112 protein-coding genes, 1 tRNA gene and 1 pseudogene are annotated in these 105,269 nt (G+C 65.0%); 39 read left to right on the forward strand and 75 right to left on the reverse strand.

Annotation, left to right across the window (positions count from 1 at the left end; genetic code table 11):
- From ARGLB_RS14220 to ARGLB_RS14280, 13 genes are all read left to right on the forward strand, one after another.
- Positions 1–461, forward strand: a 461-nt coding sequence (locus ARGLB_RS14220) for an ATPase, T2SS/T4P/T4SS family (RefSeq protein ID WP_003803692.1), incomplete at its 5' end; no start/stop codon positions are given.
- 2 nt (positions 462–463) lie between these two features.
- Complete coding sequence (locus ARGLB_RS14225) at positions 464–1,408, forward strand: type II secretion system F family protein (RefSeq protein WP_043419247.1); 945 nt, start codon at positions 464–466, stop codon at positions 1,406–1,408.
- A gap of 16 nt (positions 1,409–1,424) precedes the next feature.
- Positions 1,425–2,303, forward strand: coding sequence for a type II secretion system F family protein (locus ARGLB_RS14230; protein WP_003803696.1), 879 nt, complete (start codon positions 1,425–1,427; stop codon positions 2,301–2,303).
- Between the two features lie 320 nt (positions 2,304–2,623).
- The gene (locus tag ARGLB_RS14235; RefSeq protein WP_003803698.1) at positions 2,624–2,863 is read left to right on the forward strand and encodes a Flp family type IVb pilin; all 240 of its coding nucleotides are present in this window, start codon (positions 2,624–2,626) and stop codon (positions 2,861–2,863) included.
- Between the two features lie 47 nt (positions 2,864–2,910).
- Positions 2,911–3,174 (forward strand): Flp family type IVb pilin, encoded by a 264-nt coding sequence (locus tag ARGLB_RS14240; RefSeq protein WP_003803702.1) that lies wholly within the window; start codon positions 2,911–2,913, stop codon positions 3,172–3,174.
- 95 nt (positions 3,175–3,269) lie between these two features.
- Positions 3,270–3,644, forward strand: coding sequence for a TadE/TadG family type IV pilus assembly protein (locus tag ARGLB_RS14245; protein WP_003803704.1), 375 nt, complete (start codon positions 3,270–3,272; stop codon positions 3,642–3,644).
- A complete protein-coding gene (locus ARGLB_RS14250; RefSeq protein ID WP_003803706.1) occupies positions 3,632–4,654 on the forward strand; it encodes a TadE/TadG family type IV pilus assembly protein in 1,023 nt (340 codons plus the stop codon). Before ARGLB_RS14245 ends, ARGLB_RS14250 begins: the two co-directional genes overlap by 13 nt.
- 50 nt (positions 4,655–4,704) lie before the next feature.
- Positions 4,705–5,481, forward strand: a complete 777-nt coding sequence (gene cpaB / locus ARGLB_RS14255) for a Flp pilus assembly protein CpaB (protein ID WP_003803708.1) — start codon at positions 4,705–4,707, stop codon at positions 5,479–5,481.
- Positions 5,478–6,671: a CpaE/TadZ family protein gene (locus tag ARGLB_RS14260; protein WP_003803709.1), complete on the forward strand. Its 1,194-nt coding sequence runs from the start codon at positions 5,478–5,480 to the stop codon at positions 6,669–6,671. Before cpaB ends, ARGLB_RS14260 begins: the two co-directional genes overlap by 4 nt.
- A gap of 324 nt (positions 6,672–6,995) precedes the next feature.
- Complete coding sequence (locus ARGLB_RS14265; protein ID WP_373279120.1) at positions 6,996–8,423, forward strand: TadA family conjugal transfer-associated ATPase; 1,428 nt, start codon at positions 6,996–6,998, stop codon at positions 8,421–8,423.
- 3 nt (positions 8,424–8,426) lie between these two features.
- Complete coding sequence (locus ARGLB_RS14270) at positions 8,427–9,359, forward strand: type II secretion system F family protein (protein ID WP_003803713.1); 933 nt, start codon at positions 8,427–8,429, stop codon at positions 9,357–9,359.
- A gap of 7 nt (positions 9,360–9,366) precedes the next feature.
- Positions 9,367–10,251 carry a type II secretion system F family protein gene (locus ARGLB_RS14275; RefSeq protein ID WP_003803715.1) on the forward strand — a complete coding sequence of 295 codons (885 nt, stop codon included), beginning with the start codon at positions 9,367–9,369 and terminating at the stop codon, positions 10,249–10,251.
- A gap of 105 nt (positions 10,252–10,356) precedes the next feature.
- Complete coding sequence (locus tag ARGLB_RS14280; RefSeq protein WP_050934369.1) at positions 10,357–10,818, forward strand: Hpt domain-containing protein; 462 nt, start codon at positions 10,357–10,359, stop codon at positions 10,816–10,818.
- A 29-nt stretch (positions 10,819–10,847) separates the two neighbouring features.
- Here the strand turns inward: ARGLB_RS14280 and ARGLB_RS14285 are convergent, their stop codons facing one another.
- Entirely contained in the window at positions 10,848–11,633 is a 786-nt protein-coding gene (locus tag ARGLB_RS14285) for a response regulator transcription factor (protein ID WP_043419282.1), read from the reverse strand.
- 251 nt (positions 11,634–11,884) lie between these two features.
- Here ARGLB_RS14285 and ARGLB_RS14290 point away from each other — a divergent pair, with 251 nt between their 5' ends.
- On the forward strand, positions 11,885–13,552 hold the full coding sequence (locus tag ARGLB_RS14290; RefSeq protein ID WP_003803721.1) for a sensor histidine kinase: 1,668 nt from the start codon (positions 11,885–11,887) through the stop codon (positions 13,550–13,552).
- A gap of 117 nt (positions 13,553–13,669) precedes the next feature.
- On the forward strand, positions 13,670–15,409 hold the full coding sequence (locus tag ARGLB_RS14295) for an HNH endonuclease signature motif containing protein (protein ID WP_043419249.1): 1,740 nt from the start codon (positions 13,670–13,672) through the stop codon (positions 15,407–15,409).
- 25 nt (positions 15,410–15,434) lie between these two features.
- On the opposite strand, the gene ARGLB_RS14300 is transcribed toward ARGLB_RS14295, so the two are convergent.
- From ARGLB_RS14300 to rpsJ, 33 genes and pseudogenes are all read right to left on the reverse strand, one after another.
- Positions 15,435–15,920, reverse strand: coding sequence for a sensor histidine kinase (locus tag ARGLB_RS14300; RefSeq protein ID WP_003803727.1), 486 nt, complete (start codon positions 15,918–15,920; stop codon positions 15,435–15,437).
- 141 nt (positions 15,921–16,061) lie between these two features.
- Positions 16,062–16,943 carry a response regulator transcription factor gene (locus ARGLB_RS14305; RefSeq protein ID WP_003803729.1) on the reverse strand — a complete coding sequence of 294 codons (882 nt, stop codon included), beginning with the start codon at positions 16,941–16,943 and terminating at the stop codon, positions 16,062–16,064.
- A gap of 108 nt (positions 16,944–17,051) precedes the next feature.
- Positions 17,052–17,942, reverse strand: coding sequence for a tRNA pseudouridine(38-40) synthase TruA (gene truA / locus ARGLB_RS14310; protein WP_003803730.1), 891 nt, complete (start codon positions 17,940–17,942; stop codon positions 17,052–17,054).
- 31 nt (positions 17,943–17,973) lie between these two features.
- On the reverse strand, positions 17,974–18,558 hold the full coding sequence (gene rplQ, locus ARGLB_RS14315) for a 50S ribosomal protein L17 (RefSeq protein WP_003803731.1): 585 nt from the start codon (positions 18,556–18,558) through the stop codon (positions 17,974–17,976).
- A gap of 78 nt (positions 18,559–18,636) precedes the next feature.
- Positions 18,637–19,647, reverse strand: coding sequence for a DNA-directed RNA polymerase subunit alpha (locus ARGLB_RS14320; protein ID WP_003803733.1), 1,011 nt, complete (start codon positions 19,645–19,647; stop codon positions 18,637–18,639).
- Positions 19,648–19,778: 131 nt separating this feature from the next.
- Positions 19,779–20,180 (reverse strand): 30S ribosomal protein S11, encoded by a 402-nt coding sequence (gene rpsK, locus ARGLB_RS14325; RefSeq protein WP_003803734.1) that lies wholly within the window; start codon positions 20,178–20,180, stop codon positions 19,779–19,781.
- A gap of 71 nt (positions 20,181–20,251) precedes the next feature.
- Positions 20,252–20,626, reverse strand: a complete 375-nt coding sequence (gene rpsM / locus ARGLB_RS14330; protein ID WP_003803743.1) for a 30S ribosomal protein S13 — start codon at positions 20,624–20,626, stop codon at positions 20,252–20,254.
- A 172-nt stretch (positions 20,627–20,798) separates the two neighbouring features.
- Complete coding sequence (rpmJ, locus tag ARGLB_RS14335) at positions 20,799–20,912, reverse strand: 50S ribosomal protein L36 (RefSeq protein ID WP_009358722.1); 114 nt, start codon at positions 20,910–20,912, stop codon at positions 20,799–20,801.
- 70 nt (positions 20,913–20,982) lie between these two features.
- Positions 20,983–21,204, reverse strand: coding sequence for a translation initiation factor IF-1 (gene infA, locus ARGLB_RS23300; RefSeq protein ID WP_011775571.1), 222 nt, complete (start codon positions 21,202–21,204; stop codon positions 20,983–20,985).
- Between the two features lie 169 nt (positions 21,205–21,373).
- Entirely contained in the window at positions 21,374–22,462 is a 1,089-nt protein-coding gene (locus tag ARGLB_RS14345) for a P1 family peptidase (RefSeq protein WP_003803747.1), read from the reverse strand.
- Between the two features lie 129 nt (positions 22,463–22,591).
- Positions 22,592–23,419, reverse strand: a complete 828-nt coding sequence (gene map, locus ARGLB_RS14350) for a type I methionyl aminopeptidase (protein ID WP_003803750.1) — start codon at positions 23,417–23,419, stop codon at positions 22,592–22,594.
- Positions 23,420–23,531: 112 nt separating this feature from the next.
- Complete coding sequence (locus ARGLB_RS14355) at positions 23,532–24,101, reverse strand: adenylate kinase (protein WP_175304999.1); 570 nt, start codon at positions 24,099–24,101, stop codon at positions 23,532–23,534.
- 5 nt (positions 24,102–24,106) lie between these two features.
- A complete protein-coding gene (gene secY, locus ARGLB_RS14360; protein WP_003803753.1) occupies positions 24,107–25,417 on the reverse strand; it encodes a preprotein translocase subunit SecY in 1,311 nt (436 codons plus the stop codon).
- A gap of 195 nt (positions 25,418–25,612) precedes the next feature.
- The gene (gene rplO / locus ARGLB_RS14365) at positions 25,613–26,095 is read right to left on the reverse strand and encodes a 50S ribosomal protein L15 (RefSeq protein ID WP_003803756.1); all 483 of its coding nucleotides are present in this window, start codon (positions 26,093–26,095) and stop codon (positions 25,613–25,615) included.
- Entirely contained in the window at positions 26,095–26,301 is a 207-nt protein-coding gene (rpmD, locus tag ARGLB_RS14370; protein ID WP_003803757.1) for a 50S ribosomal protein L30, read from the reverse strand. The genes rplO and rpmD overlap by 1 nt, the downstream gene beginning before the upstream one ends.
- Positions 26,302–26,304: 3 nt before the next feature.
- Complete coding sequence (gene rpsE / locus ARGLB_RS14375) at positions 26,305–27,021, reverse strand: 30S ribosomal protein S5 (protein WP_003803760.1); 717 nt, start codon at positions 27,019–27,021, stop codon at positions 26,305–26,307.
- Positions 27,018–27,401 (reverse strand): 50S ribosomal protein L18, encoded by a 384-nt coding sequence (gene rplR, locus ARGLB_RS14380; protein ID WP_003803763.1) that lies wholly within the window; start codon positions 27,399–27,401, stop codon positions 27,018–27,020. Before rplR ends, rpsE begins: the two co-directional genes overlap by 4 nt.
- A gap of 2 nt (positions 27,402–27,403) precedes the next feature.
- A complete protein-coding gene (gene rplF / locus ARGLB_RS14385) occupies positions 27,404–27,940 on the reverse strand; it encodes a 50S ribosomal protein L6 (protein WP_003803764.1) in 537 nt (178 codons plus the stop codon).
- 18 nt (positions 27,941–27,958) lie between these two features.
- Complete coding sequence (gene rpsH, locus ARGLB_RS14390; protein ID WP_003803767.1) at positions 27,959–28,357, reverse strand: 30S ribosomal protein S8; 399 nt, start codon at positions 28,355–28,357, stop codon at positions 27,959–27,961.
- A gap of 82 nt (positions 28,358–28,439) precedes the next feature.
- Positions 28,440–29,021: a 50S ribosomal protein L5 gene (rplE, locus tag ARGLB_RS14395; RefSeq protein ID WP_003803769.1), complete on the reverse strand. Its 582-nt coding sequence runs from the start codon at positions 29,019–29,021 to the stop codon at positions 28,440–28,442.
- Positions 29,021–29,380: a 50S ribosomal protein L24 gene (gene rplX, locus ARGLB_RS14400; protein ID WP_003803770.1), complete on the reverse strand. Its 360-nt coding sequence runs from the start codon at positions 29,378–29,380 to the stop codon at positions 29,021–29,023. Before rplX ends, rplE begins: the two co-directional genes overlap by 1 nt.
- A 3-nt stretch (positions 29,381–29,383) precedes the next feature.
- Entirely contained in the window at positions 29,384–29,752 is a 369-nt protein-coding gene (rplN, locus tag ARGLB_RS14405; RefSeq protein ID WP_003803789.1) for a 50S ribosomal protein L14, read from the reverse strand.
- Positions 29,753–30,255: 503 nt separating this feature from the next.
- A pseudogene (gene rpsQ, locus ARGLB_RS22865) lies at positions 30,256–30,558 on the reverse strand (30S ribosomal protein S17); the annotation flags it as partial.
- Positions 30,555–30,884, reverse strand: coding sequence for a 50S ribosomal protein L29 (gene rpmC, locus ARGLB_RS24315; protein WP_003803792.1), 330 nt, complete (start codon positions 30,882–30,884; stop codon positions 30,555–30,557). The gene rpmC and the pseudogene rpsQ, both read right to left, overlap by 4 nt.
- A gap of 2 nt (positions 30,885–30,886) precedes the next feature.
- Complete coding sequence (gene rplP / locus ARGLB_RS14420; RefSeq protein WP_003803795.1) at positions 30,887–31,303, reverse strand: 50S ribosomal protein L16; 417 nt, start codon at positions 31,301–31,303, stop codon at positions 30,887–30,889.
- The gene (gene rpsC, locus ARGLB_RS14425; RefSeq protein WP_003803796.1) at positions 31,304–32,140 is read right to left on the reverse strand and encodes a 30S ribosomal protein S3; all 837 of its coding nucleotides are present in this window, start codon (positions 32,138–32,140) and stop codon (positions 31,304–31,306) included. It abuts the gene before it with no gap.
- Complete coding sequence (gene rplV / locus ARGLB_RS14430; protein WP_003803798.1) at positions 32,141–32,506, reverse strand: 50S ribosomal protein L22; 366 nt, start codon at positions 32,504–32,506, stop codon at positions 32,141–32,143.
- A 38-nt stretch (positions 32,507–32,544) separates the two neighbouring features.
- Complete coding sequence (gene rpsS, locus ARGLB_RS14435) at positions 32,545–32,826, reverse strand: 30S ribosomal protein S19 (protein WP_003803803.1); 282 nt, start codon at positions 32,824–32,826, stop codon at positions 32,545–32,547.
- A gap of 12 nt (positions 32,827–32,838) precedes the next feature.
- Complete coding sequence (rplB, locus tag ARGLB_RS14440; RefSeq protein ID WP_003803804.1) at positions 32,839–33,678, reverse strand: 50S ribosomal protein L2; 840 nt, start codon at positions 33,676–33,678, stop codon at positions 32,839–32,841.
- Positions 33,679–33,707: 29 nt separating this feature from the next.
- Positions 33,708–34,013: a 50S ribosomal protein L23 gene (gene rplW / locus ARGLB_RS14445; protein WP_003803807.1), complete on the reverse strand. Its 306-nt coding sequence runs from the start codon at positions 34,011–34,013 to the stop codon at positions 33,708–33,710.
- Positions 34,010–34,630, reverse strand: coding sequence for a 50S ribosomal protein L4 (gene rplD / locus ARGLB_RS14450; protein WP_003803809.1), 621 nt, complete (start codon positions 34,628–34,630; stop codon positions 34,010–34,012). Before rplD ends, rplW begins: the two co-directional genes overlap by 4 nt.
- A gap of 4 nt (positions 34,631–34,634) precedes the next feature.
- A complete protein-coding gene (rplC, locus tag ARGLB_RS14455) occupies positions 34,635–35,285 on the reverse strand; it encodes a 50S ribosomal protein L3 (protein WP_003803812.1) in 651 nt (216 codons plus the stop codon).
- Between the two features lie 17 nt (positions 35,286–35,302).
- Positions 35,303–35,611, reverse strand: coding sequence for a 30S ribosomal protein S10 (gene rpsJ / locus ARGLB_RS14460; protein ID WP_003803825.1), 309 nt, complete (start codon positions 35,609–35,611; stop codon positions 35,303–35,305).
- Positions 35,612–36,006: 395 nt separating this feature from the next.
- On the opposite strand from rpsJ, the gene ARGLB_RS14465 reads away from it, so the two are divergent.
- A complete protein-coding gene (locus ARGLB_RS14465; RefSeq protein WP_003803826.1) occupies positions 36,007–37,455 on the forward strand; it encodes a GH1 family beta-glucosidase in 1,449 nt (482 codons plus the stop codon).
- Positions 37,456–37,484: 29 nt separating this feature from the next.
- Here the strand turns inward: ARGLB_RS14465 and ARGLB_RS24320 are convergent, their stop codons facing one another.
- The 7 genes from ARGLB_RS24320 to rpoB form a co-directional block, all read right to left on the reverse strand.
- Entirely contained in the window at positions 37,485–37,610 is a 126-nt protein-coding gene (locus tag ARGLB_RS24320; protein ID WP_280959913.1) for a hypothetical protein, read from the reverse strand.
- Between the two features lie 159 nt (positions 37,611–37,769).
- A complete protein-coding gene (gene tuf / locus ARGLB_RS14470) occupies positions 37,770–38,960 on the reverse strand; it encodes an elongation factor Tu (RefSeq protein ID WP_003803827.1) in 1,191 nt (396 codons plus the stop codon).
- Positions 38,961–39,203: 243 nt separating this feature from the next.
- Positions 39,204–41,318: an elongation factor G gene (gene fusA, locus ARGLB_RS14475; protein ID WP_003803828.1), complete on the reverse strand. Its 2,115-nt coding sequence runs from the start codon at positions 41,316–41,318 to the stop codon at positions 39,204–39,206.
- A 69-nt stretch (positions 41,319–41,387) separates the two neighbouring features.
- Positions 41,388–41,858 (reverse strand): 30S ribosomal protein S7, encoded by a 471-nt coding sequence (rpsG, locus tag ARGLB_RS14480; protein WP_003803829.1) that lies wholly within the window; start codon positions 41,856–41,858, stop codon positions 41,388–41,390.
- A 1-nt stretch (position 41,859) separates the two neighbouring features.
- Entirely contained in the window at positions 41,860–42,234 is a 375-nt protein-coding gene (gene rpsL / locus ARGLB_RS14485; protein ID WP_003803830.1) for a 30S ribosomal protein S12, read from the reverse strand.
- A gap of 481 nt (positions 42,235–42,715) precedes the next feature.
- Positions 42,716–46,615 (reverse strand): DNA-directed RNA polymerase subunit beta', encoded by a 3,900-nt coding sequence (locus ARGLB_RS14490; protein ID WP_003803831.1) that lies wholly within the window; start codon positions 46,613–46,615, stop codon positions 42,716–42,718.
- Positions 46,616–46,714: 99 nt separating this feature from the next.
- The gene (rpoB, locus tag ARGLB_RS14495; protein WP_003803832.1) at positions 46,715–50,221 is read right to left on the reverse strand and encodes a DNA-directed RNA polymerase subunit beta; all 3,507 of its coding nucleotides are present in this window, start codon (positions 50,219–50,221) and stop codon (positions 46,715–46,717) included.
- 392 nt (positions 50,222–50,613) lie between these two features.
- Here rpoB and ARGLB_RS14500 point away from each other — a divergent pair, with 392 nt between their 5' ends.
- A complete protein-coding gene (locus ARGLB_RS14500) occupies positions 50,614–51,813 on the forward strand; it encodes an acetyl-CoA C-acetyltransferase (protein WP_003803835.1) in 1,200 nt (399 codons plus the stop codon).
- Positions 51,813–52,346 (forward strand): aminoacyl-tRNA deacylase, encoded by a 534-nt coding sequence (locus tag ARGLB_RS14505; RefSeq protein WP_003803836.1) that lies wholly within the window; start codon positions 51,813–51,815, stop codon positions 52,344–52,346. Before ARGLB_RS14500 ends, ARGLB_RS14505 begins: the two co-directional genes overlap by 1 nt.
- Positions 52,347–52,460: 114 nt before the next feature.
- Here ARGLB_RS14505 and rplL read toward each other — a convergent pair whose 3' ends face one another.
- From rplL to ARGLB_RS14550, 9 genes are all read right to left on the reverse strand, one after another.
- Positions 52,461–52,838: a 50S ribosomal protein L7/L12 gene (gene rplL / locus ARGLB_RS14510; RefSeq protein ID WP_003803837.1), complete on the reverse strand. Its 378-nt coding sequence runs from the start codon at positions 52,836–52,838 to the stop codon at positions 52,461–52,463.
- Positions 52,839–52,915: 77 nt separating this feature from the next.
- On the reverse strand, positions 52,916–53,506 hold the full coding sequence (rplJ, locus tag ARGLB_RS14515; protein ID WP_003803838.1) for a 50S ribosomal protein L10: 591 nt from the start codon (positions 53,504–53,506) through the stop codon (positions 52,916–52,918).
- A gap of 294 nt (positions 53,507–53,800) precedes the next feature.
- Positions 53,801–54,904: a GNAT family N-acetyltransferase gene (locus ARGLB_RS14520; RefSeq protein WP_043419289.1), complete on the reverse strand. Its 1,104-nt coding sequence runs from the start codon at positions 54,902–54,904 to the stop codon at positions 53,801–53,803.
- A gap of 81 nt (positions 54,905–54,985) precedes the next feature.
- Positions 54,986–56,077 (reverse strand): GNAT family N-acetyltransferase, encoded by a 1,092-nt coding sequence (locus ARGLB_RS14525; protein ID WP_003803840.1) that lies wholly within the window; start codon positions 56,075–56,077, stop codon positions 54,986–54,988.
- 174 nt (positions 56,078–56,251) lie between these two features.
- Positions 56,252–56,959, reverse strand: coding sequence for a 50S ribosomal protein L1 (gene rplA / locus ARGLB_RS14530; protein ID WP_003803842.1), 708 nt, complete (start codon positions 56,957–56,959; stop codon positions 56,252–56,254).
- 186 nt (positions 56,960–57,145) lie between these two features.
- Complete coding sequence (rplK, locus tag ARGLB_RS14535) at positions 57,146–57,577, reverse strand: 50S ribosomal protein L11 (protein ID WP_003803853.1); 432 nt, start codon at positions 57,575–57,577, stop codon at positions 57,146–57,148.
- A 133-nt stretch (positions 57,578–57,710) separates the two neighbouring features.
- Positions 57,711–58,595: a transcription termination/antitermination protein NusG gene (gene nusG / locus ARGLB_RS14540; RefSeq protein WP_003803854.1), complete on the reverse strand. Its 885-nt coding sequence runs from the start codon at positions 58,593–58,595 to the stop codon at positions 57,711–57,713.
- 117 nt (positions 58,596–58,712) lie between these two features.
- Positions 58,713–58,997, reverse strand: coding sequence for a preprotein translocase subunit SecE (gene secE, locus ARGLB_RS14545; protein WP_043419256.1), 285 nt, complete (start codon positions 58,995–58,997; stop codon positions 58,713–58,715).
- Between the two features lie 80 nt (positions 58,998–59,077).
- Positions 59,078–59,150 (reverse strand) — tRNA-Trp (locus ARGLB_RS14550).
- Positions 59,151–59,423: 273 nt separating this feature from the next.
- Between ARGLB_RS14550 and ARGLB_RS14555 the strand changes: the two genes are divergently transcribed.
- Positions 59,424–60,641, forward strand: a complete 1,218-nt coding sequence (locus ARGLB_RS14555) for a pyridoxal phosphate-dependent aminotransferase (protein ID WP_003803857.1) — start codon at positions 59,424–59,426, stop codon at positions 60,639–60,641.
- Positions 60,642–60,798: 157 nt separating this feature from the next.
- On the opposite strand, the gene ARGLB_RS14560 is transcribed toward ARGLB_RS14555, so the two are convergent.
- Positions 60,799–61,476: a LuxR C-terminal-related transcriptional regulator gene (locus ARGLB_RS14560; RefSeq protein ID WP_003803859.1), complete on the reverse strand. Its 678-nt coding sequence runs from the start codon at positions 61,474–61,476 to the stop codon at positions 60,799–60,801.
- The gene (locus tag ARGLB_RS14565) at positions 61,473–62,876 is read right to left on the reverse strand and encodes an ATP-binding protein (RefSeq protein WP_003803861.1); all 1,404 of its coding nucleotides are present in this window, start codon (positions 62,874–62,876) and stop codon (positions 61,473–61,475) included. Before ARGLB_RS14565 ends, ARGLB_RS14560 begins: the two co-directional genes overlap by 4 nt.
- Before the next feature lie 125 nt (positions 62,877–63,001).
- Here ARGLB_RS14565 and ARGLB_RS14570 point away from each other — a divergent pair, with 125 nt between their 5' ends.
- The 5 genes from ARGLB_RS14570 (at position 63,002) to ARGLB_RS14590 (ending at position 67,214) form a co-directional block, all read left to right on the forward strand.
- Positions 63,002–64,561 carry a PspC domain-containing protein gene (locus ARGLB_RS14570; RefSeq protein WP_003803863.1) on the forward strand — a complete coding sequence of 520 codons (1,560 nt, stop codon included), beginning with the start codon at positions 63,002–63,004 and terminating at the stop codon, positions 64,559–64,561.
- 1 nt (position 64,562) lies between these two features.
- The gene (locus tag ARGLB_RS14575; RefSeq protein ID WP_003803866.1) at positions 64,563–64,847 is read left to right on the forward strand and encodes a hypothetical protein; all 285 of its coding nucleotides are present in this window, start codon (positions 64,563–64,565) and stop codon (positions 64,845–64,847) included.
- A 3-nt stretch (positions 64,848–64,850) separates the two neighbouring features.
- Complete coding sequence (locus tag ARGLB_RS14580; protein WP_003803869.1) at positions 64,851–65,105, forward strand: PspC domain-containing protein; 255 nt, start codon at positions 64,851–64,853, stop codon at positions 65,103–65,105.
- A gap of 233 nt (positions 65,106–65,338) precedes the next feature.
- On the forward strand, positions 65,339–66,364 hold the full coding sequence (locus tag ARGLB_RS14585) for a 6-phosphofructokinase (RefSeq protein WP_003803870.1): 1,026 nt from the start codon (positions 65,339–65,341) through the stop codon (positions 66,362–66,364).
- Positions 66,365–66,488: 124 nt separating this feature from the next.
- Entirely contained in the window at positions 66,489–67,214 is a 726-nt protein-coding gene (locus tag ARGLB_RS14590) for a GNAT family N-acetyltransferase (protein ID WP_003803871.1), read from the forward strand.
- Here the strand turns inward: ARGLB_RS14590 and ARGLB_RS14595 are convergent.
- The 6 genes from ARGLB_RS14595 to ARGLB_RS14620 all read right to left on the reverse strand — a co-directional run bounded on the left by ARGLB_RS14595 (position 67,211) and on the right by ARGLB_RS14620 (position 72,764).
- Positions 67,211–68,728, reverse strand: coding sequence for a DHA2 family efflux MFS transporter permease subunit (locus ARGLB_RS14595; RefSeq protein ID WP_003803872.1), 1,518 nt, complete (start codon positions 68,726–68,728; stop codon positions 67,211–67,213). The genes ARGLB_RS14590 and ARGLB_RS14595 overlap by 4 nt on opposite strands.
- Before the next feature lie 5 nt (positions 68,729–68,733).
- Positions 68,734–69,165 carry an ankyrin repeat domain-containing protein gene (locus tag ARGLB_RS14600; protein ID WP_003803873.1) on the reverse strand — a complete coding sequence of 144 codons (432 nt, stop codon included), beginning with the start codon at positions 69,163–69,165 and terminating at the stop codon, positions 68,734–68,736.
- On the reverse strand, positions 69,162–70,247 hold the full coding sequence (ygfZ, locus tag ARGLB_RS14605; RefSeq protein WP_003803874.1) for a CAF17-like 4Fe-4S cluster assembly/insertion protein YgfZ: 1,086 nt from the start codon (positions 70,245–70,247) through the stop codon (positions 69,162–69,164). The genes ARGLB_RS14600 and ygfZ overlap by 4 nt, the downstream gene beginning before the upstream one ends.
- 41 nt (positions 70,248–70,288) lie before the next feature.
- Positions 70,289–71,011 (reverse strand): flavodoxin family protein, encoded by a 723-nt coding sequence (locus tag ARGLB_RS14610; RefSeq protein WP_003803875.1) that lies wholly within the window; start codon positions 71,009–71,011, stop codon positions 70,289–70,291.
- Positions 71,012–71,152: 141 nt separating this feature from the next.
- The gene (locus ARGLB_RS14615; RefSeq protein WP_003803876.1) at positions 71,153–71,809 is read right to left on the reverse strand and encodes a nitrobindin family protein; all 657 of its coding nucleotides are present in this window, start codon (positions 71,807–71,809) and stop codon (positions 71,153–71,155) included.
- Positions 71,810–71,972: 163 nt separating this feature from the next.
- A complete protein-coding gene (locus ARGLB_RS14620) occupies positions 71,973–72,764 on the reverse strand; it encodes a hypothetical protein (RefSeq protein ID WP_043419264.1) in 792 nt (263 codons plus the stop codon).
- A gap of 221 nt (positions 72,765–72,985) precedes the next feature.
- Here ARGLB_RS14620 and ARGLB_RS14625 point away from each other — a divergent pair, with 221 nt between their 5' ends.
- The 11 genes from ARGLB_RS14625 to asd all read left to right on the forward strand — a co-directional run bounded on the left by ARGLB_RS14625 (position 72,986) and on the right by asd (position 83,398).
- On the forward strand, positions 72,986–73,684 hold the full coding sequence (locus tag ARGLB_RS14625; protein ID WP_003803880.1) for a winged helix-turn-helix transcriptional regulator: 699 nt from the start codon (positions 72,986–72,988) through the stop codon (positions 73,682–73,684).
- A gap of 273 nt (positions 73,685–73,957) precedes the next feature.
- Entirely contained in the window at positions 73,958–74,929 is a 972-nt protein-coding gene (gene mshD / locus ARGLB_RS14630) for a mycothiol synthase (RefSeq protein ID WP_003803883.1), read from the forward strand.
- Between the two features lie 105 nt (positions 74,930–75,034).
- Complete coding sequence (locus ARGLB_RS14635) at positions 75,035–77,284, forward strand: RNA degradosome polyphosphate kinase (RefSeq protein ID WP_003803884.1); 2,250 nt, start codon at positions 75,035–75,037, stop codon at positions 77,282–77,284.
- Between the two features lie 11 nt (positions 77,285–77,295).
- Entirely contained in the window at positions 77,296–78,267 is a 972-nt protein-coding gene (locus tag ARGLB_RS14640; RefSeq protein ID WP_003803885.1) for an NUDIX hydrolase, read from the forward strand.
- A gap of 68 nt (positions 78,268–78,335) precedes the next feature.
- Complete coding sequence (locus ARGLB_RS14645) at positions 78,336–79,139, forward strand: thymidylate synthase (protein WP_003803887.1); 804 nt, start codon at positions 78,336–78,338, stop codon at positions 79,137–79,139.
- Complete coding sequence (locus ARGLB_RS14650) at positions 79,136–79,720, forward strand: dihydrofolate reductase (RefSeq protein ID WP_043419266.1); 585 nt, start codon at positions 79,136–79,138, stop codon at positions 79,718–79,720. Before ARGLB_RS14645 ends, ARGLB_RS14650 begins: the two co-directional genes overlap by 4 nt.
- Positions 79,721–79,723: 3 nt before the next feature.
- Complete coding sequence (locus tag ARGLB_RS14655) at positions 79,724–79,942, forward strand: NF038396 family protein (RefSeq protein ID WP_003803890.1); 219 nt, start codon at positions 79,724–79,726, stop codon at positions 79,940–79,942.
- Between the two features lie 118 nt (positions 79,943–80,060).
- Positions 80,061–81,140, forward strand: coding sequence for a WXG100 family type VII secretion target (locus tag ARGLB_RS14660; protein WP_003803892.1), 1,080 nt, complete (start codon positions 80,061–80,063; stop codon positions 81,138–81,140).
- A 9-nt stretch (positions 81,141–81,149) separates the two neighbouring features.
- Entirely contained in the window at positions 81,150–81,803 is a 654-nt protein-coding gene (locus ARGLB_RS14665; protein WP_003803895.1) for a hypothetical protein, read from the forward strand.
- On the forward strand, positions 81,790–82,191 hold the full coding sequence (locus ARGLB_RS14670) for a hypothetical protein (protein ID WP_003803898.1): 402 nt from the start codon (positions 81,790–81,792) through the stop codon (positions 82,189–82,191). The genes ARGLB_RS14665 and ARGLB_RS14670 overlap by 14 nt, the downstream gene beginning before the upstream one ends.
- 76 nt (positions 82,192–82,267) lie before the next feature.
- Complete coding sequence (asd, locus tag ARGLB_RS14675) at positions 82,268–83,398, forward strand: aspartate-semialdehyde dehydrogenase (RefSeq protein ID WP_003803900.1); 1,131 nt, start codon at positions 82,268–82,270, stop codon at positions 83,396–83,398.
- A gap of 186 nt (positions 83,399–83,584) precedes the next feature.
- On the opposite strand, the gene ARGLB_RS14680 is transcribed toward asd, so the two are convergent.
- From ARGLB_RS14680 to ARGLB_RS14715, 8 genes are read right to left on the reverse strand one after another with little or no spacing between them, the layout of a single operon-like run.
- On the reverse strand, positions 83,585–84,691 hold the full coding sequence (locus ARGLB_RS14680; RefSeq protein ID WP_003803901.1) for a winged helix DNA-binding domain-containing protein: 1,107 nt from the start codon (positions 84,689–84,691) through the stop codon (positions 83,585–83,587).
- 23 nt (positions 84,692–84,714) lie between these two features.
- A complete protein-coding gene (locus ARGLB_RS14685) occupies positions 84,715–85,782 on the reverse strand; it encodes a UDP-N-acetylmuramate dehydrogenase (RefSeq protein WP_003803904.1) in 1,068 nt (355 codons plus the stop codon).
- 34 nt (positions 85,783–85,816) lie between these two features.
- Entirely contained in the window at positions 85,817–87,085 is a 1,269-nt protein-coding gene (locus ARGLB_RS14690) for an MFS transporter (RefSeq protein ID WP_003803906.1), read from the reverse strand.
- Positions 87,086–87,097: 12 nt separating this feature from the next.
- Positions 87,098–87,535, reverse strand: coding sequence for a MaoC family dehydratase (locus ARGLB_RS14695; protein WP_003803909.1), 438 nt, complete (start codon positions 87,533–87,535; stop codon positions 87,098–87,100).
- Between the two features lie 2 nt (positions 87,536–87,537).
- Entirely contained in the window at positions 87,538–87,999 is a 462-nt protein-coding gene (locus tag ARGLB_RS14700; protein WP_003803911.1) for an FAS1-like dehydratase domain-containing protein, read from the reverse strand.
- A 35-nt stretch (positions 88,000–88,034) separates the two neighbouring features.
- Complete coding sequence (locus ARGLB_RS14705; protein WP_003803912.1) at positions 88,035–88,259, reverse strand: DUF3188 domain-containing protein; 225 nt, start codon at positions 88,257–88,259, stop codon at positions 88,035–88,037.
- Between the two features lie 32 nt (positions 88,260–88,291).
- Positions 88,292–89,233 carry a DUF2797 domain-containing protein gene (locus ARGLB_RS14710; RefSeq protein WP_003803913.1) on the reverse strand — a complete coding sequence of 314 codons (942 nt, stop codon included), beginning with the start codon at positions 89,231–89,233 and terminating at the stop codon, positions 88,292–88,294.
- 27 nt (positions 89,234–89,260) lie between these two features.
- Complete coding sequence (locus ARGLB_RS14715) at positions 89,261–90,124, reverse strand: HpcH/HpaI aldolase/citrate lyase family protein (RefSeq protein ID WP_003803915.1); 864 nt, start codon at positions 90,122–90,124, stop codon at positions 89,261–89,263.
- A gap of 318 nt (positions 90,125–90,442) precedes the next feature.
- On the opposite strand from ARGLB_RS14715, the gene ARGLB_RS14720 reads away from it, so the two are divergent.
- Both ARGLB_RS14720 and ARGLB_RS14725 read left to right on the forward strand, forming a co-directional pair.
- Positions 90,443–91,480 carry an ABC transporter substrate-binding protein gene (locus ARGLB_RS14720; RefSeq protein WP_003803917.1) on the forward strand — a complete coding sequence of 346 codons (1,038 nt, stop codon included), beginning with the start codon at positions 90,443–90,445 and terminating at the stop codon, positions 91,478–91,480.
- Positions 91,481–91,553: 73 nt separating this feature from the next.
- Positions 91,554–92,474, forward strand: coding sequence for a TauD/TfdA dioxygenase family protein (locus ARGLB_RS14725; protein ID WP_003803919.1), 921 nt, complete (start codon positions 91,554–91,556; stop codon positions 92,472–92,474).
- A 131-nt stretch (positions 92,475–92,605) separates the two neighbouring features.
- On the opposite strand, the gene ARGLB_RS14730 is transcribed toward ARGLB_RS14725, so the two are convergent.
- The 5 genes from ARGLB_RS14730 to ARGLB_RS14750 form a co-directional block, all read right to left on the reverse strand.
- Entirely contained in the window at positions 92,606–93,571 is a 966-nt protein-coding gene (locus ARGLB_RS14730) for an aldo/keto reductase (RefSeq protein WP_003803921.1), read from the reverse strand.
- Positions 93,572–93,696: 125 nt separating this feature from the next.
- Positions 93,697–95,406: a glycoside hydrolase family 13 protein gene (locus tag ARGLB_RS14735; protein WP_003803923.1), complete on the reverse strand. Its 1,710-nt coding sequence runs from the start codon at positions 95,404–95,406 to the stop codon at positions 93,697–93,699.
- A gap of 52 nt (positions 95,407–95,458) precedes the next feature.
- Positions 95,459–96,364, reverse strand: coding sequence for a carbohydrate ABC transporter permease (locus tag ARGLB_RS14740; protein ID WP_003803925.1), 906 nt, complete (start codon positions 96,362–96,364; stop codon positions 95,459–95,461).
- Positions 96,364–97,311 carry a carbohydrate ABC transporter permease gene (locus tag ARGLB_RS14745; protein ID WP_003803927.1) on the reverse strand — a complete coding sequence of 316 codons (948 nt, stop codon included), beginning with the start codon at positions 97,309–97,311 and terminating at the stop codon, positions 96,364–96,366. Before ARGLB_RS14745 ends, ARGLB_RS14740 begins: the two co-directional genes overlap by 1 nt.
- Positions 97,312–97,334: 23 nt before the next feature.
- Entirely contained in the window at positions 97,335–98,642 is a 1,308-nt protein-coding gene (locus tag ARGLB_RS14750; protein ID WP_003803930.1) for an ABC transporter substrate-binding protein, read from the reverse strand.
- Positions 98,643–98,871: 229 nt separating this feature from the next.
- On the opposite strand from ARGLB_RS14750, the gene ARGLB_RS14755 reads away from it, so the two are divergent.
- Positions 98,872–100,074, forward strand: coding sequence for an ROK family protein (locus ARGLB_RS14755; RefSeq protein WP_003803931.1), 1,203 nt, complete (start codon positions 98,872–98,874; stop codon positions 100,072–100,074).
- A gap of 95 nt (positions 100,075–100,169) precedes the next feature.
- Here ARGLB_RS14755 and ARGLB_RS14760 read toward each other — a convergent pair whose 3' ends face one another.
- The 3 genes from ARGLB_RS14760 to ARGLB_RS14770 all read right to left on the reverse strand — a co-directional run bounded on the left by ARGLB_RS14760 (position 100,170) and on the right by ARGLB_RS14770 (position 103,126).
- A complete protein-coding gene (locus ARGLB_RS14760; RefSeq protein ID WP_003803932.1) occupies positions 100,170–101,741 on the reverse strand; it encodes a Na+/H+ antiporter in 1,572 nt (523 codons plus the stop codon).
- Between the two features lie 96 nt (positions 101,742–101,837).
- Positions 101,838–102,500: an NAD(P)H-binding protein gene (locus ARGLB_RS14765; protein WP_003803933.1), complete on the reverse strand. Its 663-nt coding sequence runs from the start codon at positions 102,498–102,500 to the stop codon at positions 101,838–101,840.
- 62 nt (positions 102,501–102,562) lie between these two features.
- Positions 102,563–103,126 (reverse strand): dihydrofolate reductase family protein, encoded by a 564-nt coding sequence (locus tag ARGLB_RS14770; RefSeq protein WP_003803934.1) that lies wholly within the window; start codon positions 103,124–103,126, stop codon positions 102,563–102,565.
- A 214-nt stretch (positions 103,127–103,340) separates the two neighbouring features.
- Here ARGLB_RS14770 and ARGLB_RS14775 point away from each other — a divergent pair, with 214 nt between their 5' ends.
- Entirely contained in the window at positions 103,341–104,102 is a 762-nt protein-coding gene (locus ARGLB_RS14775; RefSeq protein WP_003803936.1) for an HNH endonuclease family protein, read from the forward strand.
- Between the two features lie 77 nt (positions 104,103–104,179).
- Here the strand turns inward: ARGLB_RS14775 and ARGLB_RS14780 are convergent, their stop codons facing one another.
- Complete coding sequence (locus ARGLB_RS14780; protein WP_003803940.1) at positions 104,180–105,157, reverse strand: hypothetical protein; 978 nt, start codon at positions 105,155–105,157, stop codon at positions 104,180–104,182.
- Between the last annotated feature and the right edge of the window lie 112 nt (positions 105,158–105,269).

Raw genomic sequence — 105,269 nt, forward strand, 5'->3', positions numbered from 1 at the left:
AGGTCCGCGGCGGCGAATGCCTCGACATGCTGCAGGCCATGAACACCGGCCACGACGGTTCCATCTCTACCGTGCACGCCAACTCACCACGGGACGCCATTGCCAGGCTCGAGACGCTGGTGCTGATGGCAGGAATGGACATTCCGCTCCGTGCGATCCGCGAACAGTTGGCCTCCGCCGTCAACCTGGTGGTACATATCACCAGGATGCGCGACGGCTCGCGACGGGTCACGCACATCACCGAGGTGCAAGGCATGGAAGGCGACATCGTTACACTGCAGGATGCCTTCGTGTTTGACTACTCCGCCGGCATGGACGCCAACGGCCGCTTCCTGGGGAAGCCGGTGCCGACGGGCGTCCGGCCAAGGTTCACCGAGCGCTTCGCCGAACTCGGCATCGAGATCTCGCCGGCCGTGTTCGGTGCATCCCTCATCGGCGTTGCGCCGGCAAGGGGGCGGTGACAGTGCCAGGCGACTCCGGCATTTTCGTGCTGGCGCTGGTGCTGCTCTACCTCGCCATCTTCCTGATCTTCGGCGTGGCCCTCAGGCCGAACTCGAGCCTTCCAATGTCCCGTCGCCGGCCTGATGTCCCAACGCAGACCTCGCACCTGACCAGACTGACCGACCAGGCCGTGGGTGCGCTCAACAAGGGTCTCAAGAGTCGCGGAACGGGCTTGCTTACCCAGGACCGTTTGGATGAATGCGGGCTCAAGAAGGAACCGGGCGATTACCTGATCATGGCGGGGGTGACCACCCTGACGGCCGCCGTCGTCGGCTTCTTCCTCGGTGGCGTCTTCGCCTCTGCGCTCCTGACTCTGCTAACCCCCTTGGGACTGCACCTGTTGCTGAACGCTCTGGCTGGACGCCGCCGTCGGCAGTTTGACCAGCAGGTTCCGGACACTCTGCAAATGTTCTCCGGCGGCCTGCGGGCCGGCCACAGCCTGCTCCGCGCCGTGGATGCGGCTGGGCAGGAAAGTCAGCCGCCCATGTCCGAGGAATTGGGCCGGATAGTCAACGAGACCAGGATCGGCCGGGATCTCGGCGAGTCACTTGCGGACGTGGCCAGGCGCACCCGGAGCGAAGACTTCCTGTCCATCTCGCAGGCCATCGAAATCCACCGCGAGGTGGGCGGTGACCTCGCGGAGGTGCTGGACCATCTTGGCGCCACCGTCCGCGACCGCAACCAGGTCCGCGGCCAGATCCGGGCCCTGAGCGCTGAAGGCCGGATATCGGCGATCGTGCTCATGGCTCTTCCGGTCGTGATGTTCGTTGGCCTCACAACGTTCAACGACCTCTACTCCCGGGTCTTCACCGCCACGCTTCCTGGCTATCTCATGATTGCCGCGGCAGTCGTGCTGCTCACCGCAGGCGGCTTCTGGCTCAGCCGGATCATCAAACCCAAGTTCTAGAAAGAAGGTGGTCATCATGCAGCCTGTGGCTTATGCGGCGATCCTGGCAGTGGTCGCACCCGTGACAGTCATGACATGGTTCGTCTTCACCGGCGACCGGGCGGGGCTCCGCAACATCCAGGCAAACCTCGGCCGGGTCTCCAAGGCCAAGGGCCCGGCGCTCAGCATCAACGAGAAGCTGACCCTGGCCAGCCAGCGCATCATGCCGAAGGGCTACGTCGCGTGGCTGGATAGGCAACTCGCGGGTGCCGGCCGGCCCAAGGACTGGCCGTTGGCCCGGCTCATCATGGTCAAGCCGCTGCTCGCCCTTGCGGGCGCCGTGGGCGGCTACCTGTTCTTTGCCGGCGGCCCGTCGGCCCAACGGTTCCTCATCATGGTCGGGCTGACGGCGCTCTGCTACTTCACTCCTGACCTGCTGGTACGCAATCGTGCACAGAAGCGGCGGGAAGCCATCCGGCTGGAGCTGCCGGTCGCCCTGGACCACATGCTCATCTCTGTCCAGGCCGGCCTCGGGTTCGAAGCGGCGATGGGACGCGCCGGCACCAGCGGCAAAGGCCCAATGGCAGAGGAGCTGATCCGCACCCTCCAGGACATCCAAGTGGGCCGGTCACGGAAAGACGCCTACCTCGCCATGGCAGAGCGGGTTGATGTGCCGGACGTCCGCAGCTTCATCCGGGCCGTGGTCCAGGCGGATGCGTACGGCGTTGCCATTGCCGGCGTTCTGAAAACGCAGGCGGAGGATATGCGCATCAAGCGGAAGCAGCGCGCCGAGGAGCACGCCATGAAGATGCCGGTGAAGATGCTGTTCCCGCTGATCTTCTTCATCCTGCCCACGCTGTTCATCGTGGTCCTCGGGCCGACAGTGATGAGCATTGTTTCGCTATTCACGGGTTAGGAGGGGTTTACTGGCCAGCTTTATTGAATCCGTCCATTGAATGGACGACGGCGGCTCCCGACGATAAGTGCCGGAACCGCCTATTGAGACTGGACCCCTCGGGCTTCCCCCCTGCCCGAGGGGTCCTTCTCATGTGCGCTTTCTGCTGTGCAGCCCGCACCAAAATGCAAGGTTGGCTCAATGCTCGCGCAGGAAACGCGCAGGTTGGTCAGGGTTGACTCAGGATGTTGCAAAGACCGGCCTTGAGGCGGAAATCCGTTGCTAACTTTTTTTCAGAGCTGGTGATGGACCAGCTTTCCAACACTCGCTCAGGAGTAAAAATGCTTGCTTTCTTCTCTAACGCTGCTGCCCGTGTCCGTCGCGACGAAAAGGGCGCCACCGCCGTCGAATACGGCATCATGGTCGCGCTCATCGCAGTTGTCATCATCGTCGCTGTCACTCTCTTGGGCGGCAACATGTACAAGACGTTCGACAGCGTCGCATGCCAGGTCAAGGGCGGAACCTACACGGCCGCTGCTGCAGGCGCAGCAGCAGGAACAGCCGGCACCTGCTCCAAGTAACAGAGCGCTAACCGCCTACACGCCCTTAATAAGCTAAGGAGTATTCGATGCTAGCTCTTGTTTCAAACGCTGCGGCCCGGGTTCGTCGGGAAGAAAAGGGAGCCACTGCCGTTGAATACGGCATCATGGTCGCGCTTATCGCAGTTGTAATCATCGTTGCTGTGACCCTCCTGGGCGGCAACCTCACGACTACGTTCAGCAGTGTCGCTTGTAACGTCAAAGGCGGCACTTACACTGCCGCGAAGGCAGCCGTCGGCACCGTGGGTGAAGCGGGCTATACGGCAGCTGTTTCAGAGGCCTGCAGCAAGTAGGCCTAAAACGAGGTATGGGCGGCGGTCGCTATCTGCGTCGCCGCCCGACTCGTCCTTGCCGCCCTAGAATCATGCCAACTGAAAGGTAATCAGAATTGTCCAGGAAATCCGAACGCGGGGCCGTGGCCGTCGAGTTCGCCATCCTGGCCCCTGTTCTGGTCATGATCCTGCTCGGAATCATGGAATTCGGGCGAGCCTATAACGTGCAGAGCACACTTACCAACTCTGCCCGCGAAAGCGTGCGGTCCATGGCGATAAACAATAGCCAGGCCACTGCACGGACGGCGGCGAAAACCGCTGCAACGCAATTGAGCCCCGCCCTTTCGGACGGCAACATCACATTCAGTGCCACCGATTGTACGGCCGGTACGCAGATGACAGTCACCGTGAGCTATAACCTCAGCACATTGACCGGGATCGCAGGCCCGCTTGCTATGACCGGGAAAGGAACTATGCTGTGCGGCGGCTAAGGGTCTCCTATGACGGTGAGCGCGGCGGAATCGCAGTTATCGTTGCCTTTCTCATCGTAGTGCTACTCGGCTTTGCCGCTCTTGCCGTCGACGTTGCCAAACTTTATGCAGAACGGGCGCAGCTGCAGAACGGGTCCGACGCCGCCGCTCTCATGATTGCGCAGAAATGTGCCAAGAATGATGCGGACGCCGAGTGTTCCGCCACTTCTCCCTTGGCTGCTGATCTGGCGAACAAGAACGCCGTCGACGGCTTGAGCAATGTCAAGTCCATCACCTTGGACAAAACAAATCGCACCGTCACAGTAACTGCTGGCGCCAATGAATCCAGTGCGTCCGCAAATTCGGTATCCCTGTTTTTCGCGGGCGTTTTGGGTATTTCGAGCGCAGAAGTGAACGCTAGTTCCAGCGTGAGATGGGGTAGTCCGGTGGAGGGAACGACCATCTTTCCGCTGGCGTTTTCCATCTGCCAGGTCTCGGGCATGGTGGACGGTGCCGCACAACTGCTGCAGAACCACTCTGCTGACGCCAACCCTGACTGTCCACTGGGGCCGGCCGGCAAGACTGTGCCGGGCGGCTTTGCCTGGACACTCCAAGCCACCGGACAGTGCGGCGGTCTAGTGAATCTGGCCATCAACCAAAGTGGCAGCGATACAGGTAACGATGGCCCGTCGAACTGCGACGCCATCCTGAACAAGTGGGCCAGCGACCTTGCAGCCGGCCGGCCAGTCATAGTCCTGCTCCCGGTCTACGACGACGCGACAGGAACGGGGTCCGGAGGTTCCTATCACCTGACGAGCTTTGTCGCCTTCAGCGTTCAGGGCTGGGCCTTCAGTGGAGCGGACAAGCTACCGATGGTCTACAACAACCTTTCCGCGACCAAGAGCCTGGAGTGCAAAGGCAACTGCCGCGGCATCATCGGCAAGTTCGTCAAGTACGTTTCCCTGGCCGACGGCTACAAGCTGGGGCCGGTCAGCCCCAACGGCGCCACTGTCGTCGAACTGACCAGCTAATCCTCTGCAGTGCTGCAGTCCATTGAATTAATGATCCTCAGGAGCAGTTCGTGAAGTCTCGGTTGTTGGCGGGCGCGGCAGCGGTAGTGCTCGCCCTCGTGGGCGCCATGCTGGTTATCTCTTACGCTCAGGGGGCAGACCAGCGTGCCGTTAAAGACCTCGAGCCTGTTGACGTCTTGGTAGTCAATTCGGCGATTCCAGCCGGCACCCCGGTTGAATCCATGGCTGCTTCCCTCACCACCGAGCAGGTTCCTGCTTCGGCTGTGACGGGGTCGTCGCTGAAATCGCTGGATGCTTCCAAAGGCAAAGTCGCTGCCGTGGACCTGGTTCCCGGCGAGCAGCTCGTTTCCGAACGCCTGGTCGCGCCGGAAGACGTAAAAGTTGGCGGCTCCATAAAGATCCCTGCTGGCCTGCAGGAAGTTTCTTTCCAGCTCGAACCTGACCGGGTGGTCGGTGGACGGTTGGCTCCTGGAGACCACGTGGGCGTCTTCGTCAACCTCAATAAGGGTGGACAGGATGACAAGCCCGACGCCGAGACAACGAAGCTGACCGTCCGCAAGGCATTGGTCACGGCTGTGCAGCGCGCACCGGAGCCGGCTGCCACGGCGCAGCCGGCGCCGACGGCGAGCGCAGATCCCAACGCTGCCGATCCGCAGGACACCACCCTCCCAACCGGTTCCCTCATGCTGACTGTCGCTGTCAGCGATGTGGACGCGGCAAAAATTGTCTTCGCTGCCGAATACGCCAAGATGTGGCTCAGCAAGGAGCCTACCAACGCCAAGGACAGCGGTCCCAGGATCATCCAGCGGAGCGAGGTGTACAAGTGAGCCGCTTCGTCCTCATCACTCCGAACGCGGACTTTGACGGCCGGCTGCGGCAGGCCGTGGCCGGCGGGCTCCAGGGCGGGGTTCAGACCTTCCTTACCAACATTCTGCCCGCGGGCCCCTACGATCTGTTCGCCCAGCTGAACCAAGAACAGCCTGAGGTCCTTATTCTGGGCCCGGACCTGCCCATCGAAGAGGCACTTCGCCTAGCTACGGTGCTCGATGTACAGGTTCCCGGTTTGATGGTGCTCCTGGTCAGCGAACCGGACCCCACACTGATCCTGCAGGCCATGCGGGCAGGCGTCCGGGACGTCCTCAGCCCCTCTGCCGATCCCAATCAGCTGCGGGTGCTGCTGGAACGCGCATGCCAGTCCTTTGCCAGCCGCCACCGGCCCGACCAGCAAGGCCACGTGGAAAACCACAAGGGCGCGGTTGTCGGGGTATTCTCACCCAAGGGCGGCGTAGGCAAGACCACCATTGCCACCAACCTGGCCGTTGGTTTGGGGAAGCTGGCCCCCATGAGTGTGGTGCTTGTGGACCTCGATCTGCAGTTCGGCGACGTGGCATCCGGCCTGTACCTGAATCCGGAGCACACGGTCACCGACGCCGTCTCTCCTGCCGCCAGCCAGGACACTCTGGTACTGAAAGCGTTCCTCACCGTTCACCCTGCCAGCATCTATGCATTGTGCGCGCCGGTCAGCCCCGTCGAGGCCGACTACATCACGCCGGAGCAGGTCACGCGTCTGCTCGAACAGTTGGCCGAGGAGTTCCAGTACGTCGTGGTGGACACGGCGCCCGGCCTGCCCGAAATCGGGCTGGCCGCCATGGAGGCCTGCACGGACATCGTCTGGGTCAGCGCCATGGACATCCCCAGCGTCCGCGGCCTCCGTTCGGGCATGGACATCCTGCGCCAGCTGGAGATCCTCCCGGAAGGCCGGCACGTGGTCCTGAACATGGCCGACTCAAAATGCGGCCTCACCGTGCAGGACATCGAGTCCACCATCGGAGCTCCCGTGGATGTCAGCGTCCCCCGTTCCCGGGCAGTGGCCCTGTCCACCAACCGCGGCATGCCCGTATTGCTCGATGCCAAGAAGGATCCGGCCGCTAAAAGCCTCAGCCAACTCGTGGACCGTTTGGGTCCGGCCGCCCGCATGAAAGAGCAGCGGAACAGCCACCGGCGGGTGGTGGTCTAGGTGAAGCTCTCCGAACGCATCCAGGCCGCACAGCTTCGGTCCGAAGTTCCCGGTGCCCCATTGCATGTTGCGCCTGTGCCGACGCATGCGCCGGCACAGGTCGAACCCGCCCTCATGCGGGCTGCCCCAGCCCTGGTTCAGGCCGCAGCTGCGCCGTCGATCAGCAGCACTGCTTCGCGGCCTATCTCTGGTGTGGCCGCCTACCAGACACGTGCGGCACGGCGTGCAGCTGAGGCCGCTGCCAAAGCGGCGGCCGCTCAGGATCAAACAACGTCGCCCGCTGACACGACGTCCGCTGCAGTGACTGCACCAGCTCCGGGCGCCGTGGAGGAGCGCGCTAAGCCGGTTGCCAGTGCTCCAAGCACGCCAGCTCCGGTCCGCCGACTGGCTGCGCAAGCCGCAGCAGTCCAGGGTGCCGGAACAGCGCAAACGGAGCCGTTCAAAACCAAGGGCCAGCAGCCTGTTGACGTTTTTGCTGCCCTGAAGCAGCGTGCCGCAACGGCGCTGTTTGAACGCATGGGCGCGCGGTTCAACGATTCAACCCTCACGGAACAGGAGCTCCGCAGGACCGCCCGCGAAGAGCTCATCCGCATCATCGACGCGGAGCAGGTGCCATTGACCGCGGACGAGCGGACGCGCCTGGTGGCAGACGTTGCCGATGACGTGCTCGGTTACGGTCCGCTCCAGCGGCTCCTTGATGACCCCGCCGTCACTGAAATCATGGTGAACCGGATGGACCAGATCTATGTGGAGCGCAAGGGAACACTGACGCTGACGGATTCGCGGTTCAGCTCGGAAGAACACCTCCGTAAGGTGATCGAGCGCATCGTGTCGAAGGTGGGCCGGCGCATTGATGAGTCCTCACCGCTGGTCGACGCGCGCCTGGAGGACGGCTCCCGTGTCAACGCCGTCATCCCGCCGCTTGCCGTCGGCGGTTCCTCGCTGACCATCCGTAAATTCAGCAAGGTACCCCTTACGGTCCAGAACCTCATCGATTTCGGGACGCTCACCCCGGAAATGGCTGAGCTGCTCAACGCCTGCGTCAAGGCCAAGCTCAACATCATCGTTTCCGGCGGTACGGGTACCGGCAAGACAACCCTGCTCAACGTCCTGTCCTCCTTCCTTCCGTCTGACGAGCGCATCGTGACCATCGAGGACGCTGTGGAGCTCCAGATCCAGCAGGAACACGTGGTCCGGCTGGAGAGCCGTCCGCCGAACACGGAGGGCAAAGGTGAAGTCACCATCCGCGAACTGCTCCGCAACTCCCTGCGTATGCGTCCGGACCGGATTGTGGTGGGTGAGGTCCGCGGCGGGGAATCCCTGGACATGCTCCAAGCGATGAACACCGGCCACGACGGCTCCCTGTCCACCGTGCACTCCAACTCACCGCGCGACGCCATCGCCCGTCTGGAGACTCTGGTCCTCATGGCGGGCATGGACCTGCCGCTGCGCGCCATCCGCGAGCAGATCGCCTCTGCCGTGAACCTCATCGTCCAGATCTCGCGTCTCCGGGATGGCACCCGGCGCATCACTCATGTGACGGAGGTACAGGGCATGGAGGGCGATATCGTCACCCTTCAGGATGCCTTCGTCTTCGACTACTCCGCCGGAGTCGACCAGCATGGAAAGTTCCTCGGCAAGCCTGTCCCGACCGGCATCCGACCGCGATTTATCGACCGCTTTGAAGACCTCGGCATTCACGTCTCGGCCGGTGTCTTCGGAGCGCCCGCAATGACTTCAGGAAGGCACTGACTCATGATCGTCACACTGGGTGTTGTCCTCGTGATTGCCTCGGTGGTGCTGGGCGGAGTTGCGGTGCTGATTCCGCGCACGCCCACGGTGCCGCTGGACCGGCGTCGTCCTTTCCGCACGGAAGCGGACTCTCAACTGACCCGGTTCGCCGGCAGTGCAGTTCAGTCCGTTGACCGCGTACTTGCCAAGCGGAACCTCCGCTACTTCAACCGCGAAACTCTGGAGAACGCCGGCCTCCGGCTCAGCCAGGCCGAATTTATCCTGCTGATCCTCGTGGGCGCTTTCGTCGGAGCCCTCATTGGACTCGTCGTCGCCGGGCCGCTGCTGGCGATCCTGATGGTCATCGCAGCCCCCTTCGTAGGGCATCTGGTGCTGGGCTTCCTGGCGGGCAAGCGGCGAGGCAAGTTCGATGAGCAGCTGGGCGATACCCTGCAGTTGCTGTCTGGCAGCCTCCGGGCGGGCCACAGCATCCTGCGGGCCATAGACGCAGCTGCCAACGAATCCCAGGCTCCGACGTCGGAAGAAATGCGCCGTATCGTCTCCGAGACCAGCCTGGGGCGCGACCTGCTGGTGTCGCTCAACGACACTGCCGACCGCATGAAGAGCGAGGACTTCGTCTGGATATCCCAGGCCATCCAGATCAACCGCGAGGTAGGCGGAAACCTGGCAGAAGTGCTCGACCAGGTGAACGAGACCATCCGCGAGCGCAGCGAGATCAAGGGCCATATCAAAGCACTGGCGGCCGAGGGCAAGTTCTCCGCCTATATCCTGATGGCCTTGCCCGTAGGCATTGTGGTGATGCTCTCGCTGGTCAATCCCGGGTATATGAACAAGATGTTCACCAATCCGTTGGGCTGGATCATGATTGTCGCCTCCATCATCCTCATGACCGTCGGCGGTCTGTGGATGCGCAAGATCATCAACCTGAAATTCTAAGGCCGCCATGAGTCCCCTCATCATCCTTGCGTTGCTCCTCATCTGCCTTCCGCTCGCCTACCTGGCGTGGGCCTTGCTCTCCGTTGACCGGAAAGGGGTGGCGAACGCCCGCGCACTCCTGTCCAGGGGCATCCAACGGGCCGAAGTGGAGAAGAAGCCCAACAGCGGCCTGGTCGAAAAGATCGGCTACCGTCTCACCCCTGCCGGCTACGTACACAAACTCGACAGGCTGCTCGCTCTGGCCGGCCGCCCGGCGTCCATGCCGCTCGGCAGGCTGCTGGCGGCGAAACCGGCGCTGGGGCTGATCGGCGGCCTCCTTGGGCTGTACATCAGCTCCATCGGGACGACGCCGATCATGAAGCTCGTGGGCATCTTCGTACTGTTCCTGGGGTACTTCATCCCGGACCTGATGCTCTACAGCAAGGGCCAGGAACGCCAGAAGGCCATGCAGCTGGAGCTCGCCAACACCCTCGACCAGATGCTGATTTCCGTCGAGGCGGGACTCGGCTTCGAAGGTGCCATGTCCCGCGCCGGCGAGAACGGGAAGGGACCCCTCGCTGAGGAGCTGGTCCGCACCCTGCAGGACATGCAGGTGGGCCGGAGCCGCCGCGAGTCATACCTCGCCCTGGCCGAACGGACCAACATCCCGGAACTGCGGAGCTTTGTGCAGGCGGTGGTGCAGGCGGACACGTACGGCATTGCCATCAGCCGGGTGCTGCGGGTCCAGGCCAAGGTGATGCGGGTGAAGCGCCGCCAGCGTGCTGAGGAAAAGGCGATGAAGCTGCCCGTGATGATCCTGTTTCCGCTGCTGTTCTTCATCTTTCCGGTCCTCTTCATTGCCATCCTGGGCCCTGCCGTCATCAACACCATCGAGACCTTCGCCAACCAGTAAGGTGGAGAGTTCCGCAGGATTTCCCCACCACAAGGTACCCGCAGGGTTTCCACAGGATCCAAGCTCAATCAGGGTTTTCCCAACCTCAGAAAGTAGCCTTAAGTCATGTCCATTTCAGGTTCCGGAACAGCCGACAGCAGCGCCCACGGCGTCTGCTTCCCGGCGTCTGGCACCCCTGATGGCAGGGCTCACAACGAATCGGAGAGTGCCACCTTGCCCGTCCTCGACCTCGATGTACTTCACGAACTTGAAGAAGACATGGGCAGTACCGGGGTGGCGCACAACTTCGCCCGGGACTACATCAGGATCTGGGACAAGCGACGGACTTACCTTGAAGCGTCAATCGCAGACGACGACGCCGAGGCCGCCATGGACGCCGTCCTCAGCCTGAAGAACTCAGCGCTGATGGTGGGCGCCGCACGGCTGGCCCAACTGGCGGTGCAGTTGGAACGCCTCGTCAAGTGCGGCGACCTGCCCGCTGTACGCCGGCTGCTGCCATTCGTGGCGCTAACCGGCGAACAAACTGTCAGCGGCCTGAAGGTGGGTTACCTCCCGCCGGAGGCCTGAGCCATCCTCGGCACTCAAAGGCCCAAAACCTACTCGGCCCGTTTCGGTGCCAGCCGGTAGCCAACGCCGCGCACCGTCACCAGCCACCGGGGATCCTGCGGGTCCTCCCGGAGCTTGCGGCGCAGGTTGCCGATGTGCACCTCAACGGCCCGCTCGTCCGCTTCGCTGATGTAGGTGTCCTCGCCGTAGTACTCGCCCCGAACCACACGCACCAGGTCAGCCCGGGTGCGCACGGCGCCCGTTCCTTTCAAGAGCTCATGCAGCAGGTCGAATTCGCTCCGTGTCAGCCCCAGGGGCGTGCCGCGCAGGGCCACGGTCCGGGTTTCGGTGTCGAGAGCCAGTCCGTTGTGGAGCAGCACGCGGCCCCGGCGTGAACCGGAGGAACCGGATGGGCCAAGCGACCCGGACTCCGCAACAGAAGAGGATGCGACCTCACCGGAAGCAACCCTGGGCCGGCGCAGCATGGCCGAGATGCGGGCCCGCAGTTCGCGTGGCCGGAAGGGCTTGACGATGTAGTCGTCAGCGCCGCCCTGCAGCGCGGTGATGGTGTCCAGCTCCTCGTTGCGGCCGGTGAGCATCACCACGTAAGCATCGCTGAACTGCCGAATGCGGCGAAGGACTTCGAACCCGTCAATGTCCGGAAGACCGACGTCGAGGGTTATTACGTTTGCCTGGCGCTGCCTGGCCACATCAACCCCGTCACGGCCGGTCCCTGCCGAGTGCACCTCAAAACCAGCCTGCTGCAAAACCGCGTCGAGGAGATTCCGGACGTCGACATCGTCCTCGATAACCACGGCAACACCAAGATCGCCCACCACTACCTCTATCCAGGTAAAACCACCGCACAGCCCAGCGCAATGCGGTAAGCGCTACCAGATTACCTACGCTACAACGTAGAGCGGCCGAAAGACCGAAAATTGCCGATATCTTTTAGACGCACAACGGACAGCAGCGCCGTCCCCTCCAATTACCGAAGAATAGATGTGCATAATGGGCTTCATGTCTTCGTTTAACCACGAGTGGCCCGGGAATTCGGCAGCGCAGGCGAGTACCGGACGCAGCAGCATTGGGTGAGCAGGTGCTGGTCCACGACACGGACCGATTCTTCCGCCGGCTGCAGCCCCGCATCCAGGTGGCCCTCTGCCAGCTTCCGGTGACGGTCATTCTTGCAGCCCTGGCGATCGCCGCCCCTGCAGTATGGCCAACGCTGATCCAGAGCGGTGTTTTTATCGCGTCCATCGTCCTGATGGTGGCGATGTTTCTCGCCTGCTTTCTGGTGCCTTGGGAACGGCTACCGCCCAACGCATATCTGGTAATTCCGATACTCGACCTGGTGTTGATCGGACTGGCCCGCAACGGTGCAGTTCCTGCGGTGGCCGGGCTGGGCGTCCTGGCAATATTTCCGGTGATCTGGCTTTCCAGCTCCGAAGCCTACCCGCGAACCACCGTATTCCTGAGCTTTTTCGGCCCGCTCCTCATCGGCATTCCGTCACTGGTCCTAAAGTTTCCCAGAATTTCACCTTCGGACATTGCCACGGCAATTCTGCTTCCGCTAATGATGGTGGCGGTCTCGGTGGCAATCAGGTTCGCCGGCGCCAATGTGCGGCTGCAGCGCCAGAGGCTGGAGAAGAAGGATGCCGAGCTCCGCGAACTGCTACTTGAAAGCAGGAACCGCGAACGGCTGCTCAAGACCATTCTCGACACCACGGATGTGGGCATCGTGGCCGTGGATGCCCAGGGCCAGAAGGTGCTGGTTAACGACCAGCAAAAAACGTTCCGACAGGCGGCGGCACCCGTCGGAATGGAGCAGCCGCTGGAAGCCGAGCAGCTCATGTTCGGCCAGGACCGGGTGACCCCGCTGCCGCTGGATAAGCGCCCGATCCGCCGGGCCGTTGCCGGCGAGACTTTCGCGGACTACCTGGTGTGGCTGGGCGAGGGATCAACGCAGAGGGCCGTCTCCACGGCTGCGCGGATCATCAAGAACGACGACGGCGGGTTCAGCGGGGCGGTCATCGTCTACAGTGACGTCACGGGTCTGGTGGAAGCCCTCTCCGCCAAGGAAGAGCTGATATCCAACGTTTCGCACGAATTCCGTAGTCCGCTGATGTCAGTGCTGGGCAATGTGGACCTGGTGCTGGATGCAGCGGACCGCCTGTCCCCTGATTCCGTGCACCGGCTGGAAGTGGTGCAGCGCAATGCCGAGCGGCTGCTCTCCCTCGTATCCGAGCTTCTGGTGTCGGCGTCCGCTGTCCTGGCTGTGCATCCCCGCCGGACGGATCTGGCCGGCTTGATCGAGAACAGCATCGGCTCCGTCCAGGCCCAGGCGGACGCCAGCAACGTCTCCCTCACCACCGACGTACCGGCGCCCCTCTGGGCGCACGCCGACCCGCTCCGTATCGGCCAGGCTCTGGACAACCTGGTGTCCAATGCCATCAAATACTCTCCCGACGGCGGCAAAGTCACCGTGAGTGCCCGGCGCAGCGAGTCCTGGGTTCAGCTGAAGGTCCAGGACACCGGCATGGGCATCAGCGAGGAGGAGACATCGCGCGTCTTCACCCGTTTCTTCCGCAGCCAGGCCGCACGTCAGGCGGCCATTCCCGGTGTTGGGCTCGGGCTGTCCATCACCAAGACCATCGTGGAGCGGCACGGCGGTGCCATCTCCTGTGACAGCAAGCCCGGTGCCGGCACCACCTTTACTCTCACACTGCCAGCCGAAGGAACCCCCGGGTCCTGACGCGAATTTAAGGCAGATCCGGTTTTCCACATCGACTTGGATTTCCACAACGACCGGTTTTCCACAACGACCCGGGGCAGAGTCGTTTCTGTCACAGGCCGGTGGCATGCTGTGGGTATGGATCAGGCGGCAGTTGTGAAGACGTTGGACGCCATCGGCGCCTCCGCTCTTTCGCTGGCTGCTGCGCTTCGCCGGGCGGCTGATCCGGGCACGGCGGACGCGGACCCGCTGCCGGGTGACGCGGACACGGACCCGACGGGCGCAGATCCGCTGCGGGACCAGGCGGATGCGTGCCTGGACGGGCTGGCAGGTGTGGCTGGGATGGAGGCCCGGCTGGCGGCCGTGAAGGTGCACCTCGCTGCCGGTTTCGCTGAGGCGGAGGAGGCGATGACGCCGCCGGACGCGTCGCCGCAGGAGCGATCGGTCCTGCGGATGTCCGTGACTGCGTCGGTGGCGTGTGCGCTGACCGTGAGCGAAGGGTCGGCGGCACGGCTTCTGTCCGAATCCGCCACGCTGACCACGGACCTGCCGTTGACGCTGGCCGGGATGGGGTCAGGAACGCTTTCCTGGCAGCATGCGCGGGTGGTGTGCGACGAAACGGACGGGCTGGATACGGCGGCTGCGGCGGCCTTGGAAGCCCACTTCCTGGACCCCGATGCCCCCAGCCCGGCGCGCGGCTGCCCCGCCGGGGAGCTGACTCCATCAAGGTTCCGGGCCAGGGCACGTGCCTGGCGGGAGCGGCATCATCCGGTGAGTATCGAGGCCCGCCACCGCAAGTGTGCGAAGGACCGTCGGCTGGAGTATGCCCCGGACCGGGACGGCATGGCCTGGCTCTCGGCGTACCTGCCCGCGGACCAGGCCGCCGGGATCTGGGACCGCACCACCGCCGCCGCCCGCGCCCTGCAGGGACCTGCCGAAACACGGACCCTGACCCAGCTGCGGGCTGATGTGGCCGCCGGATGGCTGCTCGCGCCAGCCCAGGGGATTGACGGCCCGGCCACAGGTTCTCTGCCCGCAGACGCCCTATCCGCTGGTTCAGCGCCTCCCGGTGATGTGCCGTCTCCGCGGGCGCAGGTCCTGGTCACGGTTCCGGTGTTCTCGCTGCTCGGACAGACGGAGGAGCCGGCGGTCCTTGACGGGTACGGGCCGATCCCGCCGTCCATGGCCCGACGCCTCGTCGCCGACGGCGGCACGTCCTTCCTGCGGGTCCTGACCGACCCTCGGGACGGGGCACCGCTGGAGATCGGACGCACCAGCTACCGATTGACGAAGCCGATGCGCCACTGGCTCCGGCTCCGAGACGCACATTGCACGTTCCCCAACTGCAACAACCACTCCCTGGACAACGACGCCGACCACATCCTGGCCTGGGCCAACGGCGGGACCACCGGGATCATCAACCTTGGCCAGCCCTGCCCCAAGCACCACCGCCTGAAACACACGTCGGCGTGGAGACCGGTCGGCGCCACCCGCGAGAGCCCGCCCGGCTGGATCTCACCCACGGGACGGTCCTACCCAGCGGAACAACAAGACTGGGAACCACCCACCTGGCCCGATCCGGCACCCGGTCACGACTGGCCGGAGCCGCCGGCCACGCCAGACCGACCGGAATGGCAGGATCTTCCCAACGGCTTCCCCGAGCCCGAGATCACTGGGCCTCCGGCCTGGCCTGAACCGCCCGACATCCCAGAACCACCAGACTGGCGCGACGCCGCCGCCGGCTTCGTGGGCTCCGCCAATCCCGAGGGCGTCATCGGCCCTGGCAGTTTCGTCGGCCCCGACGCCCTCAAGGACCCGGAACCACCACTGCCCATGGATCCTCGGCCCGATTGGGCATCATCATCCACTGCAGCGTAGAAAGGCCCGCCAACCTTGTGACGCGCTAATCCAGCGGCAGGTTCACGGTGACGCAGGTTCCCGCCGAAGGAGACGACTCGATTGTCATCCGGCCGCCGGCTGAACTGACGGCCAGACGCATGAGCCGCAGCCCCATGCCCGAGTGCCTGCCGTGCGTGGCGGCCTCAACGTCGAAGCCGCTCCCGTCGTCGGTCACGCGGAGCTGGACAGCGTGGTTGTCGCCGGAGCGGCAGACGCAGCACAGCCGGACTGTCACGGAGGACGCGTGGGCGTATTTATGGATGTTGCTCAGGAGCTCCTGCGCCGCCCGGTAAAGCAGCGTGGCGGACTTCCTGTCCACTTCCATTCCATGATGGGGCGCCTCGAGGTGCACGGTGATCCCGCGCTCGCGCAGCGGGAGGGCCAAACGGTCAATCGCCCCCGCGACGCCTAGCGCATAGAAATCAACCGGATGCGTATCGGTGAGAACGCCACGGACTGCGACGACGTCGTCGCTTGTTAGTGATTTCATGTTCCAACTGTGCGCCTGGCGCCTTGTTATTTTCTTGTAACTTTCCGGCGTGTCCCCCGTTTGATTCCCGGCGTGTCCCCCGTTTAGAGGGGCGCACCGGAGGCGTGCGGCTTTGCGCTACGCAATGCGCAACGCATTCCGCTACGCGAGTGTGTAGCCGGCCCCGCGAACGGTCTTGAGCCAGCGCGGTTTCCTCGCGTCGTCCCCCAGCTTGCGGCGCAGGTTGCCGATGTGGGTCTCGATGATCCGGCCGGGGTCCCGTACCCCGGCCGGCGCGACTTCCGGGTTGCCAGCTTCTCGCTTCACGAGGCCCAGAAGTCCGACGAGTTCCGCCTTGGTGACCACGCCGCTGCCGCGCTGCAGCAGGATGTGCAGCAGGTCGAACTCGGTCCGCGTCAGCTGCAGCGCGCGCCCTCCGAGGGTGGCCGCCCGCGTTGCGCAGTCGAGCTCCAGCCCCTTGTGCTCGTAACTGCGCTCGTAGCCGCGGGCGGGTGCACAGCCAGTTGCCGCAAGGTCCCGGACTGCCGTAGGTCCCCCGGCCGGGTCCGGGGCCTGCACAGTCTTCGCCGTCGCCGTTGCCGTGGCGGAGGTCCGCAGCCGAGGCGACACCAGCGGTGGTTCCCGCGGGGTCACGATCGGCGGTACCGTCAGCTGCCGGGGCCTTCGCAGCATGCCGTCAACGCGGGCCCGGAGCTCCCGAGGCCGGATGGGCTTGACCATGTAGTCATCAGCCCCGGCGTCGAACCCCTTCAGGGTGGTCCGCAGGTCACTCCGCGCAGTGATAATCAGGATGTACGTGTGGCTGAACTCGCGGATGCGCCGCAGCACGTCGTAGCCGTCGGTGTCCGGAAGCACCAGGTCCAGCGTGACGGTGTCAGGCTGCTTGGCACGCACCAGCGCCACCCCGGATTCGCCGGTGGCAGCGCAGTGCACCTCGAATCCGGCCTCTTGGAGCGTAGCCCGCAACAAGGACCGGACTTCCTCATCCCTGTCGATGACGACAACGATGCGACGATCATTCATCCCTTACCCCCTGTAAGGACCGCATGACTAAAGACTGCGTCTCAGCCTACTAGCCGCGCGCCCGGAAACGAGGCACGAGCCCCTGCAACACAGGGTCGCGGGGCATGGTTACTCCCGCAGCGCGCGCGTGAGCTCTGCCCGGGCGAGCAGTTCCTCATCGGAGGGGTACGCCACTTCTTCGAACACCAGGGGATGCGGCGCGGCCAGCACAGAACGCGCGTCCCGCTTCCGTGCCAGCAGGCGCTCGTGCAGCCACTCCGGAGGCTCCTGCCCCTCCCCCACGTACAGCGCCGAGCCCACCAGGGCGCGCACCATGTTGTGGCAGAAGGCGTCGGCCTGGACGGTGGCAACAATGACGCCGTCCGGCCCGCGGGAAAACTCGAACCGCTGCAGCTCGCGGACGGTAGTGGAACCTTCCCGTGGCTTGCAGAAGGACAGGAAGTTGTGCAGGCCAAGCAGCTTCGCGGCGCCTTCGTTCAGCAGGTCCACGTCCAGGGTCGTCTTATGCCACAGTGTGTCGTACCGGCCGAGCGGATCCCACTTCTCAGGACCGTCCCCGATCCGGTAGCTGTAGCGGCGCCAGAGCGCGGAGAAACGGGCATCGAAGCCTTCAGGGGCAATCGCCGCGTGGTGCACCACAATGGAGCCGGTCTGGTCCCCCAGCCCGCGGCTGAGCGTGCCCCGCAGGCGGCGCAGAAGGGCGACGGCGGGATCGACGGCGGCACCTCGGCTCAGTCCCAGCCACTCGGCTTCCGTCAGGTCGAGGTGGACCACTTGGCCGCGGGCATGCACACCGGCGTCGGTGCGCCCGGCGACCGTGACGCGCACCGGGCGGCGGATCAGCAGCTCCAAGGCACCTTCCAAGACACCCTGAACGGTCCGCAGACCTGGCTGCACTGCCCACCCGCTGAACGGACCGCCGTCGTAGGCCAAATCGAGCCGGATACGCAAAAACCCGCCGCCCCCCAAAACGGGGGCCGCGGGTTTTTGGTGGTTCATAGACTCAAGTCTATGCGAAGGATTTAGCGAATTACTTCGCGTCCTTGGCCTCGTCGGCAGCAGCCTCGTCAGCGGCAGCTTCCTCGGCCGGAGCCTCTTCAGCAGCAGCTTCTTCAGCCGGAGCTTCCTCAGCGGCCGGGGCCTCTTCGGTTGCAGCCTCGGTCTCAACGACCTCTGCCTCGGGTGCTTCCTCTGCGGCCGGAGCAGCAGCGGCAGCGGCCTGGGTAGCCTCGGCTACAACAGCCTGCTTGGCGGAAACCGGCTCAAGAACCAGCTCGATGACAGCCATGGGAGCGTTGTCGCCCTTGCGGTTGCCGATCTTGGTGATGCGGGTGTAGCCGCCGTTGCGGTTCTCCACAGCCTGCGCGATGTCGGTGAACAGCTCGTGGACGACGCCCTTGTTGCTGATCAGGCCGAGAACGCGGCGGCGGGAAGCGAGGTCGCCGCGCTTGGCGAAGGTGACCAGGCGTTCTGCGTACGGCTTCAGGCGCTTGGCCTTGGTGACCGTGGTGGTGATCCGCTTGTGCTCGAACAGTGCGGAAGCCAGGTTCGCGAGCATCAGACGCTCGTGAGCCGGGCCGCCTCCGAGGCGCGGACCCTTAGTGGGGGTAGGCATAATTGTTTCTCCTCATATGGAAGCCGGGAGGCTGCGCACAACGCGGTGCTGGCCAGCCCCTCGGCCAAGATCTGCTTGTTAGAGCTCGTCGTCGCTGAACGCGGCGTCGTCCTCTTCGATGGCTGCGGCGCGGGCAGCAAGGTCGAAACCGGGAGGCGAGTCCTTCAGGGACAGACCCAGTTCAACCAGCTTTGCCTTGACCTCATCGATGGACTTCGCGCCGAAGTTGCGGATGTCCATCAGGTCAGCCTCGGAGCGGGCAACGAGTTCACCCACGGTGTGGATGCCCTCACGCTTGAGGCAGTTGTAGGAACGGACGGTGAGGTCCAGATCCTCGATCGGCAGAGCCATGTCTGCTGCCAGGGCAGCATCCGTCGGCGACGGGCCAATCTCGATACCCTCAGCTGCGGTGTTCAGCTCGCGGGCCAGACCGAACAGTTCCACCAGGGTTGTGCCGGCGGAAGCAACGGCATCGCGCGGGGCGATGGCCTGCTTGGTCTCGACGTCGACAATGAGCTTGTCGAAGTCGGTGCGCTGCTCAACACGGGTAGCTTCCACGCGGAAAGTAACCTTCAGCACCGGCGAGTAGATGGAGTCAACCGGAATGCGGCCGATCTCTGCGTCGCCGGACTTGTTCTGAGCTGCCGAAACGTAGCCGCGGCCGCGCTCGATGGTCAGCTCGAGTTCGAACTTGCCCTTCGAGTTCAGCGTGGCAATGTGCAGATCCGGGTTGTGGAACTCGACGCCGGCCGGCGGAGCGATGTCCGCGGCGGTGACGACTCCGGGGCCCTGCTTGCGCAGGTAAGCAACAACCGGCTCGTCGTGCTCGGAAGACACGGACAGGTTCTTGATGTTGAGGATGATCTCGGTGACATCTTCCTTGACACCCGGAACCGTCGTGAACTCGTGCAGCACACCATCGATCCGGATGCTGGTTACAGCGGCACCGGGGATGGAGGAGAGCAAGGTACGGCGGAGGGAGTTTCCGAGGGTGTAACCGAAGCCCGGCTCCAGCGGTTCAATGATGAACCGGGAGCGGTTTTCGGAGACGACCTCTTCGGAGAGGGTGGGGCGCTGTGCAATGAGCACTTAGGTTTCCTTTCGGCGAGCATCCGCTATATGACGCAACACAGGTGGTGGAAAATCGGTCTGAGGACTTAACGCGGCGGGCTTGCCCGGACCCGAAACGGGTCCGGGCAAGCTCCGGCTGCGGAAAGTACTTAGACGCGGCGGCGCTTCGGCGGACGGCAGCCGTTGTGCGCGGCGGGGGTGACGTCCTGGATGGAGCCAACCTCAAGGCCAGCAGCCTGCAGCGAACGGATGGCGGTTTCGCGTCCGGAACCCGGTCCCTTGACGAACACGTCAACCTTCTTCAGGCCGTGCTCCTGTGCACGCTTGGCGGCGGCTTCGGCAGCCATCTGCGCAGCGAACGGGGTGGACTTACGCGAGCCCTTGAATCCAACCTCACCGGCGGAAGCCCAGGAGATTACAGCACCGGTCGGGTCCGTGATGGACACGATGGTGTTGTTGAACGTGCTCTTGATGTGCGCCTGGCCAAGCGCGATATTCTTCTTGTCCTTCTTACGCGGCTTGCGAACCGCGCCACGAGTCTTCGGGGGCATTTCTTCTCCTACAGAAAGTTATTTGGGGGAAGGCCGTGCTGATCCCGCATTTGCCGTCAGGCAAATGCGGTTTAGCGGGCCTTCTTCTTGCCGGCGACGGTACGCTTCGGGCCCTTGCGGGTACGAGCGTTGGTCTTCGTACGCTGACCGCGTACGGGCAGGCCCTTGCGGTGACGCAGGCCTTCGTAGCTGCCGATTTCAACCTTGCGGCGGATATCTGCTGCCACTTCGCGGCGAAGGTCACCCTCAACCTTGTAGTTGCCTTCAATGTAGTCACGCAGCTCTACCAGCTGCGCATCCGTCAGGTCCTTGACCCGAACGTCAGCGCTGATGCCGGTGGCAGCCAGGGTTTCGTGTGCACGGGTCTTGCCCACGCCGTAGATGTAAGTAAGCGCAATTTCCAGCCGCTTTTCGCGGGGAATGTCTACGCCAGCGAGACGAGCCATAGTGGCGGTACTCCTTGAATAAACCGGAGGTCGTAGGCAGTACACCCGCACTTTCAGTGCGGCCCCAGCCTCCGACCGGGGGTTAGCTGTCCGGGCCCATACGTCCCAGTTCAGCTTGTGCTGCCTTTATTTACTTGCGTGGGTTAGCAACCCAGGGATTCCCTGACGGGAATTAGCCCTGGCGCTGCTTGTGGCGCGGGTTCTCGCAGATCACCATGACCCGGCCGTTACGGCGGATCACTTTGCACTTTTCGCAGATCTGCTTGACGCTCGGCTTGACCTTCATGGCGTTCCTTTGCGTGATAGCAGTTGGGCCGATGGAGCGGCCTTAGGCAAATGCCTTGGCCGCCCAACGTTTACTTGTAGCGGTAGACGATACGACCACGTGTCAGGTCGTAAGGGCTCAGCTCCACCACTACGCGGTCCTCAGGGAGAATCCTGATGTAGTGCTGGCGCATCTTTCCAGAGATGTGTGCCAGGACGACGTGCTTATTGGTGAGCTCAACACGAAACATCGCGTTGGGCAGCGCCTCAGTCACTACGCCCTCGATCTCAATGACCCCGTCCTTCTTGGCCATATCCTCCGCTAACTGTTGTTTGCCACAGACCTCCGGCTGGCGCCGGGCATGACTGCGGACGTTTTTGATTTGATTGATCGTCACCCTCCGGCCGCAAATGGGCGTGGCAGGGCAGACAACCAACATGCAACTCTACGGCATTAGGACCGGAAAGTTAAATCCAGCTATGTTAGCGCACATTGCCCGGGTATGCACCAAATTCGCCCGCAGGAGTTGTCACCGCCTGGGCGCTGCTGACCCCGTCCAGGATGGCCAAACGTACGACGTCGGCTGCCGCGCTCTGGAGCCTCATGAGACTTATCTGCCGGGCAGTTTCCGTACTCCTGTCCAGCTCCTGGCTGCCGGTGGCGAGGCAGAACACGGTGTCCCCGTCGGCCAGGGTGTGGCTCGGATTCAGCGCCCGCGCCAGCCCCGCGTGGGCGGCGGATGCGGTCCGTTTGCACTCGGCCACATCCAGCACCGCATTCGTGGCGACGACCACGAGGGTGGTGTTGAGCGACCGCTGATTGAGCTTGGGGCCACGACCGCCGGGTTCCCTAACCGAGCTTGCGAGGTTAGGGGGCGGGTGGGGAGCGTAATCACCGTGCGCGGTTTCGACAGGCGCGGTTTCGACAGGCTTGGTTTCGACAGGCTCGGTTTCGACAGGCTCAACCACCGGAGTGAACGGCAGGCCCAGCGCGTTCACCACAGCCAGGGCACCGACCACCACGCCGTTCTCCAGGGTGAGCGACGCTGTGCCCACTCCCCCTTTGTATGTCCCGCGTCCGATGACCGCGCCGGTGCCGGCCCCCACGTTGCCGCGTTCGACGTCGTGCCCGTCCGTCTGCGCTCCCGCAACTGCAGTCGCCGCGTAGCCCATGGCCTCATCCGGGCGGGCACTGAAGTTGCCGCCGCGGCCGAGGTCGAAGATGGCTGCCGCCGGAACGATCGGCACCACCCCTCCCGTTACGGCGAAGCCGCGGCCCTGCTCCTCGCACCACCGCTGGGCGCCATGTGCAGCAACCAGGCCGTAGGCGCTGCCGCCGGTGAGCACCACGGCGTCCACGGTGCGGACCAGGGTGGTGGGGTCCAGCGCATCCGTCTCGTGGGTGCCGGGTCCTCCCCCGCGGACGTCCACCGAACCTACTGTCCCCACAGGGGGCAGGACCACTGTCACCCCGCTCAACCACCCGCCGTCGGACTTTTGCTGGTGCCCCACACGCACGCCAGGCACATCGGTGATCTTTCCCTGTGCGCCGGCTCCATCACTCGCTCCCATGGCTCCCATTCTGCCCCGGGAGCTGACATGGCGACGCAGATAGTTGCCCGTGACGCGCAAAATCCCTGGCGACACTGGGATTCCGGTGTCGCCAGGGATTTTGCGCGTCGCCCAGCTAAATGTGTGTCCTCAGGGAATCGGGACCGGCACCACGCCAAGGGGCACGAGCCTGGCCGCGCCGCCGTCGGGCGCCGAGAGCACCCAGATGCCCTTCTCGTGGACTGCCACGGAGTGCTCCCACTGGCACGAACGCTGACCGTCGGTGGTGACCACGGTCCAGTCATCCTCCAGCACAGCCGTCTCGATGCCGCCACGCACCAGCATCGGTTCGATGGCCAGGCACAGGCCGGGCCGGATCTTCGGGCCGCGGTGGCTGGTGCGGTAGTTCAGCACGTCGGGGGCCATGTGCATCTCGGAGCCGATGCCGTGGCCCACGTAGTCCTCGAGGATGCCCAGGGGCTTGCCCGGCACCGAGGAAACATAGTCATCAATGGCCGCGCCGACATCGCCTACGAACTTGCCCTTCGCCAGGGCGGCGATGCCATGCCACAGGGCCGTCTCGGTGACGTCGGAGAGGCGCTGGTCTTCCGGGTCCGGTGTTCCCACGATGACTGTCCGCGCGGAGTCGGAGTGCCACCCGTTGACGATTGCGCCGCCGTCGATCGAGATGATGTCCCCGTCCTGCAGGACCTTGTCGCCCGGGATGCCGTGGACCACTTCCTCATTGACCGACGTGCAGATCGTGGCCGGGAACCCGTGGTAGCCCAGGAAGTTGGACTTGGCGCCAGCCTCGAGCAGCACCGCAGCGAAGACCTCGTCCAGTTGCCGGGTGGTGACACCCGGCGCTGCTGCGGCAACGGCTGCGTCGAGGGCGCGGCTCAGGACGAGCCCGGCCTCGTGCATGGTGCGCATCTGGGCATTGGTCTTGTATTCAATCCGTGGCTGGCCGAATGCCATCAGCGGTGTTTCCTCTCAATGTGCCTCGGCCCGACTGGTAGCGGCCCCAGGGCTAAAAGCCGGAGGCCCCTCCCCATGGTCCGGGAGGAGCCTCGCAGCGTTGGAACTGGTATCAGGCGGCCTGCGCCTCTTTGATGGCCTGCATGACGCGGTCGGTAACCTCGTCGATCTGGCCGATGCCGTCCACCTGGGTCAGGATGCCGCGTTCGGCATACTTGGCCACAACAGCCTCGGTCTGCTCGTGGTAGAGGTCCAGCCGGTGGCGGATGACGGCTTCGTTGTCGTCGCTGCGTCCGGTTTCCTTCGCGCGGCCCAGCAGGCGGGACACGAGCTCCTCGTCGTCAGCCGTGAGCTGCAGGACCACGTCGAGCTTCTGGTCGCCGTCGGCCAGGATCTGGTCCAGGTAGTCAACCTGCGCGGTGGTACGGGGGTAGCCATCCAGCAGGAAGCCGTCCTCGACGTCGCCTTCGCTGAGACGGTCGCGGACCATCTTGTTGGTCACGCTGTCCGGGACGAAGTCCCCGTTGTCCATGTACTTCTTGGCCTCAACGCCGAGCGGCGTCTCGCCCTTCACATTGGCGCGGAAGATGTCGCCGGTGGAGATCGCAACGACGCCGAGGCGTTCTGAAATGCGTTCCGCCTGCGTGCCCTTGCCCGAACCCGGTGGTCCGATAATCAACATTCTGGTCATCGCAATAGCCCTTCGTAGTGACGCTGCTGTAGCTGCGCGTCAATTTGCTTGACGGTTTCCAGGCCAACGCCCACCATGATCAGGATCGAGGTGCCACCGAACGGGAAGTTCTGGTTTGCGTTGATCAGCACGAGCGCCACCAGCGGTATCAGTGCCACGAAGCCGAGGTAGATGGCTCCGGGCAGCGTGATGCGCGACAGGACGTACTGCAGGTAATCCGCGGTCGGCTTGCCGGCACGGATACCCGGAATGAAGCCGCCGTATTTCTTCATGTTGTCGCTGACCTCTTCAGGGTTGAAGGTGATCGCGACATAGAAGTAGGTAAAGAAAACGATCATGGCGAAGTACAGCGCCATGTAGATGGGGTGGTCCCCGCGGGTGAGGTTGTTGTTGATCCACTCAACCCACGGCTGGATCGGTTCCCCGGCCTTCGGCTGGTTGAACTGCGAGATCAGCGCCGGAAGGTAGAGCATCGAGGAGGCGAAGATGACGGGAATGACGCCGGCCATGTTCACCTTGATGGGAATGTAGGTGCTGGTGCCGCCCACGGTGCGGCGGCCGATCATCCGCTTGGCGTACTGCACCGGGATCCGGCGCTGGGACTGCTCCACAAAGACCACCAGGGCAACCGTCAGCAGGCCGATGGCCAGCACAATGAAGAACGTGCCCGGACCCTGCGCGGACCAGATGGCGCCCAGCGAGGTGGGGAAGCCGGCAGCGATGGCCGTGAAGATCAGCAACGACATGCCGTTGCCGACGCCCTTCTCGGTCACGAGCTCACCCATCCACATGATGAGGCCGGTGCCGGCCGTCAGCGTGATGATGATGAGGATCGTGGTGATGACGCCCTGGTCCGGGATGATGGGCAGGTTGCAGCCGGGCAGCAACTGGCCGGAGCGCGCCAGCGACACCAGCGTCGTGGCGTTCAGCAGCCCAAGGGCGATCGTCAGGTACCGCGTGTACTGCGTCAGCTTGGACTGCCCGGAGGCGCCCTCTTCATACAGCTGCTGGAAGCGCGGGATGACCACGCGCAGCAGCTGCACAATGATGCTCGCCGTGATGTACGGCATGATGCCCAGGGCGAAGATGGAGACCTGCAGCAATGCACCGCCGCTGAAAAGATTGACGAGCTGGTAGATCCCGCCCTGGGTCTGCCCGTTCGACAAGCATTGCTGGACATTCTGGTAGCTCACACCGGGCGAGGGGATAAAGGCTCCCAAGCGGAAGATTGTGATGATTCCCAGCGTGAACAACAACTTGCGTCGCAGATCAGGCGTTCGAAACGCCCGGCCGAATGCGCTTAGCAAGCGTCCTCCTCAGTAGTTAATAAGTCTCGAGATGCAGGTCTATAAACCCAACAACCGAGTCTAACCGGTGTTTGCGGCATGCGAACAATCCGGAAGACCCAATGGGTATGAAAAAACTCCCGGCACAGGGGCCTCGGCCCCCGTGCCGGGAGTTTGTGCAGCGGGCTAGCGCCCACCGGCTCCGGGAAGAATCCCTTAGAGCGCGGTGGTGCTGCCGCCGGCTGCAGCGATCTTTTCAGCGGCACTGGCTGAGAAGGCGTGGGCGGTGACGTCAACCTTGACGGTGATGTCGCCGGTGCCAAGCACCTTCACGGGCTGGTTCTTGCGAACAGCACCCTTTGCAACCAGGTCCTCCACGGTGACAGCGCCACCTTCCGGGAACAGCTCGTTGAGCTTATCCAGGTTCACAACCTGGAACTCAACCCGGAACGGGTTCTTGAAGCCGCGCAGCTTCGGCAGGCGCATGTGCAGCGGCAGCTGGCCGCCGGCAAAGCCAGCCTTCACCTGGTAGCGGGCCTTCGTACCCTTGGTACCGCGACCGGCGGTCTTACCCTTGGAGCCTTCACCACGACCAACACGGGTCTTGGCGGTCTTGGCACCCGGGGCGGGACGCAGGTGGTGAACCTTCAGAGCGCTCTGCTTCTCAGCAGCTGCGGTCTCGGCTTTCTTCTCTGCCATTACTTCGCCTCCTCAACATTCACGAGGTGCGGAACCGTGTTGAGCATTCCAACGGTCACGGCGTCGGCGGTGCGGACAACGGTGTGTCCGATCCGCTTCAGGCCGAGGGACCGCAGGGTGTCGCGCTGGTTCTGCTTGGCGCCAATGACGCCCTTGATCTGGGTGATCTCCAACTTGGCGTCGGAGGGAGTCAGGTTCTTCGCCATGACTTAGACACCTGCCTTCTGGCTCATCAGAGCCTTCACCAGTGCCGCCGGGGCGACCTCGTCCAGCGGCAGGCCACGGCGTGCTGCCACGGCTGCCGGCTCTTCGAGGCGCTTCAGGGCATCAACGGTCGCGTGAACGATGTTGATGGCGTTGGAGGAACCGAGCGACTTGGAGAGGATGTCGTGGATACCCACGCACTCCAGTACTGCACGGACCGGACCGCCGGCGATAACACCGGTACCGGCGGAAGCCGGACGCAGCATAACGACGCCTGCAGCGGCTTCACCCTGAACGCGGTGAGGGATGGAGTTGCCAACGCGGGGAACGCGGAAGAAGGACTTCTTGGCCTCTTCAACGCCCTTGGCGATAGCAGCGGGAACTTCCTTGGCCTTGCCGTAACCGACGCCGACCAGACCGTTGCCGTCACCAACGACGACGAGTGCGGTGAAGCTGAAGCGACGACCACCCTTGACGACCTTGGAAACGCGGTTGATGGTAACTACGCGCTCGATGTACTGGTTCTTCTCGGCTTCACGTCCGCCATCGCGGCCGCCACGGCCACCGCGGTCGCCGCGGCCCTGGCCACGGTCTCCACGCTCGCCGCGACGGGCGCCACCACGGCGGTCCTCGGTGGCGGGGGCAGTGGTCTCAGCAGCTGCGGCTTCGGTCGCCTTCTCTTCTGCAGACACAGTGTCCTTTTCCTTGTTTGCTTCGGTCACAGTGACAGCCCACCTTCGCGTGCACCGTCAGCAACGGCCGCGATCCGGCCGTGGTACTTGTTACCACCACGGTCGAACACAACAGCTTCGACGCCGGCAGCCTTGGCACGCTCGGCAACGAGCTCGCCAACGCGCTTGGCCTTGGCGGTCTTGTCACCGTCGAATGCACGAAGGTCAGCTTCCAGAGTGGACGCGCTCGCTACGGTCTGGCCAATGGTGTCATCGACAACCTGGACAAATACGTGGCGTGCGGAGCGGTTGACGACCAGGCGAGGACGTACAGCCGTTCCGGAGATGCGCTTGCGGATACGAAGCTGGCGGCGGCTGCGCGAAGCAGACTTGCTCTTGTTCGTACGCTTCTTGTTAATGGCGATGGCCATGGTTACTTACCAGCCTTTCCGACCTTGCGGCGGATGACTTCGCCCGCGTAGCGGATGCCCTTGCCCTTGTACGGGTCAGGCTTGCGCAGCTTGCGAATGTTGGCAGCAACCTCGCCGACCTGCTGCTTGTTGATGCCTGAGACAGAGAGCTTGGTCGGCCCCTCTACTGCAAAGGTGATGCCGGCCGGAGCGGAAACGCTGACCGGGTGGCTGTAGCCGAGAGCGAACTCAAGGTCAGATCCCTTGGCCTGAACGCGGTAACCGGTACCGACGATTTCAAGCTTCTTCTCGTAGCCTGCGGTGACGCCCTGGATCATGTTGGCGATCAGGGTGCGGGTCAGGCCGTGGAGCGAACGGGAGGCGCGCTCGTCGTTCGGGCGGGTGACGGTCAGGGTGCTGTCTTCCAGCGCAACCTCGATCGGGCTGGCCACAGTGTGGCTCAGCTCGCCCTTGGAACCCTTGACGCTGACGACAGAGCCGTCAACCTTGACCTCAACGCCGGCAGGAACGGTGATGGGGAGACGTCCAATACGTGACATTATTCTCTTCCTTTCCCGTTACCAGACGTAAGCGAGGACTTCGCCGCCCACGCCCTTCTTGCCGGCCTGCTTGTCAGTCAGGAGGCCGGAAGAGGTGGACAGAATTGCGATACCCAGGCCACCCAGCACGTGCGGCAGGTTGGTGGACTTCGCGTAAACGCGGAGACCCGGCTTGGAGATGCGACGGACACCAGCGATTGAACGCTCGCGGTTCGGACCGAACTTGAGGTCGATGGTCAGCTTCTTGCCGACCTCGGCGTCCTCTTCCTTCCAGCCGGCGATGAAACCTTCGGCCTTGAGGATGTCCGCAACGCGGGCCTTGAGCTTGCTGTAAGGCATAGACACGGAGTCGTGGTATGCCGAGTTTGCGTTACGCAGGCGCGTAAGCATATCTGCGACAGGATCTGTCATTGTCATTTGGGCACTTGCCCTTCCTCGTAACGGTTTCCGCCGTTCTGTCCCCGGGGGACCAGAGCGGCCGGACCTTTTACGTAGTTAATTAAGCTTCGGTTTTGAACGGGAAACCAAGCGCCTTGAGCAGCGCGCGGCCTTCGTCGTCGGTCTTGGCGGTGGTCACAACCGTGATGTCCATACCGCGGGTGCGGTCGATGGAGTCCTGGTCGATCTCGTGGAACATAACCTGCTCGGTCAGACCGAAGGTGTAGTTGCCGTTGCCATCAAACTGCTTGCCGCTCAGGCCGCGGAAGTCGCGGATACGGGGCAGAGCCAGCGTGACCAGACGGTCCACGAATTCCCACATGCGGTCGCCACGCAGGGTTGCGTGTGCACCAATGGGCATGCCTTCGCGCAGCTTGAACTGGGCGATCGACTTGCGGGCCTTGGTGACCTGCGGCTTCTGGCCGGTGATCAGGGTGAGGTCGCGGACAGCGCCGTCGATCAGCTTGGAGTCCTTGGCGGCATCTCCAACACCCATGTTCACTACAACCTTGACCAGACGGGGAACCTGGTTCACGTTCTCGTACTTGAATTCCTCAAGAAGCGCGCTCTTGATGGAATCGGCGTACTTGGTCTTCAGACGAGGAACGATCTTCGTTGCCGGAGTCTCGAGAGTCTCAGTCATTAGATGTCCTTCCCGGAGCTCTTGGCCACGCGGATGCGGACGGTCTTCTTGACGCCGTCCTTCTCTACGGTGTCGAGGCGGAAACCAACGCGGGTCGGCTTCTTGGTGGACGGGTCAACGAGAGCCACGTTGGAAACGTGGATCGGAGCCTCGACAACCTCGATGCCGCCGGTCTTGGTGCCGCGCTGCGACTGGCCGACCTTGGTGTGCTTGGTTACGCGGTTGATACCCTCAACCAGCACGCGGTTGGTGTCCGGGAACACGCGCAGAACCTTGCCCTGCTTGCCACGGTCGCCGCCGCGCTCAGCCTTGGCGCCAGTGATGACCTGTACCAGGTCACCCTTCTTGATCTTAGCCATGGACTAGAGCACCTCCGGAGCCAGAGAAACGATCTTCATGAACTTCTTGTCACGGAGTTCACGACCAACCGGTCCGAAGATACGGGTACCGCGGGGGTCACCGTCGTTCTTCAGGATGACGGCTGCGTTCTCGTCAAACTTGATGTAGGAACCATCCGCACGGCGGCGTTCCTTCTTGGTACGGACGATGACAGCCTTGACGACGTCGCCCTTCTTTACGTTGCCGCCCGGAATTGCATCCTTGACGGTTGCGACGATCACGTCGCCAATGCCTGCGTAGCGACGGCCAGATCCACCGAGAACGCGAATGGTAAGGATTTCCTTAGCACCCGTGTTGTCGGCGACCTTGAGTCGCGACTCCTGCTGAATCACTATTTACTCCTTGCGTCGCGCCGGTTCTCAGACCGAAAATCTTCCTACGGAATGAGCCTTGCGGAACGGTTGATCGGGGTGTCTCTTGACCTGACTGGATTTTGCCAGACCAGGCCTAAACGCCCGTGCCACAAACAGTTGCTTCCCAAGCCCGTGGAGGCGCAAGGGGGCACTATGCCGTGGCACGATTGTTTACGAGGTTTGCTGTCGGCGCGCAACAGGCGCCATACAAACTCAATATCCTAGCACAGTTGGGGGCCAGCCCCATATCACAGCCGCCGGTGCTCTGCTAAACCACGACGGCGTCACGCACGGCAGCCTTTTGGCGCACCGCCGGTGCCGCTCCCCCGCAATCCCGGCCCGCCGCCGTCGTACGGTCCCCAAAAGAATGCCTGGCGTGACGCATTCCTGCAGCAATTTCCTGCAGGAATGCGGAAACCCCCGCTCCCAAAGGGAACGGGGGTCTCCGGTGCAGCCGCCAAAGGCGGTGCTGCGGGTGTTACTTGGCCTTTTTCGAGGATTTCCACGAGCCGCCAGTTCTTGGTGGCGGACAGGGGCCGGGTCTCGGCGATGACAACCAGGTCGCCGATGCCGGCGGTGTTCTGCTCGTCGTGTGCCTTGACCTTGGAGGTGCGGCGGATGACCTTGCCGTACAGGGCGTGCTTCACGCGGTCTTCAACCTGAACAACGATGGTCTTGTCCATCTTGTCAGAGACCACGTAGCCGCGACGCGTCTTACGGTAACCGCGCTGCTCAGCCGTAGCTGCCGTAGCAGTTTCCGTCACGTTCTCGTCCTTTTCACTCACTTGGCGTCCTCCTCGGTCTCAGCCTCGGCCGGCTTTTCAGCCTTCTTAGCTGCAGACTTCTTGGACTTCTTTTCTTCCTTGGCTTCCACAACCGGTGCGGCAACCTCGGCACGAATGCCCAGTTCGCGCTCACGGAGAACGGTGTAGATGCGAGCGATGTCCTTCTTTACCGCACGCAGACGACCGTGGTTCTCCAGCTGTCCGGTGGCGGACTGGAAACGCAGGTTGAACAGCTCTTCCTTGGACTTGCGGAGTTCTTCAACGAGACGCTCGTTGTCGAAACCGTCCAGCTGTGCGGGTGCGAGATCCTTCGACCCTACTGCCATTTCTACTCACCACCTTCGCGACGCACAATGCGTGCCTTCAACGGCAGCTTGTGGATTGCCAGGCGCAGGGCCTCGCGAGCTACCTCTTCATTGACACCGGAGAGTTCGAAGAGAACCCGGCCCGGCTTGACGTTGGCGACCCACCACTCCGGCGAACCCTTACCGGAACCCATGCGGGTTTCGGCAGGCTTCTTGGTCAGCGGACGGTCCGGGTAGATGTTGATCCAGACCTTACCGCCACGCTTGATGTGGCGGGTCATCGCGATACGGGCAGATTCGATCTGACGGTTCGTGACGTATGCCGGGCTCAGTGCCTGGATGCCGTACTCACCGAAGGAGACCTTGGTACCGCCCGTAGCAGCGCCGGAACGACCCGGGTGGTGCTGCTTACGGTGCTTGACTCGACGTGGGATAAGCATTTAAGCCTGTCCTCCTTCTGCTGCCTGTGCCGGTGCTGCTGCCTCGGCTGCCGGAGCTGCAGCAGCAGGTGCTGCGTCAGCTGCCGGACGGTCGTTACGACGGCGGCGGTCACCACGGTCAGCGCCACCCGGGCGGCCCGGACGGTCGCCGGAGCGGCCACGGGACGGAGCAGCAGCTGCCTGCTGAGCCAGTTCCTTGGAGGTGACGTCACCCTTGTAGATCCAGACCTTCACGCCGATGCGGCCGAAGGTGGTCTTGGCTTCGTAGAAGCCGTAGTCGATGTTCGCGCGGAGGGTGTGCAGGGGCACACGGCCTTCGCGGTAGAACTCCGAGCGGGACATTTCTGCGCCACCCAGACGGCCCGAGCAAGCGATACGGATACCCTTGGCACCGGCACGCTGAGCGGACTGCATGGCCTTCTTCATCGCACGGCGGAATGCCACGCGGGAAGTCAGCTGCTCTGCAACACCCTGGGCAACAAGCTGGGCTTCCATCTCGGGGTTCTTGACCTCGAGGATGTTCAGCTGGACCTGCTTGCCGGTGAGCTTTTCGAGCTCGCCACGGATGCGGTCTGCCTCGGCGCCGCGGCGGCCGATGACGATGCCCGGACGTGCCGTGTGGATGTCCACGCGGACACGGTCACGGGTGCGCTCGATCTCGACCTTGGCGATGCCGGCGCGCTCCATGCCCGTGGACATGAGCTGGCGGATACGGATGTCTTCGCGAACGAAGTCCTTGTACCGCTGGCCGGACTTGGTGCTGTCAGCGAACCAGTGCGATACGTGATCGGTGGTGATGCCGAGTCGGAACCCGTGCGGGTTTACTTTCTGTCCCACTTAGCGAGCCTCCTCTTTCTCCGGGGTAGCGACTACCACGGTGATGTGGCTGGTGCGCTTCTTGATCTGAAATGCACGACCCTGAGCACGCGGCTGGAACCGCTTCATGGTCGGGCCTTCATCAACAAACGCTTCGCTGATGATGAGGTCACCTTCGTCGAACGCAACACCGTCGCGGTCCGCGAGGACCCGTGCGTTGGAGATTGCCGACTGAACTACCTTGAATACCGGCTCCGAAGCTGCCTGGGGGGCAAACTTCAGAATTGCCAGAGCCTCGTTCGCTTGCTTACCACGAACAAGGTTGACGACGCGCCGGGCCTTCATAGGCGTTACGCGGATGTGGCGCGCAATTGCCTTGGCTTCCATTGCTTTCCTTCTCTCGTCTTTGACGTAAGTGCAGGCGCCTAGCGGCGCTTGCCCTTACGGTCGTCCTTGACATGGCCGCGGAATGTCCGCGTGGGAGCGAATTCGCCGAGCTTGTGCCCGACCATCGACTCGGTGACAAACACCGGGATGTGCTTGCGTCCGTCGTGCACGGCGATCGTGTGCCCGAGCATGTCGGGGATGATCATCGAGCGGCGGGACCAGGTCTTGATGACGTTCTTGGTGCCCTTTTCGTTTTCCCTTGCGACCTTCACAAAGAGGTGCTGGTCAACGAAAGGACCTTTTTTCAGGCTGCGTGGCATGTGTCCAGGCTCCTATCGCTTGTTCTTGCCAGTACGACGGCGACGAACAATAAGCTTGTCGCTCTCTTTGTTGGGGCGGCGGGTACGGCCTTCAGGCTTACCGTTCGGGTTGACCGGGTGACGACCACCGGAGGTCTTACCTTCACCACCACCGTGCGGGTGGTCAACCGGGTTCATGGCGACACCACGGACGGTCGGGCGAACGCCCTTCCACCGCATACGGCCGGCCTTGCCCCAGTTGATGTTCGACTGCTCGGCGTTGCCGACCTCGCCGATCGTGGCGCGGCAGCGCACGTCAACGTTGCGGATTTCGCCGGAGGGCAGACGCAGCTGGGCGAAGCGGCCTTCCTTGGCGACGAGCTGAACAGAAGCACCGGCGGAACGTGCCATCTTGGCACCGCCGCCCGGGCGCAGCTCAACCGCGTGGATAACGGTACCCACGGGGATGTTGCGCAGGGGCAGGTTGTTGCCAGGCTTGATGTCAGCGTTGGCGCCGGCTTCCACGAAGTCGCCCTGGGAGAGCTTGTTCGGGGCGATGATGTAGCGCTTGGTGCCATCAACGTAGTGCAGGAGGGCGATGCGAGCCGTGCGGTTCGGATCGTACTCGATTTCGGCAACGCGGGCGTTGACGCCGTCCTTGTCGTGGCGACGGAAGTCGATCAGACGGTACTGGCGCTTGTGTCCACCACCCTTGTGACGGGTGGTGATCTTACCGGTGTTGTTACGGCCGCCCTTTTTGGGCAGCGGACGTACCAACGACTTTTCCGGCGTCGACCGCGTGATTTCGGTGAAGTCAGCTACGCTCGAGCCACGACGGCCCGGCGTAGTCGGCTTGTATTTACGGATTCCCATAATTTATTTCCTCGTTAAAGTGGTCTCCGCTACGCGAGCGGACCGCCGAAGATGTCGATAGTGCCTTCTTTGAGGGTCACAATGGCACGCTTGGTGCTCTTGCGGGTACCCCATCCGAATTTGGTGCGCTTGCGCTTACCGGCACGGTTGATGGTGTTGATCGATTCGACCTTGACGGAGAAGATCTTCTCCACGGCCAGCTTGATCTCGGTCTTGTTCGAGCGGGGGTCCACCAGGAAGGTGTACTTGCCCTCGTCGATCAGGCCGTAGCTCTTTTCCGAGACGACGGGTGCAAGCACAACATCGCGCGGGTCTTTGATGGTGGCTGCGCTCACTTGGCATCCTCCTCGTTCTTTGCAGCCTTGTCAGCAACGAATGCTTCGTAGGCAGCCTTGGTGAAGACTACGTCGTCGGAAACGAGCACGTCGTAGGTGTTCAGCTGGTCCACGTACAGGACGTGGACTTCGGCGAGGTTGCGCACGGAGAGTGCAGCAACGTCGTTCGCGCGCTCGATGACGACCAGCAGGTTCTTGCGCTCGGAGACTCCGCGCAGGACTGCCAGTGCTGCCTTGGAGGACGGCTTGTCGCCGGCAACCAGTTCAGAAACGACGTGGACGCGGCCGTTGCGGGCGCGGTCAGAGAGAGCGCCGCGCAGTGCAGCAGCAATCATCTTCTTGGGGGTCCGCTGGCTGTAGTCACGCGGGGTGGGCCCGTGGACAACGCCACCGCCGGTCATGTGCGGAGCACGGATCGAACCCTGACGGGCGCGGCCGGTACCCTTCTGCTTGAACGGCTTGCGGCCTGCACCGGAAACTTCGGCGCGGGTCTTGGTCTTGTGGGTACCCTGGCGAGCAGCAGCGAGCTGGGCAACGACGACCTGGTGCAGCAGCGGCACGTTGGTCTGAACGTCGAAGATCTCTGCAGGCAGGTCAACCTTGACAGTGTTAGCCATTGAACTAGGCTCCCTTCACGGCGGTGCGTACGAGTACGACCTGGCCGCGGGCACCGGGAACGGCGCCCTTGATCAGGAGCAGCGACTTCTCGACGTCAACCGCGTGGACCGTGAGGTTCAGCGTGGTGTGACGAACGGCGCCCATGCGGCCGGCCATTTTCATGCCCTTGAAGACGCGGCTCGGGGTGGATGCTCCACCGATAGAACCGGGCTTACGGTGGTTCTTGTGGGCACCGTGGGAAGCTCCAACGCCGTGGAAGCCGTGACGCTTCATAACACCGGCGAAGCCCTTACCCTTGGTGGTGCCAACGACGTCGATCTTCTGGCCGGCTTCGAAGAGCTCAACAGAAAGCTCCTGGCCCAGCTCGTAAGAGTCAGCATCTGCAGTGCGCAGTTCTACGACGTGGCGGCGAGGCGTGACGCCTGCCTTTTCAAAGTGACCAGCCAGCGGCTTGGTGACCTTGCGGGGATCGATCTGGCCGTAGCCGATCTGAACGGCGACGTAGCCATCAGTCTCTGCGTTGCGCAGCTGGGTGATGACGTTCGAGTCAGCCTGGACAACAGTGACGGGGATGAGCTTGTTGTTCTCGTCCCAGACCTGGGTCATGCCGAGCTTCGTGCCCAGCAGGCCCTTTACGTTACGGGTTGCGGTCATAGTCTCTCAGCACCTCCCTACAGCTTGATTTCGATGTTCACGTCGGCCGGCAGGTCGAGACGCATGAGCGAGTCAACAGCCTTGGGCGTGGGGTCGATGATGTCGATCAGACGCTTGTGCGTGCGCATTTCAAAGTGCTCGCGGCTGTCCTTGTACTTGTGCGGAGAGCGGATAACGCAGTACACGTTCTTCTCCGTGGGCAGCGGCACGGGGCCGACTACCGTTGCGCCTGCGCGCGTGACCGTCTCAACGATCTTCCGTGCTGAAACGTCAATGACCTCGTGGTCGTATGACTTCAGCCGGATGCGGATTTTTTGTCCCGCCATGTCGCCTGACTCTCTTTCAGTAAGTGCTGCTCTGTTTACTTGCGTGTTGTATGGCTGCCGAAGCATTTGAAGTCGTAACTACCATCCGCCGCACAAGCTGAATCCGGATGAATCCGGGTTCCTCAACCTGCCGGCGCACCCGACCCCCGCGGTCGGGCGTGTCGCGCTTTGCAAAGCGCGCGAGCCCGCAGTTCCTTGGGGAATTGGGTTATGTTTGGGCTTCAGCCTGGACCCTGGCACCCGGCATTATCCGGATCGGGACGCGAAGAAGCGCTTGAACAACTCAACTAGTATGCCGGAATTTATCCGCGGAAGCGAATCGGGGCCCCTGCAGTCCCGTTTCCGCCGCCTCAAGCGTCATTGCCTCCGGCAATCATCGGTTGGATGATGGGTAAATGGCCGCGCACAACGCCGACGCCGGCCTTGCCGCGTCAGTGCAAAACCTCGCCGGACGCCTGCGCCCGGATTTCACGCTGGGCGTTGCTGCCGCCGCCTTCCAGATCGAAGGCGCCCTGGCGGCGGACGGCCGCGGGCCGTCGGGCTGGGACGCCTTTGCGGCCACACCGGGCAACATCCTCAATGGTCATTCGCCGGAGGTGGCCTGCGACCACTATAACCGTGTGCCGGAAGACGTTGCCCTGATGCATGAACTCGGCATTGACTCCTACCGCTTCTCGATCTCATGGCCCAGGATCCATCCGGAGGGCCACGGCGCAGCCAACCCGCGGGGCCTGGACTTTTACGACCGGCTGGTTGACCTGCTGCTGGCGGCCGGTATCTCCCCCATGGCCACGCTCTACCACTGGGACACTCCCCTCCCCCTTGAGCGCCATGGCGGGTGGATGAACCGCGCAACGGCCGAGCGCTTCGCCGAGTACGCGGCGGCCGCCGGCAAGCGGCTCGGCGACCGGGTGGCGCAATGGGTCACGCTCAACGAGCCCGTGTCCGTTACGCTGAACGGCTACGCACTCGGCGTGCACGCACCGGGCCGCGACCTGTTGTTCAAGGCCCTCCCGTCGGTCCACCACCAGCTGCTCGGCCACGGGCTCGCGGTCCAGGCCCTGCGCGCGGCCGGCGTGGCCGGAACCATCGGCGTTACCAACCTGCACTCCCCTGTCCGCCCTGCCACCCGGCGGCTGGCGGACCGGCTGCTGGCCAAGGTCTGCGACCTTGTCCTCAACCGTATATACGCCGATCCCATCCTCCTGGGGCGCTACCCCGCCCCGCCGCTTGCCGCCCGCCCATGGTTCAGGTTTTTGTCCCGGACGTCCGACGACGACCTCCGCCTGATCAGCCAGCCGCTCGACTTCTACGGGGTGAACTATTACTACCCCGTGCGCGTCGCCGCAGGCCAGGGACCGACGGACACCCCGGCAGGCAATGCGCAGGCCATGGCAAGGGTACCGTTCCATCTCGCGGCCTTCCCCGAATACGCCACCACCGGGTTCGGCTGGCCGGTGGCGCCGGAGCATCTGGGTATCCTGCTGCGGGAGCTCAAGGACAGGTACGGGGCGGCCTTGCCGCCGGTCTACATCACCGAGAGCGGTGCAAGCTTTCCGGAGCCCGAGCATGTCACCGGCCCCATCGCGGACTCGGGGCGGATCGACTATCTGGCGCATCATCTGGACCAGGCGATGAACGCCACCGCGCCCGGCGGCATCGCGGACGACGTGCAACTCCTCGGCTACTTCGTCTGGACGTTCATGGACAACTTCGAATGGGCGGCCGGGTATTCACAGCGGTTCGGCCTGGTGCATGTTGACTTCGAGACCTTAAAACGGACGCCCAAGAAGTCCTTCTATTGGCTGCAGGCACTCAGCCGGGCGCGGGCTCGCACGGCCTGAGGCCGTGCTGCCGCGTGCGGGCGCCGGAGCTACTGGTTCTTGTTCGCCCGGTTGATCCGCTTGGCGCGTTCAATCTCGTGGCGGAAGTGCTTCCTCGCCCAAACCACGCCCACCACCACGGCGGCAACCACCAGCAGGAAAATTAGCCAACCCATGATGCTCCCTCTTTGTCATCTGTCGCGAGCACCAACCATATCAGGGGGCAGGGCACGCCCCGCAGGCAGGAACTGCAGATACAAAAACAGCCCCGCTGCCAGGAGCAGCGGGGCTGTTTTCGAAGATCAGGCCGATAGACGGCCCGCAATCAGCAAGAGTTACTTGATGATCTTGGTGACACGTCCCGAACCAACGGTGCGGCCGCCTTCACGGATAGCGAAGCCGAGGCCCTCTTCCATAGCGATCGGCTGGATGAGCGCAACGGTCATCTCGGTGTTGTCGCCGGGCATAACCATTTCCGTGCCTTCCGGCAGGGTGATAACGCCGGTTACGTCCGTGGTACGGAAGTAGAACTGCGGGCGGTAGTTCGAGTAGAACGGGTTGTGACGTCCGCCTTCGTCCTTGGAGAGGATGTAGACGTTGGCCTCGAAGTCGGTGTGCGGGGTGATGGAACCCGGCTTGACGACAACCTGGCCACGCTCGACGTCGTCGCGCTTCAGACCGCGGAGCAGGAGGCCACAGTTCTCGCCGGCCCATGCTTCGTCGAGCTGCTTGTGGAACATCTCGATACCGGTAACCGTGGTCTTCTGGACCGGGCGGATACCGACGATCTCGACCTCAGAGTTGATGGCGAGCGTACCGCGCTCGGCGCGACCCGTCACAACGGTGCCACGACCGGTGATCGTGAAGACGTCTTCGATCGGCATCAGGAACGGCTTGTCGCGGTCACGTACGGGGTCCGGAACGGACTCGTCGACAGCAGCCATCAGGTCCTCAACGGACTTGACCCACTCCGGGTCGCCTTCCAGGGCCTTCAGGCCGGAAACGCGGACAACCGGTGCTTCGTCGCCGTCGAAGCCCTGCGAGCTCAGGAGCTCACGAACTTCCATTTCAACGAGGTCGAGGAGTTCCTCGTCGTCAACCATGTCTGCCTTGTTCAGCGCGACCAGCAGGTAGGGAACACCAACCTGGCGGGCGAGCAGAACGTGCTCGCGGGTCTGAGCCATCGGACCGTCAGTAGCGGCAACCACGAGGATCGCGCCGTCCATCTGAGCAGCACCGGTGATCATGTTCTTGATGTAGTCAGCGTGACCCGGAGCGTCTACGTGTGCGTAGTGGCGCTTCTCGGTCTGGTACTCAACGTGGGAGATGTTGATGGTAATGCCGCGCTGACGCTCTTCGGGAGCAGAGTCAATCGACGCGAAGTCACGCTTCTCGTTGAGAGTCGGGTACTTGTCGTACAGCACCTTGGAAATGGCGGCCGTCAACGTCGTCTTACCGTGGTCAACGTGACCGATGGTACCGATGTTAACGTGCGGCTTAGTCCGCTCGAACTTTGCCTTTGCCACAGGTTCCTCCTAGAACGTTTTTCAAATGGCTTACCTTCGACCGCGCTTATCGCGGCAGAAACTCCAGTAAGTCTACTTGGGGGCTTTGGATTGATGAAATTGCAGATTCAGGAACTAATACTAGTGCCTAGAGCCTGTTCGTGCTGATGGCCGGAACCGGGCCGGAACCAGCGTTCCGGCCATCTGCACTAAGTGTGTTCCGCAGGGGAAACGCACCTGGTTTTTCGCAGCTTGTCGCGTGGACTATTCGCCGCGGGACTTCTGGATGATCTCGTCGGCAACTGCCTTCGGGACCTCGGCGTAGCTGTTGAACGTCATGGAGTACACAGCGCGGCCCTGGGTCTTCGAACGCAGGTCACCGATGTAGCCGAACATGCCGGACAGCGGTACGTGTGCGCGGACAACCTTGACGCCCTGGGCATCCTCCATGGACTGCATCTGGCCACGGCGGGAGTTGAGGTCACCGATAACTTCACCCATGTATTCCTCAGGGGTGCGGACCTCAACATCCATCAGCGGTTCGAGCAGAACAGGGTTCGCCTTGCGTGCGGCTTCCTTGAAAGCCATACGGCCGGCGATCTTGAACGCCATTTCCGAGGAGTCAACATCGTGGTAGGCGCCGTCAACCAGCGTTGCCTTGATGCCAACAACCGGGTAACCGGCCAGGACACCGTCGTTCAGTGCGTCCTGGATACCGGCGTCCACCGACGGGATGTACTCGCGCGGAACACGGCCACCAGTGACCTTGTTCTCGAACTCGTACAGCTCGCCTTCCGCAGTGTCCAGCGGCTCGATCGCGATCTGGATCTTTGCGAACTGGCCGGAACCACCGGTCTGCTTCTTGTGCGTGTAGTCGTGACGCTCAACGGCACGCTTGATGGTTTCGCGGTAAGCGACCTGCGGCTTGCCAACGTTGGCCTCGACCTTGAATTCGCGGCGCATGCGGTCCACCAGGATGTCCAGGTGGAGCTCGCCCATGCCGGCGATGATGGTCTGGCCGGTGTCTTCGTTGAGGGAGACCTGGAAGGTCGGGTCCTCAGCGGAGAGCTTCTGGATGGCCGTGGAGAGCTTCTCCTGGTCACCCTTGGTGTTGGGTTCGATGGCAACCGAGATCACGGGCTCCGGGAAGCTCATGGACTCGAGGACGATCTGGTTGCTGGAGTCGCACAGGGTGTCGCCCGTGGTGGTGTCCTTCAGACCGATCGCTGCGTAGATGTGGCCGGCGGTAGCGCCCTCAACGGGCATTTCCTTGTTGGCGTGCATCTGGAACAGCTTGCCGATGCGCTCCTTCTTGCCCTTGGTGGAGTTGACCACCTGCGCGCCTGCTTCCACGTGACCGGAGTACACGCGGATGAAGGTGAGCTGGCCGAAGAACGGGTGCGCCGCAATCTTGAACGCCAGAGCGGAGAACGGCTCTTCGGCGGACGGCTTGCGGGTCAGTTCCTTCTCTTCGTCGCGGGGATCGTGACCGATCATCGGCGGCACGTCGAGCGGGTTCGGCAGGTAGTCGACGACTGCATCGAGCATCGGCTGAACGCCACGGTTCTTGAACGCGGAACCACAGAACACCGGGTAGAGCTCGGAGTTGATCGTCATCTTGCGGATGCCGGCCTTGAGTTCGTCGATGGTGAGTTCTTCACCTTCGAGGTACTTCTCCATGAGTTCTTCGGAGGCCTCTGCAACGGTCTCCACGAGGGTTGAACGGTATTCCTCGGCCTTGGCCTTGAGGTCTTCCGGGATCTCGCGGATTTCGTACTTGGCGCCCATGGTGACGTCACCCTTGGCATCGCCGGGCCACACCAGTGCGCGCATGTAGAGCAGGTCCACGACGCCGATGAAGTCGTTCTCGGCACCGATGGGCAGCTGCATGACCAGCGGCTTGGCACCGAGGCGGCTGATGATGGTGTCTACGGTGAAGTAGAAGTCAGCGCCCAGCTTGTCCATCTTGTTGACGAAGCAGATACGCGGAACGTTGTACTTGTCAGCCTGGCGCCATACGGTCTCAGACTGCGGCTCAACGCCTTCCTTGCCATCGAAGACGGCAACGGCACCGTCGAGGACGCGCAGGGAGCGCTCAACCTCAACCGTGAAGTCCACGTGGCCCGGGGTGTCGATGATGTTGATCTGGTTGTTTTCCCAGAAGCAGGTCACGGCGGCAGACGTGATGGTGATGCCGCGTTCCTTTTCCTGTTCCATCCAGTCGGTGGTCGAAGCGCCGTCGTGCGTTTCGCCAATCTTGTGGTTCACACCTGTGTAGAACAGAATGCGCTCGGTGGTGGTGGTCTTGCCGGCATCGATGTGGGCCATGATGCCGATGTTGCGGACCTTACTAAGGTCTGTAAGCACGTCCTGTGCCACGGTGTCTCCCTTTCGGATGGACTACGCGTTCGCCGCCGGCTCGTCTGAGCCGGCGGCGTACGGGAAGTTTTACCAGCGGTAGTGGGCGAAGGCCTTGTTGGACTCGGCCATCTTGTGGGTGTCTTCGCGACGCTTCACAGCGGCACCGAGACCGTTCGAGGCATCCAGGATTTCGTTCTGGAGACGCTCGGTCATCGTCTTTTCGCGGCGGGCCTTGGAGTAGCCGACCAGCCAACGCAGGGCGAGGGCGGTGGAGCGGCCCGGCTTGACCTCAACCGGAACCTGGTAGGTGGCGCCACCGACACGGCGGGAGCGGACCTCGAGGGAAGGCTTGACGTTGTCCATGGCCTTCTTCAGGGCTGCGACGGGGTCGCCGCCGGACTTCGCGCGTGCACCTTCGAGGGCACCGTAAACGATGCGCTCTGCGGTGGACTTCTTGCCGTCAACCAGCACCTTGTTGATCAGCTGGGTGACCAGCGGGGAGCCGTAGACGGGATCTGATACGAGCGGCCGCTTGGGGGCCGGACCCTTGCGAGGCATATTACTTCTTCTCCATCTTTGCGCCGTAGCGGCTGCGTGCCTGCTTACGGTTCTTGACACCCTGGGTATCGAGGGCACCGCGGACGATCTTGTAGCGGACGCCGGGGAGGTCCTTCACACGACCACCACGGACGAGCACAATGGAGTGCTCCTGGAGGTTGTGGCCAACACCGGGGATGTAGGCGGTAACTTCGATGCCACCGTTGAGGCGCACACGTGCAACCTTACGCAGAGCCGAGTTCGGCTTCTTCGGGGTGGTGGTGTAGACGCGGGTGCAAACACCGCGGCGCATCGGGCTGCCCTTAAGCGCGGGGGCCTTGGTCTTTGAGACCTTCGGCGTGCGGCCCTTGCGGACCAGCTGGTTAATCGTAGGCACTTTCGTGTTCTCCGTTTTATCCGGAGCGGCCTCTGACAGCCGCTCTCCTGTTTCTTTGCCTCGCCGCCCGAGCTTTGAAGAAGTCTCCAGAGCAGCTGAGGCGAAGCCTTGATGTCGGATTCGCATAAGGAGGACGCTGCAGCTCGCGGCCGCAATTGTCCCTAGGCATGCGAAAATGTGGCATACGTTGCACAAGAACCCTGCAAACCGGAAACGTCGCTCTCGGTTCTGCCTTTCAGCTGATACAGCCTTCTAGCTATCACCGGGCGCACTCATCCACTGCCACAATAACAATTGGTCTCAAGTCTAGCACGGACTGCCCTGAGTCCTTAATCGGCCCCTAGTCCCCCATCGATTGCTCCGGTAACGCCGTTTAGGATCCCCAAAAAGGACGTTACAGGAGCAATCGATGGGTTAAACGGGGATGGCCCCACACCTTGCGGTGGGGGGCCATCCGTCGTCAGGCTGTGATTACCGGTGGCTACCGGAAGTCGTTGCCGAGGTCGTAGTCATCCAGCGGGATGGCGTGGAACTCAGGAGCTCCGTCGCCGCCCAGCGTGTCGTAGGAGAAATCGCTGAATGCGCTCGGGCCGGTGAACAGGTTGGCCTTTGCTTCCTCAGTCGGTTCCACCGTGATCTCGGTGTAGCGCGGGAGACCCGTGCCGGCCGGGATCAGCTTACCGATGATGACGTTCTCCTTGAGGCCGAGCAGCGGATCGCTCTTGCCTTCCATGGCCGCCTGCGTCAGGACGCGGGTGGTCTCCTGGAAGGATGCTGCGGACAGCCAGGACTCGGTGGCCAGCGACGCCTTGGTGATACCCATGAGCTCGGGACGTCCGGAAGCCGGAGTCTTGCCCTCGGATACAACGCGGCGGTTGGCGTCCTCGAACCGGCTGCGCTCGGCCAGCTCACCCGGGAGCAGGTCGGAGTCGCCGGATTCGATGACCGTGACGCGGCGCAGCATCTGGCGGACGATGACTTCCACGTGCTTGTCGTGGATGCCAATGCCCTGGCTGCGGTACACGCCCTGCACTTCGTCCACGAGGAACTTCTGTGCGGCACGCGGACCCATGATGCGCAGGACCTGCTTCGGGTCGACCGGACCGTTGATGAGCTTCTGGCCCACCGACACGTGCTGGCCGTCCTCGATCAGGAGACGCGACCGGCGCAGGACCGGGTAGGCGATCTCTTCGGAACCGTCGTCCGGAGTGATCACCAGGCGCATCTGACGCTCGGATTCCTCGATGGTGATGCGTCCGGCTGCTTCCGCAATCGGCGCCACACCCTTCGGGGTACGGGCTTCGAAGAGCTCCTGGATACGGGGCAGACCCTGGGTGATGTCGTCGCCACCGCTGGCGGAAACAGCACCACCGGTGTGGAACGTACGCATGGTCAGCTGGGTACCGGGTTCACCGATGGACTGTGCGGCGATGATGCCCACGGCTTCACCGATATCCACGGTCTTGCCGGTGGCCAGCGAACGGCCGTAGCACAGGGCACAGGTTCCGACGCTGGACTCACAGGTGAGCACGGAGCGGACCTTGACCTCGGTGATGCCGGCTGCGAACAGCTCAGCGATCACGACGTCACCGCAGTCGGTGCCGGCCGGAGCCAGGACGTTGCCCTTGGAGTCGACGACGTCCACGGCCAGCGTACGGGCGTAGGCGCTGTTCTCGACGTTCTCGTCCAGGGTCAGCTCACCGTTGGCGTCAGCCACGGCGATCGGCGTGACGAGGCCGCGTTCGGTGCCGCAGTCCTCTTCACGGACGATGACGTCCTGCGAAACGTCCACCAGACGACGGGTCAGGTAACCCGAGTTGGCGGTACGCAGCGCGGTGTCGGCAAGACCCTTACGTGCACCGTGCGTGGCGATGAAGTATTCCAGCACCGACAGGCCCTCACGGTAGGAGGACTTGATCGGACGCGGGATGATTTCACCCTTCGGGTTGGCCACCAGGCCACGGATACCCGCGATCTGACGGACCTGCATCCAGTTACCACGTGCACCGGAGGACACCATGCGGTTGATGGTGTTCATCGGCGACAGGCTGTCGCGCATGGCCTGGGCGATCTCGTTGGTTGCCTTGTTCCAGATCTCGATCAGTTCCTGGCGACGCTCGTCGTCGTCGATCAGGCCCTTGTCGTACTGTCCCTGGATCTTGGCGGCGCGCTCCTCGTATCCGGCCAGGATGGCCGGCTTGGCCTCCGGAACCTCGATGTCGGAGATGGCGACGGTGACGCCCGAGCGGGTGGCCCAGTAGAAACCGGCATCCTTCAGGTTGTCCAGCGTTGCGGCCGTGACAACCTTCGGGTAGCGCTCCGCGAGGTCGTTGACGATGCGGGACAGCTCGCCCTTGTCGGCAACAGCCTCAACCCACGGGTAGTCCTCGGGCAGGGTCTCGTTGAAGAGAACCTGGCCCAGGGAGGTGTCCACCAGTGCGGGCTGACCCTGCTCCCAGCCTTCCGGAGCTTCCCAGCCGGCGTAAGGAACAAAGCCCTCAAGGCGGATCTTGACCTGGGAGTTCAGGTGCAGCTCGTGTGCGTCGAAGGCCATGATGGCCTCGGACACGGAGCCGAAGATCCGGCCTTCACCGGCTGAACCCACGCGCTTGGTGGTCAGGTGGTAGAGGCCGATGATCATATCCTGCGAAGGCAGGGTCACCGGGCGGCCGTCGGACGGCTTCAGGATGTTGTTCGACGACAGCATCAGGATGCGTGCCTCAGCCTGGGCTTCGGGGCTCAGCGGCAGGTGGACTGCCATCTGGTCGCCGTCGAAGTCAGCGTTGAACGCGCCACAAACCAGCGGGTGAAGCTGGATGGCCTTGCCTTCAACAAGCTGCGGCTCGAATGCCTGGATGCCGAGGCGGTGCAGGGTAGGTGCACGGTTGAGCAGCACCGGGTGTTCGGTGATGATCTCTTCGAGCACGTCCCAGACCTGCGGACGGTAACGCTCGACCATGCGCTTGGCCGACTTGATGTTCTGGGCGTGGTTGAGGTCAACCAGGCGCTTCATCACGAACGGCTTGAAGAGCTCCAGAGCCATCTGCTTGGGCAGACCACACTGGTGCAGCTTCAGCTGCGGGCCGACGACGATGACCGAACGGCCGGAGTAGTCGACGCGCTTGCCGAGGAGGTTCTGGCGGAAACGGCCCTGCTTGCCCTTGAGCATGTCGCTCAGGGACTTCAGCGGACGGTTGCCCGGTCCGGTGACCGGACGGCCGCGGCGGCCGTTGTCAAAGAGGCTGTCAACAGCTTCCTGAAGCATGCGCTTCTCGTTGTTGACGATGATCTCCGGAGCACCGAGGTCAAGCAGTCGCTTGAGTCGGTTGTTGCGGTTGATCACGCGGCGGTAGAGGTCGTTGAGGTCGGAGGTCGCGAAGCGGCCACCGTCCAGCTGGACCATCGGGCGCAGTTCCGGCGGGATCACCGGGACGGCGTCCAGCACCATGCCGAGCGGGCTGTTGTTGGTGGTCAGGAACGCGTTGACCACCTTCAGGCGCTTCAGGGCGCGGGTCTTGCGCTGGCCCTTGCCGTTGGCGATGATGTCGCGCAGGTTGTCGGACTCGGCCTGCATGTCGAAGTTCTCAAGACGCTTCTTGATGGCCTCGGCACCCATGGAGCCTTCGAAGTACATGCCGTAGCGGTCACGCAGTTCGCGGTACAGGCCCTCGTCACCTTCGAGGTCGGCGACCTTCAGGTTCTTGAAGCGGTCCCAGACCTGTTCGAGGCGCTCGATCTCGGCGTCGGCACGCTTGCGGACGTTCGCCATCTGGCGGTCAGCGGAGTCGCGTGCCTTCTTCTTGTCGGCAGCCTTGGCACCCTCGCCCTCGAGACGGGCAAGCTCGTTCTCAAGGTCGCGGGCGATCGCGGCGATGTCGGAGTCGCGGTTGTCGATCAGCTGCTTCTTCTCGACGTCGTGCTCAACCTGCAGGTTGGGCAGTTCCGCGTGGCGGTTTTCTTCGTCGACGCTGGTGATCATGTAGGCAGCGAAGTAGATGACCTTTTCGAGGTCCTTCGGAGCCAGGTCAAGGAGGTAGCCCAGACGGGACGGAACACCCTTGAAGTACCAGATGTGGGTGACGGGAGCAGCCAGTTCGATGTGGCCCATGCGCTCACGGCGCACCTTGGCGCGGGTGACCTCAACGCCACACCGCTCACAGATGATGCCCTTGAAGCGCACGCGCTTGTACTTGCCGCAGTAGCATTCCCAGTCACGGGACGGGCCGAAGATCTTCTCGCAGAAGAGGCCGTCCTTCTCGGGCTTGAGCGTGCGGTAGTTGATGGTTTCCGGCTTCTTAACCTCGCCGTACGACCAGCCGCGGATGTCTTCCGCGGTGGCGAGGCCGATCTGCATGAGGCCGAAGGAGGATTCGCTGGACATATGGTCCCTGTTCTCTCTTGTTCTCTAAATTCTGAAGTCTTGCTTGCGGGAGAGGGAGGAGGACGACGGCGGACGGCCCGCCCGCCGTCGTCGGACTCCTTAGACCTCTTCTACGGAGCTGGGCTCTGCACGAGACAGATCGATGCCCAGTTCTTCCGCAGCCGTGAAGACTGCGTCATCAGAGTCACGCATTTCAATTGTGGTTCCGTCCGTGGAAAGCACTTCCACGTTCAGGCACAGCGACTGCATTTCCTTGATCAACACCTTGAAGGATTCGGGAACACCCGGCTCAGGGATGTTCTCGCCCTTGACGATCGCCTCGTAGACCTTCACACGGCCGTGGATGTCATCGGACTTGATCGTGAGCAGTTCCTGGAGCGTGTAGGCGGCGCCGTAAGCTTCGAGCGCCCACACTTCCATTTCACCGAATCGCTGGCCACCGAACTGTGCCTTACCACCCAGCGGCTGCTGCGTGATCATGGAGTACGGGCCGGTGGAGCGGGCGTGGATCTTGTCGTCCACCAGGTGGTGGAGTTTCAGGATGTACATGTAGCCGACCGAGATCGGATCCGGGAACGGCTCGCCGGAGCGGCCGTCGAACAGGCGCGTCTTGCCCGAGGAGTTGATCAGGCGTTCGCCGTCACGGGTCGGGTTGGTGGAGTCCAGCAGCCCGGTGATTTCCTCTTCGCGGGCGCCGTCGAAGACCGGCGTTGCAACAGTGGTCTGGCCACTCTCGCGCGGCAGGTTCGGCAGCTGCTTGGCCCACTCCGGCTCGCCTTCGATCTTCCAGCCCGTCTTGGCAACCCAGCCGAGGTGCGTTTCCAGCACCTGGCCGACGTTCATACGGCCCGGAACACCCAGCGGGTTCAGGACGATGTCAACGGGGGTACCGTCGGCAAGGAAGGGCATGTCCTCGATCGGGAGGATCTTGGAGATAACACCCTTGTTGCCGTGGCGGCCGGCGAGCTTGTCGCCGTCGGTGATCTTGCGCTTGGCAGCCACGTAGACGCGGACCAGCTGGTTGACGCCCGGGGGCAGTTCGTCGTCGTTGTCGCGGTCGAAGACGCGCACGCCGATGACGGTGCCGGACTCGCCGTGCGGAACCTTCAGGGAGGTGTCGCGGACTTCGCGGGACTTCTCACCGAAGATGGCGCGGAGCAGGCGCTCTTCCGGGGTCAGTTCGGTTTCACCCTTCGGGGTGACCTTTCCGACCAGGATGTCGCCGGCTTCAACCTCGGCACCGATGTGAATGATGCCGCGCTCGTCCAGGCCAGCCAGGACTTCCTCGGACACGTTGGGGATGTCACGGGTGATTTCCTCAGCACCGAGCTTGGTGTCGCGGGCATCGATCTCGTGCTCCTCGATGTGGATGGAGGAAAGGACGTCCTCTGCCACGATGCGCTGGGACAGGATGATGGCATCCTCGAAGTTGTGGCCTTCCCATGACATGAATGCCACGAGCAGGTTCTTACCGAGGGCGAGCTCGCCCTGGTCCGTTGCCGGGCCGTCAGCGATGATGCCGCCAACTTCCAGGCGCTGGCCTTCGTTCACCAGGACACGGTTGTTGTAGCAGTTGCCCTGGTTGGAGCGGGCGAACTTGTTGATGCGGTAGTTGGTTTCCGTACCGTCGTCGTTGAGCATGATGACCAGCTCAGCGGAGACCTCGGTAACCACACCGGCCTTCTTCGCGATGGTGACGTCGCCTGCGTCGACGGCGGCAGCACGCTCCATGCCGGTACCCACGAACGGGGCCTCGGAACGGACCAGCGGCACAGCCTGGCGCTGCATGTTGGCACCCATGAGTGCACGGTTGGCGTCGTCGTGCTCAAGGAACGGGATCAGGGCGGTTGCCACAGACACCATCTGGCGCGGGGAAACATCCATGAACTGAACGTCAGCAGCGGGAACGAGCACGGGCTCGCCTCCACCACCGCGGGCACGGACCAGGACGGTCTCTTCAGCGAAGCGCTTGTTCTCGTCGAGCGGAGCGTTGGCCTGTGCGATCAGGACCTCTGCCTCGTCGTCGGCCGTCAGGTACTGGACGTCGTCGGAGACGACCCCATCCTTGACCAGGCGGTACGGCGTCTCGATGAAACCGAACGGGTTAATGCGGCCGTAGGATGCCAGCGAGCCGATCAGACCAATGTTCGGGCCTTCAGGGGTTTCGATGGGGCACATACGTCCGTAGTGGGACGGGTGGACGTCTCGGACTTCCATGCCGGCACGGTCACGGGACAGACCGCCGGGGCCAAGCGCAGAGAGGCGGCGCTTGTGGGTAAGGCCCGAGAGCGGGTTGTTCTGGTCCATGAACTGGGACAGCTGGGAGGTTCCGAAGAACTCCTTGATGGCTGCCACAACGGGACGGATGTTGATCAGGGTCTGCGGCGTGATGGCCTCGACGTCCTGCGTGGTCATGCGTTCGCGGACGACGCGCTCCATGCGGGACAGGCCGGTGCGGACCTGGTTCTCGATGAGCTCGCCTACGGCGCGGATGCGGCGGTTGCCGAAGTGGTCGATGTCATCGATCTCGACGCGCAGCTCGTGGTCTTCACCGTCGCGCTTGCCCATGAGGGTCTTCTCGCCGGCGTGCAGCGCGACGAGGAACTTGATCATGGCCACGATGTCTTCAACGTGCAGGACCGAGGCTTCCTTGTCGCCAAGGGAACGGTCGATGCCAAGCTTGCGGTTGATCTTGTAGCGGCCAACCTTGGCCAGATCGTAGCGCTTGGAGTTGAAGTACAGGTTGTCCAGCAGGGACTGGGCAGCCTCGACTGTGGGCGGCTCGCCCGGACGCAGCTTGCGGTAGATGTCCAGCAGGGCGTCTTCGCGGGTTTCGGTGGCGTCCTTCTCCAGCGTTGCACGCATGGAGTCGTACTGGCCGAACTCCTCGAGGATCTGGCCTTCGGTCCAGCCGAGGGCCTTCAACAGCACCGTGACCGACTGCTTGCGCTTGCGGTCGAGGCGCACGCCGACCTGGTCGCGCTTGTCGATCTCGAGCTCGAACCAGGCGCCGCGGGACGGAATGATCTTTGCGGTAAAGATGTCCTTGTCGCTGGTCTTGTCGGCGGCGCGCTCAAAGTAGGCGCCCGGGGAACGGACCAGCTGGGAAACGACGACACGCTCGGTGCCGTTGACGACGAAGGTGCCCTTCTCGGTCATCAGCGGGAAGTCACCCATGAACACGGTCTGCTGCTTGATTTCGCCCGTGTTGTTGTTCATGAATTCGGCCTTGACGTACAGCGGTGCCGAGTACGTAGCGTCCCGGTCCTTGCATTCAGCCATGGTGTACTTCGGATCAGCGAACTCCGGATCGGAGAAGCTCAGGGACATGGTGCCCTGGAAGTCCTCAATCGGGGAGATCTCTTCGAAGATGTCGGAAAGACCGGAGGTGGTGGCGACGCTCAGGTCGCCTTCTTCGACGGCCTTCGCAACGCGGGCCTGCCAGCGTTCATTTCCGACCAGCCAGTCGAAGCTGTCCGTCTGCAGGGCAAGCAGATTCGGAACGTCAAGAGGTTCGTGAATCTTTGCGAATGAGAGCCGGCGAGTCGCACCATCGGTGCTTGCCGTATTAGCGGTTTCGTTATTAGAGGTGCTCGAGGCGACCAAGAGGGATCCTTCCACAGACCTTCAGGCGTTTTCAGATCTCCCCCGCTTTTCACCCTGCGGAGTGACTCCGCAGTGCTACCATCCGGTTCCGCTATATGACCCGGAACCTGGTTCTGCCCATGCTGGTGACGTTGTTCACGGCACATTGATGGAACAGCTAACAGGCTAAGCCCACCGCTATATGAAGGCTGAAGGTAAACAGGGAAGACGCAAATATCTACGATACGGCAAAACCCCACGCGTGTCTACCCCACTTGCCAGCAGAATGCAAGCACCGTTGCCACGGGCACCTAACCGGAATGGACCCCGCCTTCCCAGCGTTGAATGGATAGGTGACCGGGCTCACGATACCCTTAGGCCAACCAACGACCAAAGATCGGAAGAGAACATCCATGAGCAATTCCGTGGACAACAGCGACGTTGTCATCCTGTCCGGCGCACGTACCCCGCAGGGCCGGCTGAACGGGCAACTGGCGAGCTTCACCGCCGTCGAGCTCGGGGCGCACGCGATCAAGGCTGCCATTGCTGCGAGCGGAGTGGACTCCGGCCAGGTGGACGCCGTCATCATGGGCCAGGTCCTTCAGGCCGGGGCCGGGCAGAACCCGGCCCGCCAGAGCGCCATCGGCGCCGGCATCGGCTGGAACGTCCCCACCGTGACCATTAATAAGGTCTGCCTTTCCGGGCTTACCGCGGTGATCGACGCGGCGCGGATGATCCGCGCCGGCGACGCCACCGTCGTCGTCGCCGGCGGCCAGGAGTCGATGACACGGGCACCCCACGTCCTCCCCGGCTCCCGCCAGGGGTGGAACTACGGGACCGTCCAGGCGCTGGACGTTGCCGCACACGACGGCCTGACCGACGCGTTCGATGGCCAGTCGATGGGACTGTCCACCGAATCCAAGAACCTGACGCTGGGCATTGACCGGACCGCGCAGGACACTGTGGCCGCCAATTCACACCAGCGCGCCGCCATTGCCTCGAAGAACGGCGTTTTCGACGACGAGATCTCTCCGATCAGCGTCAAGCAGCGCAAGGGGGATCCAGTGGTGGTTTCCACCGACGAGGGCGTCCGGCCGGAAACCACCGTCGAGTCCCTGGCCGGACTGCGGGCAGCCTTCGTCACCGACGGCACCATCACGGCCGGCAACTCCTCTCCCCTGTCCGACGGCGCCTCCGCCCTGGTCCTGACCTCGCGCAAGTTCGCGGAGGAAAACGGGCTGGAGTACCTGGCTGTGGTGGGCAAGCCCGGGCAGGTGGCCGGGCCGGACAACTCCCTCCACTCCCAGCCTTCCAACGCTATCCGGAACGCGCTGGACCGGGCCGGCTGGAGTGCCGCGGACCTGGACTTCATCGAGATCAACGAGGCGTTCGGTTCGGTGGCCGTGCAGTCCCTCAAGGACCTGGACTACCCGCTGGAGCAGTGCAACATTCACGGCGGTGCCATCGCACTGGGCCACCCGATCGGTGCCTCCGGTGCACGGCTGGCACTCCATGCGGCGCATGAACTGAAGCGACGCGGCCAGGGCAAGGCGGCGGTTTCGCTCTGCGGAGGCGGCGGCCAGGGTGAGGCCCTCCTGCTGTTCCGCGACTGATGAACGGCGTTCCGCCGTCGGGACCTAACGTTCCGCCGTCGGGAGCTAACGGGACCGACGGCGGCAGGAACGGCAGGGAGCGGTTCCTTGCCGACGCCGCGGCGCGCGGCCTGGACGTCCAGCTCGTCGAACGGCTGGCGGCCCGCAGCCTCGAGGAGGCGGCCGCGATCCTAGGGATCAGCCCGGCGGACATCGTGAAATCCCTCGTGGTGAAGCACAAGGACGGCAGCTTCCTCTTCGCCCTCATCCCGGGCGACCGCCAGATCTCCTGGCCCAAGCTGCGCAGCCTGGTGGGCGTCAACAAGCTCTCGCTCCCTGCCGCGGACGTGGCACTGGAGGCCACCGGCTATGAGCGCGGCACCATCACGCCGCTCGGCAGCACCACGGCATGGCCTGTCTACGCGGACCGGACCATCGCCGGCAAGCGGATATCCATGGGCGCGGGCCAGCACGGCTACAGCGCATTCGTGGACGCCGATGCCCTGGTCTCGGCCCTCGGCGCGGTGCTCGCGGACATCAGTGAACCCAACTAGGTAGCACATGAGGGCGTTCTCAGCCCTGGGAACGCCCTCAACTGCTACCTAGATTGGGTTAAACGCAGGAATCCCCGCCCACCGGAGTGGACGGGGATTCCTGTACAAGCAGTGTTACTTGAGGGTAACGGTGGCGCCAGCTTCTTCGAGCTGAGCCTTTGCCTTCTCGGCAGCTTCCTTGGTGGCGCCTTCGAGAACAGCCTTGGGAGCGCTGTCAACCAGGTCCTTGGCTTCCTTGAGGCCGAGGGAGGTGATGGCGCGAACTTCCTTGATCACTGCGATCTTCTTGTCGCCAGCAGCTTCGAGGATCACGTCGAAGTCGGTCTTCTCTTCGGCTTCCTCAGCGGCAGCGCCACCGGCGGGGCCGGCAACCGCAACAGCAGCAGCGGTAACTTCGAAGGTCTCTTCGAAGAGCTTGACGAACTCGGAGAGCTCGATGATGGTCAGTTCCTTGAAAGCTTCAATGAGCTCTTCGTTGCTGAGCTTCGCCATGGTGTGGCGTCCTTCCTATAGGTGGTGCTTGGCGGCCTGGGCCGTTGCCTTCACACCGAGTCTGGTTTGAAAGAGAATTAGTTCTCTTCGGTGGCTGCGGCTTCGGCCGGAGCTTCGGTCACTGCTGCTTCTGCGGCCGGGGCTTCTTCAGCGGCGGGGGCTTCGGCTTCAGCCGGAGCACCGTTCTCTTCTTCAAGCTTGAGGCGCAGTGCGTCGATGATGCGTGCAGCAGCGGCAGCAGGGGCCTTGAGGATGCCTGCAACCTTGGCGAGCTGCAGCTCGCGGGACTCGAGTGCTGCCAGGGCAGCAACTTCGCTGGCGTTCAGTGCCTTGCCCTCGAAGTAACCGGTCTTGATGACCAGCTGCTTGTTGGCCTTGGCAAAATCCGTCAGGCTCTTGGCAGCTGCAACTGCGTCACCCTTGATGAACGCGATTGCAGTGGGGCCGGCGAGCTGGCCGTCGAATGCTTCGACACCAGCTTCCTTGGCTGCAATAGCGGTCAGGGTGTTCTTGACGACCGCGAACTTGGTGTCCTGGCCGAGAGAAACACGCAGCTGCTTGAGCTGTGCAACGGTGAGCCCACGGTATTCGGTCAGGACAGCGGCGTTCGATTCCTTGAAATCGTTAGTGATCTCAGCTACTGCTGAAACCTTGGTAGGCGTTGCCATAACCCTCCTTCCGGGGATAGTGCCGGTATTCCGGGTCCCCGCTCAGGTGAGCTAAAACTAAAAACGCCCCGCGCAGATGCACGGGGCTTGGCTCAACGCTGTTCATGACAGCGGAGCTTTGCTTCGTTCACCTGCGCCGGCCGCCCTATGTTCAGGGTCCTTCGTCCGGAAACCCACTGGCCCTTCCGCACACAACTGCAGAGTTGAGCTGAGCTCGAAAGAGTGGGATTCCAACAACCGACGGTCTTTGGTAGTTCAAGCTTACGGGAGGGTTCTGCGGATAACCAAATCGGCCTAGCTCCTGCTCGGTCCCAGGTCCGGCAGTTCCTTCTGCCAGATCCCGGTGACTCCCGCCGTCGTGAACCCGAGCTGGCGGTTGACCGTGAGCAGGTACCGGTTTTCCGGGGCGTTCCACGTGTAGATCACCCGCGCGTCGGGGAACTGCTCCGTGAGTCGCTCCATGTTGGCCACCTTGATGAGCAGGCCGAGCTTGTTGCCGCGGTGAGCCTGCAGCACCACCGTGTCGTCCTGGAAGACGACGTCCTGCCGCTGCGCCAGGACGCTGATGGTGGTCAGCCCCACAAGCGTCTCCGTGGCGATATGCTCGACGGCGGTCACCACCGTGCGCCGTCCCTGGGCGATGGTGACTTCCTCAGCTTCACGCAGGATCCTGGCGTCGAAAACCATACTGTCGTCGTCCGGCCCGGCGTCGCCGCCGGCCTGGTTTTCGAGGGCAGCCACCGCTTCCAGCCAGCGCTCCGGGCAGCGGTCGGTCCAGTGGTGCAAGCGGTAGCGGCCGTTGTTGGCCTCCTGCGCCTCCGCCTCGAGCTCGGCCACCAGCTTGCTGTCCAGCGGCAGCGTGCACGAGCTGAACTGTTCAATATGCTGCAGCGTGTACCCGGTGCGCTGGGCGAAATCCACCTCGCGGCTGCCCAGCGGCACATAGCCCTGGCCAGATCCGGGCACCAGCTGCTCGGGCGCGAATTCGTGCAGGGAGGCGCCCGGGTGGTTGGTGTCCACCAGGATCATGGTGCGGCCCTCCTCCCGGGCGAAGTGCTCGGCAGCTTCCAGCAGCTGCCGGCCCACGCCCTGGCGCTGGTATTCGGGGAGGATGTCCAGCGTGAACTCGGCAAGGTCCAGGTTGTCGGCGAGGGGAAGGGCAATGTCCACGGTGCCCACGATCTCGTCGCCGATTTTCGCCACGAGGATCACCTGGCGCTCGTACGGGTCGTCCAGTTCGAGAAGCTTTTCCAGCGGCGTGTAGGCGAGGTCGTCACTGCCCCAGGTATCCATCCGGACCTTGCGCCCCACCTCCACTGCAGCGAGGAAGTCCGCTGCGTCGGCAGCGTCCACGGAGTCAGGAATCCACAGCCGCTCGATCCGCACCTCTATTGCCATCATCCCCAGCCGTTTCCGCCGCTTGCCCTGAAGGCTGCGGGCTTGAGTCCACGCGGTGTATCCGTCGCCAGCATATGCCGGTTAACGCCGGCGCTGCCACTCGCCGTCGTACCCTGCCGCATGGAAGCCCAGGGCTATATTGATGGCCAGCATGTGGTCATTCTCCGCCGCGTTGAATGTCAGGACCCGCTCCACCTCGGGATGGTCCTTCTGCAGGCGCCGCAGGTTGAGCACCTTGACGAGCATCCCCAGCCGGTGCCCGCGGTGTGTCTGGGCCACGAGAGTGTCGTCCTGCTCGGCCAGCCACGGCTTCTCGTCCGAGTGCTGCAGCACCGAGTAGGCGGCCAGCTCGCCGCTCGACGCGTGCCGGGCCACTGCCACCAGCGATTCCAGGCCCGCCCGCCTCCACTCGTCCTCGACGTGCCGGACGCGCTGGGCATCCCACACCTCGGCGTCGTAGTGCAGCGCCCCTGCCGGGGTGTCCGTGCTCATTTTGGACATGAGCACTGCCATCTCTTCGACGTACTCATCAGGACAGCGGTCGGTCCAGCCGAGAATTTCGTACTGGTCCCCCGCGATGCCGGCTGCCTCGCCTTCCAGCGTGTCAAGGACACCGTCCGACGGCGGCATGTCCAGAGCGCTGAAACGCGTCACCTGCTCGAGGGTGTAACCGGCAGCCGCGGCGAACAGTACGCCGCGGGCCGCGGCCGGGACCCCGCCCGTCCCCGTTCCGGGCCGGAGGATTCCCGGCCCGTCCGGATCGAACCCGGGCGCGTGCTCGGTGAAGGACTGCAGGGTGCTGCGTCCGTTCTCCGCCGCCAGTGCCTCCGCATGCCGCAGGAGGGCCTGGCCGATGCCGCGGCCGCTGTACCCGTCGAGGACGTCCACCCTGAGGAACGCATCCTGGAGGTTCTCCTTTTGGGTAAACCGCACCCAGGACCTTGCCACCATGCGGCCGTCCAGCCGTACGAAGAAGAGCCGCAGCTTCTCGTAGTCGTCGTCGCGCCACGCCTCCAGCCTGGCCTTGCGGGGCGTTGCCCGGTCCAGATTGCCCCAGGTCTCCAGCGCCAGGGCGTCGCTGAGGTCGCTGAATTCGAGGAAGTCCGTGGCGTCGGGCGCGTCAAGTGACGCAGGCAGGAACAGCGGCTCGATCCGGTAGGAGGGCGTCGTCACCGGATCAGCCTAGCCGCAACGCCCTGAGTCCAACAGGGCGAGCCGACGCGCCGAACGGGAGTCCCGCCGTCGTACTTTAGTGCGATAAGGGCCACGGAATGCAAAAGGACCGCCCGGCACATGCCGGACGGTCCTTTGGTGCTGGCCGGATACTCGGCCGCAGGTTCGCGAGGGTTACGCCTCGATGAGAACCTTGGTGACGTTGGGGTCAACGGAGATGCCGGGACCGAACGTGGTGGCAACCGTTGCCTTCTGGATGTAGCGGCCCTTGGAAGCGGACGGCTTCAGGCGGAGCACCTCTTCGAGGGCAGCGGCGTAGTTCTCGGCCAGCTTGGTGGCGTCAAACGAAACCTTGCCGATGATGAAGTGCAGGTTGGAGTGCTTGTCGACGCGGAAGTCGATCTTGCCGCCCTTGATGTCGTTGACAGCCTTGGTGACATCGGGGGTGACGGTGCCGGTCTTCGGGTTCGGCATCAGGTTACGCGGACCCAGGACCTTACCGAGGCGGCCAACCTTGCCCATGAGGTCAGGGGTGGCAACGGCTGCGTCGAAGTCGGTCCAGCCGCCGGCGATCTTTTCGATCAGGTCGTCGGAACCAACGAAGTCGGCGCCGGCAGCGATTGCTGCTTCGGCCTTCTCGCCCGTGGCGAACACGAGGACGCGGGCGGTCTTACCGGTGCCGTGCGGCAGGTTGACGGTGCCGCGGACCATCTGGTCGGCCTTGCGGGGGTCAACGCCCAGACGGAAGGCGACCTCAACGGTGGCGTCGAACTTGGACGGGTTGGTGTCCTTGGCGAGCGTCACTGCCTCGAACGGCGCGTAGAACTTCTCCGCGTCGATCTTGGCTGCGGCTGCCTCGTATGCTTTGCTGCGCTTTGCCATGCTGCTTATTTCTCCTTGTGCAGTTGTGGTCTGCGGACCGCGCTGGGCCCTGCCACAGCCGCGAGTCCGACTGTTCTTATCCGTGCGGACTAGCGGCATTTCAATGTTTCAGTGGTGCCGGTTTCCCGGCGGTGCTGCCCGGCGTCGTTTCCGGTTTCCCGGACCCGGCGCCGCATCAGCGGGGAATTAACCCTCGACGGTGATGCCCATGGAGCGGGCGGTGCCGGCGATGATCTTCGCTGCGCCTTCGAGGCTGGTGGCGTTGAGGTCTTCCATCTTGGTGGAGGCGATCTCGTTGACCTGGGCCTGGGTCAGCTTGGCAACCTTGACGGTGTGCGGGGTAGCCGAACCCTTGGCGACGCCTGCAGCCTTCTTGATGAGCTCTGCAGCCGGCGGGGTCTTGGTGATGAACGTGAACGAACGGTCTTCGTAGACGGTGATTTCAACAGGAATAACGTTGCCGCGCTGGGCTTCCGTCGCAGCGTTGTACGCCTTGCAGAATTCCATGATGTTGACGCCGTGCTGGCCAAGCGCAGGACCGATCGGCGGGGCCGGGTTAGCGGCACCTGCCTGGATCTGCAGCTTGATGAGGCCGGTGACCTTCTTCTTGGGAGCCAATGTAGGGTCCTTCTCTCAAATGCGTCCTGGGACACAGGAGCGTGCCTCAGGTGGTTGACCGCCATGGCGAGGCGGTCGGCCGTTCCGGAACTGCTAAAGCGGGCCGCTTCGGAACGAAATCTGTGGTGATCAGCTAGATCTTGGTGACCTGGTTGAAGGCCAGCGTGACCGGGGTCTCGCGTTCGAAGATGGACACCAGAACGACGAGGGTCTGGGAATCCACCTTGATCTCGGAGATCGTGGCGGGCAGGGTCTCGAACGGGCCCTCCTTAACGATGACCGATTCGCCGACCTCGAAGTCGACGTTCACCGGAGCGGCAGCCTGCTTGGTGGGCTTGCCCTTCTCGGCCTGCTCCTCTTCGAAGACCGGGGCCAGCATGGAGAAGACCTCATCGAGGCGCAGCGGCACGGGGTTGTGGGCGTTGCCCACGAAGCCGGTGACACCCGGGGTGTGGCGGACGGCGCCCCACGAGGCGTCGGTCAGGTCCATGCGGACCAGCACGTAGCCGGGGATGCGGACGCGGTTGATGACCTTGCGCTGAGCGTTCTTGATCTCAACGACTTCTTCCATCGGAACCTGGATTTCGAAGATGTAATCTTCCATGTCCAGGGTCTGGATGCGGGTCTCAAGGTTGGCCTTGACGCGGTTTTCGTAACCTGCGTAGGAGTGGATGACGTACCAGTCACCCTCCTGGCGGCGCAGCTTGGACTTGAACTCTTCGGCCGGGTCGGTGGCCTGGGCGGCAGCAGCGGCCAGGACGTCGGTCCCTTCGGCGCCTTCCTCGGCGTCCTCTCCGGTCACGTCGTCGGCGTCGGCGTCAGTCACGTCGTCGGCGTCGTCTCCGGTCACGTCGTCGTCAGCGTCGTCAGCGTCGGTCTCGGCGTCGTCTTCAAAATCGGCGTCGCCTTCGGAATCGGGCGCAGCAGACTCAACCTCGGAGCCCTCAGCGGACTCAGCCGCGGGGTTCTGGGTTTCATCCAGCTCAGTCTCAGTTACCTCGAGCTCCTGCTCAGACACTTGGTCTCCTGCTTCCTCATTGCCTAATTGCCTATTTAAATGGCTCAATTCCGCACACCCCGCAGCTCCTTGCCGGAATCCGGCCGGGGAGCCCACGCAGTCTGCGGACCGATCGCCTTAGTTGTCCGTGGCGCCTGTACCGCTGAAGACCCAGCTCACCGCGGAGCCGAACGCCAGGTCCAGCAGAGTGACGATCACCATCATGATGACTACGAATACGAGCACCACAAGCGTGTAGTTGATCAGTTCCTTGCGGGTAGGGGCAACGACCTTCTTCAGTTCGCCAATGACCTGGCGGATGAAGAGTGCAATGCGAGCGAAGAAGCCAGCCTTGGCGGCGTTCTTAGCGGGGCGGCCCTTGGAGCTGCTTGCAGCTGTTTCGGTCACCTGTTCCTCACTCATCCTCGCAAGTCGGATTACCCGGCTCTGAACTGAACCTTTGATTGCTGCGCTTGCTCCGGCTTTCGCCGGAACAGCCTGCGCAGGGCAGACAGGACTCGAACCTGCAACCTGCGGTTTTGGAGACCGCTGCGCTACCAATTGCGCCACTACCCTATGGATCAAAAACCGATGAGGCCGCACTTTTCCCCAAGGCCATCTGGGGCGCACGTCATCATCCGTGTTTTCAACACCGGAGAACCAGTCTACGCAACAACTGCGCTTACGTCGAACCAGCCTCATTTCGGACCGTTTTCAGCTTCTGGATCCGCGCTGCACCGCAGTCACAAAGCCGTGTTCCACCTCGAACGATCCGGTGAACAGCATAGAGTAGATTTCGTCGAAATCCACCATTCAGCTCACCAGCTGCAAGCGAAGAACGGACCTGCCATGTCTTCCGCCCGCGTTTCCCAACGCATTTCTGCCATTGCCGAATCCGCCACCCTGGCTGTCGACGCCAAGGCCAAGGCGCTGAAGGCGGCCGGCCGGCCGGTGATTGGCTTCGGTGCGGGCGAGCCCGACTTCCCCACCCCGGACTACATCGTCCAGGCCGCCATCGACGCCGCCAGCCAGCCGAAGTACCACCGCTACTCCCCCGCCGGCGGTCTGCCCGAGCTGAAGAAGGCTATTGCCGAGAAGACGTTCCGGGACTCCGGCTACAAGGCTGACCCGTCCCAGGTGCTGGTCACCAACGGCGGTAAGCAGGCCGTCTACAACACGTTCGCCACCCTCGTGGATCCGGGCGACGAAGTGATCGTGCCCACGCCGTTCTGGACCACCTACCCCGAGGCCATCCGTCTCGCCGGCGGCGTTCCGGTGGAGGTCTTTGCCGGCCCGGAGCAGGACTACCTGGTGACTGTGGAGCAGCTCGAAGCAGCCGTCACGGACCGCACAAAGATCCTGCTGTTCGTGTCGCCGTCGAACCCCACCGGCTCCGTCTACTCGCCCGAGCAGGTTGCCGAAATCGGCAAGTGGGCCGCCGCCAAGGGCCTGTGGGTGGTCACCGACGAGATCTACGAGCACCTGACGTACGACGGCGTGCCCTTCACCTCCATCGCCACCGCCGCCCCCGAGCTGGGTGACAAGGTAGTGATCCTGAACGGTGTTGCCAAGACCTATGCGATGACCGGCTGGCGCGTGGGCTGGATGATCGGACCCGCCGATGTCATCAAGGCCGCCACCAACCTGCAGTCGCACGCCACGTCCAACGTGTCCAACATCCCGCAGATCGCCGCCCTGGCAGCAGTCTCCGGCCCGCTCACCGCGGTGGATGAGATGAAGGTCGCCTTCGACCGCCGCCGGAAGGCCATCGTGGATGGGCTCAACGCGATTGAGGGCGTTGAATGCCCGACGCCGAAGGGCGCCTTCTACGTGTACGCGGACGTCCGCGCGCTGCTGGGTAAGGAATTCCCGACGGCGAACGGCACGGTCCGCCCGGAGACCTCGGCCGCGCTTGCGGCGCTGATCCTGGACGAGGTGGAGGTCGCCGTGGTGCCCGGTGAGGCTTTCGGCCCGTCCGGCTTCCTGCGCCTGTCCTACGCCCTGGGCGATGAAGACCTCGCCACCGGCGTCGGCCGCCTCCAGGACTTCCTCGGCAAGGCGCAGTAACCCAGACGCTCCCTCACGTCCTGCAGGAAAACCACGGATTCTCCCTCAGATCCTGCAGAAATAAGCCCAAACGCTTCCGCACCGAAAAAGGTGCGGGAGCGTTTGGGCTTTATTCGAGGACGTGACGGCCTGATCGGAAGCTTGAGGAATGCCCGCGCTAGAGGAGGCGGCGCTCGGCGGCCCACTTGGTCAGTTCGTGGCGGCTGGACAGCTGCAGCTTCCGGAGCACGGCCGAGACATGGGTTTCCACGGTCTTGATCGAGATGAAGAGCTCCTTGGCTACCTCCTTGTAGCTGTAACCGCGGGCGATCAGCCGCATCACCTCGAGTTCCCTGGCTGAGAGTTTGTCCAGTTCATCGTCGGCGATGTCTGCCGGGGCGGTGCCGAAGGCGTCCAGGACAAAGCCTGCCAGGCGTGGTGAGAACACGGCGTCGCCACCGGCGACCCGGAACACGGCGTCGGTGATCTCCGCGCCGGAAATGGTCTTCGTAACATAGCCGCGGGCACCGGCCCGGATGACCGCCACGACGTCTTCGGCCGCATCGGAGACGCTCAGTGCAAGGAAACGCGTGGTTCCCAGGAGCGCCGCGGAACCGGTGATGACTTCCCGTCCTCCCCCGCCGCGGCCGCCGGGCAGGTGCACGTCCAGCAGCACGACATCGGGCCGCGCAGCGGCAATAACCTCGATGGCCTGTTCCACGGTGCCGGCCTCGCCCACCACCACCACGCTCGGGTCGAGGTCAGCCTTGAGGCCGGACCGGAAAATCGCGTGGTCATCCACGATCACAACCCGCACCGTTCGTCCCGCCGCGCTTGCCCCTGCTGGTGTAGTCATGACTTTCCTTCCCCGTTGTCCGCGACGTCCGCAGGCAGCCTGAGGCGCACCTCTGTGCCGTCAGGTCCGCTGTTGATGGCGGCGTTGCCGCCGTGCCGTTTCATCCGGCCAATGATTGATTCCCGCACACCCAACCTGTCCTGCGGGACTGCGCTCAGTTCAAAGCCCGGGCCGCGGTCCTTGACGAAGACTTCCGCGCCGCCGTCGGACACCTCCAGATAGACAGAGACGGGACCGCCGCCGTGGCGGGCAGCGTTCAGCATGGCCTCGCGGCTGGCCTGGACCAGCGCCTCATGGCGCTCGGTCATGTCCGTGTCGCCCACGGTCACGACGTCGACGGCGTTTCCGAGCCCGTCCTCAACCTCCGCAGCGGCGGCCTTGATCCGGTCCGAGAGCTGGCCGGCATCGCGGGCGGGGTCCTTGAAGAGCCAGCCCCGCAGCTCGCGCTCCTGCGCTCTCGCCAGGCGGACGACGTCGTGCTCGTTGCCGGCACGGCGCTGGATCAAGGCAAGGGTCTGGAGTACGGAGTCGTGCAGGTGGGCCGCGATCTCGGCCCGCTCGGTCGCCCGCACGCGGCCGGCCCGTTCTGTCTCGAGGTCGCGCCAGAACTTCAGGCCCCAGGGCAGCAGCACCAGCGCCACGCCGCCCAGCACGGCCACGGACGCGAGCAGCGCGAGCCAGGTCTGCTGCCATGAGCCCGACCCGGAGACCATGACCAGCACCCCGGCCACCACGAGCGCGAGGCCCGCTGCCAGCCGCGCCCATCCACCGGCCTGGTCCGCCTTGGTTTTGTCGACGAGCCCGGCCCGGCGGGTTTCATCCAGCTGCATCCAGGCAATGGCCGCGCCGCCGAGTATTGCCGCCGCCGGGATCAACGTGCCAAGGGGCACCTCCACGCCCAGCAGCCTGGCGATCAGGATCGCGGCGACGAGCAGGAGCCCGGCGCCCAGCAGGATCTCCTTGCCGTAGCGCATGCTCCGGATCCGGAACCATGTGCTGCCGGGAGCGGCGGCAGGCGCGGGGGGCTGGGAAACGGTGCCGGCGTCGTACTCCCCCGAGGGCGGGGGGACGGCGGAAAATGAAGGATCCGCGCCCGAGAAAGGAACAGGGCCGGGCGGCGGGCCGGACTGGAGGCTCACCGGCGGCAGGCTCACGGCGGGGGCAATGGGCGACGCCGGACGGCGGGCATTGCGTTTGGCGTTTTCGTCCGCGGTGGGAACCATGATCCACAGCCACGCGTAGAACGCGAGCCCTGCGCCCCCGGCGAAAGCAGCCACCACCATGCCGATCCGGACCATGCGCACCGGCCAGCCAAGATGAACCGCCAGGCCTGAGCAGACGCCGGCGATCAGGCGGTCGCTGCTGCGGACCAGGGGTGGGCGGACAGGGGCAGTGGTCATGCATCAATCCAAACACGGATCAGGGTTCCCGGGTCCCGTTGTGAGGGTGAACCCGGGGTAAGTCAGGGACGACTCAGGGTGTTCCCCAATAGAGGACTGACCAGCACAAACGGCAGTATCGAAGTATGAACTCGCAGAACCCCAACCCCAATGAAGGCCGGCAGCCGGTCACCCCGTCCGGGGGCAGCACCGGCCAGGATCCGGAGCACCCCGCCGGACCGGAAAACACGGAACCGGAAAACACAGAACCGGCAAACGGCGCCGGGCCGGAAAACCCCACTGAGCCACTGTTCCCGCCGCCCGCGTCCGGCGCTCCCGCATACGGCGCTCCCGGTTACGGGCGGGCCGCCCAGCCGCTGGACTTCTTCGACTGGATCCGCAGCCACGGCGTACACCGGGGACGCGACCGCTGGATCGGCGGCGTCTCGAGCGGCATCGCCGAAAGGATGGGCATCGATCCGCTGATCGTGCGCGGCATTTTCATCGTGCTGACGCTGTTCGCGGGAATCGGCGTCCTCCTGTACGGCCTGGGCTGGGCCCTGCTGCCTGAGCCCGACGGCCGGATCCACACCCAGGAGGCGGGCGCTGGCCGCTGGAGCACGGGCATGACGGGCGCGCTCATCACCTCGATCGTCGGCCTAACCGGCATGGGCGGCGGCTTCTGGGGATGGGGCCACGACGGCTTCGGCTTCTTCTGGGCCCTGTTCTGGATCGGCGGCGTCATCTACCTCATCTACTTCCTGACGCAGCGCAACAAAAACCGCACCGGTGCAACGGTGAACGGCACCACCGGGGGCCGGTCGGCGTACGGCTACGCACCGGCCGGCAACGCACCAGCGAATGCCGCCACGGGATCCGCCACGTCACCGTTCCCGGCGTCATCCTTCGCTGCCGGCGGCCATGCGCCTGCCCAGCCCTACACTGTGCCGCCGACTCCGGACGCCATCCCGTCGTACGGCGTCAATGAACCGTACGGCCCCACAGCCCCCTACGGCGGCGGCCTTCCGCCGCGCCGGCCCGCTCCGGTCCCTGCCCCGGTTCCGGCGCCCAAGCCGAGGCCGAGCGGCCCGGGCGCGCCGGCCGTCGCCATCACCGCCGGACTGGCGCTGCTGGCGGGCGGCACGCTCAAAGCGCTCGACGCCGGCAACCTAATTGATCTGGGCGAGTCGGTCAACGCCGTGGTCTGGGCAGCCGGTGCAGCGGTCCTTGGGCTTGGCATCCTGCTGGCCGGAATGCGCGGCAGGACCTCGGGCGCCCTCGGGTTCTTCGCCGTCGTTGCGCTCATCGTGGGCGGCATCTTCAGCGCCGTGCCCAACGGTGACCGGTTCCGCTTCCAGAATGCGGACTGGAATCCCGTCACCATCGAGCAGGCCCGCCAGGGCTTCCAGATCACCGGAGGCCGCGGAACTGTCGACCTGACCGGCCTGAACCTGAACCCGCCACTGGGCAGCGACGTCGTAATCCCCCTGGACGCCACGGCCAGCAACGTGACGGTCATCATTCCACGTACCGTGCCGGTGGATGTCCGCGCCGACATGACCCTGGGCAACCTCAACGAGGGCACGGGCAGCCGGGGCGGGATCACCTCCCGGCAAAGCAGCTACAACTCGGACAAGCCCGGCGCCAGGCTGATCCTCCAGATCGACGGCACCGTGAGCAACATCGCCATCCAGGAAGGAAACTGACATGAGCAGTTTTGATCCGTCACCGGACACCAACCCTGCGCCCAAGCCGTCCACCGGGGCCACGGACGAACCCGCCGAAGCACCGGCCCGCGTAGGCACCATCGTCTGGGGGCTGGTGATCCTCGCACTGGCCGTGCTGATCGTCATCTCCCAGCTGGGAATCGTGGTCCTGAACGGGACATATGTGCTGATCGGCCTGATGATCGGGGCCGGGGCCGCCCTGGTGATCGGCGGGCTGCTCTCAGCACGGAAACGTGACAACAGCGCAACAAACGGGAAGTCTTAAGCCATGGAAAAGTTCTACAGCATTGTCAGGGGCCTTGGCCTGAAGCGCGGACCGCAGCGCTGGCTGGGCGGCGTGTGCGGCGGGATCGCCGAGAAGCTGAACGTGGATGTGGCATTCGTCCGGATCGGTTTCCTCCTCTTGTGCCTGCTGCCCGGACCGGCCATCGTGTTCTACCTCGCGGCGTGGCTGATCCTGCCGGACCAGAACAACTCGATTGCGCTTGAATCCTTCCTCGAAAAGCGCGGCACGGGCCGGTAGTAACCGCCCAAAGCTGGCAGCCGCCGTCGTCCGTTATGCAGTGCCCCCGTTCCCTCCGGAACGGGGGCACTCCGCTGTCCCGAACCGTGCCGGCCCCTGGCGTCCGGGGCTCCCGCGGCTCCCGCGGATGTAACCGTTTGTGTCCTACCCCACACTCCCCACTAGAATCTCTAATTGAGCTCAGCGTGGCGCTCTGCCCGTAAAACCTTCGAACCAGGATTTGAGCCAAGAAAATGAAAATCGGAATCCTCACCAGCGGCGGCGACTGCCCCGGACTGAACGCGGTTATCCGCGGCGCCGTCCTCAAAGGCATTGCCATCCACGGCCACGAATTCGTGGGGTTCCTCGATGGTTGGCGCGGAGTCGTGGAGGGTGACATCATCCCCATTCCCCGTACGCTTGTCCGCGGTATTGCCAAGCAGGGCGGCACCATCCTGGGCACGTCCCGGACCAACCCGTTCGAGAACGGCGGCGGACCCGACGTCATCAAAGCCCACATGGACCGGCTGGGCATCGACGCCATCATCGCCATTGGCGGTGAAGGAACCCTCGCGGCCGCCAAGCGCCTCACCGACGCCGGCCTGAAGATCGTCGGCGTTCCCAAGACCGTGGACAACGACCTCGACGCCACCGATTACACCTTCGGCTTCGACACGGCCGTGCAGATCGCCACGGAGGCCATCGACAGGCTGCGGACCACCGGCGAGTCCCACCACCGCTGCATGATCGCTGAGGTCATGGGCCGCCACGTCGGCTGGATCGCCCTGCATGCCGGCATGGCCTCCGGCGCGCACGCCATCCTCATCCCGGAGCAGAAAGTCAGCATCGAGCAGATCACCAAATGGGTGACCGAGGCCCATGACCGTGGCCGCGCCCCGCTCATCGTTGTGGCCGAAGGGTTCGTGCCGGAGCACATGGAGAGCCCCCACTCCGAACGCGGTCTGGACACCTTCGGCCGTCCCCGGCTGGGCGGCATCGCCGACCAGCTGGCACCGGAGATCGAAGCCCGGACCGGCATCGAGACCCGGGCCACCATCCTGGGCCACATCCAGCGCGGCGGCGTCCCCTCCGCTTTCGACCGTGTCCTGGCCACCCGCCTGGGCATGGCCGCCGTCGACTCCGTGGTGGAGGGCCGCTGGGGCACCATGGTGTCGCTGAACGGCACCGACATTGACCATGTTGGCTTCGAAGCCGCGCTGGGCAAGCTGAAGGTCGTCCCGCAGCACCGCTACGACGAAGCCGCGGTCCTCTTCGGCTAAGCCCGTTCCCCCGGCTGGCTTCCCGCAGCGCGAATGTACAGTTGTGGCCCCTGATTCTCCGGAGTCAGGGGCCACAACTGTACGTTCGCGCCTGATGGGCGGCCGGGATCGGTAGGCTGGGATCATGAGCCTTGACCCCGGATCCGCCGCCATCATCCAGCTTGCCTGGGCGCGCCGCCTGGGGCTCGACGACGGCGCTTTCGCCCGCGCCCTGGAAACCGGCGAGCGGATCACCAGGGTTGATGATTCCGCGCACTCGGTCGAGTTCGTGCGCCTGTTCGGCAGCTCGGCCCTGGTGGGTCCGCAGTGGGCCCTGGATGCCGCGGCAGGCATTTCCGATGAGGAGATGGCCCAGCACGTCACCCTGCTGACCATCACCCGGACGCACGGGGGCCACGGCCAGGGCTCCGCGGCGCTCTTCTTCGCCGACGACCTGCCGCTGCTGCAGACCGCGGAGGAGCTGACGGTGTCGCACGGCAATCCGGAGGCCATCGAGCTTGAGGGTCTGTGTCCGCCCGATGACGTGAACGAGGTGGGCCTGTCCGACCTCGAGAACCGCTACACCATCATTCACGACGACGAGGGGCAGCGGATGCCCGTGGCCTGCGGCGCCTACTCCGAATGGGAAGGCATTCTGGCCCACATGGGGGTTCTCGTGGCCCCCGAGTGGCGGCGCCGCGGACTGGGATCGCTCGCGGCCTCGGTGGCAGCCCACGAGGCCCTGGCCTCCGGGCTGACGCTGCAGTGGCGCACCGACGTCAGCAACAAGGGTTCACTGGCGACGGCACGCAGCCTGGGCTTTTCCACCGGCGGCATCCATACCAGCGTGCTGCTCGGCCAAGTGCGTTAGCGCGTCGCCGCCTCCGCGTCGTGGCCGGCAGCGGGCCGCTGCCCGCCCCATCCCTGGACCGCCTTGGGCCGGGCGAAGAACAGTGCCACCGCGGCGCCGAGCACAATCACAGCCGCAGGCAGCATGATTGATTGGCCCATCGCCGTCGCGAAGCCGTCATGCAGGGCGGGAGGCAACTGGCCGCCGAAGCCGCCGGCCTCACCCGAACCCCCTGGCGTCCCGCCGGGGGCCGCCGGAAGTTCCGCCGCGAGCCTGGCCTGCATGAGGACGGCGATGGCGGCACTGCCGAGGACAGCACCGATCTGCCGCGTGGTGTTGTAGACGCCCGCGCCGGCCCCCGCCTGCCGCATCGGCAGGTTGCGGGTTGCGGTGGAGCTCAACGGTGCCCAGATGCCCGCATTCGCGAAGCCGAGCACCGCGCTGGGCAGCAGGAACAGCCACACCGGGGTGTCCGGATGCATGAGTGCTGAATTCCAGAACAGCGCCACCGCCATGAGGAGCAGGCCGGTGGACGTGATGTATTTGGGGTTCACCCGGTCAATGATCTTCCCCACCAAGGGCGCCAGCCCGCCGGAAATCAGCGCCATGGGCGCCATCATCAGGGCAGACTGCGTAGGAGTCATGTCCCGCACGATCTGGTAGTAGAAGATGAGCGGCAGGCCAAAAGCCGTGACAGTGAATCCCACGGTGGTGATCCCGACGTTCGCCAGCGAGAAGTTGCGGTCCCGGAAGAGCGCCAGCGGAAGCAGCGGCTCACCCTTGTTGGCCGCCTGCCAGCCGACAAAAAGCGCCAGCACCACGATGCCGCTGATGATCAGCCCCCACACTGTCACCGGCCCGGTGATGGTTCCCCAGTCGTACGTCTCGCCTTCCTGGATGCCAAAGACCAAAAGGAAAAGTCCGACGGCGCTGAGCACCACGCCGGGGATGTCGAACCGGTGCGGGTGGGTGGTGAGGGACGGAACGAAGCGCCAGGCAAGGATGAAGCCCACGATCCCGACGGGCACGTTGATGAAGAAGATCCACTCCCAGCCAAGGCCGTCCACGAGCACACCGCCCAGAATGGGGCCGACGAGCGTCGCCACACCGGCGGTGGCACCCCACAGACCCATGGCGGCGCCGCGCCCGTCCGGCGGGAAGATCCTGGTGATCACGGCCATGGTCTGCGGGGCCATCAGCGCTGCGCCGAGGCCCTGCAGGACGCGGGCGGCGATGAGCATGCCCACGGTGCCGGACAGCCCGCACCACAGCGATGCGAGGGTGAACACCACGAGGCCCGCAAGGTACAGCCGCTTGGGTCCGAACCTGTCGCCGAGCCTGCCGGTGATCAGCAGCGGCACCGCATACGCCAGCAGATAGGCGCTGGTGACCCAGATGACGGCGTTGATGTCCGTATCCAGCCCCTCCATGATCCGCGGGTTGGCCACCGAAACGATTGTGGTGTCGATCAGGATCATGAAGAACCCTATGACGAGGGACCAGAGTGCAGGCCAGGGCCTGCTGACATTCTCCAAAATGCCTAGCCCAGCAATTCCAGGATGTCGTCGCGGGCGAACATCCGGGCGGCGTCACGTGCTGAGGGGGAACCGGCGTCGGGATCTGCTCCCGCGTCAACCAGCGCCCGGACGACGTCCGGGTAGCCCTTGAACACGGCGCCTGCCAGCGGGGTCTGTCCCTTGTCGTTGGCGGCATTGGCGTCGGCGCCGTGGTGCAGGATGAGCTGGACGGTTTCGGCGTGGCCGTGGTAGGCGGCGAGCATGACCAGCGAGTCGCCGGCGTGGTTGGTCAGCGTGGCCGGGGCGCCCGCGTTGAGGTAGCTGCGCAGCAACTCGGTGTCACCCTTGCGGGCAGCGTCCAGGAGGGTGCGTGCCAATTCGAGGGTTTCCTCGTCCGGCTGCTGGGAAGCGGGCTGCTCTGAAGCCCCGGCCCCGGGTGCGGTGGAGTCTGTCATTTGTGGGTCCCCCTCAGGAATCCTGTCTGCCTTCCGACGACCTGTCCGGCGTCGGGCGCCACGATCACTTCCTGCGCGGCTGTGTACGGTTCATCCCCGTCCATTACCGTCAGTATTTCATCCGGGGCGACCGAACGCTTGATGACTGCCAGCGCGATGGGGCCCATCTCGTAGTGCTGCGCCACGGACGTCACGGTGCCCACCTTGCGCTCCCCCACCCGGACCTCGCTGCCGGCAGCCGGCAGGGTGTGCTGGGAACCGTCGAGCTGCAGGAACACGAGGCGCCGCGGCGGGTGGCCAAGGTTGTGCACGCGGGCAATCGTCTCCTGGCCCTTGTAGCAGCCCTTGGCCAGGTGCACGGCGGTGCGGAGCAGGTCCAGTTCATGCGGAATGGTCTTGTCGTCCGTTTCAGCGCCGAGCCTCGGACGCCAGGCGGCGACGCGCAGGGCTTCGGCGGAAAGGACACCTGCGAGCTTCCGGTCCCCCACCGTCTCTTCGAGCTCCGCCGCCGGCACGAGGTATTCGAACCACGGACGTTCGGCGCCGGGGTGGGTGTCCTCCGGGACCACGGCGTATGAGTAGCCGCCCGCGGCGACGTGGGGCCAGGGGTCCTGCCACACCAGCAGGCCGGACCATTCGGGCACAGCCTTGGTGGATCCCACCACCGCCCACTCGGCCGACACGTCCGCCACCTCGACGCGGAGCATGAACTTCATCCTGGTCAGCCACTCGGCCAGGGGACCAGCTTCGGCCGCCTCGACGATCAGCCAGGTGGTCCCGCCATCGTCCACCACGCGCGCATCGAACTCAATGCGGCCCTGGACACTCAGGAGCAGCAGCTCGGTGGACTCAGCGGGCTGGAGATTGGCGACTTGCTGGGAGGACAGCGTGTTGAGCCAGCTCAGCCGGTCCGGTCCGGTGACCGTCACCACTCCGCGGTGGGAAAGATCGACGACGGCGGTTCCGGCCGCCAGTGCGCGCTGCTCCCGCAGGGGTTCGCCGTAGTGGGATGCGACGCCGGCGTCGGCGCCGGCCGCTTCAACGGCGCCAGGGCGCGACAGCAGAGGGCTCTTGGTAGTCATATGAAGGGGAACGTCCTTGGCTGGGAGGGTATTCCGGCCACCTAGCGGTACTCCGGGTTTTCGAAACCGAATTTGGTTCCGGCCTTCCATTCTTCCGGAAGGTTGCCGTAGGCGGGAATTCCGCCGGCGTCCTTGAGCGTCCGGGCCAGGTGCAGGAGGTTCCACGTCATGAATGTGGTGTTCCGGTTCGTGAAGTCACTCTCCGGGCCGCCCGATCCCTCATCGAGGTAGCTGGGCCCCGGCCCGACGGGGCCGATCCAGCCGGCGTCGGCCTGCGGCGGGATGGTGAAGCCGATGTGCTGCAGGCTGTAAAGGACGTTCATGGAACAGTGCTTGATGCCGTCCTCGTTGCCGGTGATCAGGCAGCCGCCCACCTTCGGGTAAAAGGCCCACTGGCCCTTCCCGTTGAGCTCGCCCGAATGGGCGTAGAGCCGCTCGATGAGCTTCTTGGTTTGCGAGGAGTTGTCGCCCAGCCAGATGGGTCCGGCCACCACCACGATGTCCGCTTCCTTGACGGCCGGGTACAGCTCGGGCCATGCATCCGTGGCCCAGCCGTGATCCCGCATGTCCGGGTACACGCCGCTAGCGATGTCGTGGTCAACGGTACGGATGACCTGCGTGGCCACGCCCTGCTTCTCCATGATCAGCCGACTTACCGTGATCAGACCCTCGGTGTTGCTCTTCTCCGGCGAACGCTTGAGCGTGCCATTGAAGTACACGGCTTTGAGGTCGCTGTAGTCAGCCGGGGGCTGGGACTCATCCATCGGACACTCCATCGGATTGCTGCGGACTCAGGATTGAAGACCTGAGGCCAAAGTAGCCGAAGGGAGCGCCGGCGAACAGTGCCAGCGCCACGGAAGCGACGGTGCGGAGGCAGCGGTTCTGAAGCAGCGGGGCGGCTGCGGTCAGCTGACCTTTTTAAGGAACGCCGAGGCGTGCGCCTCGAGGCCGTTGCCAGCCTCAACAACCGGTTCGGCAGCCGGTTGTGCAGCCGCGCCGGACGCCGACGGGCGGCCGGTGGCCACGTCCCACCGCCAGAGCAGGTTGCCATCCACCAGCCCGAAGATCCGGGTGGCCGCACTGTAGTCCTTGGAGTGGCTGCCGCGCATCACCATGTCGGTGCTTAGCTGGATCTGCGGACCCTTGATCTGCCCGTAGTACAGCTCCGAAATGCCACCCGGGTGGCTGATGGAGACCGAGATGTCGAAGCCGCCATCCTTGTTGCGGAGGGCTTCCACCTCATCGGCGCTTTTCAGCACGGGCACGATGTCCCCGGGAACCAGGCCGGGGCCGCTGTCGGCCTCCAGCTGTTTGCGCTCCAGGGCCCAAAATCCGGTCTCAACAGTGAGCGGCCGGAGCTTGGTGCCGTCCTCGTCGGTCAGCCAGCTTTCCGCACGGTACTGCAGGTACGGCAGACCGTTGTGGGTGAAGGAAACATGCTGCAGGAAGTGCTCTGAACCTTCATCTCCGGCCCCGAGCCGGCCACGGCCCTCCCACTCGCCGATGAGCCAGGAGAGGGGAACCAGTTCGGGGGTCAGGTCTGTAGGAATTTCAATAGGCACAGCCGCTACCTCTCGAAACCGCTAAGCAGGGGTTACCGCTGTCCTTTGAACAGTCGGTAGACAACAAAACCGGCAAACCAGGCCATGGACAGGCTGGCAACGCCGAGCAGGACAAGGAAGAAGATTTCAAATGCAAGTACGGACATGATGCCATCCTAACCCGTCAGGAGATGAGTAGTTTGTCTATGAAGTAGGCGAGCGAACCGACCGCCGCAATCGGCGCCAGACCCATGCCCAGGGCAGCGGGAAAGTTCAGCGGAGCGCCCCGGAGTGTCACCAGCCTGCGGAAACTGACCAGGACCGCTCCCACCACAACACCGAACACTGCGGCGGGCAAAACGGCGATGTCGGAGAACACCAGCCCGGCCAGCGGCCCGGCCAGTCCGGCCAGGGTGATGCCCAGCGGCGCAATGATCCGGTCGGGCCAGCGAATGAGGCCGGCGAGCAGTGCGACGGCGGCGCTGATGCCCGCCACCAGCACCATCTCCTTGACGCCGTTGAACCTGGCGCTGGCGATCCATCCGGAGCCCAGGCAGGACAGGAGGACCCCCACGCTGCAGCCGAGCGTCGACTCGAGGCGCTGCGCCTGGCCGGTGCCGCGCACCAGCTGGACGAGGAAGACCGCGCCGACACCCAGGGCAATGAAGCCGGGCGTCCAGTTGAGGTAGCCGGGGGCGGCGGCGAAAGAGGCTGCAACGGCAGAGCCGGCCCCTGACAGCCCGATCACTGCGGCCAGGGTTTTCTTGGCGGGGATTTCCAGGTAGTGCGGCCAGCCAACGCCGATCGCCAGGGCAAACAGCGCAGCAACCGCCAGGAGGACATCCGGGGTCCGGAAGACGCTGGCCACCAGCGTCGCCAGACCCACCAGGCCAACGACTCCAATGCTCCACGACTGGAGCGTCCGGCCTGCAGCGGCCGGGGCGCCCAGCTCGGGAGCAGGCCGCGGCGTACTCATCTCGGACTCTGCACTCAAATCTGCTGCGACCTCATCCTGGCTGTGCCGTTGACGGGCAGGGCTCGGCCCCCTGACGGTTTCAATCCTGCCCTATATGACCGCCATATGTCGTAAACAAGGCGCGCGGGTGCGGCCGATCAGTATCGGTCCGGGGGCCATTGGGTATACTCAAACATCAGCTCAGTCGCCCGACGATGCGCGGACAGCCCCTTGGAGGAACAATGTCGCACATCCTGTTACTGACCAACAGCACCGGGTCATCGGTGGACATTTTGCCTGCCTTGGAGCTCCTGAACCACCGGGTGCACATCCTCCCGGCCGAGCCCACCGCGCTGCTGGAGACAGACCCCTGCGACATCGTCCTCCTGGACGCGCGCAAAGACCTCGTGGGCGCCCGCTCACTGACCCAGCTCCTGAAGGCCACCGGCCTCAGCGCACCTCTGGTGCTAATTCTCACCGAAGGCGGCATGGCGGCCGTTTCCTCCGCCTGGGCCGTCGATGACATCGTCCTCGACTCCGCCGGCCCGGCCGAGGTGGAGGCACGGATCCGCCTCTCTGTCGCCCGGGCTGTACCGGAGCAGGATGAGGCCCCCTCCGAAATCCGGGCTGCCGGCGTCGTTATTGACGAGGCGAGCTACACGGCCCGAGTCAACGGCGCGGCACTGAACCTGACCTTCAAGGAATTCGAACTCCTGAAGTACCTCGCGCAGCACCCTGGCCGCGTATTCACCCGGCAGCAGCTCCTCACCGAGGTGTGGGGCTACGACTACTACGGCGGCACCAGGACCGTGGACGTCCACGTCCGGCGGCTGCGCGCCAAGCTGGGCGCCGACCACGAAAACCTCATCAGCACGGTGCGCAACGTAGGCTACCGGCTCACGCTGATCCGCCAGCAGGAGGACGAACTCACCGAGGCGTAGGCCTCAGGGCGCCGATATGGCCCGCCCCAGGTTGCCGGCTTCCCGGCACCGCCCGCAGCAGAAATGCAGAACGGCCCGGCTCACCAGAGCCGGGCCGTTCTGCATTTTGAACTATAAGTGGAGGACATACGGGTCGAACGTATCGAGGCCACCCCAGTGGTGGATCCCCCTCACAACCTGCCATGAATGCCGGTTGAGGTAACGACTATACGGGGGCACCGCGGCCTGTTCCAAATCGGGCGTGCGGGGGTGGCGTCCGTATAGCCTTACAGCATGAGTTCTGCGCACCCGGAGAAATGGCCCGTCCTTGTCATCAAGGGCGGCGTGGATCAAGACCTGCTGCGGGACGTCCGCGTCCTGCTGGCCGCCGCCGAGGAGTCAGACGGCAATCCTCCCGTTTCCGAACAGACCCTCGTGACCATGCGGGCAGCGGATACCGGCCCGCACACACTGCTGACCCTTGCCCTCTACGCCCCCGACGAGCAGTCGGACCCCGCCACGGCACAGGACCTGGCAGGCTTCGCCGTCGTCGTCGAGGAGCCGGACGGGACAGGCGTGGTGGAAATCGCGGTCCACCCCAGCTACCGGAACCAGGGCGTGGCGGACCGGCTCGTTGGCACGCTCAAGTCCTCCCGCGGCCTGGACGGGCTCAAGGCCTGGTCGCACGGCAACCATGAGGCGGCAGCGGATCTCGCTGCCCGGTATGGCTACGGACCGGTGCGGGAGCTGTGGAAGATGCGGCTCACCACCGCCACCGCCGACCTGCCCGACGCCGGTCTTCCGGACGGGGTCTCGATTCGCGCCTTTGTGCCAGGCAAGGACGAAGAGGCCTGGCTCGCCGCCAACCGTGAAGCCTTCGCGCACCACCCGGAGCAGGGCTCGCTGACCAGGGCCGACCTGCAGGCCCGGATGGACGAACCCTGGTTCGACCCCGCCGGCTTCCTGCTGGCCGAGGACCGGGACGGGCGGCTCCTCGGCTACCACTGGACCAAGGTGCACCCGCAGCACGGGACCCATGCGGCCATCGGCGAGGTATACGTCGTGGGCGTCACGCCCTCCGCCCAGGGCATGGGCCTGGGCAAGGCGCTGACCATTGCCGGGATCCGGCACCTCCAGCAGCAGGGCCTGCATGCCGTCATGCTGTACACGGACGCGGACAACGCCCCGGCAGTCTCGCTGTACCGGCGGCTGGGCTTCACGCGCTGGGATATGGATGTCATGTACGGGCCGCTTGAGGGACGCTGATCACCCCCTCCTGCACGCGCGCCGCCGGCCTCGAAATCATCGGGTCCCGGATGGGTGATTGCTTGTAAGGTTGAAAATAAACCCGCCAGTACTCAAGGAGAGCGCATGCAACCGGAATCCGCCGGAACAGCCACCACCGAAATCAAGGCGGCCCCTGTGCGCGCCCGGTTCGGCTCCTCCGAAGTGCCGGCGTCCCGCGCCACGCAGGACCGGATCGATATCCCCGAGTTCGCGGCCATCCTGGAACCCGAGGGTGAGATCAGCCCGGACCGGTTCCTGGACCGCGAACTGAGCTGGCTCGCGTTCAATGCCAGGGTCCTCGAACTCGCCGAAGATCCTGACCTGTACCTGCTCGAACGCGTCAACTTCCTGTCGATCTTCGCCTCCAACCTCGACGAGTTCTTCATGGTCCGGGTGGCCGGCCTGAAGCGCCGCATCGCCACCGGACTCGCTGTCCCCTCCCCCGCCGGGCTAAGCCCCGTCCAGGTCCTGGAACAAATCGGCGAGGCAGCCCACCGCCTGCAGCAGCGGCACGCCCAGGTCTACGCCGAGCAGATCCGGCCGGCACTGGCCTATGAGCACATCCACCTCATGCACTGGGACGAGCTCGACGACGAAGCCCGGCACCGGCTCAGCGCCATGTTCGCGGAGAAGGTCTTCCCGATCCTCACCCCGCTGGCCGTGGACCCCGCCCATCCGTTCCCTTACATCTCGGGCCTCTCCCTGAACCTGGCCGTGGTGGTCCGGAACCCGGTCAGCGACAAGGAGCTCTTCGCCCGCGTCAAGGTGCCGGACCAGCTGCCCCGGCTGATCTCCATCGACGGCCCCCGGGCCGGCTCGGTGCCCGGCCGTGTGGCACGGTTCATCGCCCTCGAGGAAGTCATCGCCGTGCACCTGCACCAGCTCTTCGCCGGCATGGAGGTCCTGGAGCACCACACCTTCCGTGTGACCCGCAACGAGGACGTCGAGGTGGAAGAGGACGACGCCGAGAACCTCCTGCAGGCGCTCGAGAAGGAACTGCTGCGCCGCCGGTTCGGCCCGCCCGTCCGGCTTGAGGTCACCAACGACATCAACCCGAACATCCGCGCCCTCCTGATCCGCGAGCTCGGCGTGGACGAGTCGGAGGTCTACTCCGTTCCGGCACCCCTGGACCTGCGCGGCCTGTCCGTGATCGGCGGCATTGACCGCGCGGACCTGCACTACCCCAAGCACGTGCCCCACACCTCGCGGTACCTGAATGAGTCCGAGACGTCCAAAGCCGCCAACGTCTTCGCCGCCATGCGCCGCCGGGACATCCTCCTGCACCACCCGTACGATTCGTTCTCCACGTCCGTCCAGGCGTTCCTGGAACAGGCGGCAGCGGACCCCAAGGTGCAGGCCATCAAGCAGACCCTGTACCGCACCTCGGGCGACTCCCCCATCGTCGATGCCCTCATCGACGCCGCCGAGGCGGGCAAGCAGGTGCTGGCCCTCGTGGAGATCAAGGCCCGCTTCGACGAGCAGGCCAACATTTCCTGGGCCCGCAAGCTGGAGCAGGCCGGCGTCCACGTGGTCTACGGCATCGTGGGCCTGAAGACCCACTGCAAGCTCTCCCTCGTGGTCCGCCAGGAGGTGGACGGGCTGCGCCGCTACTGCCACATCGGCACCGGCAACTACCACCCGCGGACCGCGCGCTACTACGAGGACCTCGGACTCCTGACCGCCAACGAACAGGTGGGCGAGGACCTCTCCAAGCTGTTCAACCAGCTGTCCGGGTACGCTCCGAAGTCAACCTTCAAGCGTCTACTGGTGGCGCCCCGGTCGGTACGTTCGGGACTGATCGACAGGATCGAAACCGAAATCCGCAACGCCCGCGCAGGCATTCCCGCCCGCGTGCAGATCAAGGTCAACTCCATGGTGGACGAGTCCATCATCGACTCCCTCTACCGTGCCTCGCAGGCCGGAGTGAAGGTGGACGTCATTGTCCGCGGCATCTGCTCGTTGCGCCCCGGCATCCCCGGTCTGAGCGAAAACATCACGGTCCGCTCCATCCTGGGCCGTTTCCTTGAGCACTCACGCGTCTTCGCCTTCGGCAACGGCGGCGACCCTGTGGTGTACATCGGCTCCGCGGACATGATGCACCGCAACCTGGACCGCCGGGTGGAAGCGCTGGTGCAGCTGTCCGGCGGCGAAGACACCGCCTACGTCCTGGACCTGATGCGCCGGTACATGGACCCCGAGACCTCCAGCTGGCACCTGGACAACGACGGCGAGTGGACCCGCCACCACATCGGCGAGGACGGCCGCAAGCTGGATGATGTCCAGTCCTGGCTCCTGGCATCACGCTCCCGGCAGCGCGCCGTCGCCCGGCGGTAGGAACCCGGCCTTTGAAGAGCAGCGACTCACCCATAGCGGATCAGACCGATCACCCGGGCGAGCCGGTAGCCGTCACGGCTGCCGGCGCCCTTCCTTGGCGCGTCAAGAAGGACCAGCTGGAAGTCCTCCTGATCCACCGGCCGCGGTACGACGACTGGTCCTGGCCCAAGGGCAAGCTCGACCCAGGCGAAACGGTCCCCGAGTGTGCCGTCCGTGAGGTGGAGGAGGAGATCGGGCTCGTGGCACCGCTGGGCATCCCGCTCCCGCCCATCCACTACCACGTCTCCGCCGGACTGAAGGTTGTTCACTACTGGGCCGTCCAGGTCACGGGCAATTCCCTGCGCCCGGACGGCAAGGAAGTGGACAGCGTCATGTGGTGCACCCCGGAACGGGCCGCCGGACTGCTGTCCAACCCCTCGGACCGGGCGCCGCTGGAGTACCTCGCAGCGGCGCATGCCCGCAAGGAACTGCAGACCTGGCCGCTCGTTGTCGTGCGCCATGCCAAGGCCAAACCGCGCTCCTCATGGACCAAGGCCGAGGGCGAACGGCCCTTGGCCGCCACCGGCATCCGCCAGGCGCAGGCGGTGCACCGGCTGCTGAAGGCGTGGAAGCCCCTGCGCGTGGTCACCAGCCCCTGGCTGCGCTGCGTGGCGACCATCGCCCCGTATGCGAAGTCCTCGGATGCCAAGATAAAACTGGTGAATGCGCTCACGGAGCACCGGCATGCCCGGAACCCCAAGAAGACGGCAGCCGCTGTCGACGCGCTGTTCGACAAGCAGCGTGCAGTGGTGCTGTGCACCCACCGGCCTGCGCTCCCCACCGTCCTGGGCCAGCTTGCCGGGTACATGACCCCGCGGCTCAAGGGCCTGCTGCCGGTCGCGGACCCATACCTCGCTCCGGGGGAAATGATCATCTGCCACGTAGCGCACGGCAGCAAGAGCAGGATTGTGTCCGTGGAGCAGTTCAAACCCTTCGACGACTGAGTCCTTCCGGGCAACGCAAGGCCACAAAGGGTAACCGAGTGATTTTGTGGATCCCATAGACTGGACGCGTGAGCATCCCAACGCCCTATGAAGACCTTCTGCGCGACGTCATGGCCAACGGCACGCACAAATCAGACCGCACCGGCACCGGAACCAGCAGTGTTTTCGGCCGACAGATCCGCTTTGATCTGGGCGAAAGCTTCCCGCTGATCACCACCAAGCGGGTGCACTTCAAGTCCGTGGCCGTCGAGCTCCTGTGGTTCCTGCGGGGCGACACCAACGTCAAGTGGATGCAGGACCAGGGCGTCACCATCTGGAACGAATGGGCTGACGCCGACGGTGAACTCGGGCCGGTCTACGGCGTCCAGTGGCGGAGCTGGCCCACGCCGGACGGCGGGCACATCGACCAGATCGCCGAGCTCGTGGAGAGCCTGAAGTCGAACCCGGACTCACGCCGGCACATCGTCTCGGCCTGGAACGTGAGCGAACTCAAGGACATGGCACTGCCGCCCTGCCATGCGTTCTTCCAGTTCTACGTCGCGGACGGCAAACTGTCCTGCCAGCTGTACCAGCGCTCCGCGGACATGTTCCTGGGTGTTCCGTTCAACATCGCGTCCTACTCGCTGCTGACCTGCATGCTGGCGCAGCAGACCGGACTCGAGCCCGGCGAATTCGTCTGGACCGGCGGCGACGTGCACATCTACGACAACCACATGGACCAGGTCCTGAAGCAGCTGGAGCGCGAACCGTACGAGTACCCGCAGCTGAAGATCACCCGCAAGCCGGAGTCGATCTTCGACTACACCCTGGACGACTTCGAAGTGGTGGGCTACCGGCACCACCCAACGATCAAGGCGCCGATCGCCGTATGAGCACGGAGGACACCATGGACGGGCAGGCTTTCAGCGAGGACATCGCCGCGGGGATGTCCGGAATCGGACTCGTGTGGGCCCAGACGCCTGCCGGCGTCATCGGCAAGAACGGCGACATGCCGTGGAACCTTCCCGAGGACCTAAAGCACTTCACCAGGGTCACCACAGGCCATCCCGTCATCATGGGACGCAAGACCTGGCTGTCCTTCCCGGCGAAGTACCGTCCGCTGCCCAACCGGACCAACATCGTCATCACCCGGCAGGAGAACTGGGGCAACTCGCCCGAGGCGGAGGGCGCCGTCGTCGTTAAATCCCTCGATGATGCCCTGCTGGAATCCCAGTTCGCCCCAGGCTGCGAAGCAGTCTGGATCCTCGGCGGCGGCGAAATTTTCAAGGAGTCCACGGGCCTGGCCAACGTCGCGGTGGTCACCACCATCGACGTGGATGCCGACGGCGACACGTATGCCCCGGAGCTCGGCGACGGTTGGGTGGCGGACACGTCCGTGCCCGCCGACGGCTGGCTGACGGCGGCCAACGGCACACGCTACCGGTTCACCAAGTGGAACCGTTCGGAAGGTTAGAACATGCTGCGCAAACCCGAAACCCTCTTTGTGCTCGGCTACATGCTGCTGCCGCTTCTGGCACTGCTGTCCGCGATCGTGGGCTTGACCATGATCCTGGGCGGCAACAAGATCGCCGGCATCATCGTGCTGGTGGTGGTGACGCAGGTATTCGCCTTCGGCTCCTTCATTGCCCTGCGCGCCCGCAAGAACGCGCTGCTGGAGGAGCCCGACCGCCCGTAGCGTCCGGATGGGGAGCGCTGCCCATCGCGGTGGCCAGGGGCCCGAACTAAAGTGATGGCTGGACTTAGCAGCAACCGTGCCAACGCGGAACGGTCAGGATTTGGGGGATGATGCCGGAGTGACAGGTAATTTGTGGGGCGCCGACGTCGCGCAGCTTCGCACCCTCGCGCAGCAGTTCGGAAAGGTCTCGGACACCCTGCTGCAGACGTCATCGCAGCTGACCAACCAAATCAACAACAACCCTTCGTGGAAAGGCAACGACGCCACCCAGTTCCGCTCGGACTGGAACGGCAACCACCGGGCGCTCATCCAGCGGACTGCACGGGCCCTCAAGGACGAGTCCAGGAAGCTGCTGGATAACGCCAACGAGCAGGAGAAGGCCAGCGACGCCGCCCCTGGTTCCGGCGGCGGTCCTGTGACCCTTGGCGATCCGGGAGGCTCGTGGGCAGGAACACTGGGCGGCGTGCTGCTTGGGGGCATCGGAGCGCTCAGGGCGGGCATGACCCTGCACAAGTTCATCAAGGCCCCGTTCACCCTTGCCAAGCACCTCGGGCAGTACGGCTGGGTCCTGAAGAACCAGCGCGCAGATTTCATCAAGTCTTTCCTGCAGGGCAGCCACCGCATCGGCGGCCCCGGTTTTGCGGCACACCGGCTCCTCGGCAACCCGGCCCTGGATGACCTGCTGAAGGGATCGGCGTCCGCCCACCGCGGGCTGGGGCTGATCGACAAGGCGACTGACATTGCGTCGCTGAAGAATCTGAACAAGCACATTGGCGTCCTTTCCAAGTTCGGTCCCCTCCTGGAGGAGAAACCGTGGATCGGGGCCGGCACCAAGCTCGAATGGCTGGGCAAGTCGGGCCTCGCGCGGGGACTCGGCTGGGCCGGCGTCGGCTTCAGCGCCTACGACTCCGTGAAGAGCTTTTCCGACGGCGACATCAAGGGCGGCCTCATGGGTGCCGGCAAGACGGCCCTCGGCGTTGGCTGCTTCCTGCCGCCTCCCGCCGGAACTGTCTGCCAGGTCGCCAGCGTCGGCATTGCTGTGTACGAGAACTGGGACACCATCAGCAGCGTTGGCAAGGACATCGGCGAGGGAGTCGTCAACGCCGTGAAGGACCCCGGAAAGTTCGTCAGCGACACGAAGGATACGTTGGTTGATGCAGGCAAGTCCGTGGGCAACTTCCTCGGATTCGGCGATTAGGAGACAAGCATGACTGTTCAGGAGCCAACCCAGCAGGAACCGCGCCTTGGCATCGACGTCATCGGTTTCGGCGTGGGCGAGTTCGCCTACCTGCTGAACGTTTTCGAGGGCCCGGCCCGCGACCGTTCAGTCAGCGTCTTCCGTGCCGAAGAGATGATCGACGACGTCACCCTGTCCACCGCGGGAGCGTCCTCACTGCTGGCACGTGACCTGGCTGCGGTTGACGATGACGGTGACCTGGGCGTGAAGGGCGTGGCTGCTGCTGTCGCCACTGCCCTGGGTCAGGCGACCCGGTGGACGGAGATCTCGCTCTTGACCGGCGAATCGATGGACAACGTGGCAATGCTGGAAGCACCGGGCGTTTCCTTGATGCTCCAGCCCAGGCTCCTGGGCACCTGGTTCGTTTTTGCCCAGGATCCGGCCATCTCCTCGGCTGAAGCGACGCTCCGGGTGGTCCGCCAGCATGCCGAGCAGAACCAGGGCGGGTCCGCGTACCTCGTCTTCAAGACCCTGGGTTCCGAACAGCACCTGCTGATCCGCCGTGAGGAGTCTTCCTGGACCACCGGTGTTCCGGATTTCGATAAAGACGAGGTGGATGAAACGGCTGGCCTGGATGACGCCGGACTGCTCGCCGCGATCGAGGATGCCCGTGGCGAGGCGTAGCGAGGGTGTCCCGCAGGAGCCCGGCTACGTTCCGTCCCGGACCCCTGAGGACAAGCTGATCTACCGCCGGGCCGGCAACGGCGAAATGGTGGGCTACACGCCGGCCGAATACGGCGTGCGCAAGGACGACGGCCGCGGCCTGGTCAAGCCCGTCAACAGCTCCGGCGGGTTGCTGTTCCTTTCCATCCTTCTCACCGCCTGCCTGGGAGGCCTTGTTTACGGCGTGGTCCAAGCGGCGCTCACTGATCAGTGGCACATTCTTGGCGAAGTATGGTGGGTTTTCCCGGCCTGCCTCTTTCCTTTCCTGGCGGCGTGGGCGGGCTATTTCAAGGAGCGCAGGGCCGAGAAGCTGCGCAGTGCCCGCAACCTTCCCCGGCCCGTCGACTGAGGTCTTTGCACCCGGTGCCGTTGCGGCCGTGACGTAACCGACTGCGGCCTGCCAAATCCAAAGATAAACTGGCTCAATGACTACAGCAGCTACCCCCTCCGTCGGCCTGGTCGGATGGCGCGGCATGGTCGGCTCCGTCCTGATGCAGCGCATGCAGGACGAAGGCGACTTCGCCAACATCAACCCGGTGTTCTTCTCCACCTCCAACGCCGGAGGTGCCGCCCCGTCCTTTGCTGAAGGGGCCGGCAAGCTCGAGGACGCGTTTGACGTCGAAACGCTGGCCAAGCTGCCGATTATCGTCACCGCCCAGGGCGGCGACTACACCAAGCGGGTCCACGGCGAGCTGCGCAGCCGCGGCTGGGACGGCCTCTGGATCGACGCCGCCTCCACCCTGCGCATGAACGACGACTCGATCATCGTGCTGGACCCCATCAACCGCGACGTCATCGACAAGGGCCTGGTCAACGGCACCAAGGACTTCATCGGCGGCAACTGCACCGTGTCCTGCATGCTGATGGGTCTCGGCGGCCTCTTCAAGAACGGCCTCGTCGAGTGGGGCACATCCATGACCTACCAGGCCGCCTCCGGCGGCGGCGCGCGCCACATGCGCGAGCTGCTCAGCCAGTTCGGCACCCTCAACGCCGAGGTCAGCTCGGAACTGGACGACCCTGCGTCGGCCATCCTGGAGATCGACCGCAAGGTGCTGGCGCACCAGCGCACCGACATCGACGCAACGCAGTTCGGCGTCCCGCTGGCCGGCTCGCTGATCCCCTGGATCGACGCGGACCTGGGCAACGGCCAGTCCAAGGAAGAGTGGAAGGCGGGAGTCGAGACCAACAAGATCCTGGGCACCTCGGATGAGAACCACGTGATCATGGATGGGCTCTGCGTGCGGATCGGGGCCATGCGCTCCCACTCGCAGGCGCTCACACTGAAGCTGCGCGAGGACCTCTCCGTTGCCGAGATCGAGAAGCTGCTCGACGAGGACAACGAATGGGCCAAGGTGGTGCCCAACTCCAAGGAAGCCTCAATGGCCGACCTGACGCCCGTGGCAGCCTCCGGCACGCTGACCATCCCCGTGGGACGTATCCGCAAGCTCGAGATGGGCCCGCAGTACATCAGCGCCTTTACCGTCGGCGACCAGCTCCTCTGGGGCGCCGCCGAGCCGCTGCGCCGCATGCTCAACATCGCCACCGGCACGCTGTAACGCCGCTTCGCCCTTAACCGGCCCTCCCCCGCACGACCAGCCCCCAGGGCCGTCCATGCGGGGCGGGGCCGGTTTTGCGTGTTCCGGACGCTTCCGCAAAGTTGCCGGAAGCGTTTCCCCGCCACGGAAGGTGAGGAAGCGTGCCAAAAAAGGCGACGAAAGGTGAGGGAGCGTCGTCACGGCCCGTCAGGACGCCAGGAACCGCTCGTACCTTTCGGCTGCGCGGCGGAAACCCGCCAGGGACGCCGGACCGAGGGGCTTCGTGTCGTCGAAGGGAACGGGGACGACGGCGGCCGTGCGCCCGCTCCCCTGCCTCGCCCAGGTGCCGGTCACCTCGCCGCCGGCCACGATGGTCTTCTTGAACACCCCGTTGCCGCCGGGGACGATCTTTTGCGCGTGCTCGGGCGGCAGCACGATGCTCCGGTCCGTGTAGCCAAGCACGAACTCGTCGAATCCCGGCAGGGCGAGGACCGTACGCTGGCCCGGAACACCGTCGTCCAGCAGTGCGGCGACCTCGGGCGACAGCCAGTACTGGGTTCCATCGTGGTCAAGCTCCACCAACTCGCCGCTCACCGCTGGCAGGGCACGCCGCACCTCGGTCAAAGGAATGCTGGACCACCAGGCGAAGTCGCGCAGGGTGGCCGGTCCATGGCTGCGAAGGTACCTCAGCAGCAGCTCCGCAATCCCCTCCTCACGGCCCAACTCCCGTGAGGACGTGATCCAACGGTCGAACGCAACGAACTTCTGCTGGTTGCCGTTCAGCGGCCCGTGCACCAGCGAGGCGCCCTGGCACAGCATCCAGAGCAGGTGGACCCCGCGCTGGGCCTTGGTGGCCTGTCCGGCAGCCTCGAACGCCGCGAACAGTTCCTCCCGGGTCGCGGCCCGTCCGCCGTCAACCAGGCCCAGGGCTGTCTCCCGGCAGGCCTCGACGTCGCGGCCGGTGATTTCCAGTTGCCGGTGCCGGCCGGCCGTGCCCTGGATCATCCGGGCCGTGGTGATGTTCAGGATCCAGCGCAGATCCTCGGGCGCCAGCAGGTGCAGCGTGCCCCGCATGGGCCATGACCGGACCACCGAGCCGTCCTGCAGGGCCCGGCGGACGTCGCCCAGGCCTGCGCCAGGAACACGGACGCCCACGGCCCACAGCGCTGCCTGGAGATCCTGGGCCTGCATCGCGGTCATCGCACGGACGGCCTCCGGCACGCCGTCGAACCCGGGTCCCAGGAGCCCCTGCGACGCCAGCCTCAGACGGCCCATCACCCTGGGCGGAACCCGGATCTTCACCGCAGCTGCCATGACCCCATCCTAGGGCCGCAGCGCTAGAGCGTGAGGCCGATCAGGAGCGGCTCGGGGTGCAGTTCAATGCCGAAACGCCCGACGACGCCGGCCCGCACCTCGCGTGCGATCGCCACCATGTCGGCGGCCCGGGCTGAGCCGCGGTTGGTGATGGCCAGTGTGTGCTTGGTGGACAGGGAGGCGCGGCCGCCGGACACGCTCCCGGGTTCCAGCCCGAAGCCCTTGCCGAAGCCGGCATGGTCGATCAGCCATGCCGCGGACAGCTTGACCTGCCCGTCGGCGCCACCCGGGTATCTGGGTGCGGATTCCGGGAGGCCGTCGGCAACGGAAGCGGGGACGATCGGGTTGGTGAAGAACGAACCCGTGGAGTAGGTGTCCCGGTCCGCCGGGTCCAGCACCATGCCCTTGGAGGCGCGCAGCCGCAGGACCTCGCGGCGCACGTCGTTCGAGTAGGCTCGCTGGCCCTGCTCGACGCCCAGGACCCGCGCCAGTTCGGCGTAGCGGATGGGTGCGCTCATGCGGCCCAGCGGCAGCTGGAACTCGACGGTCAGCACAACGTAGCGCGGGGAGCCGTTGACGGTGGTCTGCTTGAGGATGGAGTCCCGGTACCCGAACTTCAGCTCCGAGGCTGTGAAGGTCTTCACAGCGTTGCGCTCCCGGTCCCAGGTGCGGACCGCGGCGATGGTCTGCGAGACGTCCGAGCCGTAGGCGCCGACGTTCTGGACGGGTGTGGCTCCGGTGGCGCCGGGGATCCCCGACAGCGCCTCGAGGCCGGACCAGGCGTGGAGCACGGCGTGCTCCACCAGCGCGTCCCAGTTGTGGCCTGCCTGGACCACCACGGATACGCCGCCGCAGGAGTCCTCGGCGTTGACGGTGAACCCCTCGGAGGCGATCTTGAGGACGGTTCCGGGGAACCCGTCGTCGGAAATCAGGAGGTTGGAACCGCCGCCGATGATCAGCAGCTGCTCACCGGCGGCGTCCGCCGCGCGCACCGCCTCGATGATCTCGGCCTCGGTGCGGGCCTCGACATAAGTGCCGGCGGGACCGCCGACGGCGGCCGTGGTCAGATCGGAAAGCATTGGGGAGGTCACCAGTCCAGCCTATAGGGAACAGAAGCAGGGAAAATCAGGGCAGCTTGCGGGCCACCGGGGACAGCAGGAAGCTCACCACCAGCACGGCCATGACGGCCAGCAGGGAGTGCAGGATGCCCACGTGCTCGGCGAGCAGCCCCAGCAGCGGCGGGCCGCACAGGAACGCCCCGTACCCGATGGTGGACACCACGGACACCCGTGCGGCGGCTTTGGCGGGGTCGTCGGCCGCCGCGGACATGCCCACCGGGAAACCAAGCGAGGCGCCGAGCCCCCAGACGGCCAGGGCAGCGTAGGCCAGCCACGGCGCCGGAGCGAACACGAACAGCGCAAGCCCGACGACGGCCATGGCGGAGCACCAGCGCATCACGGGGACCCGGCCGAACCGGTCGAGCACCACCGTTCCGGCGAACCGGCCGATGGTCATGAAGGTGACGAACAGCCCGTACCCGGCGGCGCCGGCCGCGTCCGACTGGTGGTGCCCGTCGGCCAGCGCCAGGGCCACCCAGTCCCCCGCCGCGCCTTCGGCCAGCGCCAGGCCCAGCACCATGACGCCCAGGAGCAGGGTTCGCCGGTCCCGCCAGGCCTGGGCGATTTTGCGCTTGTTGTCCAGCGGGGCCCCGCCGCCGCCGTTCCCCGCCCGGATGACGGGAAGCGGCCCGGTGGAGGGGTCCTCGAAGTTGTCCGGCCGGTACGGTGCCGTGCGTTCGGCGGGGGTGACGTCCGCACGGAACCAGCGTGCCGCCGTCGTCACCGAACCGGCGACGACGAGCCCGGCGGCGGCGAGGTGCCAGAGGACCGGCACGCCCGCGCCGGCGGCCCAGGCGCCCAGCCCGGCTCCGGCAACCGTGCCGAGGCTGAACGAGCCGTGCAGCCTGGGCATGATGTGCCAGCCCATGGCCCGTTCGACGGCGGCCCCCTCCACGTTGGATGCCGTGTTCCAGCTGGCGGTGCCCAGTCCGACGACGGCCAGGCCGGCGGCAACCGCAACCGGGCTGGACAGGACGGACGTGCCGAAACCGGCCAGGACCAGGCCGCAGCCCACCATGAGGCAACCGGAACGGATGGTCCGCCGGGACCCGAGCCGCAGCACGATCAGCCCCGACGCGGAGACCGAGAGGAAGGACCCGGCCGTCATGCACAGCAGCAGCAGTCCCACCGTGCCGGGCGTGAGATTCAGGCCGTCGCGGATCGCGGGAAGGCGGGAAACCCACGACGCGAACGCGAGCCCGCTGGCGGCGTAGGCCACCACGACGGCGTTGCGCCAGAGGGTGACTTCCCGCGCCTGGACGGCGGTGGAACTCAAGACAGCATCACGTCACGCCAACCGAACCAGGGCCTGGGCCTTCACGAGGACTTTTTGGCCGTCGAACACCACGGTCAGGTCCACGCGAGCGGTGCGCGCGTCGGCATCCAGGGCGCCGACGGCACCGCTGACGTCGATCACGGCACCGGCGTCGCCGGTTCCCGTGGTGTCGGTAACCAGCACCGGCTTGGTGAAGCGGGTCTGGTAGTCGACGACGGCGGCCGGGTCACCGGCCCAGTCGCTGACCAGCTGCACGGCGGCACCCATCGTGAACATGCCGTGGGCGATGACGCCGGGAAGCTCTACGCCCGTGGCGAAGGCCTCGTTCCAGTGGATGGGGTTGAAGTCGCCCGATGCGCCGGCGTACTTGACCAGGTCCTGCCGGGTCACCTCGATGCTGCGGCTGCCGATGTCCTGGCCGACGCTGAGTTCTTCGAATGTGGGGCTCATGGCTACTGTCCCTCTCCGCGGACCAGGATGGATGACTTGGTGGTGGATACCGGCTCGCGCCCGTCCCCGTCCGTGAGCGCGAAGATCTCGCTGCGCGTGGTGATCATGGCGCCGCCGCCCATGGCGCGCACGCCGTCGACGTGCAGTTCGGCGACGAGCCGGTCGCCGGCGAAGATCGGGCGGTGGTGGGTGAACCGCTGGTCCGCGTGGACCACGCGGGAGAAGTCGATGCCGGCCTCGGGGTCCTCGATCAGCTGGGCGTCGGCGCGCTGGGCGATGATGATCGCAAACGTGGGCGGTGCCACGAGGTCGGGGTGGCCCAGGCCCTGTGCGGCGTCAACGTCGAAGTGGGCGGGGTGGGTGGCCTTGACGGCGCGGGCGAACTCGCGGATTTTCTCGCGGCCGACGTCATACACCTCTGCGGCAGGGTAGCTTCGGCCCTGCAGGTCCGGATTGATAGTCATGGGTTCAAGCCTATCGGGGCGGGCGCGCGGGTTTCCTACTTGGGGATGTTCTTCCGCACACGCTGGCCGCGGACCACCAGACCGGCCATGTGCAGCACCAGGCCCAGGCCGATCACCGGCAGGGACGCGATCATGAGCCCCTGGTTGGCGGTGACGTTGCCTGCGATGTTGAGGATGAGACCGACGGCGATGAGGCCCATCGCGGTGAAGACCAGGATTTTGTAGGATTTGGGCGCGGTGGCCCAGAATTCGTGCAGCACCGTGCCAGTTTACCCAGTCAGGCTGTGTGGGCTCAGAAAAGGGCTTCCTGCACCGCCGGCACCTCCGAGCTGTACTCCCCCGGTTCCACCAGGCGGCCCTTCAGCAGTCCGAGGTTCACCACAAAGTCCAGTTCCGAGCCGTCCAGGCCGGCCAGGCCGTGGCTGCCGCACAGGGCTCTGAGGGTGAAGCCGTGGTTTCCGCTGTGCATCGCGTGCGGGTACGCGTGCCGGGCAGCCGCCGCGCAGAGGTCCGCGGCCTGCGCCGGACGGACCCACTGCTCATCAACAATGGCAAAACCCCCGACGGCGGTGCCCGCCAGGAGCGTCCGCACGTCCTCCGCCCGGCTCCGGTTGAGGAGGTCAAGCTCATCGCCCGGGAGGGGGTCCGTCAGGGCGGCGGCCTTCGCCGCGCCGCGCACCTGCTGGGCCAGGCCAGCTTCGCTCGTGGCCAGGTCCTCCAGGACGCGCACCACCCGCCCGTCCTCTGCCAGGGCAACGTACCGGGCGACCACCGCACCCTGCTCAGCCAGCCGGTTCCATTTGCGCGGCCGTGAGGCAGTGCCGATCTTGCTGGCACCGTTGGCGAACGTGGCGACGTAGAGCCAGTGCGGCTGCATGAGGTAGTCCCGCAAGCCGGCCGGGACCCGCCCGCCCCGGTGGAAGTCGTGGATCAGCCTGGTATCGTCTGCCAGCTGGCAAGGCTCGCACTGGCTGCCCCGGAGCGCATCAGCACTGTCCGGACACGTCACGTGCCGGCGCCCGGTTGCGGAGAAAACCCTGGTGTGGCCGAGGCAGTGCCTGACCCCGCCGGCTACCCGGAATCCTAGGCGGGTGCCGGCGTCGAGAGCCATCTCAGTGAACCCGCCGGAACGGTGCTGGAGGCGCAGAACCGGCCTGCCGCCGTCGGACGCTGCGGAAACGGCCGGCGGCCCATCCCAAAAGACCCCGTGCACCAGATAACGGGTATCGGTCACGGGGTCTCCTGGTAATGCTGATGCAGACTAGAGCGCGGGCTGTACGCCAAACGCTACCGCGAGCTTCATGATCTTCTCGGCGCGGCCGAGGCGCGGCAGGTCGGAACCGTCGCGGATGACGCGGCCGTTGGCCTCGAAGTCGGCCATGAAGTCGGTGGCCCAGGCGACGTCCGACGGCGTGGGGCTGATGACCTCGTTGATGACGCTGGTCTGGTCGATGGCCAGGCAGAGCTTCCCGGTCATGCCCATCATCACCGTGACGCCGGTCTGCTCGCGCAGGATGGGGTGGTTGGTGCCCACCGTGGGTCCGTCGATGGGGCCCGGCAGGTTGCCGACGCGGCTGGCAACGACGAGCTTGGCGCGCGGGTAGGCCATGGCCTCCTGGGTGTTCGCCATGCCGGTGTCGCGGCGGAAGTCGCCGGAGCCGAAGGCCAGACGGAACGCACCCTGCGCCTTGGCGATGTGGTTGGCTTCCTCGATGCCAAGCGCCGATTCCACGAGCGGGATCACCGGCGTCTTGCCGTCCATGCGGTGGAAGGACTCGGTGACCTGGTCGGCCGATTCCGTCTTGGCCAGCATGACGCCGAGCAGCCCCGGCGTGCCGCGCAGGCCGGCGAGGTCGTCGGCCCAGAACTTGCTGGTGGCGTCGTTGATCCGCACCCAGGCCTGGCCGCCGCCGGAGAGCCAGTTCACCACGTTCTCGCGGGCAACGTCCTTCTGCGAGGGGTCAACAGCGTCTTCGATGTCCAGGATGACCGAGTCCGCGCGGGACACGGCGGACTGATCGAAAAGCTCGGTTTTCATTGCGTTGACAAGCAGCCACGACCGGGCGATCTCGGCGGGGATATTGCGTTCGTGCCGGGTGATCTCGGCTGTGGAAGTAGACGTCATGGTTCTACCGTATCGGGCGCGCGCCCGTGTGCGCGACGCAGATCGGCCCCACGGGGCAGACCAATACGAACAAAAGCCACAGTGTACCGCCATCGGAACGGCGCCCCGGCACCGCCCGTCACGGGCATTCACCGGCCGCAACGCGGCGCCTCATGACCCGCTGTTGCGCCGTGTTTCCGCGGATTTCCAAGGGTTGCCCACCGTGACCGTGGCACTTTTCCGCGTCCGCCGAGTGCGCTTACATCGATCCATCGGCCGTTGCAGCGGCCGCCAAGAACCTGGCTCACCAGCCAACCAACCCCCTGAAGGAACCCCCCAATGAAACGACACCTGACCATCCTGAGTGCTGCGGCCGCCGTCGTCATCGCCCTGACGGTGTCCGGCTGCGGCGGGAGCGCCGCCGGCGATGACAGAAGCGCCAGCGGAGCCCCCGGCGCCAATGAAGTCAAGGAGCTCCGCTACCAGGGCTGGGCCAACAACGTCACCCTTCCCGAGCTGGCGCAGGACCTCGGCTACCTGGGCGACGTCAAGCTGAACTGGGTGGGCAACACCATCAGCGGGCCGCAGGACATCCAGTCCGCAGCAACCGGCCAGACCGACTTCGGCGGCGCGTTCGCCGGCGCAGTGGTGAAGCTCGTGGAGGCCGGCGCACCGGTGAAGGCCGTCATCAACTACTACGGCGAGGACAGCAAGACCTTCAACGGCTTCTACGTGAAGGAAGACAGCCCGATCAGGACGGCCCGGGACTTCATCGGCAAGAAGATCGCGGTGAACACCCTCGGCGCACATTCCGAGGCGGTCATCAACACCTACCTCCGCAAGAACGGCCTGAGCGCGGACGAGATCAAGCAGGTCCAGCTCGTGGTGGTTCCGCCGAACGACACGGAGGAAGCCATCCGCCGCGGCCAGGTGGACGCCGGCTCGCTGGGCAGCATCCTGCAGGACAAGGCCGTCGCCAACGGCGGGCTGCGGTCCGTCTTCAGCGACTTTGACCTGTTCGGCACGTTTGCCGGCGGACCCTACGTCTTCCGGGAGGACTTCCTCGCCCAGAACCCCAACACGGTCCGGACCTTCACCACGGGTGTGGCGAAGGCCATCGAGTGGGAGCGGTCCACTCCCCGCAAGGAAGTCATCGCCCGGCTCACCAAGATCCTGAAGGAACGCGGCCGCAATGAGAACCCCGCCGCCCTGCAGTACTGGAAGAGCGTCGGCGTCCCGGCCAAGGGCGAGATCAAGGATGAGGACTTCACCCGCTGGGAGGAGTACCTGAAGTCCGCGGGCATCATCAAGGCCGACTTGGATGCCAAGAAGCTGTACACCAATGAGTTCAACGGGCTCCTGACCGACGCAAAGTAACGCCCGATTCAAGTAACCGCCGATTCAAATAACCGCAGCACAAAGTACCGCAGCACAAAGTGAGGAAAGAACGATGACTGTCATTACCGAAACAAAGCTCGAATTCTCCAAGCTGGGCTCCCGCATCGGCGCCGAGATCCGGGGTCTGGACCTAAGCGGCGACCTGCCGGCAGAGACTGTTGCAGAGATCCGTGCGGCCCTCAACGAGCACAAGGCCCTGGTGTTCCGTGAAGCCAACATCCTCTCCGACGAGGCGCAGGTGAAGTTCGCCAGCCACTTCGGCCCACTTACCAAGGCGCACCCCACCGTGGCGTCCGTGGAAGGCGAAGAGAACGTCCTGCCGGTGGACAGCGAGAACGGTTCGGCCAACAACTGGCACACGGATGTCACGTTCGTGGTCAACCCGCCGCAGGCGTCCACGCTGCGCAGCATCGACCTGCCCGCGTACGGCGGCGAGACGCTGATCGCATCCTCCGCCGGCGCGTACAGCGACCTGCCGGACGAGCTGCGGAACTTCGCCGACACTCTCTGGGCCATCCACACCAACGACTACGACTACTCGGTGCCCAAGAACCTGGAGCACGCCAACGCCGAGGAGCGCCGCAAGGAGTTCACCCGGCTCAAGTTCGAGACGGCCCACCCCGTGGTACGGGTCCACCCGCTGACCGGCGAGCGCGGATTGTTCATTGGGGGCTTCGCGCAGCGCCTGCGGATCGTTGGCCTGTCCAACACCGAGTCCAGGGACATCATCCGGCTGCTCCAGGCCTACGTAACCCGTCCCGAAAACGTGGTCCGCGTGAACTGGGAGCCCAACCAGCTGGTGCTCTTCGACAACCGGATCACCCAGCACTACGCACCCGACAACTACGACGGCCAGCCGCGCAAGCTCAACCGCGTCACTATCGCCGGGGACATCCCGGTGGGCGTGGACGGCAAGCAGAGCCAGGCCCTGAAGGGTGATGCCTCCACGTACTCGGAGATCGCCCCGCTCTAGGGCTGTTGGTCTGACGGGCCCGCTCTAGGGCTGTTGGTCTGACGGGCCCGCTCTAGGGCTTCCGCCCAACTAGGTCGCAGCAGATGGTGTTCTGAGCACTCAGAACGCCCTCAGCTGCGACCTAGTTGGGTTTAAGGGATGTTGCTTCCCCGGGCCGTGACCCAGAGCCTGTACCACTCGGCGCGGGTCATGGTCTCGGCAGCGCGGGCGGCCCCGGCGCACGCACGGATCCGGTCCGGGTTGGCGGTGCCGATGACCGGCGCGATCCCGGCCGGGTGCTTCATGAGCCAGCCCAACAGCACCGCCTCCACGGTGGTGCCGTACCCCCGCGCCATCTCTGCCAGCAGCACGGCTGTGGCACTCTCGGACTGCGTGGGCCGCTCGGGCGGGTTGCCGGTGTAGTGGCCACGGGCCAGGGCGCCGTAGGCCTGCAGCGTGATCCCCTGCCGGGCACAGTACTCCAGCGTCCCGTGCGGAAAGCTGTAGCCCCGGGCATCGGGGTGGTTCACCAGCACGGTGCTTTCCAGCCAGTCGCGCTTGAGCAGGCTGAGCTCCAGCTGGTTGGCCACCACCGGGGTCTCGAGGCTGTCCTGCAGGAACTCGATCTGGGCGGCGGACATGTTGGACACCCCCAGAGCCCGCACCTTACCTTCTGCCATCAGCTTCCCGACGGCGGCCGCCACCTCCGCGGGGTCCATCAGGGGATCGGGGCGGTGCAGCAGGAGGATGTCCACGTAGTCGGTGCGCAGGCGCTCGAGGCTGCCGTTCACGCGCTCGATGATGGCGTCCGCGCTCAGGTCGTAGTGGGTTTCCAGTCCCCGCTCGTTCAGCCGGATCCCGCATTTGGTCTGCAGCTGGATGCGCTCGCGCAGCCCGCTGGTGCCGGCCAGGACCTCGCCGAAGACGGCTTCGGCTTTTCCGTGCCGGTAGATGTCGGCGTGGTCAAAGAGCGTGACGCCGATGTCCAGCGCCGCATCAATGGCCTCAGCCGCGGCCTCGACGTCAGAGATTTCGTGGGGTTCCGTCGACCAGTCCCCGCCCAGGCCCATGCAGCCGTAGAGCAGCCGGCCGTAGGGTGCTGCAGTCTGTTCAGTCATGGCATCACTCTTTCATTTGTTCCGGGCCCCGCACAGAGGCCCGGCCGGGTACCCGGTTAAACGGACCCGCTGGCGCACCCCGGTCAGAACCGGGGTGCGCCAGCGGCGTGTCAGCCCGCTGCGGGTCAGCGCAGCCAGGCGGTGGTGTTGGCCGGCAGCTTGCCGTCTTCCAGCGGTGCGCTGCTCACCAGCACCGTGCCCGCGGGAAGGTCGACGGCGGTGTCCCCGAAGTTGGTCACTGCCCGCCAGCCGCCAGGGCGGCTGAAGTGCAGGACGTCCGGGTTTCCGGTTTCGATCCATTCCAGCTCTTCGGCGGTCTGCAGTTCGCGGCGGAGCCTCAGGGCCGTGCGGTAGAGCTCGAGCGTGGAGTCCCGGGTGCCGTCCTGCGCCTCAACGGCGTAGCTGCTGAACCAGTCGGGCTGGGGCAGGTGGGCGCCGCCGTCGCCGAACCCGAAGGACGTGCCCTCCACGGACCACGGCAACGGCACGCGGCAGCCGTCGCGGCCCACTTCCACTCCCCTGTTGCGGAAGAACGACGGGTCCTGCCGTTCGGATTCCGGGATGTCCGCCACCTCGTGCAGTCCCAGTTCCTCGCCCTGGTAGAGGTAGGCGGAGCCGGGCAGTGCGAGCATGAGGAGCGTGGCGGCGCGGGCGCGGCGCTTGCCGAGCTCGATGTCGAGGTCCTTTTCCGGGCCGCCGGCCAGCAGCCAGTCCTTGCCGTCCTGGCCCTTGGCGTGCTTGCCCTTGGAGCCCTTGGGCAGGCCGTATCGGGTGGCGTGGCGGACGACGTCGTGGTTGGAGAACACCCAGGTGGAGGAGGCTCCGGTGGCTGCGGCCTCTGCCAGGTTGCGGGTGATGATCTCGTGGAACTCCTCGGCGTCGAAGTCCGCCTGCAGGAGGTCGAAGTTGAACGCCTGGCCCAGGCCTTCGGGGCTGGCGTAGCGGGCCCGGCGGGTGGCGTGCACCCAGGCCTCGGCGACGGCGGTGCGCGGCGGGTTGTACTCGTTGAAGACCTCGCGCCATTCGGCGTAGACCTCGTGCACCTCGTCGCGGTCCCAGAACGGGTGCGAGCCGTCCGGGAATCCGTCAGTGCCGGTGTTGGCCTCGGTCAGCTCCAGCTTGGACAGCAGCGGTTCGGTGAGGTCCTTGGTGAGCGCGTGCGCCACGTCGACGCGGAAACCGTCCACGCCGCGGTCTGACCAGAAGCGCAGAGTCTTGAGGAAGTCGTCGCGGATTTCCCGGTTGGCCCAGTTCAGGTCCGGCTGCTCCTTGGCGAAGATATGCATGTACCACTGGCCAGGGGTGCCGTCGGGTTCGGTGATGCGCTCCCAGGCGGGGCCGCCGAAGACCGAGTCCCAGTCCGACGGCGGGAACTCGCCGTTGGGGCCTTTGCCGTCCCGGAAGATGTAGCGGTCCCGGGCCGGGGAGCCCTTCGGGGAGGCCAGGGCTTCCTTGAACCATTCGTGCCGGTCCGAGGAGTGGTTCGGGACGATGTCGGCGATCAGCTTGATGCCGGCGGCGTGGAGGGCGTTGGCCATCTCATCGAAGTCCTCCAGCGTGCCAAGCTTAGGGTCCACGTTGCGGTAGTCATCCACGTCGTAGCCGCCGTCGGCGAGCGCCGAGGGGTAGAACGGGCTGAGCCAGACCGCGTCGATTCCCAGCGCCTTCAGGTACGGGACCTTGGCCGTGATGCCCTTGATGTCGCCCAGGCCGTCGCCGTTCGAATCGGAAAAGCTGCGGGGGTAGATCTGGTAGACGGACGCCTGGCGCCACCAGTTCGGATCGGCCAGGCGGTCGGAATCGGAAAGGGTTGCCAGCGTGGCGGTGGTGGACAAGGGATGATCCTTTTCTTGTGGTTGGGATTGTTGCTGGACTGGTTTGATGGGTCTACTTGACGGCCCCGCGCATGACTCCGGAGAGTACCCAACGCTGGGCCAGGATGTAAACCACCAAAGTCGGTGCCATGGCCATCAGGTAGGACGCGAATGCGAGGCTGTAGTTGGTGTTGAACTCTCCCTGGAAGAGCATCTGCACCACGGGGAGGGTCTGCAGGGCGGGATCGGCGATCATCATCTGCGGGAGCAGGAAGTCGTTCCATGAGCCGAGGAAGGCGAAGATGCCCACGGTGGCGTTCATGGGGGCCAGCAGCGGGAAGATGATCCGGCGGAACACCTGCCACGTGGTGGCGCCGTCGAGCCGGGCCGATTCCTCCAGCTCCACCGGGATGGAGCGGACGAAGGCAATGTACAGCAGCGTGTTGAACGAGATGCCGCCCAGCACGTGCAGGAACACCACGCCGCCCGGGTTATCCAGGCCGAGGAGGGCCGTCTGCTTGATCAGCGGCAGGATGATCACCGGGAACGGGATGAACATGGCCGAGAGCAGGTACACGAAGGAGCCCCGGAAGAACCTCCGATTCCAGTTCCTGGCGATGGCATACGCCACCAGCGAGCTGCATGCCAGGGAACCAAGGACACTGAGCACGGTGACGAACGCCGTCGACATGAATGCCCGCGGGAAATCCGTTGCCACGTAGGCGGCGCCGAAGTTCTCCCAGTTCACCGGGCTGGGCCAGGCGAGGCCCGTGCCCGTTCCGATCTGGTCCGGGGACTTCAGGGCCATGGCCACGGTGAAGTAGAGCGGAAGGAGCACGGTCAGGGAGGCCACCAGCATCAGCGCGGTGAGCCACCAGTTGACCTTGTAGCCCTCGCGGCCGGAGCGGTTGTTCCGGCGGAGTGCGGGGCGGTCCGGATCGTGCGGGGTGCGGCGGGCGGTAAGCGGAAAAGCTGTCATTAGAGTGAAACCCCCCGGCGCTGGATGAGGCGCAGCTGGATGACGGAGATCAGCAGGGTGATCAGGAAGTAGATGACCGCATTCGCCATCTGGTAGGAGTAGTCGCCGCCGGTGAAGCCGGAGAAGATGCGCATGGCCACGGACTGGGTGGCCATGCCCGGTCCGCCGCCGGTGAGGCCCACGATGATTTCGTAGGTTCCCAGGAAGCCCTTGAAGCCGAGGATCACGTTGATGACCAGGTAGCCGAGGATGAGCGGCAGCGTCAGGCTCCGGAACTGCCGGAAGCTGCCGGCGCCGTCGAGGTCCGCGGCTTCATATACCTCGGCGGGGACGCTCTGCAGCCCGGCCAGGTAGATGATGGTGGCGCCGGGAGCCGCCTGCCAGACCGTGACCAGCACGATGGCCAGCCAGGCGTAGTTCTCGTTGGCCAGGATGCTCGTGGCCAGGGGCGTCACACCGAAGCGGTCCGCCAGCACCGGCAGGGTGTTGGAGAACAGGTAGTTGAACACGAAGGACACCACCAGGGCCGAGAGCACCATGGGGATGAAGAATACGGTGCGGATGCCGGTGCGCCACTTGATTTTGGCGTTCAGGCCGAGGGCGATCGCGAGGGCCACGATGTTGACCACCACGGTGGTGGTCAGGGCGAAGACGAACGTGAAGATGTAGGACTGCAGGATGGCCGGGTCTTTGAAGATGTTGACGTAGTTGGACAGTCCGATGAACTTCCAGTCGCCGTAGCCGGCGTAGTTCGTCAGGCTGAAGAACACGCCGACGAGGGCCGGCAGGGTGATGAAGAAGGCGAACAGTGCCAGGACCGGCACCACCATCCAGTAGTAGGCGGGGTCGATGCGGCCCTTGGCACGGACGGACCGCCGCGGGGTCTTCGGGGGAACGGTCGACGCGGCGGGCGGGGCTGCCTGCGCCGTCTCGGAGGTTGTAGTCATGGGGGCTCCTGGATTCGGGCGGGTCAGACCGCGGTGCGCTCGGCGACCCGGCGCCATTCGTCGTCGAGGGCGGAAAGGAACTGCTCGCCGTTCTTGCCGTACACGAAGGACTGGATGTAGTTGTACAGCGGTACCGACGGCGGGAAGTAGGTGGTGGCTCCCTGGTAGTACCGCCCAGCCCGCACGGAGGCGGCGAGGCCGGTGATCTGGGGATTTTCGACGGCGGGTGCTTCCTTGAGCGGCGAGAACGCCGCGTTCTTCTCGTTGTAGGCGTTCACGACGGAGGGGTCCAGCAGGTAGCTGACGAAGCGCCGTGCCGCGGCCATGTTCGGCGTGTTCCGGGTGATGGACAGTGCCATGTCCACGTTGACCCGGGCCTTGGTGTCCGCGGGGTTGTTGGTGACGGGGAGCGGGAAGCTGCCGAGTCTGACGTCCTTGTTGGCGGCCACCAGCTGGGACAGCGCCCACGGGCCCTGCAGGTACATGGCCGCCTGGCCCTTGGCGAACGCGGCATTGCCGTCCGCGTAGTTCTTGCTCGTGGCACCCTTCTGCGAGAAGGCTGCCAGCTCGAGCATCTTGGGCAGGACCGGGCCGAAGTTGCTGGTGAATGACTCTTTGGCGTCTTCACTGATGGCGGCACCCTTGGCGGTGAGCTTCGCGAAAAAGCCGGCGACATCCAGTGAGCCGCCCGCGAGGTAGTCGAACATGCCCTGGCCGAGGGTCCAGCTGTCCTTGAAGGTGCCGTAGATCGGGGTGATGCCGGCGGCCTTGAATTTCTCACAGGCCGCGACGAATTCGTCCCACGTGGTGGGGACCGCCACGCCCTGGGCCTCGAAGACGTCCCGGTTGTAGATGACCCCGGCGGCTGCCAGGGAGAACGGGAGGGCACTGGTTTCGTGCCCGTTGTACCGTCCCCAGGAACTGACCAGGTCCTGGACCTTGGGGTCGATCGTGGCTGCGGCCGGATGGTCCGAAAGGTCTGCGAAAACGCCCTTGCGGACGAAGTCGGCGGTGGCCTGGGCGAAGCCTCGGGTCACGACGTCGGGCGGGTCGTTGCGGACCAGGCCCGGAACGAAGTTGCCTTCATTGAAGTCCTGGATGACGCGGATGTCCGGGTTGAGCGCCTCGAAGTCCTTGATCACCCGGTTGAAGTAGGCCACCACCTCGGGCTTGTTCTGCATGAAACGCAGCGTGGTGACGCCGTTCTGGCTGCTGGGCGCGGAGCCGCAGCCCGCCAGCGGAAGGACAGCTGCGGCGCCGGCGAGGCCGGCCGCCTTGAACAGCGCGCGGCGGCTGAGCGGGGACTCGCGGCTGGGCGGGATTGCGCTCACAGTGCGGAGGTCCGGGCGGCGTACTGGCAGGTGGCGCGGCGTTGCGGGTTCCTGAATGGGCGGTGCTTCGAAGGGCAGTTCACAGTTGCTCCTTTGCAAAAGGCTGAGGAAAAAGCTGGAAGGGGAATCCCGTGGCCGGCGGCCGTCCGGCCCACGTGGTCATTTTATATGGAATCTAAATTTAGTTCCTCAAGTATTATGTGGGGCAGAGCACAAGGAGGTCAACACCATGTCCGAAATGACGGCGGCCACGCCGCAGCTGCTTCGCCGCGTGAGCGCCGGAGCAGTCCTGGATTTCATGCGCGCCTCGGGCGCGGTGACGGTTACCGACGTCATCCAGGCCACTGGCCTGACCCGGGCCACCGCCATCTCCGTGTGCGAGGACCTCATGCAGCGCGGGTGGATAACCGAGCTGGAGAACCAGCGCGCCTTTGGCGGCTACCAGAAGGGCCGCCCCGCCCGCAGGTTCGAACTCAACGAGCGGGCAGGCTATGTCCTGGGTATGGACGTGGGCTTCTCGAAGGCGACGGTGGTGGTGTCCGATCTGCGTGGCAAGGCGCTGGGACGGGCCAGCCAGCCGTTTGAGATTGAGGACATCTCCGCCGAGGAACGCGTGGCTGTCATTGACCGGGCCGCCTTGATGGCGCTGTACAGTGTGGGGGCCTCCCCCGACGCCGTGCTGGCCGTATGCGCCGGCATCGCCGCCCCGGTGGACCGGAAAGGCAACGTCCTGGCAGCCCAGCATTTCTGGGGGCTCTTCGACGTCGGGCTCAAGTCCGCGCTGGACAAGCTGCACGGATGGACGGTGCTGCTGGAGAACGACGCCAACCTCGCCGCCCTCGGCGACCGGTGGCGTGGCGCGGCGACGGGCGTGGACGACGTCGTCGTGATCCTGGCCAGTGAACGCTTCGGTTCCGGCGTCATCGAAGACGGCCGCCTGCTGCACGGCAGTGGCGGCGGCGCGGGTGAACTCGCCTATCTCGACCTGGTGGAGGGCGTGGGCGACACCTTCGGTATCGCGACGCTGGCCCGGGTCTGGGCTGCGGACGCGCTGGAGGGCACCGCCGAGACGTCCCTCCGCGAACACGCCGCATCGGGGGCCGAGGCGGAGCACGTCTTTGCCGCGGCAGCTGCCGGCGACGCAGAGGCACTGAAGATCCTTGACCGGTTGGCCGACAGGATGGCCCGGGTGATCGGCTCTGTGGCCACCATGGTCAACCCCGAGCTCGTGGTGATCGGCGGGGCCGTGGCCAACTCTGCGGGGGTTCTGCTCGAGCCGATTGCGGCCCGGCTGCCGGAGTTCACCGCCACCCCGCCGCGGGTGGCGGTCTCACCGCTGGGCGATTCGATCGTCACCGTGGGCGCCGTCCGGCGCGCCCTGGACTACGTGGAGACGAACACCCTGGACCTGGAGCTGAACATCCCGGCGTGATCCAAGACCGGCGTGAACGTACACTTGGGGCCCGCAAAACCACACGCTTTTGGGGCCCAAGTGTACGTTCGCGCTGTTCTATTCCGGCGTGATCCCTACTCCGGCATGATCATGGTCCGCAGGTCGAGCTGGCGCAGCACCCTGTCCGCCACCTCGGGATCCATGTCCGGCTCGCTCCGGGCAGCGACGACCTCCTGCCGCGCCGCGTCCAGGGCGATGGTCTGGACCGTGATGGCCAGTTCCCTGCCCCGCTCACGCTTCTCGGCGAGGCTCTCGTTGCGGAGGCTGCCGTCCAGCAGTTCGGCGTGCAGCCGGGTCATCTTTTCCTTCACCAGCGCCACCTTCTCCGGCGGCAGCTCCTTCACGAGCTCGTGGTCCTTCAGCGCGGCCACGGCGGCTGCCTGGGCACGGCGGGCCAGAAGCCGGGCCGCGTCGCGCTCCTCCGTGCCGTCCTGGGACGCGTTCAGCACCTTCATCAGCCACGGCAGGGTCAGCCCCGGCAGCACCAGCGTGGCCAGCAGCACCGCACAGGCCGTGACCAGCACCTGGTCACGCGCCGGGAACGGCGTGCCGTCGGCGAGCGCAACCGGGAGGGCCAGCGCCAGGGCCAGGGTGGCCAGCCCGCGCATGCCGCACCAGGTCAGGATCAGGACCTCTTTGGCGGAGGTCGGCTGCAGCAGGTTCTTCTGTTTCCGGGCGGACACGGCCAGCAGTCCCAGCCAGCCGAACCGCACTGCGAACACCAGGACGCAGACCACGACGGCGGCGCCCGCCATCCCGAAGACCGCGGAACCCTCCGTGCGGACAACATCCTGGATCTCGAGGCCCACGAGACCAAAGGCAAGCCCCGTCACCAGCAGCTCCACCACGTCCCAGAAGGCGGTCCGGGTTTCGCGCTCGGCGGCGTCCTGCGGGCGGGTGTGCCGCTGCATCTCCAGGGCTGTGACCACGACGGCGATCACGCCGGAAGCGTGGAATTCCTCCGCGAGGATGTACGCGGCAAAGGGCACCACCAGGGTCACGGCGCTGCGGGCCACCATGGACGCCACCAGCCGGGTGACCAGTGATGTCAGCCAGCCCATGGCAATGCCGACCACGACGGCAAGTGCCGCTCCCACGACGAACTTGAGGACGACGTCGGGCCCTATCCTGGTGCCGCCGACCGCGGCGGCAACAGCCGCCTGGAAGATGACAATGGCGGCGGCGTCATTGAAGAGCCCTTCGCTCTGCAGCACCGTGATCAGGCGCCGGGGCATGTGCACCCGGCCGGCCACAGACTCCACCGCAACGGGGTCCGGGGGCGCCACCATGGCTCCGAGTGCAATGGCGGCCGGGATGCCAATCCCCGGAATCATGAGCCAGGCGGCGCCGGCAACCACGGCCGTCGAGAGGACGACGAGGGCCACGGCGAGCATGATCAGCGTCCGCCACCGGACCCGGAAGACGGCCCAGGAGCTCCGCTGGGCCGTGGCGAAGAGCAGCGGCGGCAGGAAGATCGGCAGGATCAGCTCCGGCGGGATCTCGATGTCCGGGAAGCCCGGGATGAACGTCAGCGCCACGGCCAGGAGCAGCATCAGGACCGGGTAGGGCAGCCGCAGCCGGTCCCCGAGGCCCACGGCCACCACGGTGGCGAGCAGGAGCCCGATGATGAGTGCCAACTGGTCCATGTGACCACTTTCCCCGGAGTGCGCCACGCCTCGGACGGAGGGCGGCCGTGCCTTTCAACCCTACCGGGAACGCTGCGGCCCTTCTCCTGCCCTGCGCTACTGCTGCAGGGCGTCCAGCGCGGCAGCGACCGGCTGGGTGCCGTCGCGGAATTCGATGGTCCGGCCGGCGGTTGCCGGCAAGTCCAGCACGGCGGCGGCAACGATGGCCACGTTGGCGCGCGATGTCTGCGTGCCGGAACTGGCGTCGTCCGGGTTCGCCTCGATCAGCCCGTTCCCCGGCCCCTCGGTCAGGGAGCCCGGCCCCAGGATGGTCCAGGCCAGATCGGTGCCGCGGAGGTACTCATCTGCGGCCGCCTTGGCCTCGGCGTACGCGTGGAAACTGTGCCCCTCGGGAACCCCGTGGTCGGGGCCCGCGCCGAAGTAGGACACCATCACGTAGCGCCCGACGCCGGCCTCCGCGGCCGCGTCCATGGAACGGATGGCGGCGTCGCGGTCCACCGCATACGTGCGGGCCGGGTTCCCTCCCCCGGCACCGGCTGACCAGACCACGGCGTCGTGGTTCCCGAGCGCGGCGGCGATGTCCGCCGTCGTCGACTTTTCAACGTCAAGGACCGACGGCGACGCACCGGTGGCGGCGACCTCCGCCGCATGGTCCGGGTTGCGGATGAAGGACGTGACACTGTGCCCCTGTTCCGTGAGGAGGGCGGACAGATGCAGGGCTACCTTGCCGTGGCCGCCAATGATTGCGATACGGGTCATGCCCCCATTGTGTCGCAGGATTGTGTCACAGGCGCGGCACGCGCCGCTATATCCGGACCGTTTCATCCGGACCGGTTGGCGTAGCGGAGGAAGACCGTGCCGTTCCCGAACCGCCGCTCCTCCAGCAGCTCAAGCCGGAGGCGGACGTCCTCCGGGAGGAAGCGCTTGCCGCCGCCCACTGCCACGGGCGAGAGGAACATCTGGAACTCGTCCACCAGCCCGGCCCGGATGGCTGACGCGGCAAGGTCCGCGCCGGCCACCGCCACGTCCCGGCCGGCGTCGGCCTTGAGCCGTCCGACGGCGTCGGCGCTGAACTCCCGCTCGATCCGGGTCCGGGCGGTGGTCACGTCCTGCAGGGTGCGGGAAAAGACCACCTTGTCCGCTGCTTTCCAGAGGTCGGCAAAGTCCCGGATGTAGTCGGGAATATCGCCGAAGTCTTCCGGATGCTCCCAGACGGCCATCACCTCATACATCCGGCGCCCGAGCAGGTAGGTTCCCGCCGGCCGCTGCAGCTCGTTGACGAAAGAATGCACCTCGGCGTCCGGCTCGGCCCAGTCGAATTTACCGTCGCGGTCCGCGATGTAGCCGTCGAGGGACATGAGTCCCGAGTAGATCAGTCTGGCCATGCCGGCTCCTGTCGCCCTCGGCGGTGTGCAGTCCGACCCTAGGCTCATGTCGCCGGGATGACAACGGTTCCGCTGGTTCCGGAGTCATCCGCAGCGTTGCCACAGGATTGCATCAAGACCCGATCAAGGACCCGCTTCTCCCCTGTTCCGGCTGACATGCTGGTTGACGCATCAAGCAACTTGTACCGTTTCCAGGAATCATCATGGGGGAATCATGCCGCTAGGCACGTTCAATCACGCAGGCCCGACCGGGCACTCAGGTCCGTTCAAACACGCCCGACGCCGGGTGGTGGCCGCCACGGCGTCCGTTAGGTCCGGCCTTTGGGTCCGGTCGCTGTCCGCCACCGCCGTGGCCGCCGGACTGCTGCTCACCGGGCTGGCAGTCCCGGCCGAGGCTGCCACGTACTATTCCGCACCGCTGCGCACCGCTGCCCGTGCCCTCACGGTGGCTGCGGAGAACAACGCCGGCTACGACCGGACCCGCTACTTCGGCAGCTGGCTGGACACCAACCGTGACTGCCAGAACACCCGGGCCGAGGTCCTGCTGCAGGAGGCGAAGGCCACCGCGACGTACACCACCGCGCGGCGGTGCACCGTGCGCACGGGCCGTTGGGTCACGAGGTGGGACAACCGCACGCACACCCTGGCGTCGGCCGTGGAGATCGACCATACGGTTCCCGTCCATGAGGCGTGGGGCTCCGGCGCCCGCTACTGGTCGCAGGCGCGCCGGGTAGCCTTCTACAACGACCTCGGCGATGGCCGGTCCCTGAACGCGCAGACGGCGGCACTGAACTCCAGCAAGCAAGCCAAGGGTCCGGAGGCATGGATGCCGCCGGTGAACCGCTGCGAGTACATCGGCAACTGGATCGCGGTGAAGATCCGGTGGGGCCTGCGGGTTGACAGCGCCGAGAAGGCAGCCCTGATCCGCTATGCAGACTCCTGCCCGAACGTGCGCATCAGCGTCACCCGGGCCTAGGCTGCGCGTCCCGCAGCCAAACAGCCGCGCACCCGAACAGCCCCGCACCGCCGCAATGGCAGTGCGGGGCTGTTTCGTCAGACCTCGAACATCCCGTAGACCCAGATGTTCGCGGACGGCAGGGCGAGCTCGGACATGGGCACCCTCCGGGCGCCCGTGCGGGTCAGCCAGAACCTGTTGTCCTTGGTGGGGGTCTTGACCGGAATGCCGGCGTTGTCCACGAGGTAAAGGCTCGTGGACGTGGCGGAGATACCTTCCATGGAGGCCCGCTTGGTCAGGCTCCTCGACGTGACGGAGCCGCCGTAGGGCTCGGACATGGCTGCGTGCGTGCAGGTGATGAGGCCTGTGCTCTTGTGCATGGTTGTGGACGTGACCAGCCCGTTGAGGGACACCCAGGCCGAACCGTTCCACGAGACGTAGTCCCCCAACCCTGCGGGCTGCGAGGCCTGGATGGTGATGCTGTTCAGGCCGACGGACGCGCCCAGCTGGTAGCCGGCGGCAGACAGCGTCTCGTCGGCAACCACCACCACCGAGCTCACCTTCAGGCCGTCGAACCCCATCCTGATGGTGACCGACATGTCGTCCAGTGCACTTTCCGTCGATACCACCCCCACGGGCGTGTGCCGGTCGTCGTCGATCAGGGAGAACCCCAGGCCGCTGTTGCGGACTGCACAGGCCACCATCCGGTAGCGCCGGCCGTCCGTGCCGCGGACGATGCCCGTTTCATCTGCCTTGAGGTCCAGGGCGGCCTGCTGCGCGGCGGAAACCGGTTTGTCGGCGTCGGCCGTGTTGTCCACCTCCGAGAGTCCCACGTCGGCCTTGCTCAGGGCAGGGACGGTCTCAGGGGCAGGCTGCTCTGGGCTGACCGGCTGATCGGTGGCTGGCCCGGACGGGGTTGGAGCCGCCTCCGGCGACGGCACCGTTGGAACGGTTGTTGCCGATGCCGGCCCTGCGGTGACGGTGGCCAGGGCAAGCAGACCTCCGCCGGCCGCCGCGATCCGTCCCAGATTCAGAACCGCACGGCGCTCCAGGCCGCCTTCACCAAACCACTCCACTGTGTTCCCCCCACGGGCACCATTCTGCGGCCGGGGTGTGCACCTCGGCCGGTGATGCTGCCGAGCCTAGGAACGGAAGCTTGGAATTAGGCTGTGGCTGCCAGCCCTGATC

This window comes from Arthrobacter globiformis NBRC 12137 (assembly GCF_000238915.1).
Classification (GTDB): domain Bacteria; phylum Actinomycetota; class Actinomycetes; order Actinomycetales; family Micrococcaceae; genus Arthrobacter; species Arthrobacter globiformis.

Excerpts from the sequence above, each read along its gene's own strand:
- ARGLB_RS14230 (WP_003803696.1), top strand. The coding sequence starts at position 1,425 with ATGCAGCCTGTGGCTTATGCGGCGATCCTGGCAGTGGTCGCACCCGTG.
- ARGLB_RS14235 (WP_003803698.1), top strand. The coding sequence starts at position 2,624 with ATGCTTGCTTTCTTCTCTAACGCTGCTGCCCGTGTCCGTCGCGACGAA.
- ARGLB_RS14240 (WP_003803702.1), top strand. The coding sequence starts at position 2,911 with ATGCTAGCTCTTGTTTCAAACGCTGCGGCCCGGGTTCGTCGGGAAGAA.
- ARGLB_RS14270 (WP_003803713.1), top strand. The coding sequence starts at position 8,427 with ATGATCGTCACACTGGGTGTTGTCCTCGTGATTGCCTCGGTGGTGCTG.
- ARGLB_RS14275 (WP_003803715.1), top strand. The coding sequence starts at position 9,367 with ATGAGTCCCCTCATCATCCTTGCGTTGCTCCTCATCTGCCTTCCGCTC.
- ARGLB_RS14280 (WP_050934369.1), top strand. The coding sequence starts at position 10,357 with ATGTCCATTTCAGGTTCCGGAACAGCCGACAGCAGCGCCCACGGCGTC.
- ARGLB_RS14295 (WP_043419249.1), top strand. The coding sequence starts at position 13,670 with ATGGATCAGGCGGCAGTTGTGAAGACGTTGGACGCCATCGGCGCCTCC.
- ARGLB_RS14300 (WP_003803727.1), bottom strand. The coding sequence starts at position 15,920 with ATGAAATCACTAACAAGCGACGACGTCGTCGCAGTCCGTGGCGTTCTC.
- ARGLB_RS14305 (WP_003803729.1), bottom strand. The coding sequence starts at position 16,943 with ATGAATGATCGTCGCATCGTTGTCGTCATCGACAGGGATGAGGAAGTC.
- truA (WP_003803730.1), bottom strand. The coding sequence starts at position 17,942 with ATGAACCACCAAAAACCCGCGGCCCCCGTTTTGGGGGGCGGCGGGTTT.
- rplQ (WP_003803731.1), bottom strand. The coding sequence starts at position 18,558 with ATGCCTACCCCCACTAAGGGTCCGCGCCTCGGAGGCGGCCCGGCTCAC.
- rpsK (WP_003803734.1), bottom strand. The coding sequence starts at position 20,180 with ATGCCCCCGAAGACTCGTGGCGCGGTTCGCAAGCCGCGTAAGAAGGAC.
- rpsM (WP_003803743.1), bottom strand. The coding sequence starts at position 20,626 with ATGGCTCGTCTCGCTGGCGTAGACATTCCCCGCGAAAAGCGGCTGGAA.
- rpmJ (WP_009358722.1), bottom strand. The coding sequence starts at position 20,912 with ATGAAGGTCAAGCCGAGCGTCAAGCAGATCTGCGAAAAGTGCAAAGTG.
- infA (WP_011775571.1), bottom strand. The coding sequence starts at position 21,204 with ATGGCCAAGAAGGACGGGGTCATTGAGATCGAGGGCGTAGTGACTGAG.
- ARGLB_RS14345 (WP_003803747.1), bottom strand. The coding sequence starts at position 22,462 with ATGGGAGCGAGTGATGGAGCCGGCGCACAGGGAAAGATCACCGATGTG.
- map (WP_003803750.1), bottom strand. The coding sequence starts at position 23,419 with ATGGCATTCGGCCAGCCACGGATTGAATACAAGACCAATGCCCAGATG.
- ARGLB_RS14355 (WP_175304999.1), bottom strand. The coding sequence starts at position 24,101 with ATGTTGATTATCGGACCACCGGGTTCGGGCAAGGGCACGCAGGCGGAA.
- rplO (WP_003803756.1), bottom strand. The coding sequence starts at position 26,095 with ATGGCAGAGAAGAAAGCCGAGACCGCAGCTGCTGAGAAGCAGAGCGCT.
- rpmD (WP_003803757.1), bottom strand. The coding sequence starts at position 26,301 with ATGGCGAAGAACCTGACTCCCTCCGACGCCAAGTTGGAGATCACCCAG.
- rplR (WP_003803763.1), bottom strand. The coding sequence starts at position 27,401 with ATGGCCATCGCCATTAACAAGAAGCGTACGAACAAGAGCAAGTCTGCT.
- rplF (WP_003803764.1), bottom strand. The coding sequence starts at position 27,940 with ATGTCACGTATTGGACGTCTCCCCATCACCGTTCCTGCCGGCGTTGAG.
- rpsH (WP_003803767.1), bottom strand. The coding sequence starts at position 28,357 with ATGACAATGACAGATCCTGTCGCAGATATGCTTACGCGCCTGCGTAAC.
- rplE (WP_003803769.1), bottom strand. The coding sequence starts at position 29,021 with ATGACTGAGACTCTCGAGACTCCGGCAACGAAGATCGTTCCTCGTCTG.
- rplX (WP_003803770.1), bottom strand. The coding sequence starts at position 29,380 with ATGGCTAAGATCAAGAAGGGTGACCTGGTACAGGTCATCACTGGCGCC.
- rpmC (WP_003803792.1), bottom strand. The coding sequence starts at position 30,884 with ATGGCAGTAGGGTCGAAGGATCTCGCACCCGCACAGCTGGACGGTTTC.
- rplP (WP_003803795.1), bottom strand. The coding sequence starts at position 31,303 with ATGCTTATCCCACGTCGAGTCAAGCACCGTAAGCAGCACCACCCGGGT.
- rplV (WP_003803798.1), bottom strand. The coding sequence starts at position 32,506 with ATGGAAGCCAAGGCAATTGCGCGCCACATCCGCGTAACGCCTATGAAG.
- rpsS (WP_003803803.1), bottom strand. The coding sequence starts at position 32,826 with ATGCCACGCAGCCTGAAAAAAGGTCCTTTCGTTGACCAGCACCTCTTT.
- rplB (WP_003803804.1), bottom strand. The coding sequence starts at position 33,678 with ATGGGAATCCGTAAATACAAGCCGACTACGCCGGGCCGTCGTGGCTCG.
- rplD (WP_003803809.1), bottom strand. The coding sequence starts at position 34,630 with ATGGCTAACACTGTCAAGGTTGACCTGCCTGCAGAGATCTTCGACGTT.
- rplC (WP_003803812.1), bottom strand. The coding sequence starts at position 35,285 with ATGACCGCAACCCGTAACGTAAAGGGCCTGCTGGGCACGAAGCTCGGC.
- rpsJ (WP_003803825.1), bottom strand. The coding sequence starts at position 35,611 with ATGGCGGGACAAAAAATCCGCATCCGGCTGAAGTCATACGACCACGAG.
- ARGLB_RS14465 (WP_003803826.1), top strand. The coding sequence starts at position 36,007 with ATGGCCGCGCACAACGCCGACGCCGGCCTTGCCGCGTCAGTGCAAAAC.
- ARGLB_RS24320 (WP_280959913.1), bottom strand. The coding sequence starts at position 37,610 with ATGGGTTGGCTAATTTTCCTGCTGGTGGTTGCCGCCGTGGTGGTGGGC.
- rpsG (WP_003803829.1), bottom strand. The coding sequence starts at position 41,858 with ATGCCTCGCAAGGGTCCGGCCCCCAAGCGGCCGCTCGTATCAGATCCC.
- ARGLB_RS14490 (WP_003803831.1), bottom strand. The coding sequence starts at position 46,615 with ATGTCCAGCGAATCCTCCTTCGGCCTCATGCAGATCGGCCTCGCCACC.
- ARGLB_RS14500 (WP_003803835.1), top strand. The coding sequence starts at position 50,614 with ATGAGCAATTCCGTGGACAACAGCGACGTTGTCATCCTGTCCGGCGCA.
- ARGLB_RS14505 (WP_003803836.1), top strand. The coding sequence starts at position 51,813 with ATGAACGGCGTTCCGCCGTCGGGACCTAACGTTCCGCCGTCGGGAGCT.
- rplL (WP_003803837.1), bottom strand. The coding sequence starts at position 52,838 with ATGGCGAAGCTCAGCAACGAAGAGCTCATTGAAGCTTTCAAGGAACTG.
- rplJ (WP_003803838.1), bottom strand. The coding sequence starts at position 53,506 with ATGGCAACGCCTACCAAGGTTTCAGCAGTAGCTGAGATCACTAACGAT.
- ARGLB_RS14520 (WP_043419289.1), bottom strand. The coding sequence starts at position 54,904 with ATGGCAATAGAGGTGCGGATCGAGCGGCTGTGGATTCCTGACTCCGTG.
- rplA (WP_003803842.1), bottom strand. The coding sequence starts at position 56,959 with ATGGCAAAGCGCAGCAAAGCATACGAGGCAGCCGCAGCCAAGATCGAC.
- secE (WP_043419256.1), bottom strand. The coding sequence starts at position 58,997 with ATGAGTGAGGAACAGGTGACCGAAACAGCTGCAAGCAGCTCCAAGGGC.
- ARGLB_RS14555 (WP_003803857.1), top strand. The coding sequence starts at position 59,424 with ATGTCTTCCGCCCGCGTTTCCCAACGCATTTCTGCCATTGCCGAATCC.
- ARGLB_RS14560 (WP_003803859.1), bottom strand. The coding sequence starts at position 61,476 with ATGACTACACCAGCAGGGGCAAGCGCGGCGGGACGAACGGTGCGGGTT.
- ARGLB_RS14565 (WP_003803861.1), bottom strand. The coding sequence starts at position 62,876 with ATGACCACTGCCCCTGTCCGCCCACCCCTGGTCCGCAGCAGCGACCGC.
- ARGLB_RS14570 (WP_003803863.1), top strand. The coding sequence starts at position 63,002 with ATGAACTCGCAGAACCCCAACCCCAATGAAGGCCGGCAGCCGGTCACC.
- ARGLB_RS14575 (WP_003803866.1), top strand. The coding sequence starts at position 64,563 with ATGAGCAGTTTTGATCCGTCACCGGACACCAACCCTGCGCCCAAGCCG.
- ARGLB_RS14580 (WP_003803869.1), top strand. The coding sequence starts at position 64,851 with ATGGAAAAGTTCTACAGCATTGTCAGGGGCCTTGGCCTGAAGCGCGGA.
- ARGLB_RS14585 (WP_003803870.1), top strand. The coding sequence starts at position 65,339 with ATGAAAATCGGAATCCTCACCAGCGGCGGCGACTGCCCCGGACTGAAC.
- ARGLB_RS14590 (WP_003803871.1), top strand. The coding sequence starts at position 66,489 with ATGAGCCTTGACCCCGGATCCGCCGCCATCATCCAGCTTGCCTGGGCG.
- ARGLB_RS14600 (WP_003803873.1), bottom strand. The coding sequence starts at position 69,165 with ATGACAGACTCCACCGCACCCGGGGCCGGGGCTTCAGAGCAGCCCGCT.
- ygfZ (WP_003803874.1), bottom strand. The coding sequence starts at position 70,247 with ATGACTACCAAGAGCCCTCTGCTGTCGCGCCCTGGCGCCGTTGAAGCG.
- ARGLB_RS14610 (WP_003803875.1), bottom strand. The coding sequence starts at position 71,011 with ATGGATGAGTCCCAGCCCCCGGCTGACTACAGCGACCTCAAAGCCGTG.
- ARGLB_RS14620 (WP_043419264.1), bottom strand. The coding sequence starts at position 72,764 with ATGAGTACGCCGCGGCCTGCTCCCGAGCTGGGCGCCCCGGCCGCTGCA.
- ARGLB_RS14625 (WP_003803880.1), top strand. The coding sequence starts at position 72,986 with ATGTCGCACATCCTGTTACTGACCAACAGCACCGGGTCATCGGTGGAC.
- mshD (WP_003803883.1), top strand. The coding sequence starts at position 73,958 with ATGAGTTCTGCGCACCCGGAGAAATGGCCCGTCCTTGTCATCAAGGGC.
- ARGLB_RS14635 (WP_003803884.1), top strand. The coding sequence starts at position 75,035 with ATGCAACCGGAATCCGCCGGAACAGCCACCACCGAAATCAAGGCGGCC.
- ARGLB_RS14650 (WP_043419266.1), top strand. The coding sequence starts at position 79,136 with ATGAGCACGGAGGACACCATGGACGGGCAGGCTTTCAGCGAGGACATC.
- ARGLB_RS14655 (WP_003803890.1), top strand. The coding sequence starts at position 79,724 with ATGCTGCGCAAACCCGAAACCCTCTTTGTGCTCGGCTACATGCTGCTG.
- ARGLB_RS14665 (WP_003803895.1), top strand. The coding sequence starts at position 81,150 with ATGACTGTTCAGGAGCCAACCCAGCAGGAACCGCGCCTTGGCATCGAC.
- asd (WP_003803900.1), top strand. The coding sequence starts at position 82,268 with ATGACTACAGCAGCTACCCCCTCCGTCGGCCTGGTCGGATGGCGCGGC.
- ARGLB_RS14680 (WP_003803901.1), bottom strand. The coding sequence starts at position 84,691 with ATGGCAGCTGCGGTGAAGATCCGGGTTCCGCCCAGGGTGATGGGCCGT.
- ARGLB_RS14695 (WP_003803909.1), bottom strand. The coding sequence starts at position 87,535 with ATGAGCCCCACATTCGAAGAACTCAGCGTCGGCCAGGACATCGGCAGC.
- ARGLB_RS14700 (WP_003803911.1), bottom strand. The coding sequence starts at position 87,999 with ATGACTATCAATCCGGACCTGCAGGGCCGAAGCTACCCTGCCGCAGAG.
- ARGLB_RS14715 (WP_003803915.1), bottom strand. The coding sequence starts at position 90,124 with ATGACGTCTACTTCCACAGCCGAGATCACCCGGCACGAACGCAATATC.
- ARGLB_RS14720 (WP_003803917.1), top strand. The coding sequence starts at position 90,443 with ATGAAACGACACCTGACCATCCTGAGTGCTGCGGCCGCCGTCGTCATC.
- ARGLB_RS14725 (WP_003803919.1), top strand. The coding sequence starts at position 91,554 with ATGACTGTCATTACCGAAACAAAGCTCGAATTCTCCAAGCTGGGCTCC.
- ARGLB_RS14730 (WP_003803921.1), bottom strand. The coding sequence starts at position 93,571 with ATGACTGAACAGACTGCAGCACCCTACGGCCGGCTGCTCTACGGCTGC.
- ARGLB_RS14740 (WP_003803925.1), bottom strand. The coding sequence starts at position 96,364 with ATGACAGCTTTTCCGCTTACCGCCCGCCGCACCCCGCACGATCCGGAC.
- ARGLB_RS14745 (WP_003803927.1), bottom strand. The coding sequence starts at position 97,311 with ATGACTACAACCTCCGAGACGGCGCAGGCAGCCCCGCCCGCCGCGTCG.
- ARGLB_RS14755 (WP_003803931.1), top strand. The coding sequence starts at position 98,872 with ATGTCCGAAATGACGGCGGCCACGCCGCAGCTGCTTCGCCGCGTGAGC.
- ARGLB_RS14760 (WP_003803932.1), bottom strand. The coding sequence starts at position 101,741 with ATGGACCAGTTGGCACTCATCATCGGGCTCCTGCTCGCCACCGTGGTG.
- ARGLB_RS14765 (WP_003803933.1), bottom strand. The coding sequence starts at position 102,500 with ATGACCCGTATCGCAATCATTGGCGGCCACGGCAAGGTAGCCCTGCAT.
- ARGLB_RS14770 (WP_003803934.1), bottom strand. The coding sequence starts at position 103,126 with ATGGCCAGACTGATCTACTCGGGACTCATGTCCCTCGACGGCTACATC.
- ARGLB_RS14775 (WP_003803936.1), top strand. The coding sequence starts at position 103,341 with ATGCCGCTAGGCACGTTCAATCACGCAGGCCCGACCGGGCACTCAGGT.